We start from the raw sequence: 115,343 nt of genomic DNA, 5'->3' as shown, positions 1-115,343 counted from the left end.
ACGTTAACGCCCAGTATGGCAACGAATTTGGCTGGCATGCAGCCTTTGCCGTATGCTGTGTAGGCTTACTTGTCGGTTTAGGTAACTATGCGCTTATGCATAAGAGCCTAGCAAACTATGGATCTGAGCCTGATACGCGCCCAGTCAACAAGAAGAACCTTGCCATTGTATTAATACTCTCAGCACTTTCCGTGGTCGCATCGGCGATTATTCTTGAATATGAAGATGTTGCCCGTGTATTCGTTTATGCCGCGGGTGTGGCTGTGTTAGGGATTTTCTTCCATTTGATTCGTACCAGTGAACCAAGTGAGCGCGCTGGACTTATCGCGGCGCTTATTCTCACGGTGCAAACGGTATTCTTCTTTATCTTCTATCAACAAATGTCAACGTCACTTGCCCTCTTTGCGCTACGTAACGTCGATTGGGATTTCCAAGTTTTTGGTACTCATTTATGGACTTGGTCTCCTGCACAGTTCCAAGCACTTAACCCAATCTGGATCATGGTGTTAAGCCCTGTTCTGGCGTGGAGTTATTCGTGGGCAGGTCGCAATGATAAAGACTTTTCTATCGCGGCGAAGTTTGCACTTGGTTTTGCCGTTGTGGCGATTGGCTTCTTTATCTATGGTTTTGCAGGTCAATTTGCCGTCAATGGTAAAACCTCCTCATGGATCATGATCTGGGGTTATGCCTCTTACTCTTTAGGTGAACTGCTCGTGAGCGGCTTAGGTCTTGCGATGATTGCTCGCTATGTACCTGCGCGCATGGGGGGCTTTATGATGGGCGCCTATTTTGTGGCATCAGGCATTTCACAATATTTAGGTGGGGTTGTCGCCAACTTTGCCAGTGTGCCACAGGATTTAGTCGATCCACTGCAAACCTTACCTGTGTATACCAGTCTATTCAACAAATTAGGGATTGCAGCCGTGGTTTGTACCTTTATCGCCTTAGCCGTATTGCCGCTAATGCGTCGCCTAACGGACAGCCACCATTCACATAATGTGATTGATGATGACAGTGCCGCTGCATCACTGCGCGATGTAAAAGCCGAGCAGTAATGCTTAACTGGCGATAGCCAATGATCTTTACATAACATCAACTGCCGATAGCCCTGCTATCGGCAGTTTTTTATCACCTCATTCAACATCGTTTATACCCTTATATTGCTACTCATAACCAAATGAGCTTTAGCAAAAGTCATGCAATCCCACTGTGACTGGCTTAGCGCTGAGTTGCTGAGAATAAGAACTTCAGTTCCACATTATCACCTCCCACACGCGGATGACTTCAGCCCCTCGATTTGTTACAAAGCGAATACACACTCAGTTTAATGGCGCTGCTCAAGTGCAAACTCACATTGAATAACGAATGAAATAACCAAAGGGAAAGTGTTATCCGTTAAAGCTTGAGAAGTCGTGTCGTTAGCCCCATATCAATAACACTGAATACCTTTTATTCATCAAGACTGAGCCGTTAACGCTTTTTCTTAGCAATGAGCCTAGCAACAACAAAACGCCTAACACTGTTAGCACCTCTTGTTGTCGCTAGCAAAAACGGCAGTCACTTGGAGACACTATGTCACAACAGACATCAATATTGGCCGACATTCCCTTCTCGCTATTGGAACTCGCGCCCATGCGCCAAGGATCAACCGTGGGTGAAACGCTGCACAACAGTTTGCAGTATGCCAAGGAAGCCGACCGGCTCGGCTTTAATCGTTTCTGGTTTGCCGAACACCATAATATGCCCGGTATCGCCAGCTCCGCGACCTCTGTATTAATTGGCTATATAGCGGGGAATACCGAGCGTATTCGCGTCGGTGCGGGTGGCATTATGCTGCCAAACCATGCGCCGTTAGTGGTCGCCGAACAGTTCGGCACCCTTGAAAGCTTATATCCTGGTCGAATCGATTTAGGACTAGGGCGCGCGCCCGGCAGCGATCAAATTACCAGCCGAGCACTGAACCGTGATAGCAATCGCGCCGAACAATTCCCTGAAGAAGTCAGTGAATTACAAACTCTACTTGGCCCTTACAATGGTCGCCATGCGGTGCGAGCGATTCCCGGAGAAGGCACTAATGTACCCATTTGGTTATTGGGCTCGAGTCTTTTTAGTGCACAGTTAGCGGCGCAGCGCGGCTTACCCTATGTGTTTGCGGGCCACTTTGCACCACGTTTTCTCTACGACGCGATTGAAATCTATCGCCGCGACTTTAAACCTTCTCAAGTGCTTGATAAACCCTATGTGATGCTCGGCTTGCCGTTAGTTGCCGCCGATACAGATGAAGAGGCCCAATATTTGGGCACGACCTCAAAACAGCGCGTGTTAGCGCTTATCCGTGGTCACGAGTTATGGTTAAAGCCACCGGTTGACACTATGGATGGCTTGTGGAGTGCGCAAGAAGAAACTTATGTCGATAACTTCTTAGGTTTATCTGTTACTGGTGGCCCAGCGACGATTAAGCATCGTTTGGAAATGATCGTCAAAGAACTCGGCGTGAATGAGCTTATCTTCACCAATGACTTGTATGACCTTGATAAACGCAAGAAGGCATTGCAGATCCTAATGGAGATTAAACAGTAGCGATTCATTTAACTGATGAGTGCTGAAAGTCACTGGCAGTAAAAACAGCCAATTTCAAAACAATCGCCCCCTAATAAAAATCCCGCCGAAGCGGGATTTTTATTATGTATAACTTTCATCTAAAACAAATTTCAAATCAAAACCGCATTAGCTTTTCAGTACAGCATCGAAACTGGCTTTAAGAATACCAAGACCCGCATCAATTTGTGCATCCGGCGCCGTTAATGGCACCAAAATACGCAGCACATTACCGTAAGTGCCGCAGGACAATAAAATCAATCCACGGTCACGGGCATCACTCAACACTTGCGCGCAATAGTGCGGCGCGGGTTTACCTTCTTCCATCAGTTCGATGGCGATCATGGCACCTAAACCGCGCACGTCGGCGATTTGTGCATGTTCGACCTGCATCATATTCAGTGCAGACTTAATACGCTCGCCTATAGCATTGGCGCGGTCTAACAGCTTTTCTTCTTCGAACACTTCAATAACAGCAAGTGCTGCGGCGCAGGCTAACGGATTGCCGCCATAGGTGCCACCTAAGCCTCCGGGGCCAACTGCATCCATCACCTCGGCGCGACCAGTAATGCCTGAAAGTGGGAAACCACCCGCTATGGATTTAGCAAAGGTCGTGATATCTGCAGCAACCCCCATTTGCTCCATGGCGAAGAAAGTGCCAGTACGACCCGCCCCCGTTTGCACTTCATCGGCGATAAGCATTATGCCTTCACGGTCGCATAGTGCCCGCAGGCGCTGCATAAAAGCGGGCGATGCGGCGTAAAAACCGCCCTCACCCTGCACAGGTTCGAGAATAATTGCGGCGATATCACTTGGCTCGGCATCATTTTTAAAGATACGTTCAATCGAGGCCATAGCATCGTCATCGGACACGCCGTGCATTTCGCACGGGAACTCAGCGCGGAACACATTCGCCGACATCAGCCCCATACCTTTACTGTAAGGCGCGACTTTTCCGGTCAATGCCAAGGCTGCGATAGTGCGACCATGGTAACCAGAGGTGAACGCAATCACGCCAGCACGTTTAGTGTAGGCGCGAGCCACTTTAACCGCGTTTTCAACCGCTTCTGAGCCGCTGGTGAATAATGCCGTCTTCTTAGCAAAATCCCCAGGTACCAGTTGATTGAGTTTTTCACATACTTTGATATAGCTCTCGTAACCGAGCACCATAAAACAGGTATGGGAGAAATTATCGAGTTGAGCAGCAACCGCCGCCTTAACCTTAGGGTGAAGATGACCCGTATTGAGCACGGCAATGCCGCCCGCAAAATCGATAAACTCGCGACCTTCAACATCCCATACGGTCGCATTTTCGGCGCGCGCAGTAAAAATAGGGTGTATTTGCCCGACACCACCCGCAACCGCGGCTTGGCGACGTGCCATCAATGAATCATTGGTTGTTGTCATTTAGTGTTCCTCACTCGCCAAATCGGGCCGTATTAAACGGACATACAGATATATTTGATTTCTAAATATTCTTCGATGCCAAACTTAGAACCTTCGCGGCCCAGCCCTGAAGATTTAATCCCACCAAAGGGCGCGACTTCCGTCGAAATCAAACCAGTGTTAACGCCAACCATGCCGTATTCCAAGGCCTCGGCGACTTTCCAAACCAATGAAATATCGCGGCCATAGAAATAGGCGGCGAGGCCAAATTCAGTATCGTTAGCCTGTTTAATCACATCGTCGACATCACTGAATTTAAACAGCGGCGCGAGTGGCCCAAAGGTTTCTTCGCGGGCAACACGCATGCTTTTATCAACATTGGTGAGTACGGTTGGCTCGAAGAAATTACCGCCAAGATCGTGGACTTTGCCACCCGCGAGCACTGATGCGCCTTTTGCAATGGCATCAATAAGGTGACTTTGCACTTTCTCGACTGCGGCAGCATTGATCAGCGGGCCAGTCGTGACCCCCTCGTTGATACCCTCTCCAACCTTAAGCTTGCCCACAGCAGTGCTGAGTTTTAAGGCGAACTCGTCGTATACCCCGTCTTGCACATAAATACGGTTAGCGCAGACACAAGTTTGGCCGGCATTACGGTACTTAGCTATCATGGCGCCTTCAACGGCGGCATCGATATTGGCATCGTTAAATACGATAAATGGCGCATTGCCACCAAGCTCTAGCGACAGTTTTTTTAAGGTAGGCGCACATTGCGCCATTAATTTAATACCGATATTGGTTGAGCCCGTGAAGGATAATTTACGCACTATGGGATTAGCACACATTTCATTGCCAATCTGCACCGCATCACCCGTTAACACACTAAATACGCCCGCAGGAATACCGGCACGCTCAGCGAGTTCTGCCATCGCTAATGCGGTAAAGGGGGTTTGGTGCGCAGGTTTTACTACCATAGTGCAACCCGCAGCTAACGCTGGAGCGGCTTTGCGGGTGATCATCGCAGCAGGAAAGTTCCACGGCGTAATCGCGGCGGTTACACCGACAGGCTGCTTAATTACCATCAAGCGCTTATCCCCTTGATGCCCAGGAATGGTATCGCCATAAATACGTTTCGCTTCTTCGGCAAACCACTCGATAAACGAAGCGGCATAGGTTACTTCACCCTTGGCTTCTGCCAGCGGTTTACCCTGCTCAGTCGTCATGAGCAATGCTAAGTCATCACTGTTTTCATTGAGTAATTCAAACCAACGCCTTAACTTAGCGCCGCGCTCTTTGGCTGTGAGTGCGCGCCATGCAGGTAAAGCCGCTTCTGCCGCCTTAATCGCCATCTCAGTTTCAACTTGTCCCATATTAGGAACGTAGCCAATCACGGCATTGGTTGCGGGATTAACCACCTTTAGCGTGTCACCAGAAACGGCATCACACCATTGACCATTAATAAAAGACTGTTGACGTAGCAAACTCGGATCATTTAATTGCACAAGGATTTCCTCGTATTATGAAGCTACCTAGCTTCTTAAAAGTGATGATGTTAGAGACCTAGTTTGTCTCTTAACGTGTAATACCAAGCTCCAATAGCACTAAAAGGGACGCGAAGTGCGTGACCGCCGGGGAAAGGATAATGTGGCAATGCAGCAAAGGCATCGAAACGCGTGGCTTGACCGTTGAGCATTTCAGCCAGTAACTTGCCTGCTAGATGGGTATAAGTGACACCGTGGCCACTGCACCCCTGTGAATAATAGATGTTCTTACCGATACGACCGACCTGTGGCAGGCGCGACAGCGTCAGTAGGAAGTTACCCGTCCACGCATAATCGATCTTCACATCCTTTAATTGTGGGAAGGTTTTGAGCATGTTCGGAATAATGATCGATTTGATATCCGCCGGATCGCGGGCGCCATACACTACGCCGCCACCGTAAATCATCCGCTTGTCGCCAGACAGACGGAAATAATCGAGCAGATAGTTACAGTCTTCGACGCAGTAATCCTGTGGTAATAAGCTCGCAGCCAGATCGGCACTCAAAGGCTCTGTGGTGATCACTTGCGTGCCGCAGGGCATCGATTTTGCCTGCAGCTCTGGCATTAACTTACCTAGATAGGCGTTACCTGCCACGACCACAAACTTGGTTTTTACACTGCCCTGTGCCGTATGCACAACAGGGCTATCGCCCTCATCAACACGCAGCACAGCAGAGTCTTCAAAAATTTTACCGCCGAGGGATTCAACCGCGCGCGCTTCGCCTAGGGCTAAATTAAGCGGGTGAATATGACCACCGCTTTTATCCAGTAGTCCACCGACATAACGCTCAGTATTTACCACACCGCGAATGTCTTTAGCATCGAGAAGTTCGAGCTGATTAACATGGCCGTGGCTTTCCCACAGTTTTTTTTGATGACGTAGATGGCCCATTTGCTTTTCGTTCATAGCGGCAAACACACCGCCATCTTTTAGATCGCATTGAATATTATACTTAGCAATACGATCGCGGATGATTTGCCCGCCTTCAAAGGCCATCTGGCCAAAGAGTTTACCTTGTTCTTTACCGACTGTTTTTTCAATAGTATCAATGTCACGGCTATAACTATTAACGATTTGTCCGCCATTACGGCCCGAGGCGCCCCAGCCAATGCGAGCGGCTTCTAACACCACCACACTCATGCCTGATTCTAATAAATGCAGCGCAGCAGAAAGGCCGGTATAACCCGCGCCAATCACACAAACGTCGGCTTCAATCGATTCCTGTAGACGCGGACGCTCGACTTTATCGTTAGCCGATGCGGCGTAATATGATCCTGTGTGGGGTATGGCAGACATGTTGTTCCCTTGAATTCTAATGTTCATTATTTTAAACAGCTATCACATCCTACACTTTCATAAAACGAAACACTAGCCAGAAAAGCGCAATAATTTACATTTTGTTTGATATATCAAACACGCGATTATTTTTAGCTCAGTGATTCAATTATGGTGATCTTAAGTCACAGGGCTAGCCTGCAAAGCAAAGCGGGTGATGGGTGTGGAGAGAATAATTAAGGATGGCTTTGCAGAAACAAAGCCATCCCAAGATTAAGCTAATTCATTGGTGTACGGTCACGTTTCTCTGCCCGCCTTGCCATATGCCAAGAAAGGAAAGCGATGAGTGAAACACACAGTATGATCAGCGTTGCCAAGGCATTAATCTTCGGTGAAACCCCTAAACGTACCGAAGAGAACACCACCATAGGCAAGGTCGTAGCACCCGGGCCCGAGGCAAAGCTTGCGATCACTAAATCATCTAATGACAAGCTAAAGGACAATAGCCACCCCGCCATTAATGCTGGAGAAATAATGGGCACAGTGATAAGGAAAAAGGTCTTTAGCGGGGTAGCGCCTAAGTCCATAGCGGCCTCTTCGATTGACATATCTAGCTCACGTAATCTTGATGACACCACCACAGCTACATAGGCGGCACAAAATGTTGAGTGTGCAATCCACACTGTCACCATGCCCCGTTCCCTAGGCCAGCCCAATAAATCTGCCATATGCACAAACAGTAAAAGCAAAGACAAACCTGTGATCACCTCAGGCATTACCAACGGGGCGGTAATCATGTTCGACAGAGTCAGCTTTGCCCATGAACGCTTAAAACGTGTCATCACAAAGGCTGCCATAGTGCCGATAATGACCGCCATGGTTGAGCTATAAAACGCTATACGCAGACTGGTCCATACGGCATCTAAAATCTGTTGATCTTGAAATAATTCACCATACCATTTAGGGGAAAATCCTCCCCAAACGGTCACGAGCTTGGAGTCATTAAATGAGTAAATAACAAGGATCAGCATAGGTGCGTACAAAAAAATCAGTCCGAACCACAACATCACAGAAGAAAAACTTAACTTTTTCATAGGTCTTTCTCCAAGCTACGCGCTTGATAGCGATGGAATAAAGTAATAGGAATAATCAAGAGTGCCAACATGACAATCGCCAGTGATGACGCCACAGGCCAGTCACGATTATTGAAAAATTCTTGCCACAGCACTTTACCTATCATTAATGAATCAGGACCGCCAAGTAATTCGGGGATCACAAACTCACCCACTGCAGGAATAAACACCAACATGGAACCTGCAATCACACCGCTTTTAGAGAGTGGGAAAGTGATTTTCCAGAAGGTATTTAAACGACTTGAACCTAAGTCCGATGCGGCCTCAATTAAACTCATATCGAGTTTCACTAAATTGGCGTATAGCGGCAGGATCATAAAGGGTAAATAGGCATAAATGATGCCGATATACACTGCAATATTGGTATTTAAAATTTGTAATGGCTCAGAGATAACACCTAACCATATGAGTGCATTATTAATAATGCCAGTATTGCTGAGCAATCCCATCCAAGCATAAACGCGAATTAAGAACGAGGTCCATGAGGGCAACATCACCAGTAATAGCAATACTGTCTGCAAACGCGCGGGGGCACGGGCGATGGCATAAGCCATGGGATAACCAATGATTAAGCAGCCTAAAGTAGAAATAAATGCGGTTTTCAACGAACTCAGATAGGCCGAATAATAAAGCGAATCATCAAGTAACATCAGATAGTTACCTAGATGCAAAAAAATATTTAGCACATCATCTGCGTATTGGAACGTCGGCTCATAGGGTGGGATAGCGATAGCCGCCGTTGAAAAACTGATCTTGAGCACAATCGCAAAAGGTAAGGCAAAAAATAACAGCAGCCACGCATAGGGCAATCCTATGGTCCAGAAGCGTCCCCTTGGCCATTTTAATCTTGAGAGTAATTTCATGATCTCAACACCACGCCACTGGTGTCCTCCCAACTGATAAACACTTCATCATCCCAAGTAGCATGATCGGCGCGGCGTTCACGGTTAGTCATACTACACTGTACAATTTGGCCATTCTCTAAGCGAATGTAATACACTGATATACCACCTAAGTAAGCGATATCATGCACAATACCTTTCGCCCAATTATATTCACCTTCGGGTTGCTCACGGCTAATGATCGTCTTTTCAGGGCGTACCGCTAACCATACATGCTTATCTTCAAGGCTGGTCGTTACTCCGTAGCCGACATAAAAAGATTGAGCTAATTCATTGGGTTTAATGATCAAATGGTCAACTTCATCCACTTCAATTTCACCACCAAACAAATTCACTGAACCAATAAACTCGGCAATCATACGACTGTTCGGGCTTTCGTAAATGTCCATCGGTGAGCCTGTTTGAGCAATCCAGCCATCACTCATAATGGCAATCCGTCCGGCCATGGTCATCGCTTCTTCTTGATCGTGAGTCACCATTACGCAAGTCACACCAACACGCTCAAGAATTTCAACCACTTCCAGTTGCATCTGGGTACGCAGTTTTTTATCCAATGCGCCCATAGGTTCATCAAGCAGCAATAATTTAGGACGCTTAGCAAGCGAGCGTGCCAGCGCAACACGCTGACGCTGACCGCCAGATAACTGGTGAGGTTTACGCTTACCATATTGTTCCATGTGCACAAGTTTAAGCATCTCTTGCACGCGCTGCTCAATTTCAGCTTTAGGTAGCTTGTCTTGCTTCAAACCAAAAGCAATATTTTGCGCCACCGTCATATGGGGAAATAAAGCATAGGATTGAAACATCATATTGATAGGACGTTCGTAGGGCGGTAAGTCGGTGATATCTTCACCATCAAGATAAATGCGGCCCGATGTCGGTTTTTCAAAGCCTGCGAGCATACGCAGTAAAGTCGATTTCCCGGATCCAGAACCACCAAGTAAGGCGAAAATTTCACCTTTATTGATCGTCAATGACACATCATCAACTGCACGTACATCGTCGAATAATTTACTGACCCGCTCAATCTTGAGCAGTACATGTTCTTGCGTCTTTGTTGTGGGTTTATTGGTGACGCCCGAGGTGCTTGCCATAATACTTCTCCGCCCAAATACCGATACGCTTCGCGTTCAAGTCTTGAGATTTACGCAATAAATGAATGATAAGGCTAACTCTGTTTATCCATCCAAGCCCGGTTTTGAAAGGGGTTTTCCCCTCTGCAAATGAATAAACCAAAGCAGGGGCAAGCTAAACTTGCCCCAAAATCGATTATTTACCTGATTTCACTTTGGTCCAAACGCGGGTTAATACACGTTGGATTTTTAAAGGACGGACTTCGCCGATATACAATTTATCTAACACTTCTTTAGATGGATAAATCGCAGGATCGGTGCGAACAGCTTCATCAACCAAAGGTTGAGCAGGGTCATTAGGATTAGCATACGCCACATAGTTAGAAATAGGCGCAATCACTTCTGGACGTAATAAATAGTTGATAAACTTATGCGCATTTTCAATATTTTTAGCATCGGCAGGGATAGCTAACATATCAAACCAAAGGTTTGCGCCTTCTTTTGGAATGGAGTAACCGATCTTATTGCCATTACCCGCCTCATCGGCACGTGCTGCCGCTTGGAATACATCTCCAGAGAAACCATAAGCAACACAGATATCCCCGTTGGCAAGGTCAGAAATATAACGAGATGAATGGAAGTATGTTACATAAGGGCGAATTTTTTCCAGCAACTCACCCGCTTTTTCATAATCTTCAGCTTTAGCACTATTGGGATCTAAGCCTAAATAAATCATGGCCTGTGGCACCATATCGTCGGCAGAATCCAACATAGCAAAGCCACACTTAGCGATTTTTTCGGCATATTTAGGGTTGAAGATCAGTTCCATAGAATCAAATGGCGCATCTTCACCCACGGCCGCTTTCACTTTGTCGATATTGTAACCTATACCATTAGTTCCCCATAAATAGGGCACTGCGTACTGGTTACCAGGATCGGCCTTTTCAAGCTGTTTCATATGCTCCGCGTTGAGATTTTTAAAGTTACTCAGTTTAGAACGATCTAATGGCTTAAAAGCACCCGCTTTAATTTGTTTCGCTAAAAAGTGATTGGAAGGAACGACGATGTCATAACCGCTACGGCCAGACAATAACTTAGCCTCTAGCACCTCGTTACTATCAAATACATCGTAAATAACCCGAATGCCTGTTTCTTTCTTGAAGTTTTCTAAGGTATCTTCCGCGATATAATCAGACCAGTTATATACGCGAACCACTTCCTCAGCTTGAACAGTAACACTTGCTAGCACGCCTGTGGTCACTAAAGCCAAGGTGGTCATCTTATTAAATAGCTTCATGCTTTCTCCTTTCTCGGGTAGCAGAATTGCCTATATCAATCCTGAAATTGTGTCACCGACCAACAGCTCGGTTATTGTTGTTATTCTCGACCAATGCTACACCTTAAAAACCGCATCGGCAGTCTTCACAGCACCATAATCATGCCTTCTGTTTGAGGTGACTGCAATTTGTTCGTAATCAGATTTCATGCCAAACCTACTAATTTGTTCAGATTGCATTATCAATCATAAAAACAGACTAGATATGAAAAATCCGCTACATATTGCAACATAAAGACAAATGTCTCAAGTCCCTAAAACAAGGATAAAGCCTATTGCAGAAAATCCATTTTTAGCATTACTAACAATAGGTTACTAAAAATAAATCTGATACAGCCTCCTATGTTAGCGCTAAATTTAAAAAATCTTTCGATTGAGGCCCTTACTGCATGGCTTATCGAATTACCCTTTAAGCTTAATAAGAATAGTTGAAGATATTTTATTCAAAAAATTCTGCACCAAAGTAAAGCAAAATCACCACTATGGTGCAGGGGTTTTCTAACTAATCTAGCCACACCATTTATCCGCATATCGAAACTATGTAAAAATTGGTGACTAATTTATGTTCAAACCTGCATAGATTACACACTTAACAACAAGAACTCCCGTTCCCACGAACTCACTACACGGCGGAAGTTTTCAAGTTCGGCTTGTTTTACTGCCACAAATCCTGTGGTGAACGACTCACCTAAATACTCCTTACAAGCGTCACTTTCTTCCATTGCTGCCAATGCCTCTTCTAACGTCAATGGTAAGCAATGGGGATTGTTGCTTCGACTTTCATTTGATTTACCTTGAACGGGCGTTGATGGTTTGAGCTTTTCTACCATACCGATATAACCGCAGAGTAAGCTCGCTGCAATAGCGAGATAACAGTTAGCATCCGCGCCTGGAATGCGGTTTTCGATACGGCGATTTTGTGGCGACGATTCTGGTATACGTAAACCACAGGTACGGTTTTCAACCCCCCATTCCAAATTTACCGGTGCCGATGTTCCGGGCAAAAAGCGGCGGAACGAATTAGCATTGGGCGCCATTAATGGCAGTAACTCAGGAATAAATTTTTGTAACCCTGCGATATAACTCAAAAATAATGCACTTTGAGTACCATCTTCATTAGTAAAAATATTCTTACCCGTTTCTTTATTAATCACACTCTGGTGAATATGCATCGCACTACCTGGTTCATCTGTAACAGGTTTCGCCATAAAAGTAGCGCAAACATCATGCTTTAATGCCGCTTCACGCAGGGTACGCTTAAAGATAAAAACTTGATCAGCAAGCGATAATGGATTGCCATGACTGAAGTTAATCTCCATCTGTGCGGGTCCATCTTCATGGATCAAGGTATCGATATCTAAACCTTGGATTTCGCACCAGTCATACATATCTTCAAACAGTGGGTCGTATTCATTAGCCGCATCAATAGAAAAAGATTGGCGACCCGCTTCTGGTCTACCCGAACGACCAATCGGAGGCTTTAAGGGTAAATCGTGGTCGTCACTGCGACGAGTTAAATAAAACTCCATTTCGGGCGCAATAACGGGCTCCCATCCCTGTTCATCATACAGAGACAACACTTTTTTCAACACGTTACGCGGTGAAAGCTCTATGGGGTTGCCCATTCTGTCGTAGCAATCGTGAATAACCTGAGCCGTAGCTTCGATTGTCCATGGCAACATGAAGACCGCGTTTTCGTCAGGGACACATACAAAATCAATATCCGCATCGTCGAGTAACCGGTAGTAGATTTCATCGTCAACAAAATCCCCTGTGACTGTTTGTAGCAATACACTCTCTGGCAAGCGCATGCCTTTTTCATCGAGAAACTTATCGACGGGTGCGATCTTGCCGCGAGCGATGCCAGTCATATCACTGATAACACATTCGACTTCTGTGATTTTTCGTTCTTTTAAAAAAGCGATTAGCTTATTCATTATTATTTCACTCGAGTTTTAGCCCTACGTCGGCAGGCATCACCAAACGCATTGAAAATAGAGAGGTAAAATGGATTTTCAGCCACCTTCCACTCTGGATGCCACTGCACACCAAGGGCAAATTCTTTGGTATCGATTACGGAGAAGGCCTCCACTAATCCATCTGGAGCATAAGCTTCTGGCCGTAACCCAACACCCAAACGCGCCACGCCTTGAGTATGAACAGAGTTAACCTCTGCAGAGTTACGGCCCCAAGCCTCGTAAATGACCCCCCCAGGCTCAACAGTAATACTGTGTGACGGCCCATATTGCACCTCTAAAGCGGCATTTTCATTTTCTCTATGTTCGATCAAACCAGCAACTTCATATAACTTTTGATGCAAGCTGCCACCAAAGGCCACATTCATTTCTTGAAAACCACGACATATTCCGAGTACAGGCACTCCTGCCGCAATAGCAGCGTGGATTAATGGCAAGGTAGTGGCGTCACGTTTGGGATCATGGTGAGTACCAGTCTCACTCGGTTGACCTGCATAATGGCGTGGCTCAACATTAGAAGGTGACCCCGTAAACAAAATGCCATCAAGCCGTGCCAAGATACTGTCAATAGGTGAATCATGCCCGAGTGATGGGATCACCAAAGGCCAGCCTTTCGCACCATCAACAACACCTAAAAGATATTTTTCACCAACAATATTAAACGGATGTGAACCCAATTGTTGATTACACGCAATAACACCAATGAGGGGTAACTCTGCAGACATAACTCACCTTAGGGTCTCATTTTACTAGCATATCGAACACTTTAACTTTAAATGTTCATTTTTTCACACAGTACACCGAAATTTAAAACTAGGCAAGAGGTTATCTATTTGTTAAACCCACTGTCCATACCGTTTTTATTTTTTATGAATAACATCGTGTTAGCTGCTATTGTTCGTTCGTTTCAACAATAGCACTCTAGTAGTCTGCTGTAATTAAAGACGAATAAAGCCATGGCGAGTGAACATCAATGGCATCATTGAAAGTTCATTTGACTAATATTATTTACACAGGGAAGGAATACTTAAAAGATAACGCGGCGGGCTATTGGGTAAAAAGATAAACAATGACTCTGAAAATAAGCTCGCCGCTCTATTCTAAATAGAGCAGCGCAACAAAATAGCGAAAATTAGAAGTTTGCAGGTGTCGTTGCACTAATGAGTCGGCAAGGCTCATCGAAAGGATTACGGAATCGATGGGGTAGCTCACTGTTAAAATAATAACTGTCACCCGCTTCCAAAATATACACTTCATCCCCTACAGTGAGTTCGAATTTACCTTCTATCACCATAGCGGCCTCTTCGCCTTGATGTTTTAACATCTCTTCACCGGTATCTGAACCCGGTGGATAAGTTTCACTCATTACAGACATAGCCCGGTTTGGATAATCACGGCCAATTAACTTAAATTCTAGCGGACCTGTGCCTATATCAAGCAGTTCATCGGATCGATATACCACTTTTTGTTCACACTCTGATGTGGCTTCAATAGAGAAAAAGTCCACTAAAGACATCGGGATACCCGACAATACTTTTTTTAAAGAACTGACAGATGGGCTAACACTGTTTTTTTCGATCATTGAAATCGTACTGTTAGTCACACCAGCACGCTTAGCTAATTCCCGCTGAGATAAGCCTTTCATTTTTCGAACAGTTTTGAGACTGGCACCAATATCCAAATTTCACATCCCCCAAAAGGTTCGGGCAACCCCCGATAGATGACGAACAGATTGTTCAGGATAAACATCATCCCAAATGTATTCACACCCCAAAAGCACCTGAGTTAACGCTTTAATTGTATTCTATAGAAAAAATGTGTTAAATAAAACGAACACTTTTTCTGAACATCTGAAAAGTGTGATGAGTATACTGAGACAAGTCCAATTTACAATAAAAACAATTTTTTGGAGCCATCATGGCACACAAACCACCAGTGCACAGTGAACAGTATCCACACTCTTATTATCTTGATACTGCTAAAGAAATTTACGCACACCCACAACTCGAAGGTAGTATCAATGCCGATGTCTGCATCGTAGGCGGTGGTTTTAGCGGTCTCAATACCGCCATAGAACTCGCACAGCGCGGCATGAGTGTCGTGCTGTTAGAAGCGAGGCGTATTGGTTGGGGCGCATCGGGACGTAATGGCGGCGAACTCATCCGCGGCATAGGCCATGATCCTTCGCAATTTCAAAGTGAAATAGGCACTGAAGGTGTTCAAGCAATTCAACAGATGGGCTTTGAAGCCGTTGAAATAGTGCGAAATCGCATACAAGAACACAGTATCGACTGCGATCTGCAAATGGGTTACTGCGATTTAGCGGTTAAATCTCGCCATATGGATGAGCTTGAAGAAGAATTTAGCGCACTCAAAGCCATGGGTTATCCGCATGAGATCAAGCTATTAGCTAAGCCACAATTAGGTGAAGTCATTGGCTCAAATTTTTATCAAGGTGCGCTGGTTGATATGGGCAGCGGCCATCTACACCCACTTAATCTTGCCCTCGGTGAGGCTCGCGTTGCGCGCAATCTCGGTGCGCAATTGTTTGAATACAGCGCCGCCGAAAAAATCATTCAAGGCGCTAAACCAAAAGTCATTACCGCTAAGGGCGAAGTCAGTTGCCAATACTTAGTACTGGCGGGCAATGCGTATATTGGCCATAAACTTAATAGCTTTGTAGGGGGGAAAGTGTTACCTGCGGGCAGTTATTTATTGGCGACAGAGCCCTTAACTGAAGCCCAATGCACGAATATTATCCCGCAAAACATGGCCTTCGCCGATATGCGAATTGCCTTAGATTATTTTCACTTATCCGCAGATCGTCGTTTGTTATTTGGCGGCCTTTGTACCTATTCGGGTAAAGATCCGAAAGACATTGAAGCGGCACTGAGACCCAAGTTGGAGAAAGTTTTCCCGCAATTAAAAGGAGTACATATCGATTATGAATGGGGCGGCATGATAGGTATCGGCGCTAACCGTATGCCACAAATTGGTCTCCTTCCCGATGCCAATAATATTTTTTACGCCCAAGCCTATGCGGGACACGGCGTGAATGCCACCCATATGGCGGCAAAACTGCTTGCCGAAGCCATTTGCCAACAGGCGGGACATTTCGATGTGTTCGCTAAAATCAAGCATATGACCTTCCCCGGCGGCCCGACATTCCGCTCACCTATGCTCGCCGCTGGCATGCTATATCATAGATTTAAAGACTTGTTTTAACGGCTGGTTTTAAGCTCTAACGGATGATGCCCATCGAATAAGCGATTCGATGGGCATCACTATCGTTTAAGTGCCAATTGTTTAAATGCAAGCTGTTTAAATGCAAGTCGTTTAAATGCGAGTTATCTAAGTGCTCGCCAATCTCTGCCGCTTTCTACGCCTTGCCCACAGGATAAAAGGGATTGAGCCAAGGTAATGCACGACTAACGCCACTAAGACACCAAAACCGATCCCACTGGTAGTTAAAGGGATCCCCGGCGTAAAGTTACTGATGGTTTTCTCAAGATAATCAAAGCGAGTAGGATTAAACATATAGGCCGTTTTCTCAAACAAATTACCCGTATTAAAAATCGCCATACCCTCTGTTAACGCTTTATAACGTGCCAGTGTCTGCAGCTTTTGCTCTGCGTCTGCGCGTACACTAGGCTCCTCGTTCTGTTGATGGCGAGCAATCATTTCATTGGCATCGACGTAATGATATTCCTTAGCCGTTGCTTCATAGCCTTCTACCTGCCAACGAGTCGATTCATAGAATCCGGACAAAAATTGCTGATAATGATCAGCCAGTTGCGGCAATTGTAGTGCAAGCACTAGAATAAACCCAAACACTAACTTATCAATTAATCTACCAATCAAAACGATCTCCTTAATATTTTACCAAAGTGCGCAAAGTTGAATATTTTAGGCTTAAACAACTAGCACTCGATTGGCAAATCTGTTCGACTGCCCCAATCCGCCCATGAACCATCATAGAGGATGGGCTTTGTATGTCCCGCGGCAACCGAAGCTAAGATCAAAATACACGCCGTAATCCCAGAACCACAGCTGAATATCCTTGCGGATTTATCCGCTGCTAGCCCTTGATAAATAGACTGTAGCTCACTGACCGTTTTGATTTTATTACCATCGAGCACTTGAGCAAAAGGTAAGTTAACCGAGCGAGGAATATGCCCCGAACGCACACCTGGGCGTGGCTCACTCACTTGGCCTAAAAAGCGAGGCGCACCACGGGCATCGATAATCGCCGTGTCGGGATCTTCAATTCGTTTAAGCACAGCCTCGGCATCCATTACCCGCTCAGGGTGATATTGCAGCACATCAGCCAAAGTATCGACATCCGTAGGACCATAATCGACACCTTCGGCTTGATAACGCGATGAGATAATGCGGTCTTCTTCAATCCACTGGGGCAAACCGCCATCGAGTACATAGACTCGATTAAAGCCCATGACTTTAAAGGTCCACCACGCCCGTGGGGATGAATAAATACCTTGGTTATCATAGATAACAACAACACTGTCAGGCTCAATACCAAGTTGCGCTATCCCTTGAATAAATTGCGCAAACGTCGGCAGTGCATGAACTTGGGTTGAAGTCTTATCGCAAAACTGCTCCTCCACATCGAAACGACGTGAGCGCGGAATGCAAATAGGCTCATCGTATATCAAGGGTTCCTTACCAATCACGATTTCCATACTGGCATCGAGCAAGACTAAATAGGGATCGGTGAGGTGTGCTTCGAGCCACTGCGTACTGACAAGCGGGTATTCCATAAGGGGTCCTTTTATTGTTATCCGAGCCTGCCATCAGTCTCTCACCAAATGCCACAAAGCCCAAATATTGGCTTAAAAATTGAGACCTTGGATATTTCTATTAACGATATGAACTCAGTTTTATGGCACTAAAACATTAAATTACGAGTATCTTAGCCACGATACAGCTTGCCACAATTTTAAATCTTAACCGCTACTTAATAACTTCAATTTTCACATCAATCAAACCTGAAGATGTGTTACCTATACTGCTAAAAGCCGATTTTGACAGATCAATGATGCGGCCACGCACAAAAGGCCCTCTATCATTGATTTTTACAATGACACTTTTACCATTCTTAACATTAGTGACCTTAACACTCGAGCCAAAGGGTAACTTTTTATGCGCTGCTGTCTTTAATTTATGTTTGTAAAGTTCACCACTGGCCGTCTGCTTATTTTGATGTTTATCCCCATAAAATGAAGCCTGACCTGTTTCGGTAAATCCTACCCAGTTACCATTTTCATCCGTCTGCAGCGAAGAACAGCCAGCCAAAAAGCTTAGCAATGCCAGTACAAATAGTTTGACGACATTGAACTGCCTAATTAGGTTTTGAAGTGCATTCACATGACACCCTCTCTAATAAGTGAACTCATTGCTAGCGACTATTTGCCAGTAACGTCACGGGAAAAATAACGAAGAACCTTAGATGGCAAAGCTCGAATTTTGCATCCTAAAAGATCAAAAACCAGAAACAATAAATTCCCACGAGGCTACAGCAGTTACACGCTAAAATCACGTATTAGCAGGTAAATGCTCTCGGTTTGAAGTCAAAAGGTTGCGGACATACTGACTTAGAAACAGACATATATGTTGTAGACCAGTTTTTGGGGGACCTGTAATTTTAGTTATTAACAGTTTAGCGTTTGCTGGTATCCACTAACACAGGCTTGCCATGGCATTCGCTCGTCGACTCGGTGAATAGAAACCTAGGGTTTCTGAGCTTATGAACGAGAGCCATGGACGGCGAACTGGCAGTTAAACAGGGATAATGGAATGGACCCATCCACTTTAAATCGGCCTCGCAATGGGCCACGATGTAGTCGCTAAAACTCATCAGAAAGAGGACGGGTCCACCTATGAAGATTACTACAATCGGTTTAGATATCGCAAAGTCTGTTTTTCATCTTGTTGGTGTTGATAAAGCTGGCAAGTTAATCAAAAAGAAAATGCTTAGACGCAAAGACTTGCTGCCCTTTGTCGCGAAAATTGAGCCTTGCCTTATCGTTATGGAGGCGTGTGGCGGCGCGAGTTATTGGGCCAGAGAATTTGAGCAATTTGGGCACATAGTTAAGTTAATTGCCCCGCAGTATGTGGTTCCTTTTAGGCAAGGTAATAAAAATGACTACAACGATGCGCTAGCCATTGCGGAGGCTGCGCAGCGACCCAACATGCGGTTTGTAAAACCCAAAAGCGTCGAGCAGCAAGATGTGCAACTGCTCCACCGTATGCGGGAACGATTAACTAAACAATCAACAGCTTTAATCAATCAAGTCAGAGGGATGCTAGCGGAATACGGCATTGTGATGACCAAAAGTAAATCGGCTTTTAAAGCCCAGCTACCTGATATTTTGATCGATGAAGCCAATACACTGACCACCAAGGGTAGAGCCATCTTTTATCAGTTATATGATGAGGTTATCGACATTGAAAAACGGCTTAAGAGTTGTGACACTCAAGTACTAAACGAAACTCAAAACAATGTGATTTGTCAGCGATTACAGACTATCCCTGGTGTTGGGCCTGTCACCGCTACGGCGATTTATGCTGCAGTGGGTGACGGTAAAGACTTTAGCAATGGCCGACATTTTTCAGCTTGGTGTGGCTTAGTACCTAAGCAGCACAGCAGTGGCGGGAAAGATAACCTCCTCGGGATAAGTAAGCGGGGAAACGCCTATTTACGTACGCTGTTCATCCACGGCGCCAGAGCGGTGTTGCGGCACAGTGGGAGTAAGTCGGATAAGTTGAGTTGTTGGGCTATCCAGCTAGCGGAACGCCGAGGTTTCAATCGTGCGTGTGTGGCCGTCGCGAATAAGCTCGCCAGAATGTCATGGGTTATCGCGGCACGTGAAGAAGAGTTTCGGCTCGCTATGTAACAACATCAAATGTACTTATTATGTTAACGATTAACCAACCAGCAAGTTGCTAAGACACTTGATTTGATGATGAGACAGTCAGACTGATCTACTAAAAACCTTACGAAAACACAGGCTCTGATGAAGCCGCAGGGATGATAAGGACAGTAGAAGCAAATATCCATCAGGGCCAGAGGAATCCCTCAATAACAGGCCGAATATATGGGTGCAATGAACTCTTCTCAAAATTGATATCGAATGTCTTGCAAACCGGATGGGTCCATATATGTTGTTCAAGTCCGTCCGTAGATGCAGGGCCCGCCCCATCTGACGTGAAAGGATTCACAAATGCCGCGGTGGCATGGACGCCAAAGAGCGACCATGGGGCGGACGGTCGTCTCGCTAATCACCATGGCTCACCTTTTTGGCATTAGCGTAACCTGCAGATTTAAAAGCGTTACGCAGCACGATTTGGGACAAAAACCTTGTTAGATATTTTACTCTAAGTCGTTGGTTTCGGATTAATATTTCTATGGATTAACGCCCGCCACGCGCGCGAGTAACTTGTTGCGAGTCGAGCGCCAAAGGCGCATTGTGCTGGCGATTGTTATGCCACAACATTGGCCTCTATAAACTGCGAAATTGTATGCTGAGCTCTTTTATTACCTTGTAACCATTCAACTAACCACTCGGTCACGCGCTCACCTTTCATGGGAATAAATTGACCTAGTGTTGGTTCATCTATCCACTCAATTTGCTTCACCAAAACCAGCGGTTGCTCAGAGCCTTTAGTGTTATCGGAAAATTCCTTAGCTGCCTCGAATGAAGAAAACGCGTAGTAGTAAATTTCACCATCAAACTCATCTGGTGCGCCAAGCCAAGGGCGACACCAGACACGATATTCAAGCACATCATCATAGAAGTAGCCGCCGCCAGATTTTGCCTCTGCCGGATATTCGCCAACCATTTTTTCATCAACTGCAACGGGAAAAATGCTCATATATCTCTCTCAAGGCATAACACCCTGCTTAGGGGCGGAAACATATGGGCTAAAATTAGGAACGAAGTGACGCAGCCCATATGTTTCCGCCCCAGCGAGCTTGCGACCGACTACAGCGGTTTGTTAAGTGCCATATAACGTTCAAAATCCTCACGACTTACATTAGCCACCGACAAATTAGGTACAACAGCTTTTGTTGCTGGAATGGCTCGCGTTTCTTGAGGAAAGTGCCAAATATTAAAATCCTTGTTCGGCATTGTATCGTAAGCTAATGAATCCCAGCCTAATAGCCTTGCCATTTTTTTGATCGCGATTTTTTTCGCAGGCTGCATTTGCGCTGAAGGCTGAAAATACAATTGGTAACTGCTGTTAACGGCACCAGTTAAAATATCTACCGCTTGTAATCCCCAATGATATTTTGAATCTTCCATCGCAACATGATGTACTTTTGAAGATGTTGGCAGTTTCGCTAACATATGGTTTGTAACGATCTGCATTACTTCATGTTGTTTTGCGTAAGAGTTAGATTTTTGATCTGCGAACACTGTAATTTTCGCATTTTTTGAACGACTGCTCTCGCGAATAAGATAGTCATAGGTTGTATAAAAAGCCGCTTCTTCGTTGTTATGCCACTTGCGATAAGGTTGTTTGGACACGGCAATTGCATGGAACGATACAGGGCTCGTCAAAATGAATCTCAAAATATCTATACATAGATTAATTTGGCCTGCACTTTTTCTAACTTTTTCCCATTTTATTTCCCCTTGCAGCCCACTTCTGTCATATATATCAGATACTTGCTGATTAAATTCTGCAAAGTAATATTTAGGAATTGCAATAATACCTATCGTATAACAAGGGCACCCTTTTGATGTGCCGCTTTCATCAGCGAATGCAAATACTTCTTCCATGGCTCAAATTCCTTTTTGGCACTTAACGTCTTAGTATTTATGCGCTGCGCTGTTTGCAGGGCATAAATCGCTTGTTGGATTTGGCAACTGCCACATACAGGTCAATTGGTACAAATGATGCTATAGGAATTTGCATTTTTGCGGTAGCGGTTTTTTATACAGTTTTTTGATGGGTAATCACTTGATATCGTTTTAGCTTTCTCATTTTTTCGCGCTTATTTTTTGCTGATGAATCGCTATCTAACGACTCAAAACTCCAAGGAATACACCTCCCCTCGGAGTTGCCGCTGGGCGAATAGACAAATTGCGTGAGTCTCGCCATGGATGGCGAGCTAGCTTCCGCAGGTACAGGGACGCATCCTTCGGAAGCGATAGCAAATTTGGCAATGAGCACAAGGGGCTTTCAACTCCGTTGGGGGGCGTCATGGAACATCCAAGGAGGATAGGACGAGCAGTCCTCCTTGGTCGGATGTGGGGTGAAGCCCCACGACTTTGACTTTGATTAAAGAATTCAAACTAAATAAGCAAAGCTTTAAAGTTGATATTCTTAGTATTCACTAGAGCTATAGAAAAACCTCGTAAACCCTATGGTTTGTTTGTATTGTTTGGGGCAAAACCGCCCTAAAAATAAAAACCTCTTTCCATGCAATATGAAAAGAGGTTTTAGTATTGAGCGAAAGCGACTCCTTCTTTTATATAGACAAAAAAAGAGCGGTTATAAAAACAGAGCGCTTATAGCACGATCCACGTCGCTTTCAGTTCTGTGTATTTGTCGAAGGAGTGCAGAGATTTATCTCGGCCATTACCTGACTGTTTATAGCCACCGAATGGCGCTGTCATGTCGCCGCCATCGTAATGGTTGATCCACACCATGCCAGCGCGCAGGGCTTTGGCCGTTTTATGGGCCTTGCTGATATCCGATGTCCACACACCAGCGGCTAAACCATAGATGGTATCGTTGGCTATTGATATCGCTTCTTCCATGCCATTAAATTCAATAACAGATAACACTGGGCCGAATATCTCTTCGCTGGCAATTTTCATCTGATTGTTTACGTTAGAAAATACCGTTGGCTGCACATACACGCCGCCTGTGTCGGCCATGACTTGGCTGCCACCGTGGACTAAGGTTGCACCTTCATCTTTACCCGCTTTGATGTAACTGAGTACTGTATCTAACTGTTGTTTATCAACAACGGCGCCGCTCACAGTGGCGGGATCGAGTGGATGCCCCGGATGCCATGAGGCTAACTCCTCAGCAATAAGCGCGATAAGCTCATCTTTCACCCCAGATTCCACCAGCAAACGCGAACCTGCAGTGCAAACTTCACCTTGGTTAAAAGCAATGGCTTCGGCCGCAGCTACAGCAGCGGCTTTCAGATCTGGCGCGTCATTAAAGACGATATTGGGGCTCTTGCCTCCCGCCTCTAACCACACGCGTTTCATGTTCGACTCGCCAGCGTAAATCATTAATTGTTTTGCGATTTTGGTGGACCCCGTGAACACCAACGTATCCACATCCATATGCAACGCTAAGGCTTTACCCACGGTATGACCAAATCCTGGCAACACGTTGAGTACGCCTTGTGGGATCCCAGCTTCAATAGCCAATTGCGCCATACGGATAGCCGTTAAGGGTGACTTTTCAGAGGGTTTTAATACTACACTATTACCCGTGGCCAGCGCGGGCCCGAGCTTCCAACACGCCATAAGCATTGGGAAGTTCCACGGTACAATCGCGGCCACAACACCCACAGGCTCACGGGTGATCATGCCAATTTCATTGTGAGCCGTTGGCGCGAGTTCATCGTAAATTTTATCAATCGCTTCGCCAGACCAGCGAATCGCACGGGCAGCCCCCGCCACATCCACCGCTTTGGAGAAACGAATCGGTTTACCCATGTCGAGGGTTTCTAACAGTGCGAGTTCATTGGCATTTTCTTCCAATAACTCGGCGAAACGTATCATCACTTGTTTGCGCTTTACCGGAGACTGCTGCGACCAAATACCAGACTCGAATACGCTGCGGCCATTAGCAACCGCAAGATTAGCATCCGCAAGATCGCAACTCGCCACTTTTACCAACAAGCGGCCATCGATAGGACTAATACAATCAAAGGTGTTACCCGAAACGGCATCTTGGTATTCGCCATTGATAAACGCCTTACCATTAATAGATAGACTGGCAGCCAGACTTTCCCATTCGCTGCGGCTCTTCGGTGTGCTCATGATGACCTCTTAATCATTCGTATAGGTGTGGTTTATCGTTCATCGACAAGAAAATAGGGGTCTGTGACGACTTTAGCGCAAATGCTAAACATCATCACAGTCATAATTCGAGCTTCAGGTTACGCTGTTTAAACCATAAAATTCAATATTTTTTACAAAAATAGCTTTTTTGCCACAATTAACTGCACACACCTCTTCCATGTTCATTATTTCTAACATAGCATAGCAAATATTAGCCACCCTAAAACAAGACCTGAAAATACAGGACAAGGTAGACACTATGGCCGATTTGCCGCTCAATTGTGCAAGCGACTCCTCACTTGATCATCCCTCACTTGAACATTTCTGGATGCCTTTTACCGCCAACCGCCAATTTAAAGCTAGCCCGCGGTTACTCGCCAAGGCTGAAGGCATGTATTACACGGATATTGATGGTAATAAGGTATTAGATGCCACCTCAGGTTTATGGTGTTGTAACGCAGGCCATGGTCGCAAAGAAATCAGCGAAGCGGTCAGCAAACAAATTAAAGAGATGGACTACGCGCCCTCCTTCCAAATGGGTCACCCTATCGCCTTTGAACTCGCAGAGCGTTTAACAGAGTTAAGCCCAGAGGGATTGAACAAAGTATTCTTTACTAACTCAGGTTCTGAGTCCGTCGATACTGCACTTAAGATGGCACTTTGCTATCACAGAGCCAACGGTCAAGCCTCTCGCACCCGCTTTATCGGCCGCGAAATGGGCTACCACGGCGTCGGCTTTGGCGGCATATCTGTGGGGGGCTTAAGCAATAACCGCAAAGCCTTTAGCGGCCAATTATTACAAGGTGTCGATCACTTACCCCACACCTTAGATATCCAAAATGCGGCATTTACCCGTGGACTCTCGCCATTTGGCGCTGAAAAAGCCGAGGTATTAGAACAGTTAGTGACCCTGCATGGCGCCGAGAATATTGCCGCCGTAATCGTTGAACCTATGTCGGGTTCTGCCGGGGTGATATTGCCGCCACAAGGTTACTTAAAACGTCTGCGTGAAATCACTAAGAAGCACGGCATCCTACTGATTTTTGACGAAGTCATTACCGCTTTCGGCCGTGTTGGCGCCGCTTTTGCGAGTCAGCGTTGGGGCGTTATTCCAGATATAATCACCACGGCTAAAGCCATCAATAACGGCGCCATCCCTATGGGCGCAGTGTTCGTTCAAGATTTTATCCACGACACTTGCATGCAAGGCCCTAATGAACTGATTGAGTTCTTCCACGGCTACACCTATTCCGGTCATCCAGTGGCGGCAGCGGCGGCGCTTGCCACCCTATCGATTTATGAAAATGAGCAATTATTCGAGCGCAGTTTTGAGCTTGAACGCTACTTTGAAGACGCAGTGCACAGCCTCAAAGGGTTGCCGAATGTGATTGATATTCGCAACACAGGCTTAGTGGCGGGAATTCAATTCTCCCCTAACGCTCAAGGCGCGGGTAAACGGGGTTACGGCGTGTTTGAACACTGCTTCCGCCACGGCACTTTAGTACGAGCCACGGGCGACATCATTGCCATGTCACCGCCACTGATTGTCGATAAACGCGAGATTGACCAAATGGTTAATAGCCTAAGCGATGCCATTAACGCCGTTGGATAATAGCACCAGCGGTTCGTTCCACTCTCACATTTAACACCCCGCTGCGGCAAGGAACTTCAAAGGTTAACTATGCTCAAGATCACTCACTTTGTTAATGGTCAGCACCCCCCTGCCAGTACCAGAAGCCAAGATATTTTTGAACCCGCCACGGGTGAACTACGTGGCCAAGTCTCACTGGCAAGCGAAACCGAAGTCGGCGAAGCCATCGCGATCGCTAAAACCGCCTTTGAAACCTGGTCACAAGTCACGCCGCTCAACCGTGCTCGAGTGCTTTTTAAATTCAAAGCCTTAGTCGAGCAGCACCTAGATGAAATGGCGCAGCTTATCACCCGCGAGCACGGCAAAGTGATCGACGATGCTAAGGGCGAGTTGATCCGTGGTCTCGAAGTGGTCGAATTTGCCTGTGGTATTCCGCACTTGCTTAAAGGTGAACACACCCAGCAAGTGGGTGGCGGCGTCGATTCTTGGTCAGTTAATCAAGCTTTAGGTGTTGTCGCAGGCATAGCGCCCTTTAACTTCCCCGTGATGGTTCCCATGTGGATGTTCCCAATCGCGATTGCCTGCGGTAACACCTTTATTATGAAACCCTCGGAAAAAGACCCGAGCTCAGTGATGCGTATTGCCGAGCTGCTTAAAGAAGCGGGTCTTCCCGATGGCGTATTTAACGTGATTAACGGCGACAAAGAAGCCGTCGATACCTTACTCACCCATAAAGATGTGCAAGCGGTGAGCTTTGTAGGCTCAACGCCGATTGCTGAATACATCTACAGCACAGCCTCTAAACATGGCAAACGCGTGCAAGCCTTAGGCGGCGCGAAAAACCATATGTTACTCATGCCAGATGCAGATTTAGATCAAGCCGTTAGCGCCTTAATGGGTGCCGCTTACGGCAGTGCTGGTGAGCGTTGTATGGCAATTTCAGTCGTACTCGCGGTAGGCGATGTGGGCGACGCGTTAGTGGAAAAACTGCTACCGCAAATCCAAACCTTAAAAGTCGGCAACGGCCTGACGCCAGAGATGGAAATGGGTCCGCTGATCTCAAAACAGCACCTTGCCAAAGTCACCCAATATGTTGAAGCCGGTGTGCAAGAAGGTGCAGCGCTGCTGGTCGATGGCCGTAAACTGAGTGTTGAAGAAAATCCACAGGGTTATTTCCTCGGCGCCTGTTTGTTCGACCATGTCACGCCTGAAATGAGCATCTACCGCGAAGAAATCTTTGGCCCAGTGCTGGCGATTGTGCGCGTGAAAGATTACCCAACGGCGCTTGAGCTGATTAACCGACACGAATTTGGCAATGGCACGGCGATTTTCACCCAAAGTGGTGAAGCGGCGCGACATTTCTGTCACCACGTGCAAGTCGGTATGGTTGGAGTGAATGTACCGATCCCAGTGCCGATGGCGTTCCACAGTTTTGGCGGTTGGAAGCGTTCACTGTTTGGGCCGCTGCATATGCATGGCCCCGATGGCGTGCGTTTTTATACCAAGCGTAAGGCAATTACTGCCCGCTGGCCTGTGGGTAAACAGACTCAAGCCGAGTTTGTGATGCCAACGATGAAATAGCCGAATGTCAGCTCAACAAGGAAATCGCAAATGACTGTGAGCATCAACGCCATTATTCGCTTTGCTTCGGCGCAAACACCCGTCGAAACCTACCAGTTACCGACGGAAAAGTTGTTAACTGGCAATCCAACTCAAAGGTTAGAGAATCATTATTCTAGCCCTTGTGATCAATTTCACAGTGGGATTTGGCAAAGTGAATCAGGTGCTTGGAAAATAAACTACACTGAATACGAGTACTGCGAAATCCTCGAAGGGATAAGTGTTATCACCGATCTTCAAGGTCAATCGCAGACTTTCACTGTGGGCGACAGGTTTATTATACCCGCGGGTTTTCAAGGCACTTGGGAAGTAGTGGAACCCTGCCGCAAGGTTTACGTCATTTTCGAACAAAAGTGAGATCAATGAGGCTGATGTTAGCCTCAAAAAAGCTAAGTTATCTTAGCAATAACTCGCCATGAGGTCACAGCAACGGGTTTTCCTAGGCTGTTGTTTGGCAAACCAACGGATGCACTGGCGCGATTGGATTAGCATGGTCGCTAGTAGCACGTCCGAGTCAACAAAGAAAATGGGAGAAATACCGTGTATAACAATCTAAATAAAAAACGGCTGATACAGCTTGTCGGACTCGCGCTAACCACAACCCTATTCTCCGGCATTGCCGCCGCCGAAGTCACTGGGGAAATTAGTCTGACTAACGACTATCGTTTCCGTGGCATATCACAAACCGCAGGCGATCCCGCTCTCCAAGCGGGTATAGACTGGGGATTTGACTCTGGCCTATCTGTTGGTGCTTGGGCAAGTAATGTGGACTTTGACGAGCCAGGCTATAACGGTCCGGATGTTGAGTACGATTTTTATGTCGCCTATGGCAACGATCTCAATGATGATTTGAGTTACGATATCACGCTTTATCGTTATAACTATTCAGGTGAGAGTGATCTTGGTTACTTTGAAGTAACTGCTGGCGTTGAGTTTAAAGGTTTTCGCCTAGCCTATTGGTTTACCAATGATTATGGAGGAAGCGACTTAGACTATCACTATACCGAACTCAACTATTCCTACACATTTGTGGAAAATTGGAATCTCGATCTACACTACGGCTACAATGCTGGCGATGCCCTAGATGATGGCGAAGGTTTCGACAGTTACTCCGATTATTCTATTGGAGTGTCAACTGAATTTGCAGGTTTTGGTCTATCGCTTGCGTGGTTAGGGACTGATCTTACTGGAGCTCAAAAAGTGACTGATGGCGCCTTTAAAACTAAAGATACTGTGCTTGCAAGCCTAAGTTACGCATTCTAACTCTCCATTATTTCAATATCTATACCAATAAAACCGCCCTATTGCTAACACCAAACGGCGGTTTTGTTTTTTATCGCAAAGATTAAAACTCCCCAATCCATCTCTTCAAACCCACACCCAAAAACCTTCATTTAGCTAATACTTAATTATTAAACAACGACTTACTAACCAAAATATACGGAGAGCAATCGATCTCCGTATATTTTGGTATATCAATACGCTTTAGTGCAATTTAAGCTTTGGTCGCTGCCATTTCAATAGCTTTTGCGCAACTCGATAGACTATCGCTGAAAACCACCCATATAAACTTGCTAAATGTCTCTGATATAGCGAAATATACATAATTCTCGCAATATGTCCTTCCACAAAGAAAGTGCCTGAACGTAGATTACCCATTAAATTACCCACCGCAGAAAACCGACTCAAGGAAACCAGCGAGCCATAATCTTTATAAACAAAGGGTTTTTCTGGCTTATCTTGTAACCGGTTAACGATATTATCAAATAACGTGTCTGCCATTTGCGCTGCTGCTTGGGCCCTTGGAGGAACAGGCTGTCCAGAGTCTTGAATTAATAAGGCACAATCACCTAGGGCATAAATATCTATCTGCCCTTTAACTCGCATACAAGCATCAACCTCCACTTGATTGCGTGGAGTAATAGGTAATTTAGTAAAGTTTTGAAAGGCTTTAGGCCCCTTTACACCAGCAGCCCATACTTTTAACCCCGCTTCAATCACATCACCATCTTGGGTGATAAAACCCTCACGGGTCACTTCTTTAACTTGCACACCAATATGTAAACGTATACCAATTTTATCCAAAACAGCCTGCGCCCTTGCGCTAACACGTTCAGATAATTGGGGGAGAATTTTAGGTGAGGCTTCAATGAGATGCACATCAAGATGATTCTTAGATATGTTAAGATAACCATATTCTTTAACAGACTCAATGACATGATGAAGCTCAGCAGCTAATTCAACTCCCGTGGCCCCAGCACCAACAATGCCGATACTGACTCTTTCTTGAGTTTCATTTAACTGCAGTAAAGCATCGAGTAGTTTATGATGAAATAGATTGGCATTTTCTAAACTATCGAGAAATATACAATGTTCCTCTGCACCTAATGTATTAAAGCTATTAGAAACACCACCTAATGCAAGCACCAAAAAATCATACTCTATTGGACGTGGGTCTAATAGTAATTCCCCATCATCGTTATAGACCGCGGCCAATTGGATAGTTTTAGTATCAGGATCGCATTGCTCAATCTCACCACGAATATAACGGTAGCCATTTTTAAGCCCATGATCACGATAAAGCAGTCCTTCGATAGATTGATCTATTACTCCAACAGCCACTTCATGTAATTTAGGCTTCCATATATGGATAGGACTTCTGTCAATCAAGCACACATCAATGATATCACTACCACCCCATTTACGGCCTAACTTAGATGCAAGAGCCAAACCAGCAGCACCACCACCAACGATCACTATTCTTTTCGTAGTCACAACGACAACCTCGTAACCTATTCGCGTCGCTAAGTTATACCATGTTACAGATAAGAGATAACTACATTAGTGAAGCAAACCATTCTAATTTCCATTAAAGATATTTCAGAAAAGTCAGCACCATATGCAACTACCGCGAATTCATTGTATAGAAAAGGGCCGTGAGGCCCTTTAATATCTAAAATGGATTATACGGCTTCTTCATTCTCTTCGCCCGTACGTATCCGAATCACACGCTCAACATCTGAGACAAAAATCTTACCATCCCCAATTTTGCCAGTCCGAGCGGTTTCAACAATGACATCAATAGCTTGATCAACCAAATCATCTTGGATCACCAACTCAATCTTCACCTTAGGTAAAAAATCTACCATATATTCAGCACCACGATACAACTCTGTATGCCCTTTCTGACGACCAAAACCTTTGACTTCGAGCACCGTCATCCCAGTAATGCCTATCTCTGCAAGTGATTCACGCACATCATCTAATTTAAAAGGCTTAATAATGGCTTCAACTTTTTTCATCAAAAACTCCTCATCCCTTGCATCAACATAAACAAACAGAATAGCACTAGCTTACACGGGCTTACGTTAATATTGAAGTGAATGTCATGCTTTACTCATAAAACACAGTTTCTACAAAAATCGCTTTTAGCACATAAAAGTCTAAAAAAAATTTAATGATTATCTGGTCAGATTTTATACTTACTACTTAAGTTATCACTTAATCAACTCGCTCGCGGGATGCTAAGCGTAATTAAGACAAGGATATGTCATGCATACTCATCAAAAAGGTTTTAGCTTGATTGAGCTTATTACCACCCTATCCATTTCAACCATCTTATTGACAGTTGGAGTACCTTCATTAAACGATATTTATACCAGACATCGAGTTGATAGCAGTATTCGCAATATTCAACAAACGATCCAACTTGCACGGAATCAAGCAATTTCATTCAATAGGAAAATCACTGTTTGTGCACTCATTGACGACAAGTGTTCGCAAAACTGGCAGGTAGGCCTCACCATCTTTGTAGATACTAATGAAAATAATCAACTCGATAATGATGAAAAAACACTCTTTAAAACTAATGCGTTTTATTCCAAAGATATAGTTAAATGCAATCGTATAGCGATACGTTTTCAACCTGATGGATTGGCATCAGGGACAAATGCGACACTTAAATATTGCCCAGGATCAGCTACAAGCCCCTATGCGAGAGCGGTTATTGTCAACCAAGCTGGACGCGTTCGGTTCTCCACTGATAGCAACATAAATTGTAGCTAATCAAACATAAATTGATATAAAGCTCATCACTAGTTATTTAACTAAATTTATTTAAATATCAAAAGATAGAATTTAGAAGAGTAAGTTAGATATACTGAAAATAGCCATATTATCGCTTATACTAAACAAAGTATTTGCGAGGATTAACTTATGCTAAAAATTTTTACTGGTTTTACTTTAGTTGAATTGATGGTGACCATTGCCGTTGCGGCAATATTATTAAGCATAGGAGCACCATCATTAATATCACTTTATGAGTCAACACGTGTTGATAATAATATCAGAAAAATCAATGACACCTTAGTATTTGCCCGAAACCAAGCCATCAATTATGGTAATGCTGTGACTGTATGTGCATATGAATCGGAGTCAAGTTGTAAAGCAGGAACTGATTGGAGCACTGGAATTCGAATATTTTCAACTGCAGATAGCACAAAATCCTTGCGAGTAATTGAAGGGTTTCACTCCTCTGATATAGTGAAATCCTCTGTAGAAACAATTACCTTCTCAACGGATGGATTAGCCACTGGTGGCAGCATTATTTATTGTGCTAATGCAAAAGCCTCTTCCGCTAAAGGAGTAATCGTTAATATTGGTGGATTAATCGCCTATGGTGAAACAGGTATAAGTTGCTAAAAAGCGATATTAAGGCATCTACACATCTCTTATAGTTGTGAAATGATACGACTTAAAATTATTACACTCTACGCTGATACAAATATAAAATAAAATCAATACGTTACCTTGGTGTTTTTTTGTCTAGCTCTTGACTTTTTTCATTACTAAATTCATCACCTAAAGGAACACACTCAACAACATCTTGAATAAAATGCTTGCGCCCTAAATTATCCGTCAACTGTTTGCTCGGTAACTTAGCCATATTAAGTTGAGCTTTGCTCGATTCCCAACGATAAAAAGCTATCAGTTCACTTTGAGCAAAAGTGATATGGCACTTGTAATCCTGAATCATATCAATTGAAGCGGCATCTACCAGTAATGGCACTGAAATAAATATGAGCACAATAGGCTTAATCATTTCCAACACTCCTCAGATGGCCCTTTAACACCGATATCTGTTAATGTGATAGTTGCACAAACAGAATCCCGACTCGCCTGACTTCCCTTCGCAGTCGCCGTAATTTTAAAACTACTCGTCCCTTCAGAAGAAAGACTATAATGTCCATGTTCAGTGATGAACGGGCTTGCAGATAACCCTAACTTAGTCATATCTGTAGCATAAGCCTTATTATCTAAGTAATACTGTTCCTGTAAGTTAGCAACTCGCATCACTGCTGCAACGCCTTCAGAACGGCCACTTTTAGTAACGTATTCAATATAAGATGGATAAGCAATCGCCGCTAGAATTCCGACTATCGCAACGGTAATCATTAACTCTATTAGCGTAAAACCTCTGGCGATCTTCATTCAATATCACTCATTAATATGGTAGTAAATTTTATTAGCGCCCAAGCCGCTACCTAACTCAATCGTACCTTTACATTCACCATTTTCACACTCACCTTTACCAACACCGATGATATATGCTTTAACCTCCTCACCGTCCTCAGGTTTTGGAATGACGATTTGGGGTGTATCAGGTACCCGCTCACCAACCTCATAATAAACCTGATTATAGGTACGCGTGCCCTTATGTAAATCAAATACATATAATCGCCCTTGACCAGAAAAACCACAAACGCCGGCATCTAAATCTACCGCTTGATTTGTGGGGGGCACAAAGGATGTAAAATAAACTTTGCCATCAAAAATAAGTGAAGCAGATAAGCTTTTTTCTCCGTTGGCAGTAAAATCGTAATACCAGCCCCTCGTTTTACCAAAAGCAACATTATCTGACTCACTAACTGGGGAACTACTGCTAACGTCGTAAAGATCGTTAATGGTTAGTACTGAAGGTTTTTCTTCAAAAATTTGCGTGACAACATTTCTATCTTGAAAGACATAAAACATATCGTTTGTCGTCATATCTAAAGGATGGTTGCGGTTTCCTGTTCCTATAGTGACCGCATCATAAGGTATTTTTTGATAACTTAAGACACCACTCTCTGAATGAACATTATTAAATTGAGTTTGTGCGACGACAGGCTCAGCAAAGAACATTCGATTGTTAGGGGACTCACCCGCAATGGAAGCAAATTTAAAAATAGTCCACTCACTTTGAGTCGTGCTAGCCAAATCAATACGCCATACATTACCCGTAATATCACTGGCATATATACGATCCGTTGCACCATCGTTGTCACTGTCTAGCACTGCCACTTTGGTAACAACACTCCCCATATCGTCAGCAGTAAATTTAGTGATAAATGCACCAGTATCCGCATTAACAATATAAACTGCAGCACCAGAACCATCAGATGATGCCATTCCCCCACCGAATATCAATATAGGGTCCTTGACTCCGGGAATGTAAGTGACTACAGGTTCAGACCATGTTTGGCCTAGATCCTCAAAGGAAGTGCTATCCGAGTTAATCATCCATTTAAATGTTGGGGCATCAACGGCTGTAATATCTAAAGCGTAGTAGGATGCACCGCCACTTCGCATACCTAAATACACCCAAGCCTTAGTGAGCTTACCTGTTGCATCGCTTTCAGTGTATGCCACAGGTGATAGATCCATACCGTATATTGAATGCACCCCGGTCGCTGGATTTTGCCTTAATAGCGGAATATTGCCCCAAAGTTCATTAGGAATAAATGCCCATGACTCCTCAACAGAACCCACACTATAATCATTATTACCTGTATCTGAATCCTTAAACATATGCACTAACCCTTGGTTAGTGCCAACAAGAATCCGTACATCCAAATTTGTTGTACTACCATAATTGATAGCTAAGGGTTTAGAGTGAAGTGGATCGCCCATAACGTCTTCTCTAGCGTCTGATGTATTGTTGTTGTTATTTTCATCATCAACATCCACACCATATAACCAATCAAAATCCGCCTGAGAATGCCCTGAGATAAAAGAAGAACTGGAAAAATTAATCAAACTTGAACCATTATTGGTATAAATAGTTCGATTTTTAAGCTTAGCTCTCAACGAAGGTAAGACTCCTCCAAAAAGAACTTTATTACCATCATTTGATTCGGAGCAAGTATTCCAATATGTGCAAACATCATTTGCAATATTACCATTTGAATCAATTGCTTTATTATTTCCACCAGGGCCTACAATTTCGCCTGCCGCATTGACTTTTAGTTTTTTAAGATTACCACTCCATCGAGGTCCATTGCCGGGTAAAAACATTGCATAATATGCTGAATTATAGGTTTGAGTCTTATCAAAGTTATTACTCGCAATACTTGGCGAGGTAAAAGATGAATCTATTGTCAAAATTGATTTCAAAGCATCTTCTAACGCTGAAACTAAATCGAGCCCATTTTTAGCGACATAATATCCCTTAGAGATATTATTACTTCCACGAGGATTCCCTCCCCTAAAAGCAGTCTCTTCTAACAGAGCTGCGGCCTCATCTGCACCATCAGAAAAACCGATAGTAAACACCCGTATATTTTGTTTATTATCAACACCTAAAGAGTCTTTATTTCCAATAACAATATCATTGTTATACATATAAGCAGCGAGTGCAGGCATGTAGCTTGTTTCTGTCTTATTTCCAGCATTAGTAAACGAGAATGCAGCATAGTTAGCAGCTTGGTTTTTGGCGTTTGCAACTAAACCATTAATAAGCGTATCTGCCGATTTATCTAATGTTGGTGCGCCATCGGTAATATAGATAATATAAGCGGTATCGGGACATTTTTTAAATGGCGTCGTATAACTCCCAGAGGTTAATATACTTGGAGGATTATTTGGAGTATATCCATCAATTTTATTATTCCCTGTGCCATTTTTATCTTTATTGCCAAAAGTCACTTGCCCACCACTAAAGTACTGATATGCTTCATAAAGTGTTTCGCAAAGTGGTGTATTAGTTTTTGCTGGCATATTTTTAATAAGTGAAGTCAGATTCACTTTATTAATGCTGTTCATCTCAGTTAGATCATAAACGATTCGACCACCGTCAGCATCACCCTCATTAGGGTAATTTAAATTAAAAATTGCAAGTCCAGCATCAATAGGAATTGCTAGCGATTCTAGTGCAGAAATCAACGCACTTTTGGCAACATCAAGCCGAGTACCTACACCACCACTACTTTTACCTTCTTCTGTTGTCGTCGCCCATTTATGCCAAACAAGATAATGTGCACTATATAAGGTAACAGGCTGACCAGAACCAAATTGAGTATTACTCAAACTCGACAAACGATCTGCTTCACCACTCCCTGTGGTATACATTGATTTATTATTTATTGGATATCCATTTTTAAAAGCTACACCTTTTAGTTTTCCTGGATTAACAGGGTCTCCATTAAGAATATCTTCATAACAATCCACTATATCATTCTGATTAAATCCATTATTATCCGCTAGATTATTCCAAGTATTTCGGTTGCTGCTAAACTCTCGTAAATAACCTGTATAACGTCCTTTATCCACTAATGCTTTTGCTGCTGTATTACAGTTATTATTATCTAAATAGAAGCGTCGAGCATCATTAGGCTTATCCGGTGTTGGCATATTATTAGTATTATCTATACCACCCGCATTCCAATAGGTCCCTTTATTATTGATATAACCAGAATAACCCGAGAGGAAATTATCAAATCCAGTAGGATAACTACAAGTCCCCGCAGCTTTACCTGCTTCAGAACAGTAAGACGTCACGGCATTCTCTTCAATTGTCGACATGCTGCCAGAGTTATCGAAAATAAATAACACTTGTGGTCGCTTACCTGAACGGACTGTAGAATCAATAAGATATAGTTCAGTATCATCGGCATATACTGCATCTAACATAATAATTAATGCAGTCAAAAGACCTATTAAGCACTTATTTAACATGATATTAATTTCCTGTTAGTACTTGCTGTTCAATCCCAGCAACAACAGTGATCTGCCCTAAATTGTCTCGACCAAACGTTGTTGTACTGCTAATTTCCACTCGTCGACAACTCACTAAATTAGCGCCAGTCGCCCTGTCTGTTCGCTGACAACTAACATCCCTAACTCCAGTAAGTGGGAGCGGAGTTAATTGCTGCGTTCCATTAAAGAGAGTTTCCGAAGTTACTAAGCCAAGGTTAGCAAAAAGTGCCCCTTGGTAATTTGTAATAACCTGCTGTAAACCACCATCAGCAAGCGCTTTTGCCTCAATTCGTTCAGAACCTGCGCCTGACATACGAAGTGATTGCGTAGAATTGACAGCCAATGCAACACCAATGACGGTCATAATGATCAATACAATCAGTGCAAAAAAAAGCACTATTCCACGCTGTTTGCTCATCAGAAACCTCATTTAACTACGGATCAATACTGGGTTTTCCAATACAACTGTCGTAGACATCACCTTACGCCGATAACTATCCTTAGGTGCTTCAATCGTTTTGTCACCTAATTGATACTGAGTTTCGTTAGTGTAGCTAGCATCAACTTGTACCGATCGCACTAATACAAATAATTTCAAGGCAACCAGTCGCTGAAAAGTCTGATTTTCCCACATTAAATTACTAACATTCTCGGCAGAAAGAAAACTATCTGGCGTATCATCTCCATCATTATCAAAACCATAGAGAATACGGAGATTTTCAATTCCCTCAACCAATTGCTCGTCGTTATTCATTCCAGAATTAGTCAAGGTTTTACGACGTAACACTGGAGTTTTAGCTGCATCATTACTAATAAAGTACACATGATGCTGGTACTCCCATATCCGCCCATTCGTCATAGTGGGAGAAGAGTTACCTGTAAAAAAAATCGCTTGGCTAGCATTAGCTACAACAAAAATATTATTACCAGAAGGAGCAGCAAGGGATGGACCAATTAACCTTTTAATTTGTACTACATCAGTATTGTTATTGACGTTGTTAAGGCAATCGAAAGGGGATGCACCAACGCCCTGCTCATAGCCCCACAAGCGTCGAAAATGTGCAGGTGTATTATTTGGCAAGGTAGCATTATTCAAACCATCACCAACACAATCATTCGCTACGGCAGCAATATTCACTTGGGTGTTGGAACCAAGAACAAAGTCAGTACCCGTCATATCACCCATAAAGCCAAGTTGGCTCAAATCACGCTCAAGAATTGCTAAAGCTATGCGGCCATTTTCCTGTAATTGATTAAATTGGCTTGTGGTTGTCACATTCGAAGATGACATACTAAACATGGTAAATACGCCCGCGGTTAAAAATAGGCCAATAACCATAGCGACCATAAGCTCAACCAATGACAGCCCAGTTTGATAATGAATAATCGCTATATTAAAGCGTTTTATCGCCATCTAAATCACCGTCTGCAGAGTAAAAACGCGCCGTCTTTTACTGGCGGTTCCACAATCTACGTTATCTATGCCATCACTCGTTTCAGTAATCCCTCGCCATGTCATAGTGATAGAAACTGTATTGGCGTTAACTCGAATACAGGCAGTTGGCGTATCTAAACCACCAACATGCTGAGAACCAACGACCTCATTCTCACCGGAAAAAGCGGACTGCCATTCATACAAATCCCAATTAACTAATTGGGCTGGCGTACAGAGAGTAACTCCCTCGCACGCAGGGGATACAGGCGTGATCGCCGTTTTAGCACCAGCATAATCACCATGGTAACTTGCCAGTTGTGTTGGATTAAGCTTCATCCGATTGATAATGTCACTTGCATAATAAGAAGCTTGCGTCTGTTGAAATGATTCAAAACTTCCGCGCTTGGCGATAATATGAAGATTAAAAATGCCTATTAAGCCAATGACTAAAATCACTAACGCGACAAGCACTTCTATCAATGAGAAGCCTTGTTGGAAATGACTTTGTTCAAACCGTTCGATTCTAGTCATGTTTTTGACAAGCTTTTCAGCTGCTTACCTTTTAAAAATCTTAATGTTACAACAAAGGCACTACGGTAGTTAATAATAGATGAGTAAAATGTAACTATCCAGTAACAATTATATCTAAGTACGACTACCATTATGCTTTACATGAATTTCAAATATTCAGGGCAAAAAAAAGAGGCATGATGCCTCTTTTTATCATTTGAATAAAACAACTTAGTGTTACCGTAATTCAGCAGGTACCGCAAAAACTGTATCTTCTTTACGGCCTTCAACCTCTGTGACCACACTAGGGGCGAGTGTCGCGATAGCTTGAACAACTTGTTGAACTAAGACCTCGGGAGCAGATGCGCCTGCAGTCACTGCTACACGTGTAACATTATCAAACCAACTAGACTCAACATCATCCGCGGTGTCCACCAGATAAGACTGGGTTCCTGTTTTCAATGCTAGCTCGCGTAAACGATTAGAGTTAGAGCTGTTCTTTGAGCCAACAACAATCAACAAATCAACGTCTGCAGACAAATTACGTACCGCATCTTGACGATTCTGCGTTGCATAACAGATATCGTCTTTTCGCGGACCTTCAATAGAGGGAAACCTTTTTTGTAAGGCAACAATAATGTCCAAAGTATCATCTACAGACAATGTAGTTTGTGTCACGAAGCAGAGATTATTGGGGTCACGCACTTCCAAAGCTTCAACATCGGCTGGCGATTCAATCAGATAAACTCCACCATTAGGATTATCGTATTGACCCATAGTACCTTCGACCTCAGGGTGCCCTTCATGGCCAATCAGGATGCACTCAATACCTTTGCGGCTGGCACGCGTCACCTGAAGATGCACTTTAGTCACTAAGGGGCACGTCGCATCAAAGACTCTCAGCCCTCGCGCCTTAGCTTCTTGTCTCACCGCTTGAGATACACCGTGGGCACTGAAGATAACAATATTATTATCAGGCACTTGATCAAGCTCTTCGACAAAAACCGCACCACGATCCTTCAGATTTTGCACGACATAGCGGTTATGCACAACTTCATGGCGAACATAGATTGGCGGTGAAAACAATTCCAACGCCCGTTCGACAATACTGATAGCACGATCCACTCCAGCACAAAAACCACGTGGATTGGCGAGTAAAATATTCAAGCTTGGGCTTGTAGGATCGAGTTTCATCTTATAGTACCTTTACGACATCCAATTCAAATGTCACCTTACGGCCCGCTAAGGGATGATTAAGATCAACGGTAATTGAATCCCCCGCGACTTCACGCACAATCCCAGGGATCTCGCTGCCGCCTGGACCTGCAAAGCTCACTATCACTCCTGCTTCCAAGTCCATATTCGCAGGGAAACGGCTTCTATCCATATAATGGATAGCATCAGGATTAGATTCACCAAAAGCATCAATCGCTTCGAGGGTAAAACTGTGTTTGTCCCCCTCATAAAGATCGGCTAACTGTGCCTCAAATGCCGGACTCAAAGTGCCGTCGCCCACATTTAATCGAGCGGGTTTACCCGAGGCTTTAGTGCTATCGGCAGTTGAACCATCCTCTAGTACAATATTCATATGACATAATAAAGAACGAGTTATAGTCACTTCTTAACTCCTTCCGTTGTATCTTGCTCTGATTTACCGCTTAAAAATGCATCCCAAATGATCAACACAGCACCAATACAAATCGCCGAATCGGCGATATTGAATGCTGGATAGTGGCTCTTACCCCAAAAGAAATCGATAAAATCAACCACGAAACCGTGCATTAATCTGTCGACTAAATTGCCTAGGGCACCACCAATCACTAAGGTGTAGGCCAGATTCAGCTTCCACAAAGAAGCCGATTGCTTACGCAACCATACCGTCAGTAAAGTACTGAATCCAACAGCAACAATCGTAAACAGCCAGCGCTGCCAGCCTCCGGCTTCACTTAAAAAGCTAAAGGCTGCACCGTAGTTACGTACGTAAGTAAAATTAAAAAAGGGCAATAACTGCACCGATTCAAACAAATCAAAATTGGCTAAGACCCATTGCTTAGATAGCTGATCGGCTAAAAACACCAACACAGCTACCCAATACCAACGTAAGCCACTGTCTTTCCAAGTTAATGGCATACAGATCCTTTATGCAAACTGACGAACTTCGCCGTCGCCTTCAATGTTAGTTACGCAGCGAGTACACAATGTTGGGTGAGCCTCGATAGTGCCAACTTCTTCTCTATGATGCCAGCAACGCTCACACTTCTCTGCTGTGCTTGAAGCAACCACTAATTTAAGTGATGCCAACTCAGTCTCAACCGCTTCAGTTGTTGCATCAGCTAAAGGCAATACTTTGGCTTCAGAGGTCAACAACACAAATCTTAATTCATCGCCAATATGGGTTAATTGCTCAGTCAAAGTGGCATCCGCAAACAAGGTCACTTCGGCTTCTAATGAACCTCCGATACGTTTGTCGCGCCGAGCTTGTTCAATCACTTTGTTCACTTCATTACGAACTGCCAGCAACTGCTGCCAATAGTCATCGCTCAAATCCGTCGCTAACGTGACTGATTTCAAGCCTTGATACCATTCTTGGGTAAAGACATAAGCATCACGCTCACCAGGCAATAGTTGCCACACTTCATCGGCAGTGAAGCTGAGAACTGGCGCAATCCAACGCACCATAGCTTCAGCAATGTGGAACAGCGCCGATTGACAACTACGGCGCGCATGGCCTTCTTGCTTAGCCGTATATTGACGATCTTTAATGATGTCCAGATAGAAACTGCCTAACTCAACCGAGCAGAACTGCATCAGTTTTTGCGTCACTATATGGAAGTTATATTGATCATAGGCTTCGATAATTTCCTGTTGCAGCGCAGCGGCACGGCGAACAACCCAACGATCTAACGCCACCATATCTTCCACGGCCACTAGATCCTTAGCGGGATCAAAACCATTTAAGTTGGCTAATAGGAATCGAGCCGTGTTACGAATGCGACGGTAAGCATCGGCGCTGCGATTTAAAATTTCGTCAGAAACCGTCATCTCACCGCTGTAATCGGTTGCTGCCACCCATAAACGCAGAATATCGGCGCCTAATTTGTTAGTGACAGTTTGCGGCGCAATCACGTTACCGATGGACTTTGACATCTTACGGCCTTTACCATCAACGGTAAAACCGTGGGTAAGCACTTGTTTATAAGGAGCTTTACCATTCATCGCAGTTGATATCATCAAAGATGACATAAACCAACCGCGATGTTGATCGCTACCTTCAAGATACAAGTCAACACCATGACCATGGAATTCAGGGCGTGCAGCAACTACTGATGAAAAGGTTGAACCTGAGTCATACCAAACGTCCAAAGTATCAGTCACTTTACGGTATTGATCCGCCTCATCACCCAGCAATTCAGCGGCATCAAGATCCCACCAGGCTTGAATGCCCTGCTGTTCGATACGATTCGCCACGCGTTCCATTAACGACACGCTATCAGGATGCAACTCTTCGGTTTCTCGGTTCACAAACAGCGTGATAGGCACACCCCAAGTACGTTGGCGTGAGATACACCAGTCAGGGCGGTTTTCAACCATTTTTTCGATACGACTTTGGCCCCAATCAGGGATCCATTGGGTTTGTTCGATTTCTTTCAATGCTTGCGTGCGTAGGCCGTGGTTATCCATAGAGATGAACCACTGCGGTGTCGCGCGGAAGATAATTGGTGTTTTGTGGCGCCAGCAATGTGGGTAGCTGTGACGGTAAGCCACGTGATTCAGCAAGGCACCTTTTTCTCTCAGCAAAGCGACGACGTTATCGTTAGCTTTAAAAACATGTTGCCCAGCAAAATACTTAGTATCAGGCTTATATACACCATTATCGCCAACAGGGTTTGCAACTTCTAAACCGTACTTTTGACCAACAACAAAGTCGTCTTGGCCATGACCCGGTGCAGTATGAACGATACCGGTACCCGCATCAGTAGTGACGTGATCGCCTAAAATTGCAGGCACATCAAAATCCAAGAACGGGTGATTAAAGCAGACAAGCTCAAGCGCGGCGCCTTTGGTTGTACCAAGCACTGTATGGCTTTCTACGTTATAGCGAGTCAGGCAAGATTCAACCAAGACTTCAGCTAAAATAAGCGCTTGTGTCACACCGTCTTTTTCGAATTCGACTAAGCTGTAATCCAGCTCCGGACTCAAAGACAAGGCGCGGTTCGCAGGTAACGTCCATGGCGTGGTCGTCCAAATGACCATAGAGACAGGATGCGAGTAATCGCTTACCCCAAACTTAGCCGCAACGGCTTTGCTGTCAGCGGCGACAAACGCCACATCAATAGCAGGTGATGTCTTATCTTCATATTCGACTTCGGCTTCAGCTAACGCTGAACCACAGTCGGTACACCAATGCACAGGTTTGACGCCTTTATGCAAGTGACCACTTTCAATCACTTTCGATAAAGAACGAACGATATTAGCTTCTGTTGAAAAATCCATCGTTAAGTACGGATTTTGCCAATCACCCAACACACCTAAACGGATAAAGTCTTCACGTTGGCCGTTAACTTGCTCTGCAGCGTATTTACGGCATTCTTCACGGAATTCTGCTGCAGTGATTTTTTGACCAGGCTTACCCACTTTTTGCTCAACTTTCAGCTCAATAGGTAAACCATGGCAATCCCAACCTGGAACATAAGGCGCGTCAAAACCAGACATGGTTTTTGACTTAACAATAATGTCCTTGAGGATTTTATTAACTGAGTGACCAATATGAATACTGCCATTTGCATACGGTGGGCCGTCATGCAAAATGAAGGGAGTACGGCCAATTCGGCTATCACGGATCTGCTGATACAAACCGTCTTTTGTCCAGCGCTCTAACATCTCTGGCTCGCGATTTGCCAAATTACCACGCATCGGAAACTCTGTTTCCGGCAAATTCAAAGTAAATTTATAGTCGCTCATTGATCCTATACCGTTAATTAAACTGATAAATTTCAGCCTGCATCATTACCAAATAAAGCTCGGGCTTCATTTGCATCATTTAAAATCTGTTTTTTTAGCGCATCCAATGAGTCAAAAGGCTGCTCATCTCGGAGTTTAGCCACCAACTCGACTTCAACATGTTTGCCGTAAATGTCATCTTCAAAATCAAAAAGATGCACCTCAAGCTGACACACTTGACCGTTCACTGTCGGGCGAAACCCAATATTGGCTACGCCCTCATAAATATCGCTGTTATCCCAATAACATTTAACCGCAAACACACCGCGTACCGGCACAACATTGCGCTTTAAGGCAATATTCGCAGTAGGAAATCCGATAGTACGGCCAATTTTTTGCCCATGTGCAACACGACCACTGAGTGTAAAAGGATGACCTAATAGACGTCTCGCCTGCTCAAGATTGCCCTTCGCCAATTGTTCACGCACAGCAGTGGAACTCACCCGCTGGGACCCCACAATAAAACTCTGCGTACTCACAACCGTAAAGCCGAAACGCTCCCCAGCATGCATGAGCATGTCAAAATTACCTTTACGGCCTTGGCCAAAACAAAAATCATCACCCACAACCAGATATTTGACACCGAGCTTACGAACTAACAATTCTTCAATAAAATGCTCTGCAGGTTGACTCGCAAAAGCGCGATTAAAGTTAACACACACTAACCGCTCAACACCTAGCTCATCGAGTAAAATGACTTTATCACGTAATAAACTCAAACGAGCGGGAGCATTATCACCGCTGAACAACTCTTGTGGTTGAGGTTCAAACGTCATCACCGTCGATGGCAGCGATAATTGCTTCGCCTTCTGCACTAAGTTGGTAATCACTTGAGCATGACCACGATGAACACCGTCAAAATTACCTATAGTCAAAACACACCCATGGTGAGATGACAAAATGTTATGTATACCGCGGATTAATTCCATAACGTTAGACAACTGCTAAGCGCAAATCGGCTGATTATATAACAGCTAGCGATGAGAATCAGCAATCATGCTCCCCGTTTCATTGACCAAGGACGAATTCCAAACACAAGTAACCCAAGCAGATAAGTTACAGCCCCCAAAGCAATTAAGCCCATCAAAGCCTTCCCACGCTCAATCAGGTGCCATTCTAGCCATTGGGATTGTGACGGCAAAAAGTAGTATAAGACTACCACCATCAAGGCTGTAGAGACCACGGCTTTAGCAAAAAACACCATCGTTGGCTTCGAAACTCGATATACCCCCGCTAAATGCAAACCTCGGTATAGTAATGTCGCGTTGAGCAATGCTGACATGGAGGTCGCAATCGCCAATCCAACATATCCAAAAGGTACCGCAAACAAGAGGTTAAACCCCATGTTAGTAATCATAGCAATAATGCCATATCGTACGGGCGTCTTAGTATCTTGGCGGGAGTAATATCCTGGCGCCAGCACTTTAATCAGCATAAAGCTAAGTAAACCACTACCGTAAGCCATCAAACTATAGGAAGCCATTTCTACATCGTGAACAGAGAAAGCGCCGCGCATAAACAGCACCATCAACATGGGCTTAGCTAATACGATTAATCCCATCATTGCAGGCAACCCAAGCAATAAAATCGCTTTTATTCCCCAGTCCATGGTTTTACCAAAACCAGCGCCTTCAGCATTAACATGGTTTCGTGAAAGTGCAGGTAAAATAACCGTTCCAATCGCAATCCCAAAAAGCCCAAGCGGAAACTCCAACAATCGATCAGAGTAATAAAGCCAACTAATTGAGCCTGTCATCAAAAAACTAGCAATAAAGGTATCAAACAAAAGGTTAATTTGTGAAACAGATACACCAAATAATGCAGGGATCATTAGCGTTCTAATCTTAACGACACCAGGGTGATTCCAGCCCCAAGAAGGTTTAACAAGCGCATTTTCTCGCAAAAGAAAGGGAATTTGAAATAAAAACTGAATCAATCCACCACAAAACACCCCCCAAGCGAGAGTGATTTCAGGTTGAGTCGATGTTGGTGCATAGAAAATAGCCGCAGCAATAATCGCCACGTTAAGAAATACAGGCGTAAAAGCCGATACCGCAAAACGTCCTCGGGTGTTTAAAATTGAGCCAGCTAAGGCAGTAAAAGTGATAAACCACAAATAAGGGAAAGTAATTTTAAGCACGACGGTAGCAAGTTCAAATTTCGCACCATCAGGCTCATTGTTAAGCCATGCGATGAACCAACCGCCACCAAATAGTGCCGATAATACAGGTGACGCTATTACTCCAACTAAGGTGACTATTGTCACTAACAAACCAAGTGTTCCCGCTACCTTACTCAATAACTCACGGGTTTCCTCCGATGAATGCTTTTCCTGATATTCAGTTAAAACAGGAACAAATGCTTGTGCAAATGCACCTTCTGCAAATAAGCGGCGTAAAAAATTTGGAATTTTATTGGCGAAGAAAAAAACATCCGCACTGGTTCCGGCTCCCATCAAGTTTGCAACTACAACATCTCTTATCAAACCTAAAACACGGGATATCAATGTCATTGCACTGACTATCATACCAGATCTTAATAATTTTCTACTCAAACGTCCCCCAGACCTACATCGAATTGATTAGGTGATTCATCTCAAAAAATCGACTCAGGCTCTGTCACACCGCGGCAATAGCTGTTAGAATTGCGCCACATATTACACGAGTTGGGTTGAAGATAGCCAAGGCAGGTTGGATTAATTTATCTTTATGATGAATATTCAATCATAGTCATTGACAAAGTGACTAAATGCAGGCATATTCCTCGGCCTTTAAAAGTATCAAATCCAGTTTTTAGGAGTTGCACCTTGGCTAATAGCAAGTCTGCAAAGAAGCGCGCGCTTCAATCTGAAAAGCGTCGTCAGCATAACGCCAGCCGTCGCTCAATGTTACGTACATACGTTAAAAAAGTAATCGCTGCAATTAAAGCAGGCGATCACAAAACGGCAACAGAAGCTTTTGCTGTTGCACAACCAATCGTTGACCGTATGGCGACTAAAGGTCTTATTCACAAGAATAAAGCCGCTCGTCAAAAGGCTCGTTTGAACGCTAAGATCAAAGCAATCGCTGCTTAATGACTAGCAAATCAAAAAAAACCGGCAATTGCCGGTTTTTTTATATCTGAAAAATATCAATGACAATAGATGTTATTCAGTAGATGGATCATCTCCCGTACTTCATCACTTTTCAGTGAGTAAAATACCGTTTGCGCTTCTTTGCGTGTGGTTACTAAATTATCTTTGCGTAACCAAGCAAGGTGTTGCGACAGTGCCGATTGACTTAAGCCTAATTTCTTGTTCATTTCGCCAACACACATTTCTCCTTCATTCAATAAATAACAAAGGATAAATAAACGGCGTTCGTTTGCGAGTGCCTTTAATAGCACTACAGCATGATCGGCTCGCTCCTGCATTAATTCAATATTCATTACGCACTTCTTCTCCTAAATCTAACCCCTGCGCTAATATAGCGTTGCCTTACAGATATAGTCGGGACATAAAGCACACTTTTTGCTAGATTGTTTTTAAAAGTGGGACATGCTTAATAAAAATAAAGGAAACCTATGAAGCGCTACCAAACAACATTGATGACAGGTCTTTTAATTAGCAGCTTAAACGCTTGCCAAAATCACGTTGAAACAATGTCAATAACAAATAACGATGCCTACCTATTACAACAAACCGCATTATCCTCATCATTAGGATACGACATCGTAGAATCCTTAACCGTTGAAGTCGGACCTAGACTAGCTGGAAGTCCTAAAGATATTATTGCGGTAAATTGGGCCATGGATAAATTAACTCATCTCGGGTTTGATCGAGTATATAAAGAACCAGTACAAGTCCCCATATGGGAACGCGGTGAAGCCAAAGCTAAGATAACCTTTCCCGTTGAACAGCCTCTGGTAATCACCGCTCTTGGTGGTAGTGTTGCAACACCAACGACAGGAATTCAAGCGAAGATCATCCGTTTTGATAGCTTAGAAGCGCTTAAACAAGCAAACCCTGAGGATGTCAAAGGTAGGATAGCCTTTATTGACCAAAAGACTGAACGGCATATCACGGGTGAAGGATACGGTAAGAGTGTTGGAGGACGTTCTAAAGGTGCTGTTGCTGCGGCAGAGAAAGGAGCTGTAGCGATTATTATCCGATCGATTGGCACAGATCACGATCGCATGGCCCATACAGGTGTGATGCGTTACCAAGATGGTGTACCCAAAATCCCCGCAGCGGCAATGTCAAATCCCGATGCAGACTTAGTCACTGCAATGCTAAGACGCGATCCAAATGCAATACTCGAGTTGCAGATGTCACCAAAGAACTCAGGTTTTAATACCTCTTACAATGTCATTGCCGAAGTAACGGGCAGTAGTAAGCCCAATGAAATAGTACTCATTGGTGCTCATTTAGATTCTTGGGATGAAGGTACTGGCGCGATTGATGACGGTGCCGGTGTTGCCATTGTGACTGCGGCGGCAAAACATATCCAAGATTTACCGATAAAACCTGCACGTACGGTAAGAGTAGTACTTTATGCAGCGGAGGAGATTGGTCTCATGGGAGGAAAAGCCTATGCTGAAGCCCATAAAGCAGAATTACCTTTGCATTATATTGCCGCTGAATCTGATTTTGGTGCTGGGCGCATTTACCAAATTGATACAAAAGTAAATGAAGGCGTATTCACAAAAGTGCAAAATATATTAAAACCTATGACCTTGAATGGCGTTACGCTTGGAAGTAATCAGGCTTCAGCGGGACCCGATATTTCAATGTTGCCCGCACAGGGAGTACCCGTTGCCTCTCTGAGACAGGATGGCCGCGATTACTTTGACTATCATCACACCCCAAATGATACTTTAGACAAAATTGATCCCGCAGCATTAGCGCAAAATGTTGCTGCCTATGCACAATTTGCTTATCTCATGGCAAATTCGAATATAGTACTTACTCCATTGGCGAGTGAAATAAAATAACAAGTAAATGGAGTAATAGAGAATGACGTTAACCGTTCTCTATTATTCCCTTCTATTTCCTATTGTGCTTCACGTAAAAAAGTCGGCTCACTCTGCGTACTATGCTCTTCGCTGTAGTAATAGCCTGCTGCATCAAATTTTATTAATTCATCGATAGAGTTTATCTGCTGTTTAATAATATACCGCGCCATCATGCCTCGAGCTCGCTTAGCAAAAAAGCTAATCACTTTATATTGACCATTTTTATAATCTTTAAATACTGGTGTGATTAATTGCCCATCTAACTGTCTCACTTTTATCGCTTTGAAATATTCATTAGAGGCTAAATTAACGACTATCCTATCACCCTGTTCCGTTAGCGTTTTGTTAACGGCTAGCGTTAATATATCTCCCCAAAAATCATAAAGATTCTTACCTCTAGCATTATTTAATGCAGTCCCCATTTCTAAACGATAAGGCAAGATTAAATCCAAGGGGCGCAATAAACCATACAACCCCGACAAAATACGCAACTGTGACTGAGCGCGTTCTAGCTCTTGTGATGATAATGTATCGGCATCAAAGCCTGTGTACACATCGCCTCTAAAAGCAAAAATGGCTTGTTTGGCATTTTCTAAAGTAAATTGAGGTTGCCACCCTTCAAAACGGGCAGCATTTAAACCTGCAATTTTATCACTGACTTTCATTAGTGTTGCTATATCACTCGGAGCTAACTGTCGACAAACTTGGATCAACTCTTGGCTATGGTATAAAAAATCAGGCTGAGAATAGACTTGAGTTAAGGGGGGCTGCTCAAAATCGAGGGTTTTAGCCGGTGAAACCAATATCAACATCAAAAACTCCAATTGAAAAAGAAGACCTTACCATCATACTTACCAGAGATAAAAAAACCACGTATTGCATACGTGGTTTTTGCAATAGCAATAATAAACAAACTAAAGAATAATGCTAAGCTAATGAATTACAGTACTTTAGCTGATTTAGCATCACCTGTATCTTGCCAAATATCATTATCTAGTTGATCCATAAGCTCAGGAAACTTACTGCGATCAAATTCTGGCATTTTCCCTGTTTTAAGCTGCTCACGATAATCGTTAATGACTCGGATAGCCAACCCAGATAAAAGCAGTAATGCCACAATATTTACTGTAGCCATAAGCCCCATTGAGACATCAGCTAAATTCCACACTAGACTAATCTTTGCAACGGCGCCAAACATCACCATACCTAATACACATAAGCGGAATAAGGGTAGTGCCTTGGTACTATTGCCAGTCAAAAACATCACATTCGTTTCAGCATAAGAATAGTTTGCAATAATAGAGGTAAAACAAAATAAGAAAATTGCGACTGCAATAAATGCCCCCCCCCAATCTCCAACATGAGTAGACATGGCATTGATAGTGAGTCGAATACCATCCTCACTAGTGCCAATATCCCCAGATAACAGGATGATCGCAGCCGTTGCAGTACAAATAACGATAGTATCGGCAAATACCCCCATCATTTGGACAAAGCCTTGAGATGCAGGATGATTAGGGTTAGGTGATGCACTTGCTGCAACATTTGCCGCACTCCCCATACCCGCTTCATTCGAGAAAAGTCCACGAGCAATACCCGCTTGCATCGCTTGCGAGACAGTATAAGCCACACCGCCAGCCGCAGCCTCTTGCCACCCAAAAGCACTCTTCACAATTAAGCTAATAATTGCAGGGAGTTGATCTAAATTGAACATAACGATAATGAAAGCAACGAGAATATAGGCTAACGCCATGATAGGCACTATAAACTCTGAGACTCGCGCCACTTTACGTAGACCGCCTACAATCACAAAGCCACTAGCGACGACCAATCCAATCCCGACATAAGTAGGATTAAAACCAAATACCCGTTCCATAGCACCAGTGATAGTATTTGCTTGTACTGCATTGAATACTAAACCAAATGCAATAATCAGAAAGACTGCAAATAAAATGCCCATCCATCTCTGACCCAGTCCTTTCTCCATATAATAAGAAGGGCCACCACGAAACTGACCATTATGATCTCGAACTTTATAAACCTGTGCTAAGGTTGATTCAACCATAGCAGTCGCCATACCTAAAATAGCGATGAGCCACATCCAAAATACCGCACCAGGGCCTGCTGCACCGATAGCGACAGCAACACCTGCCATATTACCGGCACCGACACGAGCAGCCATACTGGTGCAAAAGACTTGAAATGAAGAAAGTCCGCTATCGCAACCTTGTCGGCTCATGGTCATAACTTTAATGGAATGTTTAAAGTGAGTTAACTGGATAAAGGCAAGTCTAATACTGAAATAAAGACCAGCACCTACCAGTCCATAAACTAACAACTTGCCCCAAAGTAGCGCATTCAAAAAATTAACTATGGTTTCTAACATATTATTTTACTTCTTCCCGTAGCAAATGCTCCTCTAATGGTAATTAAAGGTACAACATCTGTGGTGAATGAATCCTTCCAAGTTAAAGGTAAGAATTTCAGTAGATTTATTTTTTCAAATTATCCTTCCGTGAATTTACAACATCACGGCTACCGAATTCAACGCAGCAAAGTAGCACAGTATTCGAAATCACTCATGTGATCAAGCCTACATTTACACGCTCAAACACCGACCGCGTCACTAGACATTACTTCACGCAAGCCTTTGTTAAAGCTAAATTAACAAATGAGAAAACTCAAATCACCAAACGTAACATCAAAAACAACTTTTAAAATTTGGATGTAGGGCACATTTTTGTAATAAAACTACAAATATAGTAACCCCATCGAAACTCAATTTACTTTTGTCAGCTCTAGTGAGGCTAAATATGACACACATCCATGAAATAAACGCTCTGAAAAAGTACGTCAGAGCAACAAACTTCCTTGCCACATCACAAATTTACCTCAAACAAAATGTCTTACATAAACGTCCACTAGCACACTCTGACATAAAACCACGCTTACTCGGTCACTGGGGAACGTGTCCTGGTATCAACTTTGTTTATGCCAACATTAACAGACTCATCGTTAAACATAATCGTCCATTCATCTATTTAGTTGGCCCTGGTCACGGTTTCCCAGCCGTACAAGCTAACCTATTCCTCGAAGGTTCCTTAAGCCACTTCTACCCTGAAACGATTCCGTATAACGAAACTGGTATCGAAGATATCTGTAAAAAGTTTTCAGCAGCCTATGGTTATCCTTCACACGCGAACCCAGAAGCTCCAGGGCAAATCCTTGAGGGGGGGGAATTAGGCTATTCACTTTCAGTAGGTTGGGGTGCCGTTCTCGATAATCCTGACCTAATCGCCACTGTTTTGATTGGTGACGGTGAATCAGAAACTGGCCCACTCGCAGCGTCATGGTATGCAAACCGTTTAGTATCACCGGCCACCAACGGGGCCGTGCTTCCAATAGTGCATATTAATGGTTATAAAATTTCTGGTCCAACTCGTATGGGGCGCATGAGCCATGAAGAGCTAGATCTTGAATTCCGAGGCTTAGGTTATTTCCCCATCATTGTTGACAGTGACGCAGAAGAAGATATCTATGTGCAGATGACAAATGCCATGGATACTGCTTACAGTATGATCAACGAGATTCAAACCCGAGCTCGTAGTGGTGAAGATGTCGTCAAACCTCGCTGGCCAGTGATCTTGATGCGGACAGCTAAAGGTTGGACAGGCGTGAGCGAATACAATGGTGTCAAGCTAGAGGGCAATTGCGAATCTCATCAAGTCATTGTGAATAAATGTGCGACTGACAAAGGCCACCTTGATGCACTCAATAACTGGCTAGCCAGTTATCATTTCCAAGAGCTTTATCATATGAATGATAAAGGTGAGCTGATTTTTGATGCCGATATCTGCTCATTAATCCCACCGAAACAACTTGCCTGTGGCCGCCAACACTTAACCTATGGTGGCGAAGTAGTTAGAGCTTTATCTAATCCCGATCTTGAAAAACTCTGCTACGGTCCAGAAGTTCCACGTGGTCAACGTGGTTTTTCAATGCTGAAAATGGGTCAGTGGATGCGAGATGCATTTAAGCTTAACCGTGATCAAAATAATCTACGTATTTTTAGTCCAGATGAAACCTATTCAAACCAATTACAAGCGGTATTTGAAGAAACAGATCGCGCATGGCAGTGGCCAATCGAAAGCTGGGATGAAGATATGTCCCGCGATGGACGAGTGATTGAATTATTATCAGAGAACTTGCTTTTCGGTATGTTGCATGGCTATACAGTAACGGGACGACATGGCATGTTCCCAACTTATGAGTCCTTCTCGCAGGTCGTTTCATCCATGGCAGATCAATACTGTAAGTATGTATATGCAAGCCAAGGTGTCCACTTCCGTAAACCACTACCAGCATGTAACGTCGTGCTATCTTCCCTCTTAGAGCGTCAAGATCACAATGGCTACTCACACCAAAACCCTTCATTTTTAGGGGCAATGTTAGAAAAACATCCAAAAATTATTTCGGCTTATTTACCTGCTGATGCCAACAGTACTCTCGTCTATACAGAGCGCGCATTTGCCGACCGTGACAAGCTCAATATTCTTGTTGCAGGTAAAAAAGAACTCCCTCAATGGTTAAGCCTAGAAGAAGCCCGTAAGCAAGCAAAAGACGGTGTTATGGTATGGGATTTTGCTTCTGACGAGAATCCCGATATTGTTCTTGCAGGCTGCGGAGACTATGTCACTCAAGAATGTATGGCATCCTTGGTATTAATTCGTGAACTCTTACCAAGAGCAAGAATTCGCTTCGTTAGTGTAACGGAATTAAGCAGTAATGGCTTAGGTAGCCGTAAGTTTAAAGAAAAGCCTTGGTTAATGGATGAAATATTTACTCAAGATAAAGGAGTCGTATTTAACTATCATGGTTATCCAAATACAATTAAAAAGTTAATTTTTGATTACAAAGGAAGTCGCCGTTTTAGAATTAAAGGATATGAAGAAGAAGGTTCAACAACCACACCATTCGATATGGGCGTTCGTAATGGAACATCACGCTATCACCTTGTTATTGATATGGCTTATAAGTTGTTCCAACAAGGCGTAATAGATGAAACTCAGCATGTTTCAATTACCACAGATATGCTGCAGAGACTTGTTGATCATCGCAACTATATTAAAGCAAATGGTGTTGATCCAATCGAAATTGAAAACTGGGTTTGGACACGTTAATTAACAAAATTAGCTAACAATATCGATACATTTTAAAGGCACTCTTTTGAGTGCCTTTTTAACATTCAAACGCATTAACGGAATGGTGAACGATAAAAACATTAGACTTAACACTGGAAAAATTTAACAAATGAGGTGATAATTAACCGCTGGCTACAATACCATAAGGATCCCCACACTCAGTGCTAGCAATGTTTTGCATAAAACCGCAAAGCATATTTTGTGGAGAATCATAAACAATGGACTTAAACAAATGATGAAGAATACATTAAAAGTAGTTTTACTTACGTCAATGCTCCCACTTGCTGCCAGTGCATCTCAAGAACTCACGCCTTGGTATGTTGGTGCAGGTCTAGGCGTTAATAACTATGAACACATTGCAACTCAAAACGGTGATGACAACCCATACGCATGGGATATATTTGCCGGCTATATGTTTAATGACTACTTTGGTGCAGAAATCGGCTACCGTGATCTAGGTAACGCTGATTGGACCACTTCAGGCATTAGCAACGATGCTGACGTAAAAGGCGCGACACTTGGTTTAGTTGGTCTTTGGCCATTAGCTAACCGTTGGAGCCTATCAGCTGAAGCTGGAGCAATGTATTACACTCTTGAAAATAGCCAACGTGATACTATTTCTGGTGCTCGTAGTTCATATAGCTCTGACGACTTCGCCCCATACTTTGGTGCAGGTATCGGCTACAACTTCACTGACAACTTGAAGTTACAAGCCAAATACCGTCGTTATGAAAACTTAGATGACAAATACAACATCGTTGAAGCAGATAGCAACTACTGGGGCCTAGAGCTTAGCTACCGTTTTGGCACTCCAGTTGCCGCCGCTGCACCAGTTGTAGCAGCCGTTGTTGCTGCACCTGTCGACTCAGACAACGATGGTGTATACGACGATAAAGATCAATGTCCAGCGACACCAGCAACTCATAAAGTTGACTCTGTGGGCTGTACCATTTATGAAAATGTGAAAAACAAAGAAGACGTAGGTTCAATCCAGTTTGCTAACGATTCTGCTGTAGTTAAAAATGTATACTACAAAGACATCGAAAGACTAGCTAACTACTTGAACAAGAACCCTGAATTCACAGTTGAAATTGCTGGTCATGCCTCAAACGTAGGTAAACCAGAATACAACATGGTTCTGTCTGACAAGCGTGCTGACGCTGTTGCCAATATTCTTGTAGAAAAATTTGGTATTAGCAGAAGTCGTGTGACCTCCAACGGTTACGGTATTACTCAGCCGTTAGTTGCTGGTGATTCGAAAGAAGCTCATGCTGCGAACCGTCGCATTGAAGCTATCGTTACAACCACAACAAAACAACCTGTTCTGAAGTAATTCATTACAGTCCATTACAAAAGTCGCTGCTTGCAGCGACTTTTTTGTTTTTTGGCATCTATAATACCTAAGCGATTGGTACTTCCCTCCAACTGAAATGAATGACTTTAGTTCCTTACATTGAAATCGACATTGTTTTGTCATTTTTGTAATTTTTTTACATTCGAGGTTGGAAAAGTTGGTAAAATCGCTTCTAATAGTCATCAGTGAATTCCGAGTTTAGACAGTTACCTGAGAAGGATGTTTTCCATGGCCAATACGTTAGAACAACTCAAGTCATATACAACTATTGTTGCAGATACCGGTGATATAGAAGCAATTAAACGCTATCAACCTGAGGATGCGACAACAAATCCATCTCTCATCTTAAAAGCAGCTCAAATCCCTGAATATAGTTATTTAATTGATAATGCCATTGCTTGGGCACAGACACAGAGCACTGAACTTGAGCAACAAATTGACGATGCGAGTGACAAGCTAGCAGTCAATATCGGCGTTGAAATTCTGAAGCTCGTTCCAGGCCGAATCTCAACAGAGGTCGATGCCCGCCTCTCATTCGATAAAGAAAAATCCATTGCTAAAGCCCATAAGCTAGTACGTTTGTATCAAGAAGCTGGGATTGATAAATCTCGTATTTTGATCAAATTAGCCTCTACATGGGAAGGCATTTGTGCAGCCAAGGAATTAGAGCAAGAAGGGATTAATTGCAATCTCACATTATTATTCAGTTTTGCTCAGGCTCGAGCTTGCGCTGAAGCAGGCGTTTACCTGATTTCTCCTTTTGTTGGCCGTATTCTAGATTGGTATAAAAAAGACACAGGTAAGGATTATGCACCAGCCAATGATCCAGGTGTTGTTTCGGTCACTGAAATTTACAACTACTACAAACAGCACGGTTATAACACTGTGGTAATGGGAGCCAGTTTCCGCAATATAGGTGAAATCATTGAGTTAGCAGGCTGTGACCGCTTAACTATTGGCCCTTCACTCCTAGAAGAGTTAGCCAATTCTCAAGCGCAAATTCAAGCTAAACTCTTACCAGCGACAACGACGGTTGCAGCAGAGACGCCTCTGACTGAAGCGCAATTCCGTTGGGACTTCAACCAAGATCCAATGGCGGTTGAAAAGTTAGCGGAAGGTATACGTAATTTCGCCATCGACCAGGGCAAACTTGAAGTAATGCTTAAGGCAAAACTCTCAAACTAAGCTTCTTCGGAGACGATTCGATGACACTCTTGACCCAAAGCTCAACCTGGCAAGCTTTATCAGCACACACACAAAACTTACCCCATATGCGGGAATTATTTGCAACTGATGCGGCACGTTTCAAAAATATGTCACTATCGGCTTGTGGTTTGTTTCTCGATTACTCAAAAAATAGAGTAACGGCTGAAACTCTTGAACTGTTATTTTCCTTAGCCAAAGACAGTCAACTCGAAGCCAAGATTAAGGCAATGTTTGCCGGCGAGATAATAAATACCACGGAAAAGCGCGCTGTATTGCATACCGCGCTTCGCAGCAAAGCTAGTCAGTCAATTATTGCCGAAGGCCAAGATATCGTCCCAGAGGTTCAGCAAACCTTGAGTAAAATGCAGGAATTTGTTGAAACAGTGACTTCTGGACAATGGAAAGGATACACAGGCAAAGCAATAACCGATATTGTGAGTATCGGTATTGGGGGCTCTTTTCTTGGCCCTAAAGTGGTTTCTCAAGCCCTACGTCCATACTGGAACCAAGGTTTAAATTGCCATTTTGTGGCAAACGTTGATGGCACTTCTATCAGTGAAAAACTGAAGTTGCTCGATTCTGAAACCACACTGTTTATCATGTCTTCTAAGTCCTTTGGTACCCAAGAAACACTGACAAATACCTTAACAGCCAAGGCCTGGTTTTTAGCTAAAGGCGGCTTACAATCCGATGTGGCTAAGCATTTTGTTGCAGTCACGTCAAACGTGACTAAAGCAACTGAGTTTGGTATTGATGCCGATAACATCTTCCCTATGTGGGACTGGGTTGGTGGCCGCTACTCGCTTTGGTCTGCCATAGGTCTGCCTATTGCATTATTGGTGGGTATGGATAATTTCAGAGCCCTACTCAATGGTGCTCACCAAATGGATGAGCATTTTGCCAGTGCACCCTTGGCAGAAAATATGCCCGTCATCATGGGACTACTGTCTCTATGGTATGGTAATTTTTTTAATGCTCAATCCCATGTGGTATTAACATACGATCACTATCTACGTGGTCTACCAGCCTACTTCCAACAACTCGATATGGAAAGTAACGGCAAGTCAGTCACACTCGATGGAACTGACGTTGATTACAGTACAGGTCCCGTAATTTGGGGAGGTGAAGGTACGAATGGTCAACATGCTTACCACCAACTCATCCACCAAGGTACAGCATTGATCCCTGCCGACTTTATTATGCCGCTGCAAAGCCATAATCCCATTGGCGTACACCATGATCAATTAGCATCAAACTGCTTTGGACAAACCCAAGCACTTATGCAAGGTAGAACCTTCGAGGAAGCGTTAGCCGAATTGGCGAATAGCTCGTTAACTGATGAAGAAAAACAGCTAATAGCAAAACATAAAGTGATGCCCGGAAACAAACCAAGCAATACTTTATTGATGAACAAGCTAACGCCAGAAACCTTAGGTGCGCTAATTGCGCTGTATGAACACAGAACCTTTGTTCAAGGGGCAATATGGGATATCAACTCCTTCGATCAATGGGGAGTCGAGTTAGGTAAAAATCTCGGTAACGATGTGCTCGCGAGGATCAGTGCAGAACAAGATTCCAGCGCCTTAGACGCTTCAAGTAATGGACTGATTAACTTGTATCGACAAGGTGCAATTTAATTGAACAAAAAGCCAGCAATTGCTGGCTTTTTTATTGTATGCCTTTATTTATAAACACTTTATAGTCAACTCGACCGACAATATCTGTACCTAATATCCAGAATATATCATCCAAACTTCATTTCAAGTTAACACAAATGAAACATAATTCTTGCACCCTGTTTTGAAAATATGTTATTTAATCGCTGACAAAACATACAACAACAGGAGGTTACCATGGATCGTTTAGATTATGGTTGTGCGCTAGATGAAGTCGTTGAAAGACCCGATCGCTCGCGAGGCTCCAACAAGAAGCGTAAATGGCGAGAGATTGAAGCGTTAAAGGATAAACATCGTTTGCTTAAAGAACTCCAAGAAATTGATAATAACTTTGACTACGATATTGATTCGATCCAGTTGTAACCTTATGTTTGATAATGCTTATACCAATCGTATTAAACATAACCGAATGAAAAAAGCGCACTAGGCGCTTTTTTCATTCGCCCAAATATTACTTCTATTCAGACTCGGAAAGATAAGATCGTAGCTCATCAAATGCCTGTTGCTCTCGGTCCAAAAACAGTGGGTCATCAATAAGGGATTGTTGGCATTCCTCTTCAATCACTAACCAGTCCTCTTCCGTTAGGTTTTGAGCGAGGAGCGGAAATATCTCTCTCTCTTCCATTTGCATATGCCGCTCTTGTAATTCAACATACTCAGCAAAATCTGTAATTAACTTTTCTCTCGCAACAACGATATCACTCAAAATCAAATTTAAAGTATTCATCAACGTCGCAGAAGCTTGGATCACCGTTTCATGCTCACTGCTCAGTTTATTAATATCGTCATTGGCCTTATGTGCTAAATAGTAAGCATAAATAATGTCTTCAATAGGATGATGGCTGCGCTCGGCATACTCTTGCATATACTCGACGATGTCTCTTACCACGATAAAATTAATCGCTTCACCCTCAGATAGTTTCATCTGTTTGTTTTTTAAGACATTCAATAAAACTGCGATATGTTTATGATCATGCATAAGTCTTTTGAGCATACTGCCTCCTGAATTTAGGCCATGACTATTGATACTAGTCAAGTCATAGTGCGAACTCCAATATAACAGGCTAAATCCTGTTCACTTTATGACGGCGATCAATTAAATCATATACCTTAGAGTAAAAAACTGCCGCACCAACAAGACTAACATCCTTTCATTACATTAGGTTTTATAAATCGAAGCATCCTCTAACATCATCCAGTAAAATCACGATAGTATTACTTAACAGCTTGATGTAACTGTTGTTGTAGCATCTTAAATTCTGCACGGAGTGTTTGAGATAATTCATCTTTCGAGTTATTAAGCTCCTCCGTCATCGCGAGTTCGGGATACCTAGTCAGCAGTATTTGCTCTAGTGCTAATGCTTGCTCATTTTCTTTTGTATCGATAAATACTTTTAATCTTTGTAGTGACTTCTCTAAGGATTCTTTATCTTCGATATCTCGACCAACATGTTCAGAATTTGCCCCATGTTGTGGCAATACTGGGCTTGCTGCGGCTATGGAAGTGACATCTTGCTCAAGGGATTCTTCAGTAGCTTGAACAGCCATACGTGATCTCGCTTGCATGGCTTCTGACTGAGCGGCGTCGACTGAGCGGCGCTCCGCTTGCTCGCTTTGCCCGGCTCTCATCTTCGCTGCAACCATAGGCTCAATTGTTTGAGGTACTGGTGCACTCATACTCAGTTCCGGAACAATGGCTACATCATCAATTTGTGGACGATTTAAGATGGCTACACTAATCACAATGATCAATGATGCTACGCTAGATAGAGCTAATGGAAAACGTCGCCAAAAAGGTACCATCACAGGTTTTTGCCTAGTCCTATCCATATCAACAAGATGGGTTTGGGCAAGCGCTAAAATATCTTGATCTAACTTTGCGGATGGCATTTCTAACGACTGCTGGTGATACCAAATAGAGACTTGCTTTCGTGCTTCAGTTTCTTCGGTATTGACTGTGACATTATTCATGGCCCGCCTCCTGCCATTTCGCATTTACGCACTCTTTTAAGCTTTGATAGGCATAGCGAATTCGACTTTTTGTTGCTTCGAGGGTTACCCCTGCGATATCGCTTATCATTGCAGCAGTAAATCCCATTTCAATATTAAGAATAAAGGCTTCTTTCTGTACTTGGGGCAATAGTGAAATACAGGTTTTAAGTAGCAAACTCTTTTGGGCTTCTTGCCAGTGGATATCAGGTTTATCTTGATCGCATCCCTCAAAAGTATCTAAGCCAGTCACATCGGTATCACTTGCGATGAAATCGACAGGCTTGACAGCTCGGACATGGTCAATCAATAAGTTATGTGCAATACGGTAAAGCCAAGTACTGAATTTAGCGCTGGCTTGATAATTTACTGCGGCACGGATAACCCGCCCCCACGTTTCTTGGTATAAATCCTCAGCCAGTTGCTTATCACCCAACTGGCGCACAAAATAACGATAAAGTGCCCCCTTGTGCTTCAGGTATAACTGCTCAAATGCCTGACTATCTCCTTGTGCATAGCGTTGCATCAGTTGTTCATCGCTATGCTCATGGGCGTGTATTTGCGGTATCGCTAGTGCCACAATTGTTCCCTCATTATTTGGCTTACCCCTACACTGATTGATCCAATTCTTTTGTCCGTCTTTCAAGATTTGCCGAAAATTGACCTTTAATGGAGTTTATCCTCTGGGGGAAAAGGTTTATCGCCGTGTGCAATTGATTGGTTTATCGCTGCGGCGTTAGATTGTGCAAGCACTGCAGCGGTATCCACTAGTTGCATAAATTCATGCCGATAACCGAAGGTATCATCTCCCAGAGCAGAACGGGTCAGCGTACTTAGCTTAGTATAATCAAATTGATGTAAATAGTGACTATGATTCAATAATTGCCCAAAACCAGCGACTGCTGCCGCAAAACGAAAGTCATCACTAGTCTGATTTAAATGCTTCACACTTTGGTCGATTCGTATTGGGTAGGTAAGCAGTTGGCTCTTATTCTCATCGGGTAATTGGTAGCGTAGCTTCAAAAAGGCAATTTCTTCGCGGCTGTATTTTTCTTGTCCCGTTTGAGGATTATAACCGTATCGCAACTTATCATTAGCCATTCCCCCCATTTCTGCATAGCGTAATTCATACAATGCCGTCACAGTATGACCCGCACCAATTTCCCCTGCATCCACTTTATCATTGTTAAAACCCTCACGGGCTAAGGCGCGGTTTTCATAGCCAATTAAGCGATACTCGGAGACTAATGCCGGATTAAATTCTATTTGTACTTTTACATCCTTAGCGATGGTCAGTAAGGTCGAACTTAACTCATCCACTAGTACTTTTCGTGCTTCATTCAGCGTATCAATATAAGCATAATGCCCATTACCTTTATCGGCTAACTGCTCCATCAGTTGGTCATTATAATTGTCCATTCCAAAACCTAAGGTAGTAAGGCCAATTCCTCGCTGCTTTTCTTTTTCAATTAGACTGATTAACTGGTCAAAATTGGTTACGCCGACATTAAAATCACCATCAGTTGCAAGAATAACGCGATTAATGCCACCTTGGATAAAATGCTTTTGTGCTAATTGATAGGCTTGCAAAATACCTTGACTACCGTTTGTTGAGCCCCCCGCTCTTAATTGCTCTAATGCATAGGTTAATGCCTGTATATCATCACCCGAAGCGCCATCAAGCACCACACCTGCAGCGCCTGCATAAACCACTATAGAAACTTTATCTTGAGCACTTAATTGCTGGGTAAGCATTTTCAGCGCCGTTTGCAACAGAGGCAGTTTATCGGCTGAAGCCATTGATCCTGAGACATCGAGTAAAAAAACTAAATTACTCGCACCGAGTTCGGATTTAGTCAATTCATAGCCCTTCAGCCCAATACGTAGCAGCATCATGTCGTCATTGTAGGGTGAGGGAGCGAGTTCAGTCGTCACACTAAATGGCGCTGCATTTTTATTCGGTAAGGGGTAATCATAGGTAAAATAATTGAGCATCTCCTCAATACGTATCGTGCCCTTTTCGGGTAGGCTCCCCTCTTTAATCATCCGTCTCAGCGTTGAATAACTCCCTGTATCAACATCAATCGAAAAAGTCGAAATGGGGATTTCACCCGCGACCATAATGCCATTTTGTATTTGTTTCTCGAACCTATTACGCTCAGGTTGCTTAATACCATACCAAGCGTCGCTCGCGATGGGGGCGGCGACATAATGAGTATTGATAACATGCTTGGCAGATCTCTGCTTTGCAGCTAACGATGCATCGATTAAGCGTTCAGAAGATTGCACCTGCTTCAACTGATGGAGTTCCTCCGATTTATGTATCGCTAATGCTTTGCTCTGTTCGCTCTCTAACCTCACAGTCTCAGCTTGCTCAGTCAAAGGATGCACGACTAAGGATTTATCCCCATCACTTTGCTTATCTGAGCAACCACTCAATCCGAAAAAGATTGCTAATGTCAGACTCGATAGTAAAAACACTCGATTCCTTGCTGATTGACGGCATAAAGTGCTACGCGCAAGCGGCACAATTGAAAAATGATGAGCAGATAAGTATTGCTGCTTAGTTGGGGCCTGTTCCATGTAAAAACCTCTGCGATTAACTTATCCCTATTAACGCAGCACAATGTCAAAAGGGTTAAATGTCGCACTTACAAACTAGCCCAAGCATACTATTTTCACAAAACAAAGTAACTTAACCGTAATTTGCAATCATGATCACACAGTAATTTATATCTGGCCTTTAAAATAGAGCCTTGTAATAACCCGCACTCTGGACCCACTCGTGTCACACTCTGCCCATTTGTTTTCATTAAGAATTGCTCACGCTCTCACTGAAGCCTGTGTAAAAGATAAATACTCCCTAAAACGATTTGGGCAAGACCTACTTGCTGGTTTAACCGTGGGAATTATCGCCATTCCTTTGGCAATGGCCCTCGCGATTGCTAGCGGTGTCGCGCCACAATACGGTTTATATACTGCGATTATCGGTGGCTTTATCATTGCGATGTCAGGTGGTTCACGCTACAGCGTATCTGGGCCTACCGCGGCCTTTGTCGTGTTGCTTTATCCAATAGCACAACAATTTGGCTTAGCCGGATTATTGGTCGCTACCGTGATGTCAGGCATGATATTAGTCGCCATGGCGATGCTGCGTCTTGGGCGCTTAATCTTATATATCCCAGAATCAGTGACCTTAGGTTTTACGGCAGGGATTGGCGTTGTTATCGCCACGTTACAACTCAAGGATTTTTTTGGCTTACCTATAGAGCACATGCCAGAGCAATATTTTTCAAAACTTATTACTCTTGGCCAAGCACTTCCTACAATGCACTTACCTAGCTTCTTGGTCGCAACGATCACCTTAGCGACTATGCTGCTTTGGCCCAAACTAAAAATTCCAGTACCTGCACATCTGCCCGCAATTGCTCTTGGCAGCATCATCGCCTTAGCACTCAATGCGATGGGAGCGGATATAGAAACCATTGGTACACGTTTCCACTACCAATTAACCGATGGTACTACAGGGATGGGGATCCCACCCGTACTACCCAGTTTTGAATGGCCTTGGTTACAAGCCGGAGCCAATGGACAACCCTTTGAGTTTAATCTCACGACCTTTCAAGCACTATTACCCGCAGCCTTTGCAATAGCCATGTTAGGCGCCATTGAATCCTTACTCTGCGCCGTGGTGCTCGACGGTATGACCGGAAAACGTCACAGTGCTAACAGCGAATTACTCGGTCAAGGGATTGGTAATATTATCACGCCCTTTTTTGGCGGGATCCCAGCCACAGCGGCAATTGCCCGCAGCGCTGCAAACGTTAAAGCAGGTGCTCAGAGCCCGATTGCATCGATGATCCACGCGATAGTAGTGTTAATTGGTTTAGTTGCCCTAGCTGGAGTGTTAGCCTATTTACCTATGTCTGCTATGGCAGCATTGTTACTGGTCGTCGCTTGGAATATGAGCGAAGCCCCTAAAGCGGTGCATTTAATCAAAACCGCGCCCACCAGCGATATCTTAGTCTTTATGAGCTGTTTTTCATTGACGGTTATTTTCGATATGGTTATCGCCATTAGTGTGGGGATTATTCTTGCAGCTCTGCTATTTATGAAAGAAATTGCGGAAATGACAAGACTCTATGATATCAGTAGCAATAAACGCTATGTCGATCAGCCTCTGCCCGCAGATTGGACAGTGCTCAAAATTAATGGACCATTATTCTTTGCGGCGGCAGATCGTATTTTTGCCGAAATAGCCAGTTTAGCCCAAGATAAACGAGTGATTGTATTGTATCTCGATGGGGTATCAATACTGGATGCTGGAGGCTTAGCAGCGTTGACAAAACTGATTGAAAAATGCAAGAAAAGTAATACCAAACTCATTGTTGCCGATCTGCAATTTCAGCCCATCCGCACACTCGCAAAAGCAAAAGTGCAACCCATTGAAGGGGTGCTTAAGTTTTACCCAACCCTGCGTGAAGCCTTAGCAGAAGCCCCATTGGTTTCTGAACAAACTGAACCAGTAGCAGACAATCTTTAAGATAGAGCACATTTTCCTAAGCCAACTCAAGCCCCCACAGACACATTTAATGGCCTTTGGGGGCTAAAACCACCTCAACTTGGCGCCGATTTCACATCATCAATCTTTGAATACACAATCCGCGTTCTCAATGCTATTTTGCGCGCAGAAATAGCGTTTTACATGGTATTATTCTGCGCCATGATGCACCTAGCGATTAATGGCTTAATAGGCATCAACTGTACCCAGACCTGATACAAGGTCAGAATATAATTAAAATTAGTGAGTTAAGGAGTTATCATGCAAGCCCTTGTTGCTGTTGTTATGGGTTCTAAGAGTGACTGGCCCACAATGGAAGCCGCCGCTGAGATTATGGATAAACTTCAAGTGCCTTATCATGTTGAAGTCGTCTCAGCCCATAGAACGCCAGATAAACTCATGGAGTTTGCAGCCTCAGCCGCTGATCGTGGTTTTAAAATCATCATTGGAGGTGCAGGTGGTGCCGCCCACTTACCCGGTATGATTGCTTCTAAAACTCGCTTACCCGTATTAGGTGTGCCAGTACAAAGTAAAGCCCTGTCGGGTATGGATAGCTTATTATCGATTGTACAAATGCCCAAAGGTATTGCCGTTGGCACCTTAGCTATAGGTACTGCTGGCGCCTTTAACGCCGGATTACTGGCTTGCCAAATCCTCGCGAATAACGATGCCGCCCTAGCAACTCGTTTAGAGGCTTTCAGAGAAGAGCAAACCCGTACAGTGTTAGACAACCCGGACCCGAGGGAAGTCTAATGACCCAGACAAACATAAAACCTAAGGTTTGGGTATTAGGTAATGGCCAGTTAGGCGCAATGCTAACCCACGCAGGCGAGCCATTAGCAATCGATGTTCACGCTGTAGATATTATGGCGCCAACAGACGAAATACTGCCATTATCCCCCCACGATATCATTACGGCTGAGCGTGAACAGTGGCCAGAATCTGCCTTGAGTTTACAACTCAGTTCCCACCCCCATTTTGTTAACGGCCCCGTTTTCAGCCGCTTAGCTGACCGTTACAGTCAAAAATGCTTACTTGATCAATTAAGCGTCCCCACTGCGCCTTGGGCACTGGTCGATGATGCAACACAGGTCGATGAGCTTTACCAGCGTTTTGGCCCCCGCGTGCTGATGAAGCGTCGTACTGGCGGGTATGATGGCAAGGGCCAACATTGGCTCAAACAAGCCGAAGCGAGTGATATACCAAATGATTGGCGTAACCTTGCAATTGCTGAACAAGCGATTAATTTTGATGAAGAAGTGTCATTAGTAGGTGTTCGTACCCGTGAAGGTCAATGTGTGTTTTATCCACTGACGCTTAATCTTCATCAAGATGGCATATTAATGGCGTCAATTTCGCCGCTAGCGCGTTTAAACCACTTGCAAGTACAAGCGCAAACTATGCTAAGTGCCATTATGCACGAGCTAGAATACGTTGGTGTGATGGCGATGGAATGCTTCCGTGTTGGCAATAATTTGCTTGTTAATGAGTTAGCACCACGTGTACATAACTCAGGACATTGGACGCAAGCGGGTACACATATGGATCAATTCCAGTTGCACCTAAGGGCACTGTGCGGCATCGCAATACCTGAACCACAGGTGAACTTTCAATGTGTTATGGTCAATCTTATTGGTATCGATAATGACCCACGTTGGTTAAGCCTGCCTAATGCTGAACTTTATTGGTACAACAAAGAAGTGCGCCAAGGTCGTAAAGTTGGCCATTTAAACCTTTCGGTACCTAATCAAACTGTGCTCAACACGAGTATCACCGCCCTACAAACTTGGATGCCAACCCAATACCAAGCCCCTCTTGCGTGGATATTGGCCGAGTTTGCCAATACATAATATGAATTAACACTGAGTACCGATATGGAATTATCTTTCTATATCGGTTTATTTTTTAGCATTCGTTATACTAAACCTACTCAACAAGAAGGACTGAGTAGCGTTTTAAGTTCGACCGGCACAAGCAAGAGTACGAATAAAGGAATTTTCGAGTGAAATTAAGGGATAACTTTAAACGTAAGACCATAGACCGCTTAGATTATCGTTACCATTTACTCTTACTTATTGTACCGATAGTACTATTTGTTCTACTGTTCTCTTTCGACACCCGCACCCAAGGTTGGACTATCCAGCCGCTGCTGTTTGTTTGCCTCATTTACATTTTTGCTTATAGCTTAATCTATTATTTACACCAAGGTAGACTCAGTCGACTATGGCTACATTTAGAACAAGTTGTCACTATTAATGATGCTATCTACGAACTTGCCCACCTTTCAAATCAATATAAAGATGAGCACGCCTTTCTTGATGCGCTACTAAACAAAGCCGTTTGTATTATCAATGGTGCAGAAATGGGCAGCATTATTAAAGTCAATGAAACCAGCCATAAGCTGCATTTTGAATCTGTGGTTGGTCTCGACTTAACCAAACTTAAACAACTTAACTTCACCTTAGAGCAGTCCTTTGAATATCGTCTCACCGATGGCAAGTGTGATCGAGTCGTTGTCGTAAACGATATGGAAAATATCAATTCTGGTATTGGGTTATCTAAAAAAGATCAACAAACCTTATTAACTGTCGCAAAATCGCCCATTCGTTCAACACTTTCAAGCCCTATTCGTGTCGACGGGAAGCTCTATGGAATGCTCAATCTTGACAGCAGCCATGTTGACGCCTTTAACGATTATGATCGCAACTTGGTTTCTATTTTGACCCACGAAGCCAGTAATGCTATCGCTCTTTATCAGAAGTCCCAACAAATTATAAAGCTCGCTAATTTTGACTCTTTAACAGGACTTTACAATCGTAAATACTTCGAGGACAGCTTACTGCAATGGCAACATAAAGCACATTTTGGAAGCTTTGTAGTAATCATTGATATGGATGATCTCAAAACCATCAATGACACTTATGGGCATCAGGCGGGTGATCTCGCCATAAAACAAGTTGCGGATACCATTTTGAGCTACTGGCAAAATAAAGGGATAGTCTCACGCTTTGGAGGAGATGAGTTTGTTGCCCTATGCCATGGTGCACAAGCTGAGCTCGAGCAAGATTTGCAAAATATGCAGTTCAGTCTGCAGCAAAATACGGAGCTCTGTTTAGGCTTTAGTTTTGGTATTGCGCTATTCGAAAGCGATTGGTCAAAATCCTTTAAACAGGCCGATCATGCAATGTATGAGCATAAACGAGCGAAGAAAATAGCCCTTAAAGCATCAGAAGCCTTTACAGATACCGTCGATAATATCACGGAGCAATAATCACCGCACAATCGCGGAATACGCTTAGCTAAAAATAGACACCAAACGCCATCAACATACAAATTTCAACATTCTGATGGCGTTTGGTTAAATCATCCAAAGAATAATCGCCACAACCAAGAAGAGTCTAAATCTGCTTTACAGGTTTGATATTGAGCGGCATAACGCTTGGATCTCTCATCAACCTTATTGGCAACTTTTATCAACCACGCCTTTGATTTATGGGAGCCACGTCGATAGCCTCCCCACCCCTCGTGGTAATTGAGATACTGAGCACGGGCATCCCACTTAGATACACCATTTATTTTATTGGTCTTATTGATATACCAGCCCATAAAGTCCATCGCATCATCGAAATTACTGCGACTCGACCAACTGTTACCCGTTTCGCGGACATAATCATCCCAAGTCATATTCTTTGCCTGAGCATAGCCATAGGCATCACTCGCGCGACCAATTGGAATAAAGCCTAAAAAATATTCCATTGGTGGTGCGGCGTTATGCTTGAATGAACTTTCTTGATACATCATGGCAAGCGGCACATGTACTGGTACGCCCCATTTATCACGGGTGTCTTTAGCGGCTTGATACCAAGAACGGTGCTCTTGAAAAATATCACAAAGATTATCGGGGGATTTAGGTGGAGAGGTTGCACATCCAACCAATCCCACCATAGTAATGCAGAGTAATGCCGTAGAATACCTATTCATTAATCATCTACTTAGTTTCTGGGCTTAAATCAAATTGACATTCATGGTCTTCTTGCTGCCATACTCCCGGCGCCCAATAGGAACTGTCTTTTCCCATATAACGCTTATCGGTGTGAAATAACGCTCCGATGTGGTAACGCTGATCCCTCTCTACTGTCAATTTGAACACCTTGGGAATGCGGGCACTAAGGGAGACGCCTAAGGAGGGATCATCAATCAATTCCGCGACTGTAAACTCGTAGTCTCCAGGAGCTAATTGGTAATTGGGTTTGGACACCACGGCTTTACCATTTAAATGAGTTACCACAACACGGTACCAATGCGTTTTCGCATCAGGCTTCAAATAGCCGGATACTGTCCCACAACTTAAAGTTTCCTCAGGCGAAGATGCACAGCTAGAGAGAAAGAGACATAGGCTTATCGCTACTGCACCCCATTTCAAACTTGTCATACTCCCCCTCCGGATGATCAAAATTGGGCTCCAAAATAGTCTTTAAGATAATCATCAAAAGAAATTGCGCTTTGGGCTGCTTCTAATTCAGCTTGCTTTTCAAGCGAACTTTTTGCCTCAGCTTGATACTGCGCAATCGTTTCTGCAGAAAGTGGATAATCAATGAAATATTGATGATATTGCTCGGCAAGTTTCATCACCCATTGCCCATGATCTTGACCTTTAGCAATCAAATGCTGGATAACTTGTCCTGATAAGGTCTGATTGGGGTCATCTACTGCACGGCGCCAATGGGCTAATGCCGTTTGGTAATCCGATGCCTCACCGTCTAACAGCTTTGCAAGAGGCTGTAATGTATCAAACAGGGTTTCTAGCCAGCTTTTTAAGGATAAAGTACCTGTCGACGTTAACAACTTAAGATCGGGTTTACGTCCTTCAAGCACGACAGATTTAAGGTTGGCACTCAAACGAGCCTCTTCTTTGATATCTGACTTAGGCGATTCAGTTAATAAACAATAGAGTAAAAATAAATCGAGGAAACGAACTTGGCTTGCTTCAATACCGATAGGGCTAAAGGGGTTTACATCCAGCGCCCTGACTTCGATATATTCCACTCCTGCACGCGCTAGCGCCTCTGAAGGTTTTTCGCCACTACGTGTCACACGTTTAGCTCGAATAGGCGAGTAAAACTCATTTTCAATCTGCAGGACATTGGCATTGAGCTGTCGATATTCACCATCTACCTTAACCCCAATATTGGCAAAATTTGCCGAAGGCATTTTAATGGCAGCATTTACACCCGCTAAATATTCGGGTAATGAGTTATAGCTGATGTTGAGATCTTCTTGCTCTTTATTGGTATAACCTAAGTCACTCATACGTAATGAGGTGGCATAGGGTAAATACAAAGTACCTCGGCCTGACTTTTCAAACTGTAGATCGGTTTTTTGCCCTTTAATAAACGAGCTACACAAAGCTGGTGAAGCCCCAAATAAATAAGGTAGCACCCAGACTAAACGGCGATAATTACGAATTAATCCAAAGTAAGATTCAGAAATAAAATCTTCAAAGGTCAGGCTCTTATCACTTATCTCATAGAGGCTTTGCCACAATTCTTGGGACACAGAAAAGTTAAAATGTACCCCAGAAATAATCTGCATCAGGGCACCGTAGCGGTAAGTTAAGCCCTTACGATACAAGGTTTTCATCTTGCCAGTGTTAGATGAGCCATAACGGGCAACCGGAATATTGTGCTCATCTTTGACATAGCATGGCATGCTAACAGGCCATAAACGCTGTCCATGCAAGTGACGCACACTAAACGCATGGGTTTCGGTCAGCCCCTCTAATAGTGGCTCAACCTTGTTATTCACTGGTGTGATAAATTCGAGTAACGCCTCACTGTAATCCGTAGTAATGCGCGAATGCATCAATGCCGAGCCCAATTCGAGAGGATGTGTATCTAATGCGAGATAGCCAGCCTCATCGATTCGTAAGGCCTCACGCTCTATACCACGTAACATACCTAAGAGTGCGGTGCGCCCATGAGCGTCCGAGAAATGTTCTACTAATTCATTGAATGACTTCAATTTGCGCTTCTCTGATTGGTGATTCGCTATCGCGACAAAGGTAACAGTCAGACCTTTATTTTGAGGCTTATCTTTCAAAATACGCCTCAAAATAAATCTAAACCTGTTAGTAGGGCAAGCCAAATTGCATTATTTAGTGGTTAAAAGCAGACGGTGACAGCTAATGCTGTCACCGTCTCACTATTTATTGACACTTTAGACTAACAATGGATTTCATTGCCAAATTGACTTGTCTGACATCTATATAAGGCCAAAAAATCAATTTACAACACTAAGGTTTCAATTGGATAGCCCAATGTCGATAAATCCGCCTCAATTTTTGCTTTATCTCCTACCACTAAGATCACCATTTGCGAGATATTGAGCTCAGCGGCAGCAAGGGAGTTGAGTTCATCTTTTGTTACAGTATTAATGATTTTATCCTGCTGAGCGGTAAAATCTTTGCTTAACTGATAGCGCTGGATCATCCGCATAAAGCCCGCTTTTTGGTAAGGGGTTTCATAGTCCAGAGCCTGCCCCTGGGAAACCGAGTTACGCATAAAAGCAAGTTCAGCATCCGTCATCCCCATTTGCTGATAAGCATTAATTTCCTTAATAAATTCAGCAACAGCTTTAGCGGTTACATCGGTTCGTACATCGCTTGATGCCACAAAATTACCAACCTCCGCTCCGCCTGAAAAAGCAGTGCGGGCGCCATAGGTATAGCCCTTATTTTCTCGTAGATTTAAATTAATACGGCTATTAAAAGCACCACCCAGCGGATAATTCATCAAATAAGCTTTAAAGTAATCCCCCGTCGCATCATAAGGCAAAGCACGTTTAGCAATATTGATCACCGACTGCGCAGCGCCCGGTTTATCAATCAGATAAATAGTGCCACCTTTAAGTTCTGGGAATGGTTTCAAGGCTGGAATCGATGTGGCCTCCCCTTTCCATCGGCTTAATCCCGCTAACTTTGGCAAGAGAGCTGATTCAGGCAAATTGGCTACGGTAATAATTTTTGCATTAGCACCACGATATTGCTCTGCATAAAAGGCTTTAACATCATCTAACGTCAGCGCAGCAACAGAATCTAATGTGCCTGAATCACTCACACCTAATGCGTTATTTTTACCATATAACAGGCTAAACAAGGCCGAGTTAGCCAAATAACTTGGATTTGACTGCATATGCTGAATTTGCTGTAACTGTTGCTGTTTTACTCGAGCAAAATCGGCATCAGTGAAACTAGGTTGAAAGAGCTTTTCCTCCATAATCGCAAGTGTTTCATCTAAATGCTCGGTCAGTGTCGAGATTTTGATGGTACTTTGATATTCGGAGGCACTGAAATCGACTGTGCTACCTAACATTTCCAAGGCCTGTGATAATGCCTCAGTGCTACGTTTTTGGCTGGATTCATTCAGCATTTCGGCAGTAAGGCTCGCAAGTCCGGCCTTTTCCACGGGTACTAATCGATGACCACCATTAAGATAAACGATTAATTCAACCGTTGGTGTTTCAGTGCTTTGTGTGCCCATCACCTCAATACCATTGGCTAACTGAGTCGTCCATATTTTGGGCACCTTTGGCATGGGCGCAGCACTCGATATCGGCATCTTAGTGCGGTCAAAACTTGATACTAGCTTAGCCGTTGGCAACGGCCCTTCCACGGCAGTTTCGGCTATTGGTAAATCCGTGGGGATAAAATTATCAGGATGAGCCACCAATGCAGTCATACCTTGGGGGACAACACTCATAACCACCATCGGCTTATCTTTAATATATTGCTTAAAAACACGCATCACGTCGTCTTTAGTGACGCTCTCGTAGCGTGTAAGATCAGCCGAAATCAAATCGGGATTATCAAACAGGGTTTGGTTTAAAGCTAAAGTTGATACTTTGCCTTTGACACTTTGCAAAGCAAAAATAGTATCCGCTTCAAACTGCACTTTGACTTTTTGCAGATCCTCATCGGTCACACCGCGCTGTTCAAACTCATTGATAGAGTCAAGGATGAGCTGCTCAAGATCTGCAAGCTTACCGCCTTTTTCTGGGTTTGCCAGTGCATAAATTGACATTTGACAGGCCAACTCTTGGCATGGATGGCTCACACTCGCTTGGACGGCATGCCCTTCTTTTACTAAGTTTTTATACACTAAAGACGTTTTACCACCGCCTAAAATATTCCCTAAAAGATCCAGCGCGGCTTCATCTTGGTGCCTTGCATACACTGTCGGGAAGCCAATACGAATAAGGGGCAAGTGAACATTATCCTCCATCGAGATATAACGAGTCTTATCTAAGTTCACCGATGTTTTAGGCTCTGGCGACACCTCAGGGCCTCGAGGTATTTCACCAAAATACTTATTCACCCATGCTAAGGCTTGCATTTCATCGAAATCGCCGCCTATGGTTAACGTTGCATTATTAGGGCCATACCAACGTTGGAAAAAGTGTTTAACATCATCGACCGTTGCGCGATTCAGATCATCCGGCCACCCAATAACAGGCCAAGAATATGGGTGTCCAACTGGGTATAGAGCTTGATTAAATCGCTCGCTCATACGGCCATAAGGCTGATTATCGATACGTTGTGCCCGCTCGTTTTTAACCGTTTCACGCTGCACTTCAAATTTTTCGCTGGTCAGTGCAGGCAATAAAAATCCCATTCTGTCCGACTCTAACCACAACATTTTTTCTAATTGATTGCTCGGCACGGTTTCAAAATAGTTTGTTCTGTCGGTGTTCGTTGATCCATTTAGCGTACCGCCAGCTTCGGTAACGACTTCAAAATGCTGTTCATCGGCAACATGCTCCGAGCCTTGAAACATCATATGTTCAAACAGATGTGCAAAACCGGATCGTCCCGCAAGTTCACGGGCGGAACCAACATGATAAGTCACGTCAACATGCACTAAAGGATCGGAATCATCCTGATGCAGAATAACAGTTAACCCATTGGCTAATTGATACTTTTTATAAGGAATACCAACTTGTGAGTCGGCTAGTTGCACACTTTCAATTAATTTCACGCCAGCAGGCAAATTCGTTGTCGTCTTTTGTGCCGCACAACCTGAAAGAGCAGCAGAAATCGCGACTGCTAATATCCATTTTTTCAAAATACTCCCCTTATAACATCAATTTGTCGGAAGACTGTTAACCATTAAATAATGACAGTTAAGACTCAGTATAGAGTGACTAAGTTCCTATCGTTATTATGAATTTTCTTGAAGTATTACTGACAAATATATCGCTTAAAAATTTTATTTCACATAAGCCACTGCATAAACACAGCAACAATTAATAAATAACGTATTGTTTTACCGATTAATATCATCAATATTGATGATATTACTGGCAGTTTTAGCCACCCCGCTAAGACACATAAAATATCCCCCACAACTGGCGCCCAAGAGAGTAGCAATGCCCACACGCCATAGCGTTCAATCAAACCTAAAGATCTTAAATACTTTGAGCCCATTAAATCTTCAGGTGACTTAGCAAACCGCCCCATTCGGCCGAGATAAAAACTGGTTATCGCCCCTAACGTGTTACCAATGCTGGCGACAACGATAAGTGATACCCACGTTTCAGGGGCTTGATTTAAGAGGGCGATGAGTAGAACTTCCGATCCACCTGGCAACAATGTGGCCGCTAAAAAGGCGCCAGAAAACATGATCCATAACTGGGACATAACAGCTTACTCAATGAAAACATGAATTTTTGTAATAAAGCACCTAGCGTTACTAAGGGAGTAATAACGACACTTTACTCCGAGTTTCACAAGCACAAACTGACTAGAGCGAATAATATTTAATCTTTAAATATCAACACTCCATTGGTTAAATAATTGTATTTTCTCAATCATTTTCTAACAAACTCATTTATGACAATAAGTTATAATTAAAACGGTTTGTTATAACCCCACCTCTATCGATACAATGCACCTAATAGCAAAATATCATATGCCTGAGTAGCTTGTTGTTATCAATTGATTTACTTTAACTGAATACACATCTTAGCATCTCAACCCTATCGATTTACACTTTATTATTTTTTGGAAAATGCATGATTCTTCAAACTATTAGCCGCATTCCTTTTTGGCAAAAAGTGCTCACAGGTTTTATCTTAGGCGCACTTGTTGGCGTCATTTTAGGTGAAACCGCCACAATGCTAAAACCTTTAGGCGACTTGTTTATCAGTGCCATTAAGATGCTAGTTGCGCCGCTGGTTTTCTGCGCCATTGTTGTGAGCATTACATCTCTAGGATCACAAACCAGCCTGAAGCGTCTTAGCTTAAAGACCTTAGGTATGTTTATGTTAACGGGAACGATTGCGTCATTAATTGGTTTAGCCGTGGGCTCATTAATGGATATGGGCGGCACCATGGCGCTCTCGACGACAGAGGTTCGTGAGCGCAATATTCCAGGCTTTGCACAAGTATTACTCGATATGATCCCAACCAACCCTTTTGCCTCTCTTGCTGAAGGTAAGGTATTGCAGATTATTGTTTTTGCAGCTTTAGTCGGTATTGCTATAAATAAAGTCGGGGAGAAAGCCGATCCACTGAAGCACACCATCGAAGCCGGTGCCGAAGTCATGTTCCAACTGACTCGCATGGTATTAAAACTGACGCCTATCGGTGTTTTTGGGTTGATGGCGTGGGTTGTGGGCGCATATGGTTTATCCACATTATTGCCCCTTGGAAAATTTATTGCAGCTATTTATATTGCAGCCTTAATCCATATCATTTTTGTATACGGTGGTTTAGTCAAATTTGTCGCGGGTTTGAGCCCTGTACAATTTTTCCGTAAAGCCATGCCAGCGCAATTAGTTGCCTTTAGTACATCTTCAAGCTTTGGTACTTTACCTGCGAGCACCCGTGCGGTTGAAACTATGGGCGTATCTAAGCGCTATAGCGCCTTTGTGATGCCATTGGGGGCGACTATGAATATGGATGGCTGTGGCGGTATTTATCCTGCTATTGCCGCTATCTTTATCGCACAAATTTACAATATCCCACTCGACACCTTGGATTACATAATGATTGCCATCACCGCAACCGTGGCCTCAGTGGGAACCGCTGGCGTTCCAGGAAGTGCAATGGTAATGCTAACGGTGACTTTGGGTGTAATCGGCTTACCACTCGAGGGCATTGCCTTTATTGCCGCGATCGACCGCATTATTGATATGATCCGTACGGCAACAAACGTGACAGGTGATATGATGACGGCTGTTGTGATTGGTAAATCAGAAAATGAGCTTGATGTAGCGCAATTCTACTCAAACGAAACCCAAGATCCTGAATCGGTAAATTCGCCACAATAACGCCGTGCTTATTGATAAAGACCGCTGAGGCGGTCTTTTTTATGAACAGAATAAAACAATAGACACAAGATGGATAAGCCTAAAACATGAATCAATTACCACCAATAAGATCAAACTGTTAAACTTCAAAGTCTACGCTATGCTATTACTATTTATTCAGAGTAGAACTCACTATGACTAAACTTTTTCTGTTTCCACTTATCCTTTGTCTGCTATGGACGCTTTTTTTACAAGCCAATGGTATTCCCCTTAAACAGGGTAAACGCGGCTTTATTTATATTATCGCTATCAGTGGCACCTTAATTTTGATCCTAATGCTACTGCTTTGGTTAACTGCATAAAAAAGCCAACTTATTCAGTTGGCTTGTAAGCAAAAACAACTTAGCCAAGTACCGCCAGTAAAATCCCCGCCGCCACTGCGGAACCTAATACACCTGCTACATTTGGCCCCATTGCATGCATTAGCAGAAAATTGTGTGGGTTAGCTTCTAAACCGACTTTATTCACAACGCGTGCCGCCATAGGGACGGCAGAAACACCCGCAGCCCCAATCAGAGGATTAACCTTACCACCGGAAAGCTTGCACATCAGCTTTGCCATCAGGACTCCCGCCGCAGTGCCAATACTAAACGCTAACGCCCCAAGCACTAAAATACCCAGAGTCTCAATCCTTAAAAATTGCTCCGCAGAAAGCTTAGAGCCCACAGCTAACCCTAAGAAAATCGTCACTATATTGATAAGTTCGTTTTGCGCAGTCTTAGATAGTCTATCGACAACACCCGATTCACGCATCAAGTTGCCTAGGCAAAACATGCCGACAAGCGGGGTTGCCGCAGGTAAGAACAAAATCGTCAATCCTAAAACCATCAGAGGAAAAATGATCTTTTCCTTCTTACTGACTTCGCGTAACTGCTCCATTTTAATTTGGCGCTCAGCTTGGGTCGTTAGTAAGCGCATGATTGGGGGTTGAATTATCGGGACTAAAGCCATGTAGGAATAAGCCGCAACCGCAATCGCACCTAACAACTCTGGCGCCAGTTTTGAAGCTAAGAAAATCGCCGTAGGACCATCGGCACCACCAATAATAGCAATAGCTGCGGCATCTTTCATGGTAAACTCAAAACCGGGCACTAAGTTAAGTGCTATCGCACCAATGAGTGTTGAGAAAATACCAAATTGCGCTGCGGCACCTAACAATAAGGTTTTTGGATTAGCTATCAAGGCGCTAAAATCTGTAAGTGCACCAACCCCTAAAAAGATAAGTAATGGAAATATTCCAGTTTCAATTCCAACATGATAGGCGTAATACAGGATACCGCCTTCCTCGGTAAACCCAGCATGGGGAATGTTTGCCAGCACAGCACCAAAACCTATGGGCAGCAATAGCAAAGGCTCAAACCCCTTCACGATAGCGAGATACAAGAGCAATGCTCCTACCGCCATCATCAATACTTGACCACCAGTAAAGTGAGCAATTCCCGTTTCGGCCCAAAAAGCCATTAACCCTTCCATAATGACTCCTACGCCAAGGCCAATAATTGAGAACCCACAGACACTGAATCGCCTTCTTTTACCCAGAGTTTAGCGACTATGCCATCCCCTTGAGCACGGATCTCAGTTTCCATCTTCATAGCCTCAAGGATAATCACCACATCCCCCTCGCGTACCCTATCGCCTGCCGAAACATGTACTTTGAAAATGTTGCCCGATAAGGGGGCACTCATTTCAAGTCTTACTTCACCATGACTTGTTGCTGGCGTTGTACTCTCAGTCGCAGCTTGCATGGCATGAACACTTTGTCCCTGTGGCTGGATTTGCGAGATCTCACCGCCTGCGGCGACTTCAACTACGTACTCTTGCCCTTCGACAGTGACAGTGTAAGTTTCAGGGCCACGATCCGCAGCATTAGAAGCAGCAAGTACTGAAGTCAATTCAGGTTTAGGCTCAAAGGCACTCGGATCGTCACGATTCTTTAAGAACTGCAATCCTATTTGTGGGAAGAGTGCATAGGTCAGCACATCATCGTCATGCTCTGACGATAGGCGAATGCCTTGTTCCTGCGCTTTTTCTGCCAAGTCCAGCCTTAACTTAACCAGCTCTGGCATTAATAAGTCCGCAGGACGACACGTAATAGCTTCTGCGCCTTGCAAGACTCTGGTCTGCAATGCGGCATTAACTGGCGCAGGCGTCGCACCATATTCTCCCTTGAGAACGCCTTCAGTCTCTTTAGTCAGTGACTTGTAACGCTCACCCATTAGCACATTGATTACTGCCTGAGAGCCAACAATCTGCGATGTAGGCGTCACTAAAGGCAAAAAACCCAAATCCGCACGAACGCGAGGAATTTCTTCCAAAACCAAGTCCATCTTATCGGCCGCGCCTTGCTCCTTAAGTTGGCTTTCCATATTGGTCAACATGCCACCAGGCACTTGTGCACGTAAGATCCGCGAATCTATGCCTTTCAGCGCACCTTCAAACTTAGCGTACTTCTTGCGTACTTCACGGAAATAAGCGGCAATCTCCTCAAGCAACACCATATCGTAACCAGTCGCACGCTCAGTATCTTCCACCATAGCGATAACGGTTTCAGTAGCAGTATGTCCATAGGTTTGGCTCATCGACGAAATTGCCGTATCGAGCACATCGATACCCGCTTCAATGGCTTTCTGGTAAGTGGCGGTACTTAATCCTGTCGTTGCATGGCAGTGCATAGATAATACGAGTTGCGTTTGGGATTTTAGTCGACTGATAAGCTCAAACGCCTCCATAGGCTTAAGTAATCCCGCCATATCTTTGATACACAAAGAATCACATCCCATATCTTCAAGACGCTTTGCCATATCCACCCAAGTCTCTATGGTATGCACTGGGCTAGTTGTGTATGAGATCGTCCCCTGTGCATGGCCGCCAACTTGACGCACCGCTTTCACTGCAGTCTCAAGATTGCGTACATCGTTCATCGCATCGAAAATACGAAATACATCGACGCCATTGGTATGGGCACGCTCAACAAAACGCACGACTAAATCATCGGCATAATGGCGATAGCCTAATAGGTTTTGACCACGCAGCAGCATTTGCTGCCGAGTATTTGGCATGGCCTTTTTTAGCTCACGAATTCTGTCCCAGGGATCTTCACCAAGATAACGAATACAGGCATCAAAAGTCGCCCCGCCCCAAGACTCCAACGACCAGAAACCGATCTTATCGAGTAACGGCGCTATCGGTAACATATCATCGATTCGCAGACGCGTTGCTAAGATAGATTGATGTGCGTCTCGTAGAACAACGTCAGTTAAAAGTAACGGCTTAGTCACAGCCATCTTAGCGAGTGGTACAAAAGTCATACTGCTTCCCATTATTCTATCTGTGAACGATACTGTCTAACGGCCAATGTAATTGCAGCCACAACTTTAGGATCTAAAGGTGCAACACTTAGAGGCAATGTAGATTGTTTAATTTTTTGCAATTCTTTTGAATGACTATCAAGAGCAACATCCTTAGCACACCACTTTGCAACCAAATGGATCCCAAGGATCAGTAAACTTAAAAACAGATAGACCAAACCCATCCCCAAAAGCATAATCCCAACAGCATCCAGCAACTGCAGAGTTAACTCCCCCATAGCCCCACAACTCCTTCAAATTTTAACCTAATTAGACTTAAACTATTTTTGTTCACATGCACTAATTCAATTTGAACTTAAGAGCCCCATCACCACTCAACAGCAAGGTGCAAATGCAGCATATAAAATCACACGCAAAGACTAAATATTCACAACAAATACAAAGTACAGATCTAACTCGCACTTACCAAACATAACCAATAGATACCAAAAACACCAATGCAATGTAAATTGGTCTTACCATGCAAGTGAATTTATAAGGATATCTATATGGATTTCTCATAAAATCGAGGAATAAATCCATATTCCTCAACAAAAGATAAGCAAATCCTAAGTGGCATAAATCCCTAAACAAAGATTGTTTGAATAAAGACAAAAAGTAATAAGAGCCACCTAGTGATAAATTATGCAAATAGTAGCTATCCTCCAATATTATAAATTATATTAATTAATTGGTCGGATTTGCCCACTGTCTAGTGCGCAATTTACTCACTCTTACTTTCTTCCCAATGAAGGTATTCCACGCGATGGAACACTGTTCGACAATGTCGTCATAATCACTAAAACAACGGTTGGCTAACACATTTTGACGCAACCATTGCCATACCTGCTCTATTGGATTCCACTCCGGTGAATAAGGAGGCAACTTGAGAAGGATGAGATTATCAAAGTCATCGGCCAAATCCTGTTGATGCCAACTAGCTCCACCCATGATGACCAGCACATGGCGTCCGAATGTCGTCGCGATTGAGATCAGCTTTAAATATTCGTACATATATTCGCAATTGCATGCCGCTTGTGTCGCCCCGTTGCCGGACACACTACGCCATATAGATATGTAGATTCAAATTGTTGCTGCTTGATTGCCCATGGGCGAGTGCCTTTCTTGGCCCAAATACGGGTGGTTGTATTCTGTTGGCCAAATCGGGCTTCATCTTGAAAGCAAACATCGATGCAATCGAGCGCAACATGCCCAAGCGTCTTAAGGATCGTTGCCATCTGGACGTTTTTTAAAAGCCTCTTGTACGGCTTCAGATTGTTTTGGGTGGCGAGAGCAAGTGGTCATCCAGAGAAGCCAAGTTGATGTAGCAAGCGGTAGATATTCGCTTGCTTGAACGTCACGCCAAATTCAGTCTGGATAAAATGGCCGACATCCTTGGCCATCAACCTGCCACCCTGTTCAGATAGGCTTTGATGCTGTACAAACGCTTTGAGTTTGGCCTGCTGTGCTGTGGACAATGTAGCAGGGTGGTCCAGATTGGGCGTATCGTCTAGACCACTAAGCCCTTGGTTAAATAGGCGGTGATCCATCGATTCACACTCGCTCTACTAACCTTGAGCATGCTTGCGATAGGGTACGAGAATAGCCATCAGTAAAATGGAGTAAGGCAAGATAGCGCATACGTTTACGTGTGCTTTTCTCCGATTTCACTAAGGCTGTGATGTTGGGATTATTCATATTTTGTATGATTAAAAAACTGATAATCAATTAGATCATATAATTAATGGAAATGGTATAAATACAAAAAGTGCTGATGTAGAGAGAAAAGGATAAAAACTGACGGGCTAGCGGAGCAATTTATTGCGCAGCTGGAGACCCCGCTTAACGGCGGGTCGACCGCCATGGATGGTGGAAGTGTCAATAATGAAGGAACATTTATTGACCGACATCGAGGGAAGTTTTCGCGAAGCGGAAAAACACAAAAGCCCTAGCGGTTTATGCTAGGGCTTTTGTGTTTATTTGGGCGCTTGGCGATGACCTACTCTCACATGGGGAGACCCCACACTACCATCGGCGCGATTGCGTTTCACTTCTGAGTTCGGGATGGGATCAGGTGGTTCCACAATGCTATTGTCACCAAGCAAATTCTTACTGGTTAATTGTCCGTCTGACGGCATTGTCTCCTCGCTACTGCGACCTCCATGGATGGAGGAAGTGTCATTAGATGTAAGGAACATCTTTGACCTCATGTACTAACGTACACTCCGCGCCTCGCTCGTCACGGCTTTGTCAGCCTAACAATTTCCTGCGTAATTAACCTTTTAATTAAAATTTGAAAAGCTGATTGTTTTTTGAGTCCACACTTCATTAAGTGTTTATATTCTGTCTAAGGCTTCTTTGTAAAACCCATCTGGGTTGTATGGTTAAGCCTCTCGAGTCATTAGTACATGTTAGCTCAACGCCTCACAACGCTTACACACCATGCCTATCAACGTCCTAGTCTCGAACGGCTCTTTAGTGGACTTATAGTCCAAGGGATGACTCATCTTGGGGCTCGCTTCCCGCTTAGATGCTTTCAGCGGTTATCGATTCCGAACGTAGCTACCGGGCAATGCCATTGGCATGACAACCCGAACACCAGCGGTTCGTTCACTCCGGTCCTCTCGTACTAGGAGCAACTCCCCTCAATCATCCAACGCCCACGGCAGATAGGGACCGAACTGTCTCACGACGTTCTGAACCCAGCTCGCGTACCACTTTAAATGGCGAACAGCCATACCCTTGGGACCGACTTCAGCCCCAGGATGTGATGAGCCGACATCGAGGTGCCAAACACCGCCGTCGATATGAACTCTTGGGCGGTATCAGCCTGTTATCCCCGGAGTACCTTTTATCCGTTGAGCGATGGCCCTTCCATTCAGAACCACCGGATCACTATGACCTACTTTCGTACCTGCTCGACGTGTATGTCTCGCAGTTAAGCTGGCTTATGCCATTGCACTAACCGTACGATGTCCGACCGTACTTAGCCAACCTTCGTGCTCCTCCGTTACTCTTTGGGAGGAGACCGCCCCAGTCAAACTACCCACCAGGCACTGTCCCTAACCCCGATTAGGGGTCTAGGTTAGAACATCAAAACTACAAGGGTGGTATTTCAAGGACGACTCCATCAGGACTAGCGTCCCAACTTCATAGTCTCCCACCTATCCTACACATGTAGGTTCAATGTTCAGTGCCAAGCTATAGTAAAGGTTCACGGGGTCTTTCCGTCTAGCCGCGGGTATACGGCATCTTCACCGCAATTTCAACTTCACTGAGTCTCGGCTGGAGACAGCGTGGCCATCATTACGCCATTCGTGCAGGTCGGAACTTACCCGACAAGGAATTTCGCTACCTTAGGACCGTTATAGTTACGGCCGCCGTTTACCGGGGCTTCGATCATGAGCTTCTCTTGCGATAACCCAATCAATTAACCTTCCGGCACCGGGCAGGCGTCACACCGTATACTTCCTCTTGCGAGTTTGCACAGTGCTGTGTTTTTGATAAACAGTTGCAGCCACCTGGTATCTGCGACTCCCGTCAGCTTAGAGAGCAAGTCTCATCACCAACAGGAGCGTACCTTCTCCCGAAGTTACGGTACCATTTTGCCTAGTTCCTTCAGCCGAGTTCTCTCAAGCGCCTTGGTATTCTCTACCCGACCACCTGTGTCGGTTTGGGGTACGATTCCCGCTAACCTGAAGCTTAGAAGATTTTCCTGGAAGCATGGCATCAACTACTTCAGTCCCTTAGGACCTCGTCATCAGCTCTCAGTGTATAGCAACCCGGATTTGCCTAAGTCACCCACCTACCACCTTAAACGCGGACTACCAACGCCGCGCTAGCCTAGCCTTCTCCGTCTCTCCATCGCAGTTAGCGGAAGTACAGAAATATTAATCTGTTTCCCATCGATTACGCCTTTCGGCCTCACCTTAGGGGTCGACTCACCCTGCCCCGATTAACGTTGGACAGGAACCCTTGGTCTTTCGGCGAGGGGGTTTTTCACCCCCTTTATCGTTACTCATGTCAGCATTCGCACTTCTGATACCTCCAGCGTGGGTTACCCCTTCACCTTCAACGGCTTACAGAACGCTCCTCTACCGCGCAACCCTAATGGGCTGCACCCGTAGCTTCGGTGGTATGTTTAGCCCCGTTACATCTTCCGCGCAGGCCGACTCGACTAGTGAGCTATTACGCTTTCTTTAAATGATGGCTGCTTCTAAGCCAACATCCTAGCTGTCTAAGCCTTCCCACATCGTTTCCCACTTAACATACACTTTGGGACCTTAGCTGACGGTCTGGGTTGTTTCCCTTTTGACGACGGACGTTAGCACCCGCCGTCTGTCTCCCGAGTAGTACTCATTGGTATTCGGAGTTTGCAAAGGGTTGGTAAGTCGGGATGACCCCCTAGCCTTAACAGTGCTCTACCCCCAATGGTATTCGCTCGAGGCGCTACCTAAATAGCTTTCGAGGAGAACCAGATATCTCCCGGTTTGATTGGCCTTTCACCCCCAGCCACAAGTCATCCGCTAATTTTTCAACATTAGTCGGTTCGGTCCTCCAGTTGATGTTACTCAACCTTCAACCTGCCCATGGCTAGATCACCGGGTTTCGGGTCTACACCTTGCAACTAAACGCGCAGTTAACACTCGGTTTCCCTACGGCTCCGCTATTCGCTTAACCTCGCTACAAAATGTAAGTCGCTGACCCATTATACAAAAGGTACGCAGTCACGGTCTCAAGGACCGCTCCCACTGCTTGTACGTATACGGTTTCAGGTTCTATTTCACTCCCCTCACAGGGGTTCTTTTCGCCTTTCCCTCACGGTACTGGTTCACTATCGGTCAGTCAGGAGTATTTAGCCTTGGAGGATGGTCCCCCCATATTCAAACAGGATGTCACGTGTCCCGCCTTACTCGTTTTCATCTACGGTTAGTTTTCGTGTACGGGGCTATCACCCTGTGCCGCTGGACTTTCCAGACCATTCCACTAACACCCCATAGACTTAAGGGCTAATCCCCGTTCGCTCGCCGCTACTAGGGGAATCTCGGTTGATTTCTTTTCCTAAGGGTACTTAGATGTTTCAGTTCCCCTCGTTCGCCTCATGTAGCTATGTATTCACTACATGATGACCGCTTATGCGGCCGGGTTCCCCCATTCGGACATCGTTAGCTCAAATGCTTGTTACTAGCTCGCCAACGCTTTTCGCAAGTTACTACGTCCTTCATCGCCTCTGACTGCCAAGGCATCCACCGTATACGCTTAGTCGCTTAACCATACAACCCAGATAGGTTTCTTTTTCGCTTGCCACTCCTCTTGTTATGCGGCGTTGCAAGTCTCATTCCTCAATCATGTAGCGCTGCTACACTCATTCGTCATTCAACTTACGGCCTTGCCTAACAAGCGATTGGCTGCGCTTATCTTATCGAAATAAGAAAAAACACATCTCGAATTGTATTGCGACCAGCTTGGTTTTACTTGTCTCACTTCTGACCAAAGAAGTGGACGCGCCTTAGACTTGAATATTCAAGACACTTAATAAAGTGTTTGAGAACTCAATGTTCAATGCTTTCGCATTAAACTTTTTGTAATTAATCACATGACAGACTCATGCCATTAATTACTATCAGCCTTCCAAATTGTTAAAGAACTACATCGACCTGCTAGAGGGATGTTTCGCTCTACCCGTCCTAAGACAGGATAAACAAGCAATCTGTGTGAACACTCAAAAGCATCGAGTTAGTCGTATAGGTAAGGAGGTGATCCAGCCCCAGGTTCCCCTAGGGCTACCTTGTTACGACTTCACCCCAGTCATGAACCACAAAGTGGTGAGCGCCCCCCCGAAGGTTAAGCTACCCACTTCTTTTGCAGCCCACTCCCATGGTGTGACGGGCGGTGTGTACAAGGCCCGGGAACGTATTCACCGTGGCATTCTGATCCACGATTACTAGCGATTCCGACTTCATGGAGTCGAGTTGCAGACTCCAATCCGGACTACGACGAGCTTTGTGAGATTAGCTCCACCTCGCGGCTTTGCAACCCTCTGTACTCGCCATTGTAGCACGTGTGTAGCCCTACTCGTAAGGGCCATGATGACTTGACGTCGTCCCCACCTTCCTCCGGTTTATCACCGGCAGTCTCCCTAGAGTTCCCACCATTACGTGCTGGCAAATAAGGATAGGGGTTGCGCTCGTTGCGGGACTTAACCCAACATTTCACAACACGAGCTGACGACAGCCATGCAGCACCTGTCTCACGGTTCCCGAAGGCACTAAGCTATCTCTAGCCAATTCCGTGGATGTCAAGAGTAGGTAAGGTTCTTCGCGTTGCATCGAATTAAACCACATGCTCCACCGCTTGTGCGGGCCCCCGTCAATTCATTTGAGTTTTAACCTTGCGGCCGTACTCCCCAGGCGGTCTACTTAATGCGTTAGCTTGAGAGCCCAGTGTTCAAGACACCAAACTCCGAGTAGACATCGTTTACGGCGTGGACTACCAGGGTATCTAATCCTGTTTGCTCCCCACGCTTTCGTGCATGAGCGTCAGTCTTTGTCCAGGGGGCCGCCTTCGCCACCGGTATTCCTCCAGATCTCTACGCATTTCACCGCTACACCTGGAATTCTACCCCCCTCTACAAGACTCTAGTTCGCCAGTTCGAAATGCTATTCCTAGGTTGAGCCCAGGGCTTTCACATCTCGCTTAACAAACCGCCTGCGCACGCTTTACGCCCAGTAATTCCGATTAACGCTCGGACCCTCCGTATTACCGCGGCTGCTGGCACGGAGTTAGCCGGTCCTTCTTCTGTAGGTAACGTCACAGATGAGCCGTATTAAGACTCACCCTTTCCTCCCTACTGAAAGTGCTTTACAACCCGAAGGCCTTCTTCACACACGCGGCATGGCTGCATCAGGGTTTCCCCCATTGTGCAATATTCCCCACTGCTGCCTCCCGTAGGAGTCTGGGCCGTGTCTCAGTCCCAGTGTGGCTGATCATCCTCTCAGAACAGCTAGGGATCGTCGCCTTGGTGAGCCATTACCTCACCAACTAGCTAATCCCACCTAGGTTCATCCAATCGCGGAAGGCCCGAAGGTCCCCTCCTTTCCCCCGTAGGGCGTATGCGGTATTAGCAGTCGTTTCCAACTGTTATCCCCCTCGACTGGGCAGATCCCTAGGCATTACTCACCCGTCCGCCGCTCGCCACCTCAGAAGTAAACTCCCTTGTGCTGCCGCTCGACTTGCATGTGTTAGGCCTGCCGCCAGCGTTCAATCTGAGCCATGATCAAACTCTTCAATTAAAGTTTTGGTGAAACCCGAAGGTTTCGGCTCAACGAATTCTGTTCGAATTAATCTTGCGATTAACTCTTTGTACATATTGCTATGGACACTCTTCACTCTCGTGAAAGAATTGGTTGATTTAATTCTTTGACTGCCAACCCTAAGACTAAGCAGTTTCGATTAACTCAACACCTGTGAGTGTCCACACAGATTTCTTGTTTTATCTTGTTAAAGAGCAACTCAACCTCGTAAGAGAAGGTGAGTACCACACTAAGCGTCGAACGCTTCCAGCTGGCTAGGGCTGCGTATTTTACGCATTTCCCGTTTCGCGTCAAGGAGTTTTTGCAAACTTTCTTTTCGCTCATCAATCAGTAAACTCATCAATGAACTGTCACATCAGGCTGCTTAACACTGTCTGCCGTGTCAGTGGATGCGCATTATAGGCAGCGAAACTTTTTCTGCAAGTGCTTTTTTTACAATTCACACCAAGCGAACAAATAACAATCAATACGTATAAATACGAGGCAATTATTGGAAAATCCGCCGTTTGGGAGGATAAGTTTGGCAGACGAAATAGCCTACTGCAGCTTTTTTCATAGATTGAATAGGCATAAACAGAAGTTGATAGCTATTTTTGGCTATATCAACCAGCTTTTAAAAGGTTATGCCCAGTGCGACGACTTATTTCATGATCAGCATAGGAAATAATGGGCAATGATTAATAAGCCTGAGCCCTAAGATTGATGATCTTCTTGTTTCCCTTTTTCGATAACTGTAGCACTTTGTGTTTGTGCGACAGCTTGGGTTGGGGAATTGATCTCGACATTCGTCACCGTATCATCACCGACAATATGAGCGACTTTGAGTTTTCTCACAGTTCGAATCGTAATGATCGGGCCTGAAATCGCATATAAGTAAAAGCCGACACATAAGATCAAAGCAGGTTGAACAGACACCACCACAAACACACCGACGACCAGTAAGATCACGATAAAGTTGACCTTGCCACGCCAATCAATTTCTTTAAAGGAGTGATAGCGGAAATTACTGACCATCAATAGACCAGTTGCAGCTGTCACAAGGGCTGCAATCCAACTGATATTTTTTCCATCGAGACTGTATTGATTACCCAGCCAGATACTGCCAGCAATAACAGCCGCGGCGGCCGGACTTGCGAGTCCCTGAAAATAACGCTTATCGGCGACCCCCACTTGCGTATTAAATCGAGCGAGTCTTAATGCCGCACCTGCACAATAGATAAATGCTGCCAACCAACCAATTTTACCTAAGTCGGCTAATGCCCAATTGTAGGCGAGTAGTGCTGGTGCCATTCCGAAGGACACCATATCCGCCATACTGTCATATTCGGCACCAAAATCACTTTGGGTATTGGTCAGTCTTGCGACTCGACCATCGAGACCATCACAGATCATGGCTATAAAAATGGCTATTGCAGCAGCTTCAAAGTTAGCATTCATGGAAGCAATCACGGCATAAAAGCCAGAAAATAATCCTGCTGTCGTAAAAAGATTAGGTAGTAAATAGATACCTTTATTCTTTACTGCTTGATTTGAAGAATTTTGCATACACTTATTACGCTAGTTCAGTGAAGAGAAGTTAGCTTTCAAGATAACATATTTTATTATCATGTCGATGAGAGACCAGTTAGGGATAATTTCGATGTTAAAAGTGAACATGTTCAGAACAATACTGTATCGATGGCTCTGGCTCAGTCTTTTCATTGGCCCCGTTTCTGCGGGCGTTATCTATACTTGGGTCGATGAAAATGGGGTAACGTATTACGTAAGCGGTTAATAAACCCCACATACCAATAATACCAATACTTTGACATAGTGCCTTTTTCATCGGAGGCACTATGAACCAAGAGCAAAAGCGCGCCCATTGGGCAACAGTTGTTGAGCAACAAAAACAAAGCACGCTTTCCATCAAGCAATTCTGTGCAGACAGCGGCATCAGTTATCAAACCTTCTACTATTGGTCTAAGCGATTGCGTTCTCCTGACGCAACGCAAACACTTCAGCCTATTATTTTCAATGAATATGAAGAGACGAAGGCTGAGTCGGTGATCATTACTTTTGCCAATGGTATTCGCGCTGAATTACCAACAACACTGAGTACCGCTCAGATCAAACACTGGGTAGATGCCTTGCAATGACTCCCTCCGGCAAGGTCTTTCTGGTCTCCGGTGTCACCGACATGCGAAAGTCTATCGATGGTCTGTCGCTCATTGTCGCCGAACAACTCGACATGGACCCGTTCAGCGAGGCCTGGTTTATATTCTGTAATCGCGGACGCGATAAACTCAAAATCTTGTTTTGGGATACCAACGGGTTTTGGCTTTACTATCGCCGTTTGGAGAACGGTACCTTCAAATGGCCTCGCCCGAATTCCCAGGGCGTGATTGTCATTAGCAAACCGCAACTTCACTGGTTGCTCTCTGGGCTGTCACTCGAGAACAACAAAGCCCATCGGCCCTTAAATGGGCTAGAAGTGTGATGCTAGACACTGATCGTAATTTTGCACTTGAACGATCCTTTTTAACCGTCACACTGGGGACTATTGAATGCTGTAAGATGATGCCCAATGACCGACTTCCCCAATGACATCGAACAACTCAAGGCCATGCTTCTTGCCAAGGATGCATTGTTGCAGGCCAAAGAGGAGGAAGTCGCCGCCCTCAAAACGCAGGTGCAATTGCTCGTTGAGCAGCTCAACCTCAGCAAATCCAAACGCTTCGCTGCCCAAAGCGAAAAAGTCGCCAAAGGAACGTTCAACGAAGCTGAACAGCAAAACGCGTTGCCTTCCTCACCTAAAGAGCGCAGAAAAACGGGTCGTAAACCGCTGCCTGCTGACCTTGAGCGCGAGGTGCAAACCCATACCTTAAATGCGCCGTATTGCGACTGCTGTGATGCGCCTTTACATGAATGCGGTAAGGAAATCAGCGAAACCCTGAAAATCCTACCTCAGCGAGTGAGTGTCATTCGCCATGAGCGCACCAAATATGCTTGTCGCCACTGCGAGCAAACAGCCGAAACCAGCAAAGTGGTCACAGCTCCAAAACCGGCGAGTATGCTCCCTAAAAGCCTTGGCAGTGCCGAGGCCTTCGCCGCCGTGGTCACCGCCAAATACGTCGATGCACTGCCGCTCTACCGTCAGGTAGATATCCTGAACCGCTCGGGTATAGATATTAGTCGCGCCACCTTGGCCAACTGGTGTGTGCAGCTTGGCAGTAAAGTGCAGGTCATTATCGATGCAATGAAAGCGCAGCTCCTAAAAGAATCCCTCATCTGCGCCGATGAAACCACGGTGCAAGTGCTCAGAGAAGAAGACAGACAGGCCCAGTCCAAATCCTATATGTGGGTTTATCGCAGCGGCGAGTTCACCCCCAATCCCGTCGTCATCTACGACTATCACCCCAGCCGAGCAGGCGCTTGTGTGCGCGAATTCCTTGGTGATTACCATGGTTATCTGTTGTCAGATGGTTACAGTGCGTATGACACGGTAGACGGTGTCACTCAAGCCGCGTGCATGGCGCATGTGCGCCGCAAGTTCACCGATGCTCAAAAGGCATCCCCTTCGAAAAAGGCAGGGAAACCCGAAAAGGCCCTGGCCTTTATCGCCAAATTGTATGGGATAGAAAAGCGAGCCAAAACGCTGTCGGCCGAAGCCCGCCAACAGCTGAGGATGCAAGAAAGCCTCCCCATATTGAATGACTTCAAAGCGTGGCTCGATAGCCTGAATGTGCTGCCCAAAGGAGCATTAGGCCAGGCCATCACCTACACCAAGAATCAGTGGCCTAAGCTGCTGACCTACCTGGAAGATGGACATATCAGCATCGACAACAATGTGACAGAGCGGGATATCCGGCCGTTCACGACGGGGCGAAAAAACTGGATGTTCTCAACGTCAGTCGGTGGTGCGAAAGCCAGTGCCAATCTGTATAGCTTGGTCATGACGTGTCGGGCGAATGACATCAACCCCTATTATTACTTCCGGCACCTGTTCACGGAGTTGCCAAAGCGTTCAATCGCCGATGATATGTCGGATCTGATGCCATGGAATGTTTATCTCAGTGGAATTGAGTAGGGCTTCACTGGTTCATTAACCGCTTACCGTATTACAGTCAACAAGCACCACAACAAGAAAAAATCAAAGCAGAAAAACTCTACAGTGAAGATTTAGAGCAAGCGAAAGTCGGTTTTATCGCGCCGATAAAGAAAGCAGATCCCACTTCTGAAGCCAATGAATTAGAAAAGTCAGCGGCGCTGATTAAAGAAAAAGACGCCAAACAGGCTAAATCCATTTGTGAGAGTGCAAAACACAATTTAGAAATACTCACAACGCATACTAAGCTTATCCGTCAAACTTCAGACTCGGGTGAATCTGTCGCTATGACTGAGGAAGACCGCCAAACCTCGATTGCCCAGCAGCAGGAAAGAATCAAACTCTTCTGTGATAAGAAATAGCCATTAACGAAGAATGATTAATGCTAATGCAATAAAAAGAGCCGAGTTTTTAACTCGGCTCTTTTCGTTTAGTGCTTGAAGCGGGAGCGATACTGACTACTGGTTATTGCTCGAACACTAACTCGCCACCCGCACAGCTGACCTTGATCGGTTTACCCGGCAACAAGTCACCACGCAGTAATTTCTGCGCCAGCGGGTTTTCGACTTCTTGCTGCAATGCCCGTTTCAACGGTCTTGCACCATACACAGGATCGAAACCAATTTCCGCAATCAATGATAATGCCTCGTCGGTGATCTCCAATGTATAGTCCTTTTCAGCCAAACGTTGGCGTAAGGAAGCAATTTGTATCGAAGCAATACGCTTGATATTGGCAGCATCCAATGGATGGAACACCACAGATTCATCGATGCGGTTTAAAAACTCGGGTCTGAAACTGTGAGTCACCACATTCATTACCGCTGCTTTCATCTCTGCATAGGTCACTTGACCAAATCCTTCTTGGATAATGTCGGAGCCTAAGTTCGAGGTCATGATGATCACTGTATTTCTAAAATCGACAGTACGACCTTGACCATCGGTTAAGCGCCCATCATCAAGCACTTGCAGTAAAATGTTAAACACATCGGGATGCGCTTTCTCGACTTCGTCGAGCAATATCACTGAATAAGGTTTACGACGAACGGCTTCCGTTAAGTAACCGCCCTCTTCATAACCTACGTATCCTGGAGGCGCACCCACTAAACGCGATACTGAGTGTTTCTCCATAAACTCAGACATATCGATCCGCACTAAAGCCGATTCGGTATCAAATAAGAACCTCGCCAGTGATTTACAAAGCTCAGTTTTACCTACACCCGTTGGACCTAAGAACAGGAACGAGCCAATCGGGCGATTTGGATCCGCCAGACCCGCGCGGCTACGACGAATCGCATTCGCGACCGCATCGACGGCTTCGTTTTGGCCGATCACTCGTTCATGCAGCGCCACTTCCATTTGCAGTAATTTTTCGCGCTCGCCTTCAAGCATTTTCGATACGGGTATTCCCGTCGCTTTCGACAATACTTCGGCGATTTCGAACTCAGTAACCTTGTTACGCAATAACGTCATGTCCTGCATTTCGGCTTGCGATGCCAAATCGAGCTGTTTTTCAAGCTCAGGAATACGACCGTATTGCAGCTCAGACATCCGAGTTAAATCACCCGCACGACGCGCCACTTCTAAGTCCATTCGAGCCTGTTCGAGATCAGCTTTTATGTGCTGAGTGCCCGCTAATGCGGCTTTTTCAGTACGCCAGATTTCGTTCAACTCTGACGCTTTCGCTTCAACGTCACGCAATTCCTCTTGCAGATGGTCAAGCCTGCGACGACTCGCCTCATCATTTTCTTTGGCTAACGCTTGCTCCTCCAGTTTGAGCTGGATAGCACGACGTTCGAGCCTGTCGAGTGACTCAGGTTTTGAGTCCATCTGCATACGGATGCTCGATGCCGCTTCGTCGATCAAATCGATCGCTTTATCGGGTAACTTACGGTCCGACACATAACGGTGCGACATAGTCGCTGCCGCCACAATCGCCGGATCGGTAATTTCCACATGATGATGCAGCTCGTAACGTTCTTTCAGTCCACGCAAAATGGCGATAGTGTCTTCAACGCTTGGTTCATCCACCAGCACTTTTTGGAAACGTCGTTCAAGCGCCGCATCTTTTTCAATATACTGACGATACTCATCGAGCGTTGTCGCACCCACACAGTGCAAGTCACCACGCGCTAACGCAGGTTTGAGCATGTTACCCGCATCCATTGCGCCTTCACCTTTACCGGCACCAACCATAGTATGCAGTTCGTCGATAAAGAGGATCACTTGACCTTCTTCCTGTGACAACTCATTAAGTACCGCTTTTAAACGCTCTTCGAACTCACCACGATATTTAGCACCCGCAATTAATGAGCCCATATCGAGGGATAAGACACGCTTATTTTTAATGCCCTCGGGGACTTCACCATTAACGATACGCTGGGCAAGTCCTTCAACAATCGCCGTTTTACCCACACCCGGTTCACCGATAAGAACGGGGTTGTTTTTACTGCGACGTTGTAACACTTGGATCGTGCGGCGAATTTCATCGTCACGGCCAATCACTGGATCTAACTTGCCTTGTTCAGCTCGCTCAGTGAGATCGATAGTAAACTTCTTCAACGCTTGGCGTTGATCTTCGGCATTGGGATCATCGACATTTTGGCCGCCACGCACTTGTTCAATGGTTTGCTCCATTAACTCTTTCGTTGCTCCGGCTTTTTTCAACGCCTGAGCAAGGGCATCGCTGCCTTCTAATGCCGCCAACACAAATAGCTCGCTAGAGATATATTTGTCTTTACGCTTTTGCGCTAACTTATCACACAGGTTTAATAAACGGATTAACCCTTGGGATAACTGCACATCGCCGCCAGTTCCTTCGACTTGAGGTAAGCGTTCTAACTCTTGACTCAAGAGCGATCGCAGCGCACTGACACGAATACCCGCTTGGGTTAATAAGGGATGGATTGAACCAGAATCCTGGTTAAGCAGTGCCATCATCAAATGTAGCGGTTCGATAAACTGATGATCACGCCCAAGAGCAAGTGATTGGGCATCTGAGATGGCAAGCTGGAATTTATTGGTCATACGATCGAGTCGCATACAGCCTCCTAAAACTCACATATTAGATATATGCCAATCCACCAGATACCTTACCAAATGAACGGCTTTGAATTAGCGTGTCAAATGGAGAGTTCAAAATAGGATTGGTATTACATTTCGTTAGTTAAAAGATGGGGGCTATTTAGCCAAATTCAAGCGAATAACACGCAAATAAATACAAGCTGTAAGGGAATTAGCTTAAGACTTAAGCCAGATCAATGAAGCCATGCGTCCCGTCACCTTATCGCGACGATAAGAGAAGTAATCCGTGTCGCTGACTGTGCAGATATCTGCGCTATAAATAGGGTTTATCCCGAGTAAACTCAAGCGTAATTTAGCCAAGCCAATAATATCGGCAAGATCCTTGTTACCACTTGGAATAAAACACGCTGCCGACTGCGGATGCAAAGCACAGAATGCTTGCTTTACTTCAACACCGACTTCAAATTTTTGTGGACCAATAGCCGGGCCGAGGTAGGCAATCAACTCATCCATAGGTGAACTAAACTGCGCCGCAGTGGCCTCTATCACGCCATCACACAAACCACGCCAACCAGCATGAGCCGCAGCCACTTCGGTTCCCGCTTGATTACACAGCAACACAGGCAAACAATCGGCGGTCATCACTGCGCAAACTCGTCCAGCGGTTCGGCTGTAACTAGCATCGGCAATTGGTGTATCCGCAGTATGAGCTAAGCTCAGCGCGTCTAAATTAAGCACATGAGTACCATGCACTTGCTCGAGCCAGACAGGCTCGGCGGTTAACGCTAATTGTTTGCAGAGTAAGTCACGATTAGCCATCACCCGCTCTTCAACATCACCGACATGCAGCCCAAGATTGAGACTATCATAGGGATGTACGCTCACACCGCCATGACGATTTGTCATTGCGATGCCAACATTAGCAGGAACAGGCCAATCGTGATTAAACATTTACAAATACTCGATCGGATGTTCGACCGTGTCTTGACGCAGTGCTTTCGTTAAAATCACCATGTCTTCAGGAATTGGCGCTTGCCAACTCATGATTTCACAGCTCACTGGGTGAGCTAATTCAAGACGCACAGCGTGTAGCGCTTGGCGTTTAAAGTTTTTCAAAATTTCAAAAAACTCTGGGCTCGCGGCCTTTGGTGGTTTTGGACGACCGCCATAAACAGGATCGCCCACTAATACGTGGCCAATGTATTCCATGTGCACACGAATTTGATGCGTACGACCCGATTCAAGGCGCAATCTTAAACGCGTGTGATTACGGAACTTTTCGGCAACCCGATAATGGGTAACGGCTGGTTTACCAGAGTGATGCACCGCCATATGAGTGCGTTTGGTTGGATGACGCCCAATCGGCTCATCAACAGTACCGCCACCTGTCATAGTCCCCATCACAATCGCTTCGTATTCACGAGTGATTTCACGGGCCTGCAACGCAGCCACTAAATGGGTTTGTGCTTCAACCGTTTTGGCAACTACCATCAAACCTGTCGTGTCTTTATCGAGACGGTGCACAATACCCGCACGCGGCACATGCTCAATATCGGGACAATGGTGTAAAAGCGCATTCATTAGCGTACCATCAGCATTACCAGCACCAGGGTGCACAACTAATCCTGCTTGCTTATTGATAACAAGGATATGATCGTCCTCATAGACAATATTTAGCTCGATGGCCTGTGCTGCTGCATGCACTTCTTCCTCAAGAGTTGCAGCAATTTCAATCTGTTGTAGCTCGAATACTTTCTCGCGAGGCTTATTAACAATTACCCCGTCAACATAAACTGCATCAGATAGGATCCATTCCTTGATGCGCGTGCGCGAGTAATCTGGGAACAACTCAGCTAGTGCCTGATCTAATCTCAGGCCAGTTTGTGTTGCCGAAATCTCGCTTTTTAGATTAATCTCTTGTGTCATAGGAACCGTATCCCCATTTAGGGGTCAAAAAATGTGTGCTATCTGTTACAATCGGATGTTTTCTATTTTATAGTGAAATGGAAAAATTCTTAACTACAACTTAAAAAGAATTGAATTCAAGTATGTATAAATTTTCCAAAGGCGTTACCTTAGTCCTATTTTCACTAGCGTTATCAGCCTGTAGCAGCAGCCCTGATGATAGCGATATTGCAGCCAAAACCTCACCTGATGTGCTTTATTCTCAGGCAAGAACCTCCATGGAGCTTGGTAATTACGCTAAAGCTGTCCGTTCTTTGGAAGCGCTAGACTCTCGCTTCCCTTTCGGACCGCATAAAACCCAAGTTCAATTAGACTTGATTTATGCTTATTACAAAATGGATGATGTCGCTTCTGGTATCGCCAATATAGACAGATTTATCCGTCTTAACCCAACCCATCCTAATATCGACTATGTCTACTATATGCGAGGACTGGTCAACATGCAGGCTGATAACTATCTATTCCATGATATGTTGAGTATTGATAGAACTGACCGCGATCCTAAAAATGCCCAAGATGCCTTTAAAGATTTTGACCGTTTAATCAAAACCTATCCTAACAGCAAATATGCTGCTGATGCACAAAAGCGCATGTTATCGCTGAAAAATCGCTTGGCAAAATATTCCATTCAAGTTGCCGAATATTATCTCAAAATGAACGCTTGGAGCGCCGCGGCAATCCGAGCTCAATCAGTACTAGAAACATATCCTGGCACCCCTTCAACAGAGCGGGCCTTAGAAATAATGATAGAAGCTTACGGCGAATTAGGTCAGAACCAGCTGAAGCAAAACGTGCTCATGGTAATGCAAGCTAACTATCCAAACAATGAAATCTTATCAAACTAGTTAAGAATGCCCCTTTGAAGGGGCATTCTTTTTAGATATGTTCATCCTTTCTAACTAACGAAGTCATGCGTCTTTATCGATTTTTAATCTGCCCGAATGAGTAATAGTACAGCGTAATCCCTTATTCGAGTAAAACTTATGCAACTACACCCATTTTTAGGTTATTTAGTAAAAATCTATTGACTCAAAACCCGAAAAGCCTTTAAATTGCGCCCGTCGCCCGAATAGCTCAGTCGGTAGAGCAGAGGATTGAAAATCCTCGTGTCCCTGGTTCGATTCCGGGTTCGGGCACCATCTTTAAATAGGTTGCGATAGCCACTTATGTTAGAGAACTGCGATAGATACAGTGCAGGTGTGGTGGAATTGGTAGACACGCCAGCTTCAGGTGCTGGTGCTCGCAAGGGCGTGGAGGTTCAAGTCCTCTCACCTGTACCAAATTGCAGTTCAAAAGTTAAAATTCACAGTGTTAAGATTGTCAATTCGATGAAATATCGAATAGCCATGCAGATGTGGTGGAATTGGTAGACACGCCAGCTTCAGGTGCTGGTGCTCGCAAGGGCGTGGAGGTTCAAGTCCTCTCATCTGTACCAACATTAAACCTCGCTAAGCGAGGTTTTTTTGTATCTAAAATAAAATTTTCCTCCATTTCTCTTTAACTCCCGCAAGTTTGCTATAACTAATCTTACAGACTCATCATAGGGATAGCTTGAGCTCTGCCCAAAGGACTCATTTAGTTCACAGAGGCATCCATATGAACGGCCTACAAATTAAACAAAAAATGTTTATCGGTATTTTAGTTCCACTAATCATGCTCCTTATGATCGGTTTTATTGCCGTAAATATGATGGGAAAAATTGAGGTTGGTGTCGAACGTATCTACAACGACAGAGTGGTTCCACTTGATGACTTAAAAGTCATTGCTGATAAATATGCGGTAGATGTAATTGATGCCGTCAATAAGACCAATGCTGGCGGTTTGAGCGCATCGGATGGTGCAAGTGCACTTGAAAATGCAAAATCAACCATTACTCAATATTGGCAAAAATATTTAGCGACGGAGCTTACTTCAGAAGAATCAGTCTTAGCAAAACAAGCTGAGGCACTCTTTGCGCCTGCAAACCAACAGATAAATACCCTTACTGCACGCTTAAGAAGTTTAAACGGTAATATCACAGGCCAACTGAACGACAATATTATGCCGCTCTACCACGCGATAGATCCCATTAGTGGCAAAATATCGGAGCTAATTGCATTACAGATCAAAATTGCAGGACAGGAAAAAAATACCGTTAAAGACATTTATCAATCGTCTATTACGATTTTCATCATCTTATCGGCTATTGCCATGTTAATCAGTATTTTAATTGGCCTATGGGTTAACCGCAGTGTCATGAACCCTATCAGCGATATAGTAAATAAGTTAAGGACCATCCATCAACATTCCGATCTCACCATTAAGTTTAAGACCTTCAATAATGATGAACTTGGGCAAATCTCAACTAGCCTAAGCCAAGTGATTGAGCACTTAAGAGGTATTTTGAATTCCATTGCCGAAGCGGCAAATACCGTTAATCACTCAGCAACCGATCTTAGTAGTTTTACTCAAGCAACCAATAAACGTATGCAACAGCAACAAGCGGAGACAGAGCAAACTGCCACAGCAATGAACGAAATGACGGCAACCGTTGCAGAAGTCGCCCAAAGTGCGGCTGCAGCAGCCGATTCAGCCAAAGATGCAGATACCTATGCTGCCAACGGTAATAGTATTGTGATGCAATCCATTGACAGTATGTCGCAGCTTTCCGATCAAATTCAAAAAACGGCAAAAGTTATCGGCTTTTTGGCTAATGAAAGCCAAAATATTGGCCGAGTGCTCGATGTGATTAAAAGTATTGCGGAGCAAACTAATCTACTGGCATTAAACGCCGCCATTGAAGCCGCTCGCGCGGGGGAACAAGGTAGAGGCTTTGCTGTCGTGGCCGATGAAGTAAGAACTCTTGCCCAACGTACCCAAAAATCAACCCAAGAAATTGAAGCCATGATAGCGACACTACAGCAAGGCGTAAAAGAAGCGGTAAGTGCCATGGAAATAGGTATTCATCAGGTGGATGATGCCAATGATAAAGCTAATCAAGCAGGTCAAGCGCTCAAAGAAATTGTCACTTCTGTTGATAGCATCACAGAATTAAATACCCACATAGCGACCGCAGCAGAAGAGCAAAGCAGTGTAGCAGAGAGCATTAATCGCAGCATTATTGCCATTAGCGATATTGCCGAACACTCTACAACGTCGGCGGCTGAGTTAAGTGAGTCGGTGATAAATTTAACAAAACTCGCCAGCAGTATGCGCAATCAAGTCAGTGCCTTTAAACTCTAATTTAGAGAACAGCCTCTGAGTTTAGATTTTTATGCAAACAATCTCAGCCGCGGTGAGAGTTCGACTCTCACCAGGTTGAAGCTGTTCATCTAACACTATGTCACCAATGGATAACCGATGTAGACCAATCACAGGATTACGAAATCGGCCAAACATACGCTTTATTTGATGGTATTTACCTTCTTTTAACGTCACTTCAGCCAAATGGGAATCGAGGATAACCAGTTTTGCGGGTTGAGTCGTGATATCTTCAAAACCAAAATACATACCTTCAGCAAATGCTGTTACATAATCATGTGTTAGTGGATTTGCAAGCGTCACACGATACACTTTATCGACTTTTTCTGTTGGTGACATAAGCGCCTCGGACCATCGACTATCGTTAGTCAGGAGCAATAATCCAGAAGAATTTAAATCCAGTCGACCCGCGATATGCAATTCGTGCCGATATTCATTATCAAGTAGGTCGATTACCGTCTTATGTTGGTTATCCTTAGTCGCACTCACCACGCCAACAGGCTTATGTAACATCATATAAACCGGAGTATTGGCCTGTAAAACTTGATCATCGAGTTGGATATGGGAAAACTCATCCACTTGTCTGTCCATCTCTTTAACAATCTGCCCATCCACTTGCACACGCCCAGATAGCAATAAATCACGCACTAATTTGCGGGGCATCTGCATCTTCGCGCTTAAATATCTATCGAGTCGACCACGTTTAGATTGCATGTTGCCTCAAACATCATAAAAAGAACAAACGCTCACTGAGTATACCGTCTTAACAAGGCGTTTATGGTACTTGTGGGGTGAGTGACACAATTCGATATGCACAACGGCGTGCACCTTCGATAATATGCTCTTCTCGATTCACGGTGGCGATATCTGCAAATAGTTGCTGAAATAATTGCAACTCTGAGCGGCAAAAATTTAAACAATGTGTTGCAGCAGCGCAGATAGGACAATGATTTTCGAGTAGAAAATACACTCCATCGATTTGCTCCATCGTCGCCATATAACCTTCGTTCGAGCGTAATTTCGCAAGTATGGCCAAACGTGTCGGAATATCAGTAGCACCTTCCATTGCGGCACGATATTGGACTAACGCACTTTGCTCCCTGTGACCGATAAGCTTATCCAAGCCTTGGTCGCCAAAGATCATTTTTACCGAGTCAATCAGCTGTACCGTTAATTCCTCATGGCGATCGGCAAAGTGAGTGCGGCTTTGCTCAGTCAAGCCCCAGTAACGTGTTGGGCGACCGCGACCTTCCACTCTATCCTCAATATCCACATCACCCATATCTTCCAAAGCCTGAAGATGTTGACGCACCCCCATAGTTGTTAACGCCAATTCCTCCGCTAAGGTTTTAGCGGTGAGCGGGCCATGCAACTTGAGTAGTTGAATAATCTTATCAGTGGTTTTCATTTGAAATCTCCAGTCTTCGCAACGGATTATCCCCCATTCGCCCGCTCTTTAACAGATTAAATAAACTTTTTTATTTACTTTATCCTTTACAAGATTAAATAAAGCAATTACCTTACAAATAATTTATAAACAAATAGGTTTACTTAATGAAGTTACTCATCATCAGCACCAGCCAAAGACCCGATTCACAAAGTGCTAAAGTCGGTCGTTATATCGCGGAAAGCAGTTTCTCATCGCCCCATACTATGGGTTACGACACGATACATCACTTAGAACTATGCCTGTTTAATCTGCCCTTTTGGGACGGAGAAGAAAACAACAAAGGTGAACACTGGCCCGAAATAGGGCACAGAGTCGATGAAGCCGATGCGCTAGTGCTGATCACCCCGGAATGGGGCGGTATGGCATCACCATTACTGAAGAACTTTTTGTTGATGTGTACTCGTGAAGAAACCGCCCATAAACCCACCTTGTTAGTATCAATATCGGATGGTATTAGCGGTACCTACCCTATCGTTGAACTAAAAATGAATGCACTTAAAAACAATAAATTAGTGCCCATCCCCGATCACTTAATCATTCGCAATGTCAGCCATGTACTCAATGCCATCCCTGAGAGTACCCGCGATATCGCGCTTAGGGAAAGAGTGCAATACAGCTTATATATGCTGCATCAATACGCCCAAGCATTAGCCCCCATTCGTGAACAACATGCCAATCAAGCGTACCCAAAACAGCAGGAATACTGTTACGGTATGTAAGCGGCTTGAGATTTTAACCACCAGCAACAGACTAAAATCATTACAAGGAATGCATTATGATTCATTTAGAGCATATCAATTTAGTGGTAGACGACATCCCTGCAGCACTTCGCTTTTATCAAGCGGCTTTTCCCCACTGGCGCGTACGCGGGGGTGATAAAGGCACTTGGTACGGCAAACCGCGTAATTGGATTCATTTTGGCGATGATTATCAATACATTGCTTTTAGTGACAATGGTGAAGGTGAAAACCGCGATTTAACGGGTCACCAAATAGGCCTAGCGCATTTTGCCTTTGTGACCGACGACTTAGATGCTGTGATAGCAAGACTGACCCAGGCAGGTTTCCCTATTGCCAAAGATGGCATGGAAGACCCCTATCGACGCAATATTTACTTCTTCGACGCCCATGGGTTTGAAGTGGAATTTGTGGAGTATTTAAGCGATATCCCTGCAGAGCGCAATCGTTATTGATGCATAACAGCGGAGGATCTATATCAACTTTCGGCTCAAATCATAAATAATTTATCGATATGATTGGGCTTTATCGGCATAAGTGGATAAATAGGTCCACTTTGCCATCATGCACTCACGCTTAAAGTCGTTACTTTGAAAGCGGAAATCGCTACACTAGCCGCCACAAAGCGAGTTTCTAATTAGATAACACTATGCCTACGCCTTATTCCTATTCCACAACTTATATCCTAGATAAAGCGCATTTTGATGAATGTTATACTCAATCTGTCACCCCAGATCCCACACTTAAACCCTATTACAAAGGGATTGGGCTGGTACTCATAGGTATCGCGCTTATCTTCACCGACATTAGCCTGTATTTAGCTTACTTCTTCGTAGGGTTAGGCGTTATCGAGGCGCTGAATGTGAAATACCATAAAGCTTGGTGGCTGATGCGGCAAATGATGAGTAAAGCGGCCAGTAATGACGTTACCCTAACCATTGATGAACAGGGTATTCGCACTCAATCACAATATGTTAATAGCCAAATACTGTGGACGGATATATACCGTATTAACGAAACTGAAAAAGGTTTTTTGATCACCCATAAAGCAGGCACCAGTTATATCTCTTCAAGCTGTTTAGATGACTCAGCTATCGCTTACATAAAAGCCAAAAACTGAACAAAAAAGGCTGATTTTCATCAGCCTTTTGTCTATTGCCTCGGATCGAAATATTATTTTCTCAACTCACCAATCGGCAATATAGTACGGCCATATTCATTGTTCAGTACTTGTGCCATCGCAAAATAAATTGCGCTAGCACCACAAATAATGCCCTCAAACCCTGCAATAGTGCCAATTAGGGCATTACCCGTAAAATCTCGAGCGGCGAGTAGGAAGAACAATACAGTAAGTGAAGCAAAAACAAATTGCTTAGCCCTTGGGTATCGTAATGAACCCACAAACATAAACGCTGTAAAAATACCCCAAAGCGTCAGATACCATCCCATAAAATAGGTTGGGCTCGCCGCAACGCCCGCATTCGGCATCAAAATTAATCCAACAAGGGTTAACCAAAACAAGCCATAGGATGTAAAAGCCGTGGTCCCAAAGGTATCCCCACGCATAAAACACATAATGCCAACAATGACTTGACCAATACCACCATAGAATATTCCCATGGCTAAGATCATAGAGTCTATCGGGAAATATCCCGCATTATGAATATTTAACAGAATCGTCGTCATACCAAAACCCATTAAACCTAATGGGGCTGGATTAGCCAGTTTTGTCGACACTACCGTTCTCCTAGAGAGTCACTAAATTGATTAAAATCAAAATATTAATAAAATACATCACATTTATCTGTTTCTGTGAGCGGCGCATTTTAGTAGACATAAACATGACTCGCAACGTAAAGTTTAAAACATCAAGAAAATCAAAAATAATCAATAAATATCAATCAATTACGAAATAAATAAAATAAAAATTAGCATTTCAATATTCTAATTAATAAATATTCTTTTTAGATTCAAATAACTACCGTAAACCCTAGTCAGAACGTGCTTTAGATCGCGATTCTTACGCAATATTTGCATTGGTTCAAAATTTACTTTTTTAGCGATACCAAATATAAGATCAAGCGTTTCTATAAACAGGGATATTTATTAACTTCATCCCAATAAAGTAAGAAAAACGACATAAACCGCACTTTTGACAAAATAGTAACCATTGAATAACGACTGCAGATGGAACTTTTCGCATGCTGCTAACTCAATAGCTTAAAGACCGCGAATGCATAAAAATGAATTATGGGTATAGTCAATTGGAATAGGGTAGATGTGGCAGTATGATGACAACAGCCTTTAAATAGTCTGAGAAATACCCCAAAGTATGATGTCGACTTACGAGCACAGCACGGAAAAATTCACTCACCAAATTAGCTAAAAATTATTTATATCTAAAAAATAATAGCAGTGATAAATTGCTGCTGTTGGCACATTGAATTAAGAGAACAAATCTTAGTCTGTTGTTAACAATCAATAACTAAAGGAAATAAAATGAAGAAGTTATCAGCTCTTATCACTCTTTCGGTATTCGTTAGTTTTGCACCATTTGCCAATGAATCTCCGCTCCCCCCTGCCCCTGCGTCCGACGTTGCCCAGTTGACAGAGGTATGTCAACAGATGGCATCTGAAGATCAAATAGACAATGCTGAATTACCACAATATGTGCTCGATTGTGTAAACGATCAATTGACTGAAATGGGCTATCAAACGATTAAAGAACTCAACTAAACTTGACTCATTCGCTTCCTTTAGCGTGATCCTATACATTTAGCTTTCACTGCTTACTACCGTGCCATTCATCCTATTGAATGGCACAATATTTTGTGAAACGGGCGCATTTTACACAATTCTCACATCAATAACGCCTCAAAAAGACACAAAATAATAACAAAAATTAACATTCAGGGCTGACGACATCACCACGTAAAAATGGGTGGGGGTTATACTTTTTACATTTATATACAGTGAGTTACAAAAAACTCATTGCTACTATTCATCTGACATCTGTATCATTTTGCATCCATACTAGCTAAACCTCTGTCGAATGAAGCATAAAATGCTAATCTCTTTTCTACTTATCACGACTTCGACCCATAACGCTTAATCATGTATCGTATTTTACTTATCCTGCTAATCACCCTCTGCATCCCCTTAGTAGGAATGGCGAAAGAGACATGCTCTACGAAACATGAGTGTATCGAAATGCGGAATTGGGATTTAGGCATAGCTATCGGATGGGGGCAAAAAACCAATCCATTAAAGGATTTTGACGATATCCCAGTATTTTTCATCCCAACAGTCGCTTACTACGGCGAGCGTTGGTTTTTCGATAATGGCAATATTGGCTACAGTTTAACTGAACAAGAATATTTTAGTGTTAATGTAGTGACAAGTTATAGCTTGGACAGAGCCTATTTTTATCGCTGGGATCCTTCAAATGTCTTTCTTGCTCGCAGCTCGCAAACTGCAACCAATTTTACAGATCGTCCTGCACTGAGTATTAGCAGTGAGCCTGAGCCTGTCTTTAATTCATTAGAATCGCGCCACTTTACTATGCTCGGTGGTATAGAAGCCTTTATTTATAGTCAATTAGGTACAATCAGATTGGCATATTCCCACGATATGTTCAGTGTGCACTCTGGCTCAGAGGCACAAGTAAAGTGGACTTATGGTTGGCATGTAAATCAATGGATTCTCGATTTATCCTTAGTCTTGGATTGGAAAAGTCAAAATGTCGTAGATTATTACTATGGTATCCGTCCAAGCGAAAATGCCTATTGGAGCCAGAAATATCAAGCCAGTTCAGGTTGGAATAAAGGTGCTGAAGCCACGGTACGCTATATATTAACAGATAATTGGGATCTGCTATTGGCAGTTCGTTATACTCAAATTTCCGATGAAATTGCCGCCAGTCCCTTGCTTGATAAAGACTACAGCAGCACGTATTTTGTTGGCGCAGCCTATAGGTTTTAACATTAGTGACTCCCCCTCAGATTAACTTGCTTTGTGTGTTAACTCTCTGCTTGGGTTTAATTGGGAGCAATAACGCACAGGCAAAATCTGATAAGCACAATAATCTGAGAGTGACACCAGAAATTTGTATTACCAGCAATGATGAGCAAACTTGTGAGATCACGCTGGAATTACAGTGGGAACTCTCTAACGATGAGCTCGTTTGCATTTTATCCGACAATCCAGCTTATCCAAAATGGTGTAATGATTCGCTCAATCAGCGCACTGTCAATATTAAGGTAAGCACCTCGACTGATATTCAATTTGTCATGGTGAGTAAAGAGAGCAATCAAACCTTGGCAGGTGCCAAACTTAAAATCACGTCAGCTTCGCAGCCTCAGGTGCGCAGACGTTACCGTAACCCTTGGAGTTTATTTTAATGACCAGCCCACAAGCATCCCACAGAGTGTTATTGGTTGAAGACGATGTCCGTCTGGCAAATTTAATCGTCGATTACTTAAAATCCCACGGCATGCATGTCGAAGTGGAACGCCGCGGCGATACTGTTTTAACGCGTTTAATCAACTATAAGCCCGATATCATACTGTTAGATATTATGCTGCCAGGCATGGATGGCCTGAGCCTGTGTGAAAAATTACCTGACTATTTTGCAGGTCCAATACTGTTGATGAGCGCGCTTGGTTCGACTGAAGATCAAATCAAAGGATTAGAATTGGGCGCCGATGATTATGTGGTCAAGCCCGTTGATCCTGCGCTATTAGTGGCAAGAATTCACAACTTACTACGCCGTCAAAATCAACCACCACAGGCCGAATCCCATTGTTTAACCTTTGGCAAACTCAGTATCGATCCGCATACCCATGCCATTAGACTTGACGATAAAGAAGTCGATTTAACCAGCCACGAATTTGAGCTGCTATGGTTGCTGGCCTCACAGGCGGGACAAGTGCTAAGTCGCCAGTACATATACCAGCTACTGCTCAATATTGACTTTGACGGTAAAGATCGAAAAATCGATGTGCGGATCTCAAGACTTCGTAAAAAACTCAACGATAATATTGAGACACCTTTTAGAATTAAAACCGTTTGGGGACAAGGTTATCTATTTGCCCCAGAAGCTTGGAATAACTAAGTTACTACAGTGAAACGTCTCTTTATCAGCTTATATTTATTATTAAGCCTGAGCATTCTTGGCATCGGCTGGACACTCGACAGTCTGTGGCAAAAAAATGTGGATGACAATAATGCCCTCGATGCGCCGTTAGTGGCATTAGCGCAATTATTAGCTCAATTGCCTCCCGATACCCGCCAACGGTATCTGGAGGCGATCCCAGCGAATCCGGTGATGCCACTGCAATTACTCAATGCAGATCAAGTCGCGCTGGCAGATAATCAAGCGTTAAGCACAAGCAAGGTGTTCACCACCACGGCCAATGATGATAGCTTGCTGCAATTTATTCGAGTAGACGATCAAGTCTTAATGGCGGGGCCGCTGGACATCGATCCCAGAGCCAACCTTCGCAGCCTGTTCACTCTGTTCTTTTATTTATCACTCGCCCTTGTTGCGCTAATTTGGGTCGGCCCGCTTTCACGGGATTTGAGCATACTGCGTAAGGCCACCAAAGAATTTGGCGAAGCCAAATGGAACACTCAGATTAGCCTGTCAAATCGATCACAAGTCAAACCATTAGCCGATACATTTAACGAAATGGCGCGCCATATCAGCGCCTTGATTGAGAACCAAAAACACCTCTCTAATGCGGTTTCCCATGAGATCCGCACGCCTCTGGCGAGGCTCAAATTCGCTCTTGCACTTATGCCTATGTATTGCCAGCCAGATTCGGACGAACAGAAGCGACAAGACTTTCTCGACGAAATGCAGCTCGACATCAAAGAAATGGAAGACTTACTTCAAGAACTGCTAACCTACGCCAGCTTAGAGTCCCAGCGAGAAGGAATTCAATTAGACGAATACGATTTAATTAACCTTATCAATCAAAGTATTAAGCGTCTAGAAACCTTAAGTCCAACGCCTATAACGCTCAAGGCCGAAGTCGAAAAACTCCCCTTATTCGGAGAACCCGCATTAATCGAACGGGCGCTGCAGAATTTACTGACCAATGCACAACGCTTTGCCCGCACTGAAATCATCATTGAGGTTAAGCAGACCCTGCATAGGGTCAATTTAAGTGTGAGTAACGATGGCGAATCTATCCCTGCGGTGGATTTACCCAAAGTGTTCGAGCCATTTTATCGCAGCCAATCGGTGCAGAATGGTAATAAAGGGCACGGTTTGGGACTGGCGATCATCAAACGTATTATGCAGCGCCATCAAGGGGATGTAAGCGTCGTCAGCGATACGCAACATACCCGCTTTAGTTTAATCTGGCCAAAGAAACGTAAGCAGTGATAAGCATTAGGATTAGATAAACAAAAGTCACTCATGCATCTCACTCGCAAATGTAAAAAGCGAGTTAAACAAGCTAATTCAACCTATTAGTCTAGCTCGATGTCCCCAAAATCCAGATCGGCTTCGGGCTCAGGCTCAAAATTCAACTGTGGATTTAACGCTGCCCTTTCTTGCTCTATTTGTGCTTGCCTTGCTTTCATCATCGCTAACTGACGACGACGTTTGCGTTGAGTACACAGGCGAATAACATCGTACTTTTGCGCATCTGAAAAGGTTAACCAATTGAATCTTTCGTCACGGCTTCGCAGGCAACCATTACAGTAACCGCGCGCATCGGTGGCACACACACCGATACAAGGACTGGGGATCTCAAAAAAGGCTAACTGTTCCATCACCTGCTGCGATTCCTCACTAAAAATCAACCATACTCAACACAGCGCGCTAAGACGATGCCGTTTTATTGCATTCAAAGCGATTCAAATACAACATGCTTATCTAAAAGTACTTGCAGTAACAACCTTAATCAAGGCACATTGAACAGAGTTTGTACAACTTGGAGTTCTATCATGGGATACCGTTACCTTGCCATACTATTGAGTGCTTTAGTGTTATTAAGCGCTTGTAGCAGTAAACCGAAAAACGATTACGATCTCAATTACGACTTCGCCGCACTACGCAGCTTTACCCAGCTCACACCACAGCCAACGGACGATCCGCTAAGTGCCCAGCGTATTCAAACAGAAATCAATGATCAATTGACTCAAAAGGGTTTTGTTGAAAATACAACATCACCCGATTTTAATGTCACCTACGCCTTACTGACCCAAGATAAGCCCAAAGATTCAGGACTATCCATTGGATTAGGCACAGGTACATTCGGAAGTTCGGGCGGGATTGGAATAGGTACCAGTGTTGGCGTTCCACTGGGGAGTGATACTGCTAAAATTCAAACCATTCAGATAGATATTGTGGACCCTAGGACAAAAAAGTTGATTTGGCGTGGGAGCGATAGTTTTGATTTTGATACTGGTGGCGATAAAAAAGCTCAAGATACGGCCAAAGCAGTCAGCCGAATTTTGGCGCAGTTCCCACCCCAAAAATAATCAGGTTAAAATGGGCGTATCTCCGCCCATTTTTATTTCATATCACTTAATATTTTTGGAGTAAAAGTCTAGAACTCAGGAAAAAAGCCCTGACGAAAGATAACGATCGCCCCTGTCACAAACAATCGCTACGACCACAGAATCCGGATATTGTTTAGCTATCTCCAGTGCTGCAAACACAGCACCGCCCGAACTGACCCCAGCACAAATCCCTTCTTCCCGCGCTAAAGTCCTCGCCATGGCTTTTGCATCTTGCTCTTCAATATCCATGACGACATCAACACGGGATGCATCAAAAATACCCGGCAAATACGCCTGCGGCCAGCGCCGGATCCCAGGAATGGCACTGCCATCGGCGGGCTGAAGACCGACAATAGTAATTTCAGGATTACAGCTTTTAAGGTATTTGGACACGCCCATGATGGTGCCTGTCGTCCCCATACTGGACACAAAATGGGTAATCTTGCCTTGGCTTTGTTGCCAAATCTCAGGGCCTGTCGTGAGGAAATGCGCATTAGCGTTATCTTGGTTATTAAATTGATCCAGCACCTTACCTTTACCCTCGGTTTGTAACCGCAATGCCAAATCCCGCGCGGTTTCCATATTATCCACCAGCATGAGTTCTGCGCCATAGGCTTGCATCGCATCCTTACGCTCCTGAGTCGAGTTTTCCGGCATAATCAGGATCATCTTGTATCCTTTGATGGCCGCCGCCATCGCGAGCGCAATACCTGTATTACCACTCGTTGCCTCAATAAGCGTATCACCAGGGCTTATCTCTTGGCGAAGTTCGGCCTGAATAATCATATTAAGTGCAGCGCGATCTTTTACCGAACCTGCGGGGTTATTGCCTTCCAACTTTAACAGCACAGTGGAAGTACCACAGTCAAGCCGCTGCAAGCGAACTAACGGAGTTTGCCCAATACAGGCTTCAATTGTCGGGAAGTCAGACACAAGGGTTATCCTTTACTTGATAAAACAGCTAAGCAATAGCCTATTCTAAGTGGGTTATCTCTCACAAACACGGTGAATATTGTTTATAGCATAAAATAAATCGCTCATAGTTATTCAAAAAAGTTCTATATGAATGGCTTTTTATAATTAATTAATTCTACTAATCTACAAGTTATCACGCTGATCAAGTTGCCAGATTAAGGAGTTTAAAATGTCCGTAAAATTGATAAAGGCCCTGCTGGGGACCCTCGTTCTGGGAACCTCGCTCAATGTAACCGCCGCAGATCAAACCCTGCTTAATTCCTCTTATGATATCGCACGGGAATTATTCAATGCCTACAATCCCGTTTTTGCCAAACATTGGGAAGATAAAACAGGTAAAACCGTCGAGATTAAACAATCCCATGCAGGATCATCTGCACAGGCACGCTCGATTCTGCAAGGATTACCCGCAGATGTGGTGACCTTTAATCAAGTGACAGACGTACAAGTGCTACACGATCGCGGTAAATTGATCCCCGAAAATTGGCAACAATTACTGCCTAATGCCAGTTCACCTTACTATTCCACCATTGCCTTTTTGGTACGTAAGGGTAACCCAAAGCAAATCAGCGACTGGGGTGATTTAGCGAAAGATGACGTTAAGCTGGTATTTCCTAACCCAAAAACCTCTGGTAATGCTCGCTACACTTATCTAGCCGCATTAGGTTATGCCCAGAAAAACCATGGTAAGGATAATCAGGCGGAACTGGATCAATTCCTGAAAAAGTTCCTCGGCAATGTGGCTGTATTTGATACTGGCGGCCGCGGTGCAACCACTTCCTTTGTTGAACGTGGGATCGGTGATGTATTAATTACCTTTGAATCGGAAGTGAACAATATTCGTCAGCAATATGGTACGGATGATTACCAAGTGGTTGTACCCAAAACCTCAATTCTGGCAGAGTTTCCCGTTGCTGTGGTTGAAAAAAATGCTAAGCGTAACGGTACATTAGAGATAGCAACTGAGTATTTGAACTATCTCTATAGTGAAGAAGCACAGCGACTACTGGCAGGATTCAACTATCGTGTACACAACGAAAAGGTTCAGGCAGAATTTGCTAAGCAGTTCCCTACGGTTGACCTTTTAACCGTTGAGCAAATCATCGGTGGTTGGGATAATGCAATGGAGACTCAATTTGCCAATGGTGCCAAACTGGATCAGTTATTAAAGCGTTGATATCACCTTTAATGTAGTAAGATATCAACCTAGAACCCGGGCAAAGTCCCGGGTTTATCGCTAATTGGCATTTATCAATCAGTGTTAGCCGTAAAATAGTGGCTTACATATGGCTTGAGCCAGTAATGAGCGAACACTATATAGAATATTGGTTTAACGCGATTAACCTTTTCGGGTGATTATTCTGTGATTTTTAATAACGGGCGTTTACGCCATAAGCGGGTTCTTCCCGGTTTTACCATCAGCCTAGGTGTATCCCTACTGTTTGTAAGCCTGATCCTATTATTGCCGACCACAGGCCTAATCATGCAGACCAGTTCAATGAGCTGGTCCGAATACTGGGGCGTGATTGCCGATCCCAGGGTGGTTGCCAGTTACCGAGTCACCATACTATCGGCACTCGCGGCATCATTATTTAACTGCCTTTTCGGATTATTACTCGCATGGGTACTCGTGCGTTATGAATTTCCCGGCAAACGCATTTTAGATGCCTTGGTAGACTTGCCCTTTGCCTTGCCGACCGCCGTTGCCGGTATCACCTTAGCGACCCTTTATGCGGAAAATGGCCAAATCGGTAGTCTATTAGCAGAATGGGGCATAAAAGTTGCCTACACCCCGCTAGGCATAGTGGTCGCGATGATTTTCACCAGTATTCCCTTTGTGGTTCGTACAGTACAACCCGTTCTCGAAGAGTTATCCCACGAGGAAGAAGAAGCGGGAATGACGCTTGGCGCCTCGGATATTTCGGTATTCTGGCGGGTTATTTTACCCTCCCTTTGGCCAGCATTAATGATTGGAACGGCACTGTCTTTTACCCGCAGTCTAGGTGAGTTTGGTGCAGTGATCTTTATCGCTGGCAATATGCCCTATATCAGCGAAATCACTTCGTTAATGATCTTTGTCCGCCTGCAAGAGTTTGATTTTGCAGGTGCCAGCGCCATTGCATCAGTGGTTCTGATGACCTCGCTATTGCTATTACTGCTGATAAACCTGTGGCAGGCGCGTTACCTGCGCCGCATTCATGGCCGATAAGGAGCGAATATGAACTCATTTAAACCCTTAAGAGTCGGTGAAGCGCCCCTAATCAAATGGAGCCTTATTACCCTCGCCGTGCTCTTAGGCTTGTTATTGTTGCTATTGCCGCTGGTGAGTATTTTTCAGCAGGCGTTTGCTGGAGGTTTGGAGCGCTATATTGGGCACCTAACTCAGCCGGATTCGCTACATGCGATTGGTTTAACGCTGATGGTGGCAGCACTGACAGTGCCCATCAATTTAGTGTTTGGCGTCATGCTGGCGTGGAGTGTGACTCGCTTTGAATTCCCCGGTCGCAAGTTACTGATCACGCTCATTGATATCCCCTTTGCGGTCTCCCCTGTCGTCGCAGGTTTGCTCTATTTGCTGCTCTATGGCAACAGTGGCTGGCTGGGCGAATGGTTATATGAGCACGATTTGCAGATCATGTTTGCTTGGCCGGGAATACTATTAGTGACCATTTTTGTCACTTGCCCCTTTGTGGCCAGAGAACTTATTCCATTGATGCAGCAACAGGGCGCATCGGAAGAAGAAGCCGCAGTGATCCTCGGCGCGTCATGGTGGCAACTCTTTCGCCGCGTGACCTTGCCCAATATCAAATGGGCACTGATTTACGGTGTGATCCTCACCAATGCCAGAGCCGTAGGAGAATTTGGTGCTGTTGCTGTAGTATCAGGTAACATTCGCGGCGAAACCAATACCTTACCTTTACATGTGCAATTACTGTACGAAGATTATCAGGCCGAAGCCGCCTTCGCGAGCGCGTCACTACTGGCCCTGATCGCCCTATTTACCCTAATGCTAAAAGCCGTAGTGGAATGGCGGCAACAACGCAGTTTAACCGCCAATGACAATAAAGAGCAGAGCCAATTATGAGTATTCGTCTTACTAATATTTCCAAGAAATTTGGCCAATTTCAGGCGCTTTCCCCCCTTAATCTCGATATTCAAGAAGGGGAAATGATAGGTCTACTGGGGCCATCTGGTTCAGGCAAAACCACACTGCTGCGGATTATTGCTGGTCTTGAAGGAGCCGATAGCGGACAAATTCAATTCGGCAACCGAGATGTCACCCAAGTGCATGTGCGTGAAAGACGCGTGGGTTTTGTGTTTCAAAACTATGCGCTGTTTCGCCATATGACGGTCGCCGATAACGTCGCCTTTGGGCTCGAAGTTATTCCTAAAAAACAAAGACCTTCGGCGGCAGAAATCCAAAAACGGGTCAGTCATTTACTCGAGATGGTACAACTCGGTCACTTGGCACAGCGCTATCCCGAACAACTTTCGGGTGGACAAAAACAGCGCATTGCGTTGGCCCGTGCATTAGCAACCCAGCCAGAAGTCTTGCTACTGGATGAACCCTTTGGCGCTTTAGATGCTAAAGTGCGTAAAGAACTACGCCGCTGGCTACGCAGCCTGCATGACGAATTAAAATTCACCAGCGTGTTTGTGACCCACGATCAGGATGAAGCACTTGAACTCTCAGATAGAGTGGTCGTGATGAGCAATGGTCATATAGAACAGATTAATACACCTGCTGAGCTATACTCGCACCCCAATAGCCGCTTTGTGTTTGATTTTCTGGGTAACGTCAATGTCTTTGAAGCCAGTTGGCAACAAAAACGCTGGGAAAATGGTCAAGCATTTTTAACACCTCCAGAACAGCAAGCACTGCAGCAAGATGGCGCGCTCTATGTCCGCAGTCACGAATTGGCGCTATCAGACAAGCCTAACAGTCAGGCCAATTTGCCGTTCAATATTGTCGCCATGACCCCCATTGGCGCCGAAGTGAGACTGGAATTAGCCCCACTCGGCTGGCATAGCGAAGAACCATGGGAAGCCAAATTTACCCACCATCATCTGCAGGAACTCGGGTTGCAAAAAGGCAGTGTGGTTTACGCCACCCCAAGAACAGGTTACTTCTTTGGCGCGCAGGGTGAGAGTTCACCTATTCGTCAAAGCTGGCCATTCCTACCACCAGGTAGCCTTGCTTTTGATATCTAAGCCTTTATAGCCATATTCATTCGATGACCGCGTTGGTCTATCACAGTGTGATGATGCGACCAACGCCATCGGTATTAGTTAATATAATGCCTATGTGTTTTCGGTTTTCATTATCTGTTATGAAACGAAAAGTGAACATAAACAGCCCAGTGAATCAGATTCTTACGACTTCCCCCCAAATAAGCCCGCCGTTAATCCCTTAAATAGCTTGATCAAAAACACAGTTGTCAATTTCAGTCTCATGTTTTGCCAGCAATCGAGGTAAACTATGGCGCAAGAACGTCCTCAGGCGTCAATTATCCCAATATGAAAGGTACCCACACATGATAGGCACTCCCTACACAGAGGGCGCACGACGCGCCATGTTGCTCGGCTGCGGTGAACTTGGCAAAGAAGTCGCCATTGAACTGCAACGCTTAGGCGTTGAAGTAATTGGTGTTGACCGTTACGCCAACGCCCCTGCCATGCAAGTCGCCCATCGATCCCATGTGATCAATATGCTCGATGCTAAAGCGCTGCGTGCAATCATCGAATTAGAAAAACCACACTTAGTCATCCCAGAGATTGAAGCCATCGCCACCCAAACCTTAGTGGAAATGGAAGCCGAAGGCGTGAATATTATCCCCACTGCCCGCGCAACTAAACTCACGATGGACAGAGAAGGTATTCGCCGCCTCGCCGCCGAAACCTTAGGTTTACCGACTTCACCCTACTTTTTCTGTGATACCGAAACCGAATTTAATCAAGCCATTCGCGAAATTGGTGTGCCTTGTGTGGTTAAGCCGGTCATGAGCTCATCGGGCAAAGGCCAGAGCGTTATTCGCGATATCGCCCTAAGCCATAAAGCGTGGCAATATGCCCAAGAAGGCGGCCGCGCTGGCGGTGGTCGTGTGATAGTCGAAGGCTTTGTTCCCTTCGATTATGAAATCACCCTGTTAACGGTCAGCGCTGTGAACGGCATTCACTTTTGTGCCCCCATTGGTCACAGACAGGAAGATGGCGATTACCGTGAGTCATGGCAGCCACAAGCCATGTCCGATGAAGTGTTAGCAAAATCCCAAGCGATTGCGAGCAAAGTCGTCGAAGCCCTTGGCGGTTATGGATTATTTGGCGTAGAGCTATTTGTTAAGGGCCATGAAGTGTATTTTTCTGAGGTCTCACCAAGACCCCACGACACAGGCTTAGTCACACTCATCAGCCAAGATTTATCGGAATTTGCCCTGCATGTTAGAGCGATTCTCGGCCTGCCTATTCCCAATATCCACCAGCATGGCCCAAGCGCCTCGGCGGTGATTTTGGCCGAAGGCACCTCAAGCAATATCCGCTATCAAGGGATTGGTGCGGCATTAGAAGCGGTCAACACTCAGCTTAGATTATTCGCCAAACCCGATATTGATGGTCGCCGCCGTTTAGGTGTCGCGCTTGCCCGTGATATCGATATCGACAGCGCAATCTGCAAAGCACTCGATAGCGCCAGTAAAGTGAAAGTCATCTTTTAAGCGGGTTTAACCGTTTAAAATTGGCTTTAAGCACAAGCGACACATCAAAGGGAAATGCGCTTTAATGCCATTTCCCTTTTTCAACACAGAGCCGCACTAATAAAAAGTGACGGCCCAAAATCGACAGTCCCAAATCGACAGAGTAAACTAACGCCCTTTCTTGCTAGCCCTCATCTTAAGTTGTGGCTTAA

General features: G+C 44.4%; 96 protein-coding genes, 3 tRNA genes, 3 rRNA genes and 3 pseudogenes (1 of these 105 running past the window's edge). 47 read left to right on the top strand and 58 right to left on the bottom strand.

The genetic code is table 11. The features are described from left to right. Positions 1 to 1,055: the 3' portion of a peptide MFS transporter gene (locus tag MZ182_RS05225; protein WP_014610092.1), read on the top strand. Its footprint begins 499 nt before the window's first position; only the last 1,055 of its 1,554 coding nucleotides appear in the window; the start codon falls outside the window, past its left edge; it ends in the stop codon at positions 1,053 to 1,055. Between the two features lie 517 nt (positions 1,056 to 1,572). After that, on the top strand, positions 1,573 to 2,580 hold the full coding sequence (locus MZ182_RS05220; RefSeq protein ID WP_248065587.1) for an LLM class flavin-dependent oxidoreductase: 1,008 nt from the start codon (positions 1,573 to 1,575) through the stop codon (positions 2,578 to 2,580). Positions 2,581 to 2,727: 147 nt separating this feature from the next. Here MZ182_RS05220 and gabT read toward each other — a convergent pair whose 3' ends face one another. The 10 genes from gabT to MZ182_RS05170 all read right to left on the bottom strand — a co-directional run bounded on the left by gabT (position 2,728) and on the right by MZ182_RS05170 (position 14,903). Then, positions 2,728 to 4,005 (bottom strand): 4-aminobutyrate--2-oxoglutarate transaminase, encoded by a 1,278-nt coding sequence (gabT, locus tag MZ182_RS05215; RefSeq protein WP_248065586.1) that lies wholly within the window; start codon positions 4,003 to 4,005, stop codon positions 2,728 to 2,730. Between the two features lie 32 nt (positions 4,006 to 4,037). Then, positions 4,038 to 5,486: an NADP-dependent succinate-semialdehyde dehydrogenase gene (gene gabD / locus MZ182_RS05210; protein ID WP_011790333.1), complete on the bottom strand. Its 1,449-nt coding sequence runs from the start codon at positions 5,484 to 5,486 to the stop codon at positions 4,038 to 4,040. A 50-nt stretch (positions 5,487 to 5,536) separates the two neighbouring features. After that, positions 5,537 to 6,823: an NAD(P)/FAD-dependent oxidoreductase gene (locus tag MZ182_RS05205; RefSeq protein ID WP_248065585.1), complete on the bottom strand. Its 1,287-nt coding sequence runs from the start codon at positions 6,821 to 6,823 to the stop codon at positions 5,537 to 5,539. Positions 6,824 to 7,080: 257 nt separating this feature from the next. Continuing rightward, a complete protein-coding gene (locus MZ182_RS05200; protein ID WP_248065584.1) occupies positions 7,081 to 7,896 on the bottom strand; it encodes an ABC transporter permease subunit in 816 nt (271 codons plus the stop codon). Next, the gene (locus MZ182_RS05195) at positions 7,893 to 8,798 is read right to left on the bottom strand and encodes an ABC transporter permease subunit (RefSeq protein ID WP_011790336.1); all 906 of its coding nucleotides are present in this window, start codon (positions 8,796 to 8,798) and stop codon (positions 7,893 to 7,895) included. The genes MZ182_RS05200 and MZ182_RS05195 overlap by 4 nt, the downstream gene beginning before the upstream one ends. Then, positions 8,795 to 9,931: a polyamine ABC transporter ATP-binding protein gene (potA, locus tag MZ182_RS05190; protein WP_011790337.1), complete on the bottom strand. Its 1,137-nt coding sequence runs from the start codon at positions 9,929 to 9,931 to the stop codon at positions 8,795 to 8,797. Before potA ends, MZ182_RS05195 begins: the two co-directional genes overlap by 4 nt. A gap of 175 nt (positions 9,932 to 10,106) precedes the next feature. Beyond that, positions 10,107 to 11,207 carry a polyamine ABC transporter substrate-binding protein gene (locus tag MZ182_RS05185; protein ID WP_011790338.1) on the bottom strand — a complete coding sequence of 367 codons (1,101 nt, stop codon included), beginning with the start codon at positions 11,205 to 11,207 and terminating at the stop codon, positions 10,107 to 10,109. A 620-nt stretch (positions 11,208 to 11,827) separates the two neighbouring features. After that, complete coding sequence (locus MZ182_RS05180) at positions 11,828 to 13,183, bottom strand: glutamine synthetase family protein (protein ID WP_011790339.1); 1,356 nt, start codon at positions 13,181 to 13,183, stop codon at positions 11,828 to 11,830. Between the two features lie 2 nt (positions 13,184 to 13,185). Beyond that, positions 13,186 to 13,947, bottom strand: a complete 762-nt coding sequence (locus MZ182_RS05175) for a gamma-glutamyl-gamma-aminobutyrate hydrolase family protein (protein WP_011790340.1) — start codon at positions 13,945 to 13,947, stop codon at positions 13,186 to 13,188. Between the two features lie 407 nt (positions 13,948 to 14,354). Continuing rightward, positions 14,355 to 14,903: a cupin domain-containing protein gene (locus MZ182_RS05170; protein ID WP_014610087.1), complete on the bottom strand. Its 549-nt coding sequence runs from the start codon at positions 14,901 to 14,903 to the stop codon at positions 14,355 to 14,357. 236 nt (positions 14,904 to 15,139) lie between these two features. On the opposite strand from MZ182_RS05170, the gene MZ182_RS05165 reads away from it, so the two are divergent. Next, positions 15,140 to 16,447, top strand: a complete 1,308-nt coding sequence (locus MZ182_RS05165; RefSeq protein ID WP_248065583.1) for an NAD(P)/FAD-dependent oxidoreductase — start codon at positions 15,140 to 15,142, stop codon at positions 16,445 to 16,447. Between the two features lie 126 nt (positions 16,448 to 16,573). Here the strand turns inward: MZ182_RS05165 and MZ182_RS05160 are convergent, their stop codons facing one another. The 3 genes from MZ182_RS05160 to MZ182_RS05150 form a co-directional block, all read right to left on the bottom strand. Further along, entirely contained in the window at positions 16,574 to 17,083 is a 510-nt protein-coding gene (locus MZ182_RS05160) for a DUF2937 family protein (RefSeq protein WP_011918863.1), read from the bottom strand. A gap of 59 nt (positions 17,084 to 17,142) precedes the next feature. After that, positions 17,143 to 18,000, bottom strand: coding sequence for a sulfurtransferase (locus MZ182_RS05155; RefSeq protein WP_115015906.1), 858 nt, complete (start codon positions 17,998 to 18,000; stop codon positions 17,143 to 17,145). A 193-nt stretch (positions 18,001 to 18,193) separates the two neighbouring features. Further along, positions 18,194 to 18,607 carry a septal ring lytic transglycosylase RlpA family protein gene (locus MZ182_RS05150; RefSeq protein WP_115015908.1) on the bottom strand — a complete coding sequence of 138 codons (414 nt, stop codon included), beginning with the start codon at positions 18,605 to 18,607 and terminating at the stop codon, positions 18,194 to 18,196. 512 nt (positions 18,608 to 19,119) lie between these two features. Here MZ182_RS05150 and MZ182_RS05145 point away from each other — a divergent pair. Next, positions 19,120 to 20,136, top strand: a complete 1,017-nt coding sequence (locus MZ182_RS05145) for an IS110-like element ISSpu22 family transposase (RefSeq protein WP_014609791.1) — start codon at positions 19,120 to 19,122, stop codon at positions 20,134 to 20,136. A 586-nt stretch (positions 20,137 to 20,722) separates the two neighbouring features. Here the strand turns inward: MZ182_RS05145 and MZ182_RS05140 are convergent. The 3 genes from MZ182_RS05140 to MZ182_RS05130 form a co-directional block, all read right to left on the bottom strand. Beyond that, positions 20,723 to 21,115 (bottom strand): GCN5 family acetyltransferase, encoded by a 393-nt coding sequence (locus MZ182_RS05140; protein ID WP_248069074.1) that lies wholly within the window; start codon positions 21,113 to 21,115, stop codon positions 20,723 to 20,725. Between the two features lie 110 nt (positions 21,116 to 21,225). After that, positions 21,226 to 22,026: a DUF3800 domain-containing protein gene (locus tag MZ182_RS05135; RefSeq protein ID WP_248069077.1), complete on the bottom strand. Its 801-nt coding sequence runs from the start codon at positions 22,024 to 22,026 to the stop codon at positions 21,226 to 21,228. Positions 22,027 to 22,758: 732 nt separating this feature from the next. Beyond that, complete coding sequence (locus MZ182_RS05130; RefSeq protein WP_115015915.1) at positions 22,759 to 24,255, bottom strand: aldehyde dehydrogenase; 1,497 nt, start codon at positions 24,253 to 24,255, stop codon at positions 22,759 to 22,761. Between the two features lie 280 nt (positions 24,256 to 24,535). On the opposite strand from MZ182_RS05130, the gene MZ182_RS05125 reads away from it, so the two are divergent. From MZ182_RS05125 to MZ182_RS05110, 4 genes are all read left to right on the top strand, one after another. Further along, entirely contained in the window at positions 24,536 to 25,888 is a 1,353-nt protein-coding gene (locus MZ182_RS05125) for an aspartate aminotransferase family protein (protein ID WP_115015918.1), read from the top strand. Between the two features lie 69 nt (positions 25,889 to 25,957). Beyond that, positions 25,958 to 27,448, top strand: coding sequence for a CoA-acylating methylmalonate-semialdehyde dehydrogenase (locus MZ182_RS05120; RefSeq protein ID WP_248069079.1), 1,491 nt, complete (start codon positions 25,958 to 25,960; stop codon positions 27,446 to 27,448). 30 nt (positions 27,449 to 27,478) lie between these two features. Continuing rightward, complete coding sequence (locus MZ182_RS05115) at positions 27,479 to 27,844, top strand: cupin domain-containing protein (protein WP_011790350.1); 366 nt, start codon at positions 27,479 to 27,481, stop codon at positions 27,842 to 27,844. Positions 27,845 to 28,027: 183 nt separating this feature from the next. After that, positions 28,028 to 28,750 carry a TorF family putative porin gene (locus tag MZ182_RS05110; protein ID WP_115015922.1) on the top strand — a complete coding sequence of 241 codons (723 nt, stop codon included), beginning with the start codon at positions 28,028 to 28,030 and terminating at the stop codon, positions 28,748 to 28,750. Between the two features lie 222 nt (positions 28,751 to 28,972). Here MZ182_RS05110 and MZ182_RS05105 read toward each other — a convergent pair whose 3' ends face one another. Both MZ182_RS05105 and glnB read right to left on the bottom strand, forming a co-directional pair. Next, the gene (locus tag MZ182_RS05105) at positions 28,973 to 30,262 is read right to left on the bottom strand and encodes an NAD(P)/FAD-dependent oxidoreductase (RefSeq protein ID WP_011790359.1); all 1,290 of its coding nucleotides are present in this window, start codon (positions 30,260 to 30,262) and stop codon (positions 28,973 to 28,975) included. A 188-nt stretch (positions 30,263 to 30,450) separates the two neighbouring features. After that, a complete protein-coding gene (gene glnB / locus MZ182_RS05100; protein WP_011790360.1) occupies positions 30,451 to 30,789 on the bottom strand; it encodes a nitrogen regulatory protein P-II in 339 nt (112 codons plus the stop codon). A 250-nt stretch (positions 30,790 to 31,039) separates the two neighbouring features. Between glnB and MZ182_RS05095 the strand changes: the two genes are divergently transcribed. Together MZ182_RS05095 and MZ182_RS05090 are read left to right on the top strand one after the other, a co-directional pair. Further along, the gene (locus MZ182_RS05095; RefSeq protein WP_011790361.1) at positions 31,040 to 31,552 is read left to right on the top strand and encodes a GspH/FimT family pseudopilin; all 513 of its coding nucleotides are present in this window, start codon (positions 31,040 to 31,042) and stop codon (positions 31,550 to 31,552) included. A 150-nt stretch (positions 31,553 to 31,702) separates the two neighbouring features. After that, positions 31,703 to 32,188: a GspH/FimT family pseudopilin gene (locus MZ182_RS05090; protein ID WP_014610072.1), complete on the top strand. Its 486-nt coding sequence runs from the start codon at positions 31,703 to 31,705 to the stop codon at positions 32,186 to 32,188. A gap of 103 nt (positions 32,189 to 32,291) precedes the next feature. Here the strand turns inward: MZ182_RS05090 and MZ182_RS05085 are convergent, their stop codons facing one another. From MZ182_RS05085 to murJ, 12 genes are all read right to left on the bottom strand, one after another. Next, on the bottom strand, positions 32,292 to 32,588 hold the full coding sequence (locus MZ182_RS05085) for a TapY2 family type IVa secretion system protein (RefSeq protein ID WP_248069082.1): 297 nt from the start codon (positions 32,586 to 32,588) through the stop codon (positions 32,292 to 32,294). Beyond that, positions 32,585 to 32,977 (bottom strand): type IV pilin protein, encoded by a 393-nt coding sequence (locus MZ182_RS05080; RefSeq protein ID WP_011790364.1) that lies wholly within the window; start codon positions 32,975 to 32,977, stop codon positions 32,585 to 32,587. The genes MZ182_RS05085 and MZ182_RS05080 overlap by 4 nt, the downstream gene beginning before the upstream one ends. A 6-nt stretch (positions 32,978 to 32,983) precedes the next feature. Then, positions 32,984 to 36,481, bottom strand: a complete 3,498-nt coding sequence (locus MZ182_RS05075; RefSeq protein WP_248069085.1) for a pilus assembly protein — start codon at positions 36,479 to 36,481, stop codon at positions 32,984 to 32,986. 4 nt (positions 36,482 to 36,485) lie between these two features. Beyond that, positions 36,486 to 36,920: a PilX N-terminal domain-containing pilus assembly protein gene (locus tag MZ182_RS05070; RefSeq protein ID WP_011790366.1), complete on the bottom strand. Its 435-nt coding sequence runs from the start codon at positions 36,918 to 36,920 to the stop codon at positions 36,486 to 36,488. Positions 36,921 to 36,932: 12 nt separating this feature from the next. Beyond that, a complete protein-coding gene (locus MZ182_RS05065) occupies positions 36,933 to 37,916 on the bottom strand; it encodes a PilW family protein (RefSeq protein ID WP_011790367.1) in 984 nt (327 codons plus the stop codon). Further along, positions 37,917 to 38,468: a type IV pilus modification protein PilV gene (gene pilV, locus MZ182_RS05060; RefSeq protein ID WP_011790368.1), complete on the bottom strand. Its 552-nt coding sequence runs from the start codon at positions 38,466 to 38,468 to the stop codon at positions 37,917 to 37,919. It lies immediately after the preceding gene. Between the two features lie 216 nt (positions 38,469 to 38,684). After that, positions 38,685 to 39,614, bottom strand: coding sequence for a 4-hydroxy-3-methylbut-2-enyl diphosphate reductase (gene ispH, locus MZ182_RS05055; RefSeq protein WP_174520865.1), 930 nt, complete (start codon positions 39,612 to 39,614; stop codon positions 38,685 to 38,687). Between the two features lie 28 nt (positions 39,615 to 39,642). Then, entirely contained in the window at positions 39,643 to 40,065 is a 423-nt protein-coding gene (fkpB, locus tag MZ182_RS05050; RefSeq protein ID WP_011790370.1) for an FKBP-type peptidyl-prolyl cis-trans isomerase, read from the bottom strand. Further along, a complete protein-coding gene (lspA, locus tag MZ182_RS05045) occupies positions 40,062 to 40,577 on the bottom strand; it encodes a signal peptidase II (protein ID WP_011790371.1) in 516 nt (171 codons plus the stop codon). Before lspA ends, fkpB begins: the two co-directional genes overlap by 4 nt. A 9-nt stretch (positions 40,578 to 40,586) precedes the next feature. Beyond that, positions 40,587 to 43,409: an isoleucine--tRNA ligase gene (gene ileS / locus MZ182_RS05040; protein ID WP_011918849.1), complete on the bottom strand. Its 2,823-nt coding sequence runs from the start codon at positions 43,407 to 43,409 to the stop codon at positions 40,587 to 40,589. Between the two features lie 32 nt (positions 43,410 to 43,441). Then, positions 43,442 to 44,377 carry a bifunctional riboflavin kinase/FAD synthetase gene (gene ribF / locus MZ182_RS05035; RefSeq protein WP_011790373.1) on the bottom strand — a complete coding sequence of 312 codons (936 nt, stop codon included), beginning with the start codon at positions 44,375 to 44,377 and terminating at the stop codon, positions 43,442 to 43,444. Positions 44,378 to 44,442: 65 nt separating this feature from the next. Further along, positions 44,443 to 46,002, bottom strand: coding sequence for a murein biosynthesis integral membrane protein MurJ (gene murJ, locus MZ182_RS05030; protein ID WP_248069088.1), 1,560 nt, complete (start codon positions 46,000 to 46,002; stop codon positions 44,443 to 44,445). Positions 46,003 to 46,254: 252 nt separating this feature from the next. Here murJ and rpsT point away from each other — a divergent pair, with 252 nt between their 5' ends. Beyond that, a complete protein-coding gene (gene rpsT / locus MZ182_RS05025; RefSeq protein ID WP_011790375.1) occupies positions 46,255 to 46,521 on the top strand; it encodes a 30S ribosomal protein S20 in 267 nt (88 codons plus the stop codon). Between the two features lie 56 nt (positions 46,522 to 46,577). Here the strand turns inward: rpsT and MZ182_RS05020 are convergent, their stop codons facing one another. Further along, on the bottom strand, positions 46,578 to 46,874 hold the full coding sequence (locus MZ182_RS05020) for an ArsR/SmtB family transcription factor (protein ID WP_006084975.1): 297 nt from the start codon (positions 46,872 to 46,874) through the stop codon (positions 46,578 to 46,580). Positions 46,875 to 47,009: 135 nt separating this feature from the next. Between MZ182_RS05020 and MZ182_RS05015 the strand changes: the two genes are divergently transcribed. Beyond that, the gene (locus MZ182_RS05015) at positions 47,010 to 48,419 is read left to right on the top strand and encodes a M28 family metallopeptidase (protein ID WP_011918847.1); all 1,410 of its coding nucleotides are present in this window, start codon (positions 47,010 to 47,012) and stop codon (positions 48,417 to 48,419) included. Between the two features lie 59 nt (positions 48,420 to 48,478). On the opposite strand, the gene yaaA is transcribed toward MZ182_RS05015, so the two are convergent. Together yaaA and MZ182_RS05005 are read right to left on the bottom strand one after the other, a co-directional pair. Then, positions 48,479 to 49,252, bottom strand: a complete 774-nt coding sequence (yaaA, locus tag MZ182_RS05010; RefSeq protein WP_011790377.1) for a peroxide stress protein YaaA — start codon at positions 49,250 to 49,252, stop codon at positions 48,479 to 48,481. Positions 49,253 to 49,380: 128 nt separating this feature from the next. Continuing rightward, positions 49,381 to 50,826: an alanine/glycine:cation symporter family protein gene (locus tag MZ182_RS05005; protein ID WP_011790378.1), complete on the bottom strand. Its 1,446-nt coding sequence runs from the start codon at positions 50,824 to 50,826 to the stop codon at positions 49,381 to 49,383. 427 nt (positions 50,827 to 51,253) lie between these two features. Here MZ182_RS05005 and MZ182_RS05000 point away from each other — a divergent pair, with 427 nt between their 5' ends. The 5 genes from MZ182_RS05000 to MZ182_RS04980 all read left to right on the top strand — a co-directional run bounded on the left by MZ182_RS05000 (position 51,254) and on the right by MZ182_RS04980 (position 58,240). Continuing rightward, positions 51,254 to 53,620: a phosphoketolase family protein gene (locus MZ182_RS05000; RefSeq protein WP_248069091.1), complete on the top strand. Its 2,367-nt coding sequence runs from the start codon at positions 51,254 to 51,256 to the stop codon at positions 53,618 to 53,620. 253 nt (positions 53,621 to 53,873) lie between these two features. Continuing rightward, positions 53,874 to 54,974, top strand: a complete 1,101-nt coding sequence (locus MZ182_RS04995) for an OmpA family protein (RefSeq protein WP_011790380.1) — start codon at positions 53,874 to 53,876, stop codon at positions 54,972 to 54,974. A 249-nt stretch (positions 54,975 to 55,223) separates the two neighbouring features. Next, positions 55,224 to 56,180 carry a transaldolase gene (tal, locus tag MZ182_RS04990; RefSeq protein ID WP_011790381.1) on the top strand — a complete coding sequence of 319 codons (957 nt, stop codon included), beginning with the start codon at positions 55,224 to 55,226 and terminating at the stop codon, positions 56,178 to 56,180. 20 nt (positions 56,181 to 56,200) lie between these two features. After that, positions 56,201 to 57,838: a glucose-6-phosphate isomerase gene (pgi, locus tag MZ182_RS04985; protein ID WP_248069094.1), complete on the top strand. Its 1,638-nt coding sequence runs from the start codon at positions 56,201 to 56,203 to the stop codon at positions 57,836 to 57,838. Between the two features lie 216 nt (positions 57,839 to 58,054). Then, positions 58,055 to 58,240 carry a DUF3545 family protein gene (locus MZ182_RS04980; RefSeq protein ID WP_011790383.1) on the top strand — a complete coding sequence of 62 codons (186 nt, stop codon included), beginning with the start codon at positions 58,055 to 58,057 and terminating at the stop codon, positions 58,238 to 58,240. A gap of 94 nt (positions 58,241 to 58,334) precedes the next feature. On the opposite strand, the gene MZ182_RS04975 is transcribed toward MZ182_RS04980, so the two are convergent. The 4 genes from MZ182_RS04975 to MZ182_RS04960 form a co-directional block, all read right to left on the bottom strand. Next, complete coding sequence (locus MZ182_RS04975; RefSeq protein ID WP_011790384.1) at positions 58,335 to 58,871, bottom strand: hemerythrin domain-containing protein; 537 nt, start codon at positions 58,869 to 58,871, stop codon at positions 58,335 to 58,337. A 221-nt stretch (positions 58,872 to 59,092) separates the two neighbouring features. Beyond that, positions 59,093 to 59,848 carry a hypothetical protein gene (locus MZ182_RS04970; RefSeq protein ID WP_011790385.1) on the bottom strand — a complete coding sequence of 252 codons (756 nt, stop codon included), beginning with the start codon at positions 59,846 to 59,848 and terminating at the stop codon, positions 59,093 to 59,095. Beyond that, positions 59,841 to 60,446 carry a sigma-70 family RNA polymerase sigma factor gene (locus MZ182_RS04965; RefSeq protein WP_011790386.1) on the bottom strand — a complete coding sequence of 202 codons (606 nt, stop codon included), beginning with the start codon at positions 60,444 to 60,446 and terminating at the stop codon, positions 59,841 to 59,843. Before MZ182_RS04965 ends, MZ182_RS04970 begins: the two co-directional genes overlap by 8 nt. Positions 60,447 to 60,532: 86 nt before the next feature. Next, positions 60,533 to 62,449, bottom strand: coding sequence for a vWA domain-containing protein (locus tag MZ182_RS04960; RefSeq protein ID WP_248069097.1), 1,917 nt, complete (start codon positions 62,447 to 62,449; stop codon positions 60,533 to 60,535). Positions 62,450 to 62,651: 202 nt separating this feature from the next. Between MZ182_RS04960 and dauA the strand changes: the two genes are divergently transcribed. The 4 genes from dauA (at position 62,652) to MZ182_RS04940 (ending at position 67,698) form a co-directional block, all read left to right on the top strand. Next, positions 62,652 to 64,409, top strand: a complete 1,758-nt coding sequence (dauA, locus tag MZ182_RS04955) for a C4-dicarboxylic acid transporter DauA (protein ID WP_011790388.1) — start codon at positions 62,652 to 62,654, stop codon at positions 64,407 to 64,409. Between the two features lie 279 nt (positions 64,410 to 64,688). Then, the gene (purE, locus tag MZ182_RS04950) at positions 64,689 to 65,180 is read left to right on the top strand and encodes a 5-(carboxyamino)imidazole ribonucleotide mutase (RefSeq protein ID WP_248069100.1); all 492 of its coding nucleotides are present in this window, start codon (positions 64,689 to 64,691) and stop codon (positions 65,178 to 65,180) included. Beyond that, positions 65,180 to 66,277 (top strand): 5-(carboxyamino)imidazole ribonucleotide synthase, encoded by a 1,098-nt coding sequence (gene purK / locus MZ182_RS04945; protein WP_061782632.1) that lies wholly within the window; start codon positions 65,180 to 65,182, stop codon positions 66,275 to 66,277. Before purE ends, purK begins: the two co-directional genes overlap by 1 nt. A gap of 152 nt (positions 66,278 to 66,429) precedes the next feature. Continuing rightward, positions 66,430 to 67,698: a sensor domain-containing diguanylate cyclase gene (locus MZ182_RS04940; RefSeq protein ID WP_248069103.1), complete on the top strand. Its 1,269-nt coding sequence runs from the start codon at positions 66,430 to 66,432 to the stop codon at positions 67,696 to 67,698. 92 nt (positions 67,699 to 67,790) lie between these two features. Here MZ182_RS04940 and MZ182_RS04935 read toward each other — a convergent pair whose 3' ends face one another. From MZ182_RS04935 to MZ182_RS04915, 5 genes are all read right to left on the bottom strand, one after another. After that, on the bottom strand, positions 67,791 to 68,408 hold the full coding sequence (locus MZ182_RS04935) for a hypothetical protein (protein ID WP_011790392.1): 618 nt from the start codon (positions 68,406 to 68,408) through the stop codon (positions 67,791 to 67,793). 7 nt (positions 68,409 to 68,415) lie between these two features. Beyond that, entirely contained in the window at positions 68,416 to 68,859 is a 444-nt protein-coding gene (locus tag MZ182_RS04930; RefSeq protein ID WP_011790393.1) for a hypothetical protein, read from the bottom strand. 17 nt (positions 68,860 to 68,876) lie between these two features. Beyond that, on the bottom strand, positions 68,877 to 70,526 hold the full coding sequence (gshA, locus tag MZ182_RS04925; protein ID WP_014610058.1) for a glutamate--cysteine ligase: 1,650 nt from the start codon (positions 70,524 to 70,526) through the stop codon (positions 68,877 to 68,879). 185 nt (positions 70,527 to 70,711) lie between these two features. Beyond that, positions 70,712 to 73,546 carry a M16 family metallopeptidase gene (locus MZ182_RS04920; RefSeq protein ID WP_248069105.1) on the bottom strand — a complete coding sequence of 945 codons (2,835 nt, stop codon included), beginning with the start codon at positions 73,544 to 73,546 and terminating at the stop codon, positions 70,712 to 70,714. A 149-nt stretch (positions 73,547 to 73,695) separates the two neighbouring features. After that, the gene (locus tag MZ182_RS04915) at positions 73,696 to 74,121 is read right to left on the bottom strand and encodes a YqaA family protein (protein WP_011790396.1); all 426 of its coding nucleotides are present in this window, start codon (positions 74,119 to 74,121) and stop codon (positions 73,696 to 73,698) included. 374 nt (positions 74,122 to 74,495) lie between these two features. Here MZ182_RS04915 and MZ182_RS04910 point away from each other — a divergent pair, with 374 nt between their 5' ends. Beyond that, the gene (locus MZ182_RS04910) at positions 74,496 to 75,755 is read left to right on the top strand and encodes a dicarboxylate/amino acid:cation symporter (RefSeq protein WP_248069108.1); all 1,260 of its coding nucleotides are present in this window, start codon (positions 74,496 to 74,498) and stop codon (positions 75,753 to 75,755) included. 173 nt (positions 75,756 to 75,928) lie between these two features. After that, positions 75,929 to 76,096 (top strand): hypothetical protein, encoded by a 168-nt coding sequence (locus MZ182_RS04905; protein ID WP_011790398.1) that lies wholly within the window; start codon positions 75,929 to 75,931, stop codon positions 76,094 to 76,096. 40 nt (positions 76,097 to 76,136) lie between these two features. Here MZ182_RS04905 and MZ182_RS04900 read toward each other — a convergent pair whose 3' ends face one another. The 8 genes and pseudogenes from MZ182_RS04900 to pssA all read right to left on the bottom strand — a co-directional run bounded on the left by MZ182_RS04900 (position 76,137) and on the right by pssA (position 87,999). After that, on the bottom strand, positions 76,137 to 77,267 hold the full coding sequence (locus MZ182_RS04900) for a sodium ion-translocating decarboxylase subunit beta (protein ID WP_248069110.1): 1,131 nt from the start codon (positions 77,265 to 77,267) through the stop codon (positions 76,137 to 76,139). An 8-nt stretch (positions 77,268 to 77,275) separates the two neighbouring features. Further along, entirely contained in the window at positions 77,276 to 79,102 is a 1,827-nt protein-coding gene (gene oadA / locus MZ182_RS04895) for a sodium-extruding oxaloacetate decarboxylase subunit alpha (RefSeq protein ID WP_248069113.1), read from the bottom strand. A gap of 11 nt (positions 79,103 to 79,113) precedes the next feature. Continuing rightward, positions 79,114 to 79,380: an OadG family protein gene (locus MZ182_RS04890; RefSeq protein WP_011790401.1), complete on the bottom strand. Its 267-nt coding sequence runs from the start codon at positions 79,378 to 79,380 to the stop codon at positions 79,114 to 79,116. 448 nt (positions 79,381 to 79,828) lie between these two features. Beyond that, positions 79,829 to 80,839: pseudogene (locus MZ182_RS04885) on the bottom strand (IS630 family transposase). A gap of 288 nt (positions 80,840 to 81,127) precedes the next feature. Further along, positions 81,128 to 81,243: ribosomal RNA gene (rrf, locus tag MZ182_RS04880) — 5S ribosomal RNA — on the bottom strand. A gap of 278 nt (positions 81,244 to 81,521) precedes the next feature. Then, positions 81,522 to 84,414: ribosomal RNA gene (locus tag MZ182_RS04875) — 23S ribosomal RNA — on the bottom strand. Positions 84,415 to 84,890: 476 nt separating this feature from the next. Next, a 16S ribosomal RNA gene (locus tag MZ182_RS04870) occupies positions 84,891 to 86,433 on the bottom strand. Together the 16S, 23S and 5S rRNA genes form the textbook arrangement of a ribosomal RNA operon. Before the next feature lie 714 nt (positions 86,434 to 87,147). Then, a complete protein-coding gene (pssA, locus tag MZ182_RS04865) occupies positions 87,148 to 87,999 on the bottom strand; it encodes a CDP-diacylglycerol--serine O-phosphatidyltransferase (protein ID WP_248069887.1) in 852 nt (283 codons plus the stop codon). Between the two features lie 94 nt (positions 88,000 to 88,093). On the opposite strand from pssA, the pseudogene MZ182_RS21345 reads away from it, so the two are divergent. From MZ182_RS21345 to MZ182_RS21340, 5 genes and pseudogenes are all read left to right on the top strand, one after another. Next, positions 88,094 to 88,216 (top strand): annotated as a pseudogene (locus tag MZ182_RS21345) (DUF4124 domain-containing protein); the annotation flags it as partial. A gap of 73 nt (positions 88,217 to 88,289) precedes the next feature. Then, positions 88,290 to 88,589: an IS66 family insertion sequence element accessory protein TnpA gene (gene tnpA, locus MZ182_RS04860; RefSeq protein ID WP_088585869.1), complete on the top strand. Its 300-nt coding sequence runs from the start codon at positions 88,290 to 88,292 to the stop codon at positions 88,587 to 88,589. Continuing rightward, on the top strand, positions 88,586 to 88,930 hold the full coding sequence (tnpB, locus tag MZ182_RS04855; RefSeq protein WP_088585868.1) for an IS66 family insertion sequence element accessory protein TnpB: 345 nt from the start codon (positions 88,586 to 88,588) through the stop codon (positions 88,928 to 88,930). Before tnpA ends, tnpB begins: the two co-directional genes overlap by 4 nt. An 87-nt stretch (positions 88,931 to 89,017) precedes the next feature. Next, a complete protein-coding gene (gene tnpC, locus MZ182_RS04850; protein WP_248085115.1) occupies positions 89,018 to 90,520 on the top strand; it encodes an IS66 family transposase in 1,503 nt (500 codons plus the stop codon). 17 nt (positions 90,521 to 90,537) lie between these two features. Next, a pseudogene (locus tag MZ182_RS21340) lies at positions 90,538 to 90,900 on the top strand (DUF4124 domain-containing protein); the annotation flags it as partial. A gap of 103 nt (positions 90,901 to 91,003) precedes the next feature. On the opposite strand, the gene clpB reads toward MZ182_RS21340, so the two are convergent. The 3 genes from clpB to rluD form a co-directional block, all read right to left on the bottom strand. Further along, positions 91,004 to 93,577 carry an ATP-dependent chaperone ClpB gene (gene clpB / locus MZ182_RS04845; protein WP_011790406.1) on the bottom strand — a complete coding sequence of 858 codons (2,574 nt, stop codon included), beginning with the start codon at positions 93,575 to 93,577 and terminating at the stop codon, positions 91,004 to 91,006. 198 nt (positions 93,578 to 93,775) lie between these two features. Further along, a complete protein-coding gene (pgeF, locus tag MZ182_RS04840; protein WP_248067341.1) occupies positions 93,776 to 94,510 on the bottom strand; it encodes a peptidoglycan editing factor PgeF in 735 nt (244 codons plus the stop codon). Further along, complete coding sequence (rluD, locus tag MZ182_RS04835) at positions 94,511 to 95,485, bottom strand: 23S rRNA pseudouridine(1911/1915/1917) synthase RluD (RefSeq protein WP_011790408.1); 975 nt, start codon at positions 95,483 to 95,485, stop codon at positions 94,511 to 94,513. A 122-nt stretch (positions 95,486 to 95,607) separates the two neighbouring features. On the opposite strand from rluD, the gene MZ182_RS04830 reads away from it, so the two are divergent. The 5 genes from MZ182_RS04830 to MZ182_RS04810 all read left to right on the top strand — a co-directional run bounded on the left by MZ182_RS04830 (position 95,608) and on the right by MZ182_RS04810 (position 98,746). Then, positions 95,608 to 96,369, top strand: coding sequence for an outer membrane protein assembly factor BamD (locus MZ182_RS04830; RefSeq protein WP_248067343.1), 762 nt, complete (start codon positions 95,608 to 95,610; stop codon positions 96,367 to 96,369). A 218-nt stretch (positions 96,370 to 96,587) separates the two neighbouring features. Continuing rightward, a tRNA-Phe gene (locus tag MZ182_RS04825) sits at positions 96,588 to 96,663 on the top strand. Between the two features lie 54 nt (positions 96,664 to 96,717). Beyond that, positions 96,718 to 96,804, top strand: a tRNA-Leu gene (locus MZ182_RS04820). 68 nt (positions 96,805 to 96,872) lie between these two features. Continuing rightward, positions 96,873 to 96,959, top strand: a tRNA-Leu gene (locus MZ182_RS04815). A gap of 161 nt (positions 96,960 to 97,120) precedes the next feature. Then, the gene (locus MZ182_RS04810) at positions 97,121 to 98,746 is read left to right on the top strand and encodes a methyl-accepting chemotaxis protein (protein WP_011790410.1); all 1,626 of its coding nucleotides are present in this window, start codon (positions 97,121 to 97,123) and stop codon (positions 98,744 to 98,746) included. A gap of 21 nt (positions 98,747 to 98,767) precedes the next feature. On the opposite strand, the gene MZ182_RS04805 is transcribed toward MZ182_RS04810, so the two are convergent. Continuing rightward, entirely contained in the window at positions 98,768 to 99,478 is a 711-nt protein-coding gene (locus MZ182_RS04805; protein ID WP_248067345.1) for a pseudouridine synthase, read from the bottom strand. A gap of 61 nt (positions 99,479 to 99,539) precedes the next feature. Further along, on the bottom strand, positions 99,540 to 100,172 hold the full coding sequence (locus tag MZ182_RS04800; protein WP_248067347.1) for a helix-turn-helix transcriptional regulator: 633 nt from the start codon (positions 100,170 to 100,172) through the stop codon (positions 99,540 to 99,542). Positions 100,173 to 100,318: 146 nt separating this feature from the next. On the opposite strand from MZ182_RS04800, the gene MZ182_RS04795 reads away from it, so the two are divergent. The 3 genes from MZ182_RS04795 to MZ182_RS04785 all read left to right on the top strand — a co-directional run bounded on the left by MZ182_RS04795 (position 100,319) and on the right by MZ182_RS04785 (position 102,071). Then, positions 100,319 to 100,933: an NADPH-dependent FMN reductase gene (locus tag MZ182_RS04795; RefSeq protein ID WP_248067349.1), complete on the top strand. Its 615-nt coding sequence runs from the start codon at positions 100,319 to 100,321 to the stop codon at positions 100,931 to 100,933. Between the two features lie 56 nt (positions 100,934 to 100,989). Continuing rightward, positions 100,990 to 101,406 carry a VOC family protein gene (locus MZ182_RS04790; RefSeq protein WP_011790414.1) on the top strand — a complete coding sequence of 139 codons (417 nt, stop codon included), beginning with the start codon at positions 100,990 to 100,992 and terminating at the stop codon, positions 101,404 to 101,406. Positions 101,407 to 101,600: 194 nt separating this feature from the next. Beyond that, positions 101,601 to 102,071, top strand: coding sequence for a YcxB family protein (locus MZ182_RS04785; RefSeq protein ID WP_011790415.1), 471 nt, complete (start codon positions 101,601 to 101,603; stop codon positions 102,069 to 102,071). Between the two features lie 53 nt (positions 102,072 to 102,124). On the opposite strand, the gene MZ182_RS04780 is transcribed toward MZ182_RS04785, so the two are convergent. Then, on the bottom strand, positions 102,125 to 102,688 hold the full coding sequence (locus MZ182_RS04780) for an acetate uptake transporter (protein ID WP_011790416.1): 564 nt from the start codon (positions 102,686 to 102,688) through the stop codon (positions 102,125 to 102,127). 762 nt (positions 102,689 to 103,450) lie between these two features. Here MZ182_RS04780 and MZ182_RS04775 point away from each other — a divergent pair. The 5 genes from MZ182_RS04775 (at position 103,451) to MZ182_RS04755 (ending at position 107,342) form a co-directional block, all read left to right on the top strand. Further along, positions 103,451 to 103,687 carry a hypothetical protein gene (locus tag MZ182_RS04775; RefSeq protein ID WP_011790417.1) on the top strand — a complete coding sequence of 79 codons (237 nt, stop codon included), beginning with the start codon at positions 103,451 to 103,453 and terminating at the stop codon, positions 103,685 to 103,687. A gap of 378 nt (positions 103,688 to 104,065) precedes the next feature. Then, positions 104,066 to 104,932, top strand: coding sequence for a MipA/OmpV family protein (locus MZ182_RS04770; RefSeq protein ID WP_248067350.1), 867 nt, complete (start codon positions 104,066 to 104,068; stop codon positions 104,930 to 104,932). A gap of 5 nt (positions 104,933 to 104,937) precedes the next feature. Next, entirely contained in the window at positions 104,938 to 105,351 is a 414-nt protein-coding gene (locus tag MZ182_RS04765; protein WP_248067352.1) for a DUF3019 domain-containing protein, read from the top strand. Continuing rightward, positions 105,351 to 106,064 (top strand): response regulator, encoded by a 714-nt coding sequence (locus MZ182_RS04760; protein WP_011790420.1) that lies wholly within the window; start codon positions 105,351 to 105,353, stop codon positions 106,062 to 106,064. The genes MZ182_RS04765 and MZ182_RS04760 overlap by 1 nt, the downstream gene beginning before the upstream one ends. 9 nt (positions 106,065 to 106,073) lie before the next feature. Further along, positions 106,074 to 107,342, top strand: coding sequence for an ATP-binding protein (locus tag MZ182_RS04755; RefSeq protein WP_025008575.1), 1,269 nt, complete (start codon positions 106,074 to 106,076; stop codon positions 107,340 to 107,342). An 86-nt stretch (positions 107,343 to 107,428) separates the two neighbouring features. On the opposite strand, the gene MZ182_RS04750 is transcribed toward MZ182_RS04755, so the two are convergent. Further along, entirely contained in the window at positions 107,429 to 107,734 is a 306-nt protein-coding gene (locus tag MZ182_RS04750; RefSeq protein WP_041411925.1) for a DUF1289 domain-containing protein, read from the bottom strand. Between the two features lie 174 nt (positions 107,735 to 107,908). On the opposite strand from MZ182_RS04750, the gene MZ182_RS04745 reads away from it, so the two are divergent. Further along, positions 107,909 to 108,445 (top strand): DUF4136 domain-containing protein, encoded by a 537-nt coding sequence (locus MZ182_RS04745; protein ID WP_011918829.1) that lies wholly within the window; start codon positions 107,909 to 107,911, stop codon positions 108,443 to 108,445. Positions 108,446 to 108,520: 75 nt separating this feature from the next. On the opposite strand, the gene cysM is transcribed toward MZ182_RS04745, so the two are convergent. Further along, the gene (gene cysM, locus MZ182_RS04740) at positions 108,521 to 109,399 is read right to left on the bottom strand and encodes a cysteine synthase CysM (RefSeq protein ID WP_011918828.1); all 879 of its coding nucleotides are present in this window, start codon (positions 109,397 to 109,399) and stop codon (positions 108,521 to 108,523) included. A 211-nt stretch (positions 109,400 to 109,610) separates the two neighbouring features. On the opposite strand from cysM, the gene cysP reads away from it, so the two are divergent. From cysP to purT, 5 genes are all read left to right on the top strand, one after another. Next, complete coding sequence (gene cysP / locus MZ182_RS04735; protein WP_248067355.1) at positions 109,611 to 110,618, top strand: thiosulfate ABC transporter substrate-binding protein CysP; 1,008 nt, start codon at positions 109,611 to 109,613, stop codon at positions 110,616 to 110,618. 186 nt (positions 110,619 to 110,804) lie between these two features. After that, positions 110,805 to 111,650 carry a sulfate/thiosulfate ABC transporter permease CysT gene (cysT, locus tag MZ182_RS04730; protein WP_011918826.1) on the top strand — a complete coding sequence of 282 codons (846 nt, stop codon included), beginning with the start codon at positions 110,805 to 110,807 and terminating at the stop codon, positions 111,648 to 111,650. A 9-nt stretch (positions 111,651 to 111,659) separates the two neighbouring features. Further along, entirely contained in the window at positions 111,660 to 112,526 is an 867-nt protein-coding gene (cysW, locus tag MZ182_RS04725; protein ID WP_014610041.1) for a sulfate ABC transporter permease subunit CysW, read from the top strand. Further along, entirely contained in the window at positions 112,523 to 113,653 is a 1,131-nt protein-coding gene (locus MZ182_RS04720) for a sulfate/molybdate ABC transporter ATP-binding protein (protein ID WP_011790428.1), read from the top strand. Before cysW ends, MZ182_RS04720 begins: the two co-directional genes overlap by 4 nt. 323 nt (positions 113,654 to 113,976) lie before the next feature. Next, the gene (gene purT, locus MZ182_RS04715) at positions 113,977 to 115,152 is read left to right on the top strand and encodes a formate-dependent phosphoribosylglycinamide formyltransferase (protein ID WP_061783014.1); all 1,176 of its coding nucleotides are present in this window, start codon (positions 113,977 to 113,979) and stop codon (positions 115,150 to 115,152) included. Positions 115,153 to 115,343 lie beyond the last annotated feature (191 nt).

The organism is Shewanella sp. JNE2, assembly GCF_023159115.1.
Taxonomy (GTDB): Bacteria; Pseudomonadota; Gammaproteobacteria; order Enterobacterales; family Shewanellaceae; genus Shewanella; species Shewanella putrefaciens.
This window is presented reverse-complemented; position numbering and strand designations above follow the sequence as displayed.

Coding starts and splice junctions, on each gene's coding strand:
- yaaA (WP_011790377.1), bottom strand. CDS start 49,252: ATGTTGATATTGGTTTCACCGGCTAAAACCCTCGATTTTGAGCAGCCC.
- MZ182_RS04805 (WP_248067345.1), bottom strand. CDS start 99,478: ATGCAATCTAAACGTGGTCGACTCGATAGATATTTAAGCGCGAAGATG.
- MZ182_RS05015 (WP_011918847.1), top strand. CDS start 47,010: ATGAAGCGCTACCAAACAACATTGATGACAGGTCTTTTAATTAGCAGC.
- MZ182_RS05005 (WP_011790378.1), bottom strand. CDS start 50,826: ATGTTAGAAACCATAGTTAATTTTTTGAATGCGCTACTTTGGGGCAAG.
- MZ182_RS05220 (WP_248065587.1), top strand. CDS start 1,573: ATGTCACAACAGACATCAATATTGGCCGACATTCCCTTCTCGCTATTG.
- glnB (WP_011790360.1), bottom strand. CDS start 30,789: ATGAAAAAAGTTGAAGCCATTATTAAGCCTTTTAAATTAGATGATGTG.
- pssA (WP_248069887.1), bottom strand. CDS start 87,999: ATGCAAAATTCTTCAAATCAAGCAGTAAAGAATAAAGGTATCTATTTA.
- MZ182_RS04720 (WP_011790428.1), top strand. CDS start 112,523: ATGAGTATTCGTCTTACTAATATTTCCAAGAAATTTGGCCAATTTCAG.
- MZ182_RS04795 (WP_248067349.1), top strand. CDS start 100,319: ATGAAGTTACTCATCATCAGCACCAGCCAAAGACCCGATTCACAAAGT.
- MZ182_RS04775 (WP_011790417.1), top strand. CDS start 103,451: ATGAAGAAGTTATCAGCTCTTATCACTCTTTCGGTATTCGTTAGTTTT.
- MZ182_RS05115 (WP_011790350.1), top strand. CDS start 27,479: ATGACTGTGAGCATCAACGCCATTATTCGCTTTGCTTCGGCGCAAACA.
- MZ182_RS05090 (WP_014610072.1), top strand. CDS start 31,703: ATGCTAAAAATTTTTACTGGTTTTACTTTAGTTGAATTGATGGTGACC.
- MZ182_RS05120 (WP_248069079.1), top strand. CDS start 25,958: ATGCTCAAGATCACTCACTTTGTTAATGGTCAGCACCCCCCTGCCAGT.
- MZ182_RS05145 (WP_014609791.1), top strand. CDS start 19,120: ATGAAGATTACTACAATCGGTTTAGATATCGCAAAGTCTGTTTTTCAT.
- MZ182_RS04790 (WP_011790414.1), top strand. CDS start 100,990: ATGATTCATTTAGAGCATATCAATTTAGTGGTAGACGACATCCCTGCA.
- tnpA (WP_088585869.1), top strand. CDS start 88,290: ATGAACCAAGAGCAAAAGCGCGCCCATTGGGCAACAGTTGTTGAGCAA.
- potA (WP_011790337.1), bottom strand. CDS start 9,931: ATGGCAAGCACCTCGGGCGTCACCAATAAACCCACAACAAAGACGCAA.
- MZ182_RS04830 (WP_248067343.1), top strand. CDS start 95,608: ATGTATAAATTTTCCAAAGGCGTTACCTTAGTCCTATTTTCACTAGCG.
- MZ182_RS05195 (WP_011790336.1), bottom strand. CDS start 8,798: ATGAAATTACTCTCAAGATTAAAATGGCCAAGGGGACGCTTCTGGACC.
- MZ182_RS04760 (WP_011790420.1), top strand. CDS start 105,351: ATGACCAGCCCACAAGCATCCCACAGAGTGTTATTGGTTGAAGACGAT.
- MZ182_RS05155 (WP_115015906.1), bottom strand. CDS start 18,000: ATGGAATACCCGCTTGTCAGTACGCAGTGGCTCGAAGCACACCTCACC.
- MZ182_RS04975 (WP_011790384.1), bottom strand. CDS start 58,871: ATGCTCAAAAGACTTATGCATGATCATAAACATATCGCAGTTTTATTG.
- pgeF (WP_248067341.1), bottom strand. CDS start 94,510: ATGTTTAATCACGATTGGCCTGTTCCTGCTAATGTTGGCATCGCAATG.
- MZ182_RS05135 (WP_248069077.1), bottom strand. CDS start 22,026: ATGGAAGAAGTATTTGCATTCGCTGATGAAAGCGGCACATCAAAAGGG.
- MZ182_RS05000 (WP_248069091.1), top strand. CDS start 51,254: ATGACACACATCCATGAAATAAACGCTCTGAAAAAGTACGTCAGAGCA.
- MZ182_RS05180 (WP_011790339.1), bottom strand. CDS start 13,183: ATGAATAAGCTAATCGCTTTTTTAAAAGAACGAAAAATCACAGAAGTC.
- MZ182_RS04770 (WP_248067350.1), top strand. CDS start 104,066: ATGTATCGTATTTTACTTATCCTGCTAATCACCCTCTGCATCCCCTTA.
- MZ182_RS04995 (WP_011790380.1), top strand. CDS start 53,874: ATGATGAAGAATACATTAAAAGTAGTTTTACTTACGTCAATGCTCCCA.
- pilV (WP_011790368.1), bottom strand. CDS start 38,468: ATGACTAGAATCGAACGGTTTGAACAAAGTCATTTCCAACAAGGCTTC.
- MZ182_RS05140 (WP_248069074.1), bottom strand. CDS start 21,115: ATGAGCATTTTTCCCGTTGCAGTTGATGAAAAAATGGTTGGCGAATAT.
- MZ182_RS05185 (WP_011790338.1), bottom strand. CDS start 11,207: ATGAAGCTATTTAATAAGATGACCACCTTGGCTTTAGTGACCACAGGC.
- MZ182_RS05075 (WP_248069085.1), bottom strand. CDS start 36,481: ATGTTAAATAAGTGCTTAATAGGTCTTTTGACTGCATTAATTATTATG.
- MZ182_RS04785 (WP_011790415.1), top strand. CDS start 101,601: ATGCCTACGCCTTATTCCTATTCCACAACTTATATCCTAGATAAAGCG.
- MZ182_RS05165 (WP_248065583.1), top strand. CDS start 15,140: ATGGCACACAAACCACCAGTGCACAGTGAACAGTATCCACACTCTTAT.
- MZ182_RS05080 (WP_011790364.1), bottom strand. CDS start 32,977: ATGAAGATCGCCAGAGGTTTTACGCTAATAGAGTTAATGATTACCGTT.
- ileS (WP_011918849.1), bottom strand. CDS start 43,409: ATGAGCGACTATAAATTTACTTTGAATTTGCCGGAAACAGAGTTTCCG.
- MZ182_RS04905 (WP_011790398.1), top strand. CDS start 75,929: ATGACTAAACTTTTTCTGTTTCCACTTATCCTTTGTCTGCTATGGACG.
- MZ182_RS05205 (WP_248065585.1), bottom strand. CDS start 6,823: ATGTCTGCCATACCCCACACAGGATCATATTACGCCGCATCGGCTAAC.
- MZ182_RS04915 (WP_011790396.1), bottom strand. CDS start 74,121: ATGTCCCAGTTATGGATCATGTTTTCTGGCGCCTTTTTAGCGGCCACA.
- lspA (WP_011790371.1), bottom strand. CDS start 40,577: ATGCCATTAACTTGGAAAGACAGTGGCTTACGTTGGTATTGGGTAGCT.
- MZ182_RS04810 (WP_011790410.1), top strand. CDS start 97,121: ATGAACGGCCTACAAATTAAACAAAAAATGTTTATCGGTATTTTAGTT.
- MZ182_RS04980 (WP_011790383.1), top strand. CDS start 58,055: ATGGATCGTTTAGATTATGGTTGTGCGCTAGATGAAGTCGTTGAAAGA.
- MZ182_RS05125 (WP_115015918.1), top strand. CDS start 24,536: ATGGCCGATTTGCCGCTCAATTGTGCAAGCGACTCCTCACTTGATCAT.
- MZ182_RS04970 (WP_011790385.1), bottom strand. CDS start 59,848: ATGAATAATGTCACAGTCAATACCGAAGAAACTGAAGCACGAAAGCAA.
- MZ182_RS05020 (WP_006084975.1), bottom strand. CDS start 46,874: ATGAATATTGAATTAATGCAGGAGCGAGCCGATCATGCTGTAGTGCTA.
- MZ182_RS05200 (WP_248065584.1), bottom strand. CDS start 7,896: ATGAAAAAGTTAAGTTTTTCTTCTGTGATGTTGTGGTTCGGACTGATT.
- MZ182_RS05095 (WP_011790361.1), top strand. CDS start 31,040: ATGCATACTCATCAAAAAGGTTTTAGCTTGATTGAGCTTATTACCACC.
- MZ182_RS04800 (WP_248067347.1), bottom strand. CDS start 100,172: ATGAAAACCACTGATAAGATTATTCAACTACTCAAGTTGCATGGCCCG.
- MZ182_RS05130 (WP_115015915.1), bottom strand. CDS start 24,255: ATGAGCACACCGAAGAGCCGCAGCGAATGGGAAAGTCTGGCTGCCAGT.
- tal (WP_011790381.1), top strand. CDS start 55,224: ATGGCCAATACGTTAGAACAACTCAAGTCATATACAACTATTGTTGCA.
- purK (WP_061782632.1), top strand. CDS start 65,180: ATGACCCAGACAAACATAAAACCTAAGGTTTGGGTATTAGGTAATGGC.
- pgi (WP_248069094.1), top strand. CDS start 56,201: ATGACACTCTTGACCCAAAGCTCAACCTGGCAAGCTTTATCAGCACAC.
- MZ182_RS05175 (WP_011790340.1), bottom strand. CDS start 13,947: ATGTCTGCAGAGTTACCCCTCATTGGTGTTATTGCGTGTAATCAACAA.
- ribF (WP_011790373.1), bottom strand. CDS start 44,377: ATGGAATTAATCCGCGGTATACATAACATTTTGTCATCTCACCATGGG.
- gabT (WP_248065586.1), bottom strand. CDS start 4,005: ATGACAACAACCAATGATTCATTGATGGCACGTCGCCAAGCCGCGGTT.
- MZ182_RS04910 (WP_248069108.1), top strand. CDS start 74,496: ATGATTCTTCAAACTATTAGCCGCATTCCTTTTTGGCAAAAAGTGCTC.
- MZ182_RS05085 (WP_248069082.1), bottom strand. CDS start 32,588: ATGATTAAGCCTATTGTGCTCATATTTATTTCAGTGCCATTACTGGTA.
- MZ182_RS04935 (WP_011790392.1), bottom strand. CDS start 68,408: ATGAATAGGTATTCTACGGCATTACTCTGCATTACTATGGTGGGATTG.
- purE (WP_248069100.1), top strand. CDS start 64,689: ATGCAAGCCCTTGTTGCTGTTGTTATGGGTTCTAAGAGTGACTGGCCC.
- clpB (WP_011790406.1), bottom strand. CDS start 93,577: ATGCGACTCGATCGTATGACCAATAAATTCCAGCTTGCCATCTCAGAT.
- MZ182_RS04930 (WP_011790393.1), bottom strand. CDS start 68,859: ATGACAAGTTTGAAATGGGGTGCAGTAGCGATAAGCCTATGTCTCTTT.
- cysW (WP_014610041.1), top strand. CDS start 111,660: ATGAACTCATTTAAACCCTTAAGAGTCGGTGAAGCGCCCCTAATCAAA.
- MZ182_RS04750 (WP_041411925.1), bottom strand. CDS start 107,734: ATGGAACAGTTAGCCTTTTTTGAGATCCCCAGTCCTTGTATCGGTGTG.
- MZ182_RS04900 (WP_248069110.1), bottom strand. CDS start 77,267: ATGGAAGGGTTAATGGCTTTTTGGGCCGAAACGGGAATTGCTCACTTT.
- MZ182_RS05070 (WP_011790366.1), bottom strand. CDS start 36,920: ATGAGCAAACAGCGTGGAATAGTGCTTTTTTTTGCACTGATTGTATTG.
- rluD (WP_011790408.1), bottom strand. CDS start 95,485: ATGACACAAGAGATTAATCTAAAAAGCGAGATTTCGGCAACACAAACT.
- MZ182_RS04890 (WP_011790401.1), bottom strand. CDS start 79,380: ATGGGGGAGTTAACTCTGCAGTTGCTGGATGCTGTTGGGATTATGCTT.
- MZ182_RS04960 (WP_248069097.1), bottom strand. CDS start 62,449: ATGGAACAGGCCCCAACTAAGCAGCAATACTTATCTGCTCATCATTTT.
- MZ182_RS05065 (WP_011790367.1), bottom strand. CDS start 37,916: ATGGCGATAAAACGCTTTAATATAGCGATTATTCATTATCAAACTGGG.
- MZ182_RS04745 (WP_011918829.1), top strand. CDS start 107,909: ATGGGATACCGTTACCTTGCCATACTATTGAGTGCTTTAGTGTTATTA.
- cysP (WP_248067355.1), top strand. CDS start 109,611: ATGTCCGTAAAATTGATAAAGGCCCTGCTGGGGACCCTCGTTCTGGGA.
- purT (WP_061783014.1), top strand. CDS start 113,977: ATGATAGGCACTCCCTACACAGAGGGCGCACGACGCGCCATGTTGCTC.
- oadA (WP_248069113.1), bottom strand. CDS start 79,102: ATGACTTTTGTACCACTCGCTAAGATGGCTGTGACTAAGCCGTTACTT.
- tnpC (WP_248085115.1), top strand. CDS start 89,018: ATGACCGACTTCCCCAATGACATCGAACAACTCAAGGCCATGCTTCTT.
- tnpB (WP_088585868.1), top strand. CDS start 88,586: ATGACTCCCTCCGGCAAGGTCTTTCTGGTCTCCGGTGTCACCGACATG.